The sequence below is a fragment of the Caulobacter sp. Root1455 genome, from assembly GCF_001426905.1.
Taxonomy (GTDB): Bacteria; Pseudomonadota; Alphaproteobacteria; order Caulobacterales; family Caulobacteraceae; genus Caulobacter.
The window spans coordinates 1-108,986 of record NZ_LMFQ01000006.1; the positions used below are offsets into that span (position 1 = coordinate 1).

114 protein-coding genes and 5 pseudogenes are annotated in these 108,986 nt (G+C 68.9%); 31 read left to right on the forward strand and 88 right to left on the reverse strand.

Going from position 1 to position 108,986, the window contains the following annotated elements:
- The 3 genes and pseudogenes from ASD21_RS04840 to ASD21_RS04845 all read right to left on the reverse strand — a co-directional run.
- A pseudogene (locus ASD21_RS04840) lies at window positions 1–737 on the reverse strand (glucuronate isomerase); the annotation flags it as partial.
- 75 nt (window positions 738–812) lie between these two features.
- Window positions 813–884: pseudogene (locus tag ASD21_RS25190) on the reverse strand (hypothetical protein); the annotation flags it as partial.
- Between the two features lie 105 nt (window positions 885–989).
- On the reverse strand, window positions 990–2,063 hold the full coding sequence (locus tag ASD21_RS04845) for a LacI family DNA-binding transcriptional regulator (protein ID WP_156390839.1): 1,074 nt from the start codon (window positions 2,061–2,063) through the stop codon (window positions 990–992).
- 166 nt (window positions 2,064–2,229) lie between these two features.
- On the opposite strand from ASD21_RS04845, the gene ASD21_RS04850 reads away from it, so the two are divergent.
- Window positions 2,230–3,753, forward strand: a complete 1,524-nt coding sequence (locus ASD21_RS04850) for a UxaA family hydrolase (RefSeq protein ID WP_442856945.1) — start codon at window positions 2,230–2,232, stop codon at window positions 3,751–3,753.
- The gene (locus ASD21_RS04855) at window positions 3,750–5,192 is read left to right on the forward strand and encodes a mannitol dehydrogenase family protein (protein ID WP_162250207.1); all 1,443 of its coding nucleotides are present in this window, start codon (window positions 3,750–3,752) and stop codon (window positions 5,190–5,192) included. Before ASD21_RS04850 ends, ASD21_RS04855 begins: the two co-directional genes overlap by 4 nt.
- Here ASD21_RS04855 and ASD21_RS04860 read toward each other — a convergent pair.
- The 3 genes from ASD21_RS04860 to ASD21_RS04870 form a co-directional block, all read right to left on the reverse strand.
- A complete protein-coding gene (locus tag ASD21_RS04860; protein ID WP_056437605.1) occupies window positions 5,189–5,749 on the reverse strand; it encodes a sugar transferase in 561 nt (186 codons plus the stop codon). The two genes, ASD21_RS04855 and ASD21_RS04860, sit on opposite strands and share 4 nt — an antisense overlap.
- 1 nt (window position 5,750) lies before the next feature.
- Window positions 5,751–8,687, reverse strand: coding sequence for a hypothetical protein (locus ASD21_RS04865; protein WP_056437608.1), 2,937 nt, complete (start codon window positions 8,685–8,687; stop codon window positions 5,751–5,753).
- A gap of 162 nt (window positions 8,688–8,849) precedes the next feature.
- On the reverse strand, window positions 8,850–9,050 hold the full coding sequence (locus tag ASD21_RS04870) for a hypothetical protein (protein ID WP_056437611.1): 201 nt from the start codon (window positions 9,048–9,050) through the stop codon (window positions 8,850–8,852).
- Between the two features lie 299 nt (window positions 9,051–9,349).
- On the opposite strand from ASD21_RS04870, the gene cysD reads away from it, so the two are divergent.
- The 3 genes from cysD (at window position 9,350) to ASD21_RS04885 (ending at window position 12,961) form a co-directional block, all read left to right on the forward strand.
- Window positions 9,350–10,291, forward strand: coding sequence for a sulfate adenylyltransferase subunit CysD (gene cysD, locus ASD21_RS04875; protein ID WP_056437613.1), 942 nt, complete (start codon window positions 9,350–9,352; stop codon window positions 10,289–10,291).
- Complete coding sequence (gene cysN, locus ASD21_RS04880) at window positions 10,292–12,220, forward strand: sulfate adenylyltransferase subunit CysN (RefSeq protein ID WP_056437616.1); 1,929 nt, start codon at window positions 10,292–10,294, stop codon at window positions 12,218–12,220.
- Window positions 12,221–12,349: 129 nt separating this feature from the next.
- Window positions 12,350–12,961 (forward strand): DsbA family protein, encoded by a 612-nt coding sequence (locus tag ASD21_RS04885; RefSeq protein ID WP_056437618.1) that lies wholly within the window; start codon window positions 12,350–12,352, stop codon window positions 12,959–12,961.
- Window positions 12,962–12,974: 13 nt separating this feature from the next.
- Here the strand turns inward: ASD21_RS04885 and ASD21_RS04890 are convergent, their stop codons facing one another.
- From ASD21_RS04890 to pyrE, 14 genes are all read right to left on the reverse strand, one after another.
- Window positions 12,975–14,174, reverse strand: coding sequence for an MFS transporter (locus ASD21_RS04890; RefSeq protein ID WP_056437621.1), 1,200 nt, complete (start codon window positions 14,172–14,174; stop codon window positions 12,975–12,977).
- A 1-nt stretch (window position 14,175) separates the two neighbouring features.
- Complete coding sequence (metG, locus tag ASD21_RS04895; RefSeq protein WP_056437624.1) at window positions 14,176–15,885, reverse strand: methionine--tRNA ligase; 1,710 nt, start codon at window positions 15,883–15,885, stop codon at window positions 14,176–14,178.
- Between the two features lie 1,306 nt (window positions 15,886–17,191).
- Window positions 17,192–17,536 (reverse strand): UrcA family protein, encoded by a 345-nt coding sequence (locus tag ASD21_RS04900; protein ID WP_056437628.1) that lies wholly within the window; start codon window positions 17,534–17,536, stop codon window positions 17,192–17,194.
- Between the two features lie 130 nt (window positions 17,537–17,666).
- Window positions 17,667–19,034, reverse strand: a complete 1,368-nt coding sequence (locus ASD21_RS04905) for a serine hydrolase domain-containing protein (protein WP_056437632.1) — start codon at window positions 19,032–19,034, stop codon at window positions 17,667–17,669.
- Between the two features lie 65 nt (window positions 19,035–19,099).
- Window positions 19,100–21,376, reverse strand: a complete 2,277-nt coding sequence (gene parC, locus ASD21_RS04910) for a DNA topoisomerase IV subunit A (protein ID WP_056437635.1) — start codon at window positions 21,374–21,376, stop codon at window positions 19,100–19,102.
- A gap of 111 nt (window positions 21,377–21,487) precedes the next feature.
- Entirely contained in the window at window positions 21,488–22,219 is a 732-nt protein-coding gene (recO, locus tag ASD21_RS04915) for a DNA repair protein RecO (protein ID WP_056437866.1), read from the reverse strand.
- A gap of 17 nt (window positions 22,220–22,236) precedes the next feature.
- The gene (locus ASD21_RS04920) at window positions 22,237–23,112 is read right to left on the reverse strand and encodes an arylamine N-acetyltransferase family protein (RefSeq protein WP_056437637.1); all 876 of its coding nucleotides are present in this window, start codon (window positions 23,110–23,112) and stop codon (window positions 22,237–22,239) included.
- A gap of 85 nt (window positions 23,113–23,197) precedes the next feature.
- On the reverse strand, window positions 23,198–24,166 hold the full coding sequence (gene era / locus ASD21_RS04925; protein WP_056437639.1) for a GTPase Era: 969 nt from the start codon (window positions 24,164–24,166) through the stop codon (window positions 23,198–23,200).
- Between the two features lie 191 nt (window positions 24,167–24,357).
- Complete coding sequence (gene rnc, locus ASD21_RS04930) at window positions 24,358–25,059, reverse strand: ribonuclease III (protein ID WP_056437642.1); 702 nt, start codon at window positions 25,057–25,059, stop codon at window positions 24,358–24,360.
- Window positions 25,056–25,904, reverse strand: a complete 849-nt coding sequence (lepB, locus tag ASD21_RS04935) for a signal peptidase I (protein ID WP_056437647.1) — start codon at window positions 25,902–25,904, stop codon at window positions 25,056–25,058. The genes rnc and lepB overlap by 4 nt, the downstream gene beginning before the upstream one ends.
- Window positions 25,905–26,059: 155 nt before the next feature.
- Window positions 26,060–26,212: a hypothetical protein gene (locus tag ASD21_RS23820; protein ID WP_156390595.1), complete on the reverse strand. Its 153-nt coding sequence runs from the start codon at window positions 26,210–26,212 to the stop codon at window positions 26,060–26,062.
- A 210-nt stretch (window positions 26,213–26,422) separates the two neighbouring features.
- Window positions 26,423–26,815 carry a holo-ACP synthase gene (acpS, locus tag ASD21_RS04940; protein ID WP_056437650.1) on the reverse strand — a complete coding sequence of 131 codons (393 nt, stop codon included), beginning with the start codon at window positions 26,813–26,815 and terminating at the stop codon, window positions 26,423–26,425.
- Window positions 26,812–27,567, reverse strand: a complete 756-nt coding sequence (locus ASD21_RS04945) for a pyridoxine 5'-phosphate synthase (protein WP_056437651.1) — start codon at window positions 27,565–27,567, stop codon at window positions 26,812–26,814. The genes acpS and ASD21_RS04945 overlap by 4 nt, the downstream gene beginning before the upstream one ends.
- 5 nt (window positions 27,568–27,572) lie before the next feature.
- Window positions 27,573–28,157, reverse strand: a complete 585-nt coding sequence (gene pyrE, locus ASD21_RS04950; RefSeq protein ID WP_056437654.1) for an orotate phosphoribosyltransferase — start codon at window positions 28,155–28,157, stop codon at window positions 27,573–27,575.
- 134 nt (window positions 28,158–28,291) lie between these two features.
- Here pyrE and ASD21_RS04955 point away from each other — a divergent pair, with 134 nt between their 5' ends.
- The 3 genes from ASD21_RS04955 (at window position 28,292) to ASD21_RS04965 (ending at window position 32,141) form a co-directional block, all read left to right on the forward strand.
- A complete protein-coding gene (locus ASD21_RS04955; protein ID WP_056437657.1) occupies window positions 28,292–28,705 on the forward strand; it encodes an NUDIX domain-containing protein in 414 nt (137 codons plus the stop codon).
- Between the two features lie 54 nt (window positions 28,706–28,759).
- Window positions 28,760–29,611, forward strand: coding sequence for a 3-deoxy-8-phosphooctulonate synthase (kdsA, locus tag ASD21_RS04960; RefSeq protein ID WP_056437660.1), 852 nt, complete (start codon window positions 28,760–28,762; stop codon window positions 29,609–29,611).
- Window positions 29,612–29,684: 73 nt separating this feature from the next.
- The gene (locus ASD21_RS04965) at window positions 29,685–32,141 is read left to right on the forward strand and encodes an ATP-binding protein (protein ID WP_056437664.1); all 2,457 of its coding nucleotides are present in this window, start codon (window positions 29,685–29,687) and stop codon (window positions 32,139–32,141) included.
- Between the two features lie 5 nt (window positions 32,142–32,146).
- Here ASD21_RS04965 and ASD21_RS04970 read toward each other — a convergent pair whose 3' ends face one another.
- Both ASD21_RS04970 and rpoZ read right to left on the reverse strand, forming a co-directional pair.
- A complete protein-coding gene (locus ASD21_RS04970; RefSeq protein ID WP_235523770.1) occupies window positions 32,147–34,240 on the reverse strand; it encodes a RelA/SpoT family protein in 2,094 nt (697 codons plus the stop codon).
- A 239-nt stretch (window positions 34,241–34,479) separates the two neighbouring features.
- Window positions 34,480–34,839 carry a DNA-directed RNA polymerase subunit omega gene (rpoZ, locus tag ASD21_RS04975; RefSeq protein WP_007671240.1) on the reverse strand — a complete coding sequence of 120 codons (360 nt, stop codon included), beginning with the start codon at window positions 34,837–34,839 and terminating at the stop codon, window positions 34,480–34,482.
- Window positions 34,840–35,064: 225 nt separating this feature from the next.
- Between rpoZ and ASD21_RS04980 the strand changes: the two genes are divergently transcribed.
- Window positions 35,065–35,454 (forward strand): hypothetical protein, encoded by a 390-nt coding sequence (locus ASD21_RS04980; protein ID WP_056437670.1) that lies wholly within the window; start codon window positions 35,065–35,067, stop codon window positions 35,452–35,454.
- Window positions 35,451–35,654, forward strand: coding sequence for a helix-turn-helix transcriptional regulator (locus ASD21_RS04985; RefSeq protein ID WP_056437673.1), 204 nt, complete (start codon window positions 35,451–35,453; stop codon window positions 35,652–35,654). Before ASD21_RS04980 ends, ASD21_RS04985 begins: the two co-directional genes overlap by 4 nt.
- Window positions 35,655–35,841: 187 nt before the next feature.
- Here ASD21_RS04985 and ASD21_RS04990 read toward each other — a convergent pair whose 3' ends face one another.
- The 3 genes from ASD21_RS04990 to folK all read right to left on the reverse strand — a co-directional run bounded on the left by ASD21_RS04990 (window position 35,842) and on the right by folK (window position 39,171).
- Window positions 35,842–36,441 (reverse strand): YdeI/OmpD-associated family protein, encoded by a 600-nt coding sequence (locus ASD21_RS04990; RefSeq protein ID WP_056437676.1) that lies wholly within the window; start codon window positions 36,439–36,441, stop codon window positions 35,842–35,844.
- A 58-nt stretch (window positions 36,442–36,499) separates the two neighbouring features.
- The gene (locus tag ASD21_RS04995) at window positions 36,500–38,548 is read right to left on the reverse strand and encodes a M13 family metallopeptidase (RefSeq protein WP_056437679.1); all 2,049 of its coding nucleotides are present in this window, start codon (window positions 38,546–38,548) and stop codon (window positions 36,500–36,502) included.
- An 86-nt stretch (window positions 38,549–38,634) separates the two neighbouring features.
- Complete coding sequence (gene folK / locus ASD21_RS05000) at window positions 38,635–39,171, reverse strand: 2-amino-4-hydroxy-6-hydroxymethyldihydropteridine diphosphokinase (RefSeq protein ID WP_056437682.1); 537 nt, start codon at window positions 39,169–39,171, stop codon at window positions 38,635–38,637.
- A 14-nt stretch (window positions 39,172–39,185) separates the two neighbouring features.
- Here folK and ASD21_RS05005 point away from each other — a divergent pair, with 14 nt between their 5' ends.
- The 3 genes and pseudogenes from ASD21_RS05005 to ASD21_RS24260 form a co-directional block, all read left to right on the forward strand.
- Complete coding sequence (locus tag ASD21_RS05005) at window positions 39,186–39,809, forward strand: LabA-like NYN domain-containing protein (RefSeq protein ID WP_056437685.1); 624 nt, start codon at window positions 39,186–39,188, stop codon at window positions 39,807–39,809.
- Window positions 39,810–39,811: 2 nt separating this feature from the next.
- The gene (locus ASD21_RS05010) at window positions 39,812–40,489 is read left to right on the forward strand and encodes a uracil-DNA glycosylase (protein WP_056437688.1); all 678 of its coding nucleotides are present in this window, start codon (window positions 39,812–39,814) and stop codon (window positions 40,487–40,489) included.
- Window positions 40,490–40,599, forward strand: a pseudogene (locus tag ASD21_RS24260) (hypothetical protein); the annotation flags it as partial. It abuts the gene before it with no gap.
- Between the two features lie 5 nt (window positions 40,600–40,604).
- On the opposite strand, the gene ASD21_RS05015 reads toward ASD21_RS24260, so the two are convergent.
- Both ASD21_RS05015 and glpK read right to left on the reverse strand, forming a co-directional pair.
- A complete protein-coding gene (locus ASD21_RS05015; RefSeq protein WP_082554638.1) occupies window positions 40,605–41,555 on the reverse strand; it encodes an SMP-30/gluconolactonase/LRE family protein in 951 nt (316 codons plus the stop codon).
- A gap of 8 nt (window positions 41,556–41,563) precedes the next feature.
- Window positions 41,564–43,060 carry a glycerol kinase GlpK gene (gene glpK, locus ASD21_RS05020; protein WP_056437694.1) on the reverse strand — a complete coding sequence of 499 codons (1,497 nt, stop codon included), beginning with the start codon at window positions 43,058–43,060 and terminating at the stop codon, window positions 41,564–41,566.
- Between the two features lie 182 nt (window positions 43,061–43,242).
- On the opposite strand from glpK, the gene ASD21_RS05025 reads away from it, so the two are divergent.
- The 3 genes from ASD21_RS05025 (at window position 43,243) to ASD21_RS05035 (ending at window position 45,779) form a co-directional block, all read left to right on the forward strand.
- Window positions 43,243–44,328 carry a DUF2336 domain-containing protein gene (locus ASD21_RS05025; RefSeq protein ID WP_056437869.1) on the forward strand — a complete coding sequence of 362 codons (1,086 nt, stop codon included), beginning with the start codon at window positions 43,243–43,245 and terminating at the stop codon, window positions 44,326–44,328.
- Between the two features lie 65 nt (window positions 44,329–44,393).
- Complete coding sequence (locus ASD21_RS05030) at window positions 44,394–45,176, forward strand: NAD kinase (protein WP_056437697.1); 783 nt, start codon at window positions 44,394–44,396, stop codon at window positions 45,174–45,176.
- Window positions 45,177–45,296: 120 nt separating this feature from the next.
- The gene (locus ASD21_RS05035; protein ID WP_056437700.1) at window positions 45,297–45,779 is read left to right on the forward strand and encodes an Hpt domain-containing protein; all 483 of its coding nucleotides are present in this window, start codon (window positions 45,297–45,299) and stop codon (window positions 45,777–45,779) included.
- An 80-nt stretch (window positions 45,780–45,859) separates the two neighbouring features.
- Here the strand turns inward: ASD21_RS05035 and ASD21_RS05040 are convergent, their stop codons facing one another.
- The 3 genes from ASD21_RS05040 to folD are packed head-to-tail and all read right to left on the reverse strand — an operon-like array spanning window position 45,860 to window position 48,543.
- A complete protein-coding gene (locus ASD21_RS05040; RefSeq protein WP_235524842.1) occupies window positions 45,860–47,227 on the reverse strand; it encodes a D-arabinono-1,4-lactone oxidase in 1,368 nt (455 codons plus the stop codon).
- Between the two features lie 51 nt (window positions 47,228–47,278).
- Complete coding sequence (locus ASD21_RS05045) at window positions 47,279–47,647, reverse strand: c-type cytochrome (RefSeq protein WP_056437705.1); 369 nt, start codon at window positions 47,645–47,647, stop codon at window positions 47,279–47,281.
- Window positions 47,647–48,543 carry a bifunctional methylenetetrahydrofolate dehydrogenase/methenyltetrahydrofolate cyclohydrolase FolD gene (gene folD, locus ASD21_RS05050; protein ID WP_056437708.1) on the reverse strand — a complete coding sequence of 299 codons (897 nt, stop codon included), beginning with the start codon at window positions 48,541–48,543 and terminating at the stop codon, window positions 47,647–47,649. The genes ASD21_RS05045 and folD overlap by 1 nt, the downstream gene beginning before the upstream one ends.
- A gap of 189 nt (window positions 48,544–48,732) precedes the next feature.
- Between folD and crtY the strand changes: the two genes are divergently transcribed.
- From crtY to ASD21_RS05065, 3 genes are read left to right on the forward strand one after another with little or no spacing between them, the layout of a single operon-like run.
- Window positions 48,733–49,920: a lycopene beta-cyclase CrtY gene (crtY, locus tag ASD21_RS05055; protein ID WP_056437710.1), complete on the forward strand. Its 1,188-nt coding sequence runs from the start codon at window positions 48,733–48,735 to the stop codon at window positions 49,918–49,920.
- A complete protein-coding gene (locus ASD21_RS05060; protein WP_056437713.1) occupies window positions 49,917–51,434 on the forward strand; it encodes a phytoene desaturase in 1,518 nt (505 codons plus the stop codon). Before crtY ends, ASD21_RS05060 begins: the two co-directional genes overlap by 4 nt.
- Window positions 51,431–52,360, forward strand: coding sequence for a phytoene/squalene synthase family protein (locus tag ASD21_RS05065; RefSeq protein WP_056437716.1), 930 nt, complete (start codon window positions 51,431–51,433; stop codon window positions 52,358–52,360). Before ASD21_RS05060 ends, ASD21_RS05065 begins: the two co-directional genes overlap by 4 nt.
- Window positions 52,361–52,515: 155 nt before the next feature.
- Here the strand turns inward: ASD21_RS05065 and ASD21_RS05070 are convergent, their stop codons facing one another.
- From ASD21_RS05070 to ASD21_RS05095, 6 genes are all read right to left on the reverse strand, one after another.
- Window positions 52,516–52,974, reverse strand: a complete 459-nt coding sequence (locus ASD21_RS05070; RefSeq protein WP_235524843.1) for a hypothetical protein — start codon at window positions 52,972–52,974, stop codon at window positions 52,516–52,518.
- 37 nt (window positions 52,975–53,011) lie between these two features.
- Window positions 53,012–53,494, reverse strand: a complete 483-nt coding sequence (locus ASD21_RS05075) for a sterol desaturase family protein (RefSeq protein ID WP_056437722.1) — start codon at window positions 53,492–53,494, stop codon at window positions 53,012–53,014.
- Between the two features lie 11 nt (window positions 53,495–53,505).
- The gene (locus ASD21_RS05080) at window positions 53,506–54,723 is read right to left on the reverse strand and encodes an ABC transporter permease (protein WP_056437725.1); all 1,218 of its coding nucleotides are present in this window, start codon (window positions 54,721–54,723) and stop codon (window positions 53,506–53,508) included.
- Window positions 54,720–55,676: an ABC transporter ATP-binding protein gene (locus ASD21_RS05085; RefSeq protein ID WP_082554641.1), complete on the reverse strand. Its 957-nt coding sequence runs from the start codon at window positions 55,674–55,676 to the stop codon at window positions 54,720–54,722. Before ASD21_RS05085 ends, ASD21_RS05080 begins: the two co-directional genes overlap by 4 nt.
- Window positions 55,673–56,566 carry a polyprenyl synthetase family protein gene (locus ASD21_RS05090; protein WP_056437726.1) on the reverse strand — a complete coding sequence of 298 codons (894 nt, stop codon included), beginning with the start codon at window positions 56,564–56,566 and terminating at the stop codon, window positions 55,673–55,675. The genes ASD21_RS05085 and ASD21_RS05090 overlap by 4 nt, the downstream gene beginning before the upstream one ends.
- Window positions 56,567–56,675: 109 nt before the next feature.
- Complete coding sequence (locus ASD21_RS05095) at window positions 56,676–57,191, reverse strand: hypothetical protein (protein ID WP_156398295.1); 516 nt, start codon at window positions 57,189–57,191, stop codon at window positions 56,676–56,678.
- A gap of 150 nt (window positions 57,192–57,341) precedes the next feature.
- Here ASD21_RS05095 and ASD21_RS05100 point away from each other — a divergent pair, with 150 nt between their 5' ends.
- From ASD21_RS05100 to ASD21_RS05110, 3 genes are all read left to right on the forward strand, one after another.
- Window positions 57,342–58,178 carry an RsiV family protein gene (locus ASD21_RS05100; protein WP_056437875.1) on the forward strand — a complete coding sequence of 279 codons (837 nt, stop codon included), beginning with the start codon at window positions 57,342–57,344 and terminating at the stop codon, window positions 58,176–58,178.
- Between the two features lie 99 nt (window positions 58,179–58,277).
- On the forward strand, window positions 58,278–59,594 hold the full coding sequence (locus ASD21_RS05105; RefSeq protein WP_056437732.1) for a hypothetical protein: 1,317 nt from the start codon (window positions 58,278–58,280) through the stop codon (window positions 59,592–59,594).
- A gap of 7 nt (window positions 59,595–59,601) precedes the next feature.
- Complete coding sequence (locus tag ASD21_RS05110; protein ID WP_056437736.1) at window positions 59,602–61,158, forward strand: hypothetical protein; 1,557 nt, start codon at window positions 59,602–59,604, stop codon at window positions 61,156–61,158.
- Window positions 61,159–61,212: 54 nt separating this feature from the next.
- Here ASD21_RS05110 and ASD21_RS05115 read toward each other — a convergent pair whose 3' ends face one another.
- Both ASD21_RS05115 and ASD21_RS05120 read right to left on the reverse strand, forming a co-directional pair.
- Window positions 61,213–62,745 (reverse strand): acyl-CoA carboxylase subunit beta, encoded by a 1,533-nt coding sequence (locus tag ASD21_RS05115; RefSeq protein WP_056437739.1) that lies wholly within the window; start codon window positions 62,743–62,745, stop codon window positions 61,213–61,215.
- Between the two features lie 148 nt (window positions 62,746–62,893).
- Window positions 62,894–63,619 (reverse strand): ATP12 family chaperone protein, encoded by a 726-nt coding sequence (locus ASD21_RS05120; RefSeq protein WP_056437741.1) that lies wholly within the window; start codon window positions 63,617–63,619, stop codon window positions 62,894–62,896.
- Between the two features lie 108 nt (window positions 63,620–63,727).
- On the opposite strand from ASD21_RS05120, the gene ASD21_RS05125 reads away from it, so the two are divergent.
- On the forward strand, window positions 63,728–65,113 hold the full coding sequence (locus ASD21_RS05125; RefSeq protein WP_162250208.1) for a DUF1800 domain-containing protein: 1,386 nt from the start codon (window positions 63,728–63,730) through the stop codon (window positions 65,111–65,113).
- Window positions 65,110–66,432, forward strand: a complete 1,323-nt coding sequence (locus tag ASD21_RS05130) for a DUF1501 domain-containing protein (protein ID WP_056437749.1) — start codon at window positions 65,110–65,112, stop codon at window positions 66,430–66,432. Before ASD21_RS05125 ends, ASD21_RS05130 begins: the two co-directional genes overlap by 4 nt.
- A gap of 2 nt (window positions 66,433–66,434) precedes the next feature.
- Here ASD21_RS05130 and ASD21_RS05135 read toward each other — a convergent pair whose 3' ends face one another.
- The 5 genes from ASD21_RS05135 to crcB all read right to left on the reverse strand — a co-directional run bounded on the left by ASD21_RS05135 (window position 66,435) and on the right by crcB (window position 69,219).
- Entirely contained in the window at window positions 66,435–66,980 is a 546-nt protein-coding gene (locus ASD21_RS05135; RefSeq protein WP_056437750.1) for a DUF4199 domain-containing protein, read from the reverse strand.
- A gap of 117 nt (window positions 66,981–67,097) precedes the next feature.
- A complete protein-coding gene (locus tag ASD21_RS05140) occupies window positions 67,098–67,511 on the reverse strand; it encodes a response regulator transcription factor (protein WP_056437753.1) in 414 nt (137 codons plus the stop codon).
- A gap of 53 nt (window positions 67,512–67,564) precedes the next feature.
- Window positions 67,565–67,771, reverse strand: coding sequence for a hypothetical protein (locus ASD21_RS05145; RefSeq protein WP_056437756.1), 207 nt, complete (start codon window positions 67,769–67,771; stop codon window positions 67,565–67,567).
- A gap of 75 nt (window positions 67,772–67,846) precedes the next feature.
- A complete protein-coding gene (locus ASD21_RS05150) occupies window positions 67,847–68,836 on the reverse strand; it encodes an RluA family pseudouridine synthase (RefSeq protein WP_056437759.1) in 990 nt (329 codons plus the stop codon).
- A complete protein-coding gene (gene crcB, locus ASD21_RS05155) occupies window positions 68,833–69,219 on the reverse strand; it encodes a fluoride efflux transporter CrcB (RefSeq protein ID WP_056437761.1) in 387 nt (128 codons plus the stop codon). The genes ASD21_RS05150 and crcB overlap by 4 nt, the downstream gene beginning before the upstream one ends.
- Before the next feature lie 456 nt (window positions 69,220–69,675).
- On the opposite strand from crcB, the gene ASD21_RS05160 reads away from it, so the two are divergent.
- Window positions 69,676–70,917 (forward strand): hypothetical protein, encoded by a 1,242-nt coding sequence (locus ASD21_RS05160; RefSeq protein ID WP_056437877.1) that lies wholly within the window; start codon window positions 69,676–69,678, stop codon window positions 70,915–70,917.
- On the opposite strand, the gene ASD21_RS05165 is transcribed toward ASD21_RS05160, so the two are convergent.
- Genes ASD21_RS05165 through ASD21_RS05180 form a run of 4 tightly spaced genes read right to left on the reverse strand, consistent with a single transcriptional unit; the run spans window position 70,914 to window position 74,333 of the window.
- Entirely contained in the window at window positions 70,914–71,426 is a 513-nt protein-coding gene (locus ASD21_RS05165) for a CC0125/CC1285 family lipoprotein (RefSeq protein ID WP_056437764.1), read from the reverse strand. The genes ASD21_RS05160 and ASD21_RS05165 overlap by 4 nt on opposite strands.
- Window positions 71,427–71,446: 20 nt before the next feature.
- Window positions 71,447–72,265: an RluA family pseudouridine synthase gene (locus ASD21_RS05170; RefSeq protein WP_056437767.1), complete on the reverse strand. Its 819-nt coding sequence runs from the start codon at window positions 72,263–72,265 to the stop codon at window positions 71,447–71,449.
- Window positions 72,262–73,035, reverse strand: a complete 774-nt coding sequence (locus tag ASD21_RS05175) for a hypothetical protein (protein WP_056437770.1) — start codon at window positions 73,033–73,035, stop codon at window positions 72,262–72,264. Before ASD21_RS05175 ends, ASD21_RS05170 begins: the two co-directional genes overlap by 4 nt.
- Window positions 73,032–74,333, reverse strand: coding sequence for a replication-associated recombination protein A (locus tag ASD21_RS05180; protein ID WP_056437773.1), 1,302 nt, complete (start codon window positions 74,331–74,333; stop codon window positions 73,032–73,034). The genes ASD21_RS05175 and ASD21_RS05180 overlap by 4 nt, the downstream gene beginning before the upstream one ends.
- A 34-nt stretch (window positions 74,334–74,367) precedes the next feature.
- Between ASD21_RS05180 and ASD21_RS05185 the strand changes: the two genes are divergently transcribed.
- Window positions 74,368–74,784 carry a VOC family protein gene (locus tag ASD21_RS05185; protein WP_056437776.1) on the forward strand — a complete coding sequence of 139 codons (417 nt, stop codon included), beginning with the start codon at window positions 74,368–74,370 and terminating at the stop codon, window positions 74,782–74,784.
- Here the strand turns inward: ASD21_RS05185 and ASD21_RS05190 are convergent.
- The 8 genes from ASD21_RS05190 to ASD21_RS05220 form a co-directional block, all read right to left on the reverse strand.
- On the reverse strand, window positions 74,781–75,452 hold the full coding sequence (locus tag ASD21_RS05190) for a tetratricopeptide repeat protein (RefSeq protein ID WP_156398296.1): 672 nt from the start codon (window positions 75,450–75,452) through the stop codon (window positions 74,781–74,783). The two genes, ASD21_RS05185 and ASD21_RS05190, sit on opposite strands and share 4 nt — an antisense overlap.
- A gap of 95 nt (window positions 75,453–75,547) precedes the next feature.
- The gene (locus tag ASD21_RS05195; RefSeq protein ID WP_056437782.1) at window positions 75,548–76,963 is read right to left on the reverse strand and encodes a Do family serine endopeptidase; all 1,416 of its coding nucleotides are present in this window, start codon (window positions 76,961–76,963) and stop codon (window positions 75,548–75,550) included.
- Window positions 76,964–77,078: 115 nt separating this feature from the next.
- Window positions 77,079–78,326, reverse strand: coding sequence for a TCR/Tet family MFS transporter (locus ASD21_RS05200; protein WP_156398297.1), 1,248 nt, complete (start codon window positions 78,324–78,326; stop codon window positions 77,079–77,081).
- Window positions 78,323–78,829 (reverse strand): SRPBCC domain-containing protein, encoded by a 507-nt coding sequence (locus ASD21_RS23825; protein ID WP_156398298.1) that lies wholly within the window; start codon window positions 78,827–78,829, stop codon window positions 78,323–78,325. The genes ASD21_RS05200 and ASD21_RS23825 overlap by 4 nt, the downstream gene beginning before the upstream one ends.
- Window positions 78,826–79,155, reverse strand: a complete 330-nt coding sequence (locus ASD21_RS05205; protein ID WP_056437788.1) for an ArsR/SmtB family transcription factor — start codon at window positions 79,153–79,155, stop codon at window positions 78,826–78,828. The genes ASD21_RS23825 and ASD21_RS05205 overlap by 4 nt, the downstream gene beginning before the upstream one ends.
- On the reverse strand, window positions 79,152–79,526 hold the full coding sequence (locus ASD21_RS05210; RefSeq protein ID WP_056437791.1) for an MmcQ/YjbR family DNA-binding protein: 375 nt from the start codon (window positions 79,524–79,526) through the stop codon (window positions 79,152–79,154). Before ASD21_RS05210 ends, ASD21_RS05205 begins: the two co-directional genes overlap by 4 nt.
- Window positions 79,523–79,975 (reverse strand): VOC family protein, encoded by a 453-nt coding sequence (locus ASD21_RS05215; RefSeq protein WP_056437794.1) that lies wholly within the window; start codon window positions 79,973–79,975, stop codon window positions 79,523–79,525. Before ASD21_RS05215 ends, ASD21_RS05210 begins: the two co-directional genes overlap by 4 nt.
- 185 nt (window positions 79,976–80,160) lie before the next feature.
- Window positions 80,161–81,411 (reverse strand): alkaline phosphatase family protein, encoded by a 1,251-nt coding sequence (locus ASD21_RS05220; RefSeq protein WP_056437796.1) that lies wholly within the window; start codon window positions 81,409–81,411, stop codon window positions 80,161–80,163.
- Between the two features lie 161 nt (window positions 81,412–81,572).
- Between ASD21_RS05220 and ASD21_RS05225 the strand changes: the two genes are divergently transcribed.
- Both ASD21_RS05225 and ASD21_RS05230 read left to right on the forward strand, forming a co-directional pair.
- Window positions 81,573–82,478: an ABC transporter ATP-binding protein gene (locus ASD21_RS05225; protein ID WP_056437800.1), complete on the forward strand. Its 906-nt coding sequence runs from the start codon at window positions 81,573–81,575 to the stop codon at window positions 82,476–82,478.
- The gene (locus ASD21_RS05230) at window positions 82,468–83,286 is read left to right on the forward strand and encodes an ABC transporter permease (RefSeq protein ID WP_056437801.1); all 819 of its coding nucleotides are present in this window, start codon (window positions 82,468–82,470) and stop codon (window positions 83,284–83,286) included. Before ASD21_RS05225 ends, ASD21_RS05230 begins: the two co-directional genes overlap by 11 nt.
- Window positions 83,287–83,292: 6 nt before the next feature.
- On the opposite strand, the pseudogene ASD21_RS05235 reads toward ASD21_RS05230, so the two are convergent.
- The 29 genes and pseudogenes from ASD21_RS05235 to rpsJ form a co-directional block, all read right to left on the reverse strand.
- Window positions 83,293–83,838: pseudogene (locus ASD21_RS05235) on the reverse strand (methyl-accepting chemotaxis protein); the annotation flags it as partial.
- Between the two features lie 47 nt (window positions 83,839–83,885).
- Window positions 83,886–85,109 carry a methyl-accepting chemotaxis protein gene (locus ASD21_RS24605; protein ID WP_056437807.1) on the reverse strand — a complete coding sequence of 408 codons (1,224 nt, stop codon included), beginning with the start codon at window positions 85,107–85,109 and terminating at the stop codon, window positions 83,886–83,888.
- A gap of 163 nt (window positions 85,110–85,272) precedes the next feature.
- Complete coding sequence (gene rplQ, locus ASD21_RS05245) at window positions 85,273–85,686, reverse strand: 50S ribosomal protein L17 (RefSeq protein WP_056437811.1); 414 nt, start codon at window positions 85,684–85,686, stop codon at window positions 85,273–85,275.
- Between the two features lie 204 nt (window positions 85,687–85,890).
- Window positions 85,891–86,907 carry a DNA-directed RNA polymerase subunit alpha gene (locus tag ASD21_RS05250; RefSeq protein ID WP_056437814.1) on the reverse strand — a complete coding sequence of 339 codons (1,017 nt, stop codon included), beginning with the start codon at window positions 86,905–86,907 and terminating at the stop codon, window positions 85,891–85,893.
- 75 nt (window positions 86,908–86,982) lie between these two features.
- The gene (gene rpsK / locus ASD21_RS05255) at window positions 86,983–87,372 is read right to left on the reverse strand and encodes a 30S ribosomal protein S11 (protein WP_018112960.1); all 390 of its coding nucleotides are present in this window, start codon (window positions 87,370–87,372) and stop codon (window positions 86,983–86,985) included.
- Between the two features lie 13 nt (window positions 87,373–87,385).
- A complete protein-coding gene (gene rpsM, locus ASD21_RS05260; RefSeq protein WP_012285684.1) occupies window positions 87,386–87,754 on the reverse strand; it encodes a 30S ribosomal protein S13 in 369 nt (122 codons plus the stop codon).
- A gap of 174 nt (window positions 87,755–87,928) precedes the next feature.
- A complete protein-coding gene (locus tag ASD21_RS05265; protein WP_056437816.1) occupies window positions 87,929–88,498 on the reverse strand; it encodes an adenylate kinase in 570 nt (189 codons plus the stop codon).
- Between the two features lie 133 nt (window positions 88,499–88,631).
- Window positions 88,632–89,990, reverse strand: coding sequence for a preprotein translocase subunit SecY (secY, locus tag ASD21_RS05270; RefSeq protein ID WP_056437819.1), 1,359 nt, complete (start codon window positions 89,988–89,990; stop codon window positions 88,632–88,634).
- 281 nt (window positions 89,991–90,271) lie between these two features.
- A complete protein-coding gene (rplO, locus tag ASD21_RS05275) occupies window positions 90,272–90,757 on the reverse strand; it encodes a 50S ribosomal protein L15 (RefSeq protein ID WP_056437822.1) in 486 nt (161 codons plus the stop codon).
- A gap of 125 nt (window positions 90,758–90,882) precedes the next feature.
- The gene (gene rpmD / locus ASD21_RS05280; protein WP_056437825.1) at window positions 90,883–91,077 is read right to left on the reverse strand and encodes a 50S ribosomal protein L30; all 195 of its coding nucleotides are present in this window, start codon (window positions 91,075–91,077) and stop codon (window positions 90,883–90,885) included.
- A 3-nt stretch (window positions 91,078–91,080) separates the two neighbouring features.
- Complete coding sequence (rpsE, locus tag ASD21_RS05285) at window positions 91,081–91,686, reverse strand: 30S ribosomal protein S5 (RefSeq protein WP_056437826.1); 606 nt, start codon at window positions 91,684–91,686, stop codon at window positions 91,081–91,083.
- Between the two features lie 10 nt (window positions 91,687–91,696).
- Window positions 91,697–92,053, reverse strand: coding sequence for a 50S ribosomal protein L18 (gene rplR, locus ASD21_RS05290; protein WP_028041103.1), 357 nt, complete (start codon window positions 92,051–92,053; stop codon window positions 91,697–91,699).
- Window positions 92,054–92,056: 3 nt separating this feature from the next.
- A complete protein-coding gene (gene rplF, locus ASD21_RS05295) occupies window positions 92,057–92,590 on the reverse strand; it encodes a 50S ribosomal protein L6 (RefSeq protein WP_056437829.1) in 534 nt (177 codons plus the stop codon).
- 19 nt (window positions 92,591–92,609) lie between these two features.
- Window positions 92,610–93,008, reverse strand: a complete 399-nt coding sequence (gene rpsH, locus ASD21_RS05300) for a 30S ribosomal protein S8 (protein WP_007662733.1) — start codon at window positions 93,006–93,008, stop codon at window positions 92,610–92,612.
- Window positions 93,009–93,018: 10 nt separating this feature from the next.
- The gene (gene rpsN, locus ASD21_RS05305) at window positions 93,019–93,324 is read right to left on the reverse strand and encodes a 30S ribosomal protein S14 (protein ID WP_018061186.1); all 306 of its coding nucleotides are present in this window, start codon (window positions 93,322–93,324) and stop codon (window positions 93,019–93,021) included.
- Window positions 93,325–93,345: 21 nt separating this feature from the next.
- On the reverse strand, window positions 93,346–93,903 hold the full coding sequence (rplE, locus tag ASD21_RS05310) for a 50S ribosomal protein L5 (protein ID WP_056437831.1): 558 nt from the start codon (window positions 93,901–93,903) through the stop codon (window positions 93,346–93,348).
- Entirely contained in the window at window positions 93,896–94,210 is a 315-nt protein-coding gene (rplX, locus tag ASD21_RS05315) for a 50S ribosomal protein L24 (protein WP_035080023.1), read from the reverse strand. Before rplX ends, rplE begins: the two co-directional genes overlap by 8 nt.
- Window positions 94,210–94,578 (reverse strand): 50S ribosomal protein L14, encoded by a 369-nt coding sequence (gene rplN / locus ASD21_RS05320; protein WP_007662742.1) that lies wholly within the window; start codon window positions 94,576–94,578, stop codon window positions 94,210–94,212. Before rplN ends, rplX begins: the two co-directional genes overlap by 1 nt.
- A 17-nt stretch (window positions 94,579–94,595) precedes the next feature.
- On the reverse strand, window positions 94,596–94,835 hold the full coding sequence (rpsQ, locus tag ASD21_RS05325; protein WP_035080025.1) for a 30S ribosomal protein S17: 240 nt from the start codon (window positions 94,833–94,835) through the stop codon (window positions 94,596–94,598).
- A 10-nt stretch (window positions 94,836–94,845) separates the two neighbouring features.
- Window positions 94,846–95,040, reverse strand: coding sequence for a 50S ribosomal protein L29 (gene rpmC, locus ASD21_RS05330; RefSeq protein ID WP_012285673.1), 195 nt, complete (start codon window positions 95,038–95,040; stop codon window positions 94,846–94,848).
- On the reverse strand, window positions 95,037–95,477 hold the full coding sequence (rplP, locus tag ASD21_RS05335) for a 50S ribosomal protein L16 (protein WP_012285672.1): 441 nt from the start codon (window positions 95,475–95,477) through the stop codon (window positions 95,037–95,039). The genes rpmC and rplP overlap by 4 nt, the downstream gene beginning before the upstream one ends.
- Window positions 95,478–95,489: 12 nt before the next feature.
- Window positions 95,490–96,239 (reverse strand): 30S ribosomal protein S3, encoded by a 750-nt coding sequence (gene rpsC / locus ASD21_RS05340; protein ID WP_028041108.1) that lies wholly within the window; start codon window positions 96,237–96,239, stop codon window positions 95,490–95,492.
- Window positions 96,239–96,619, reverse strand: a complete 381-nt coding sequence (rplV, locus tag ASD21_RS05345; RefSeq protein WP_012285670.1) for a 50S ribosomal protein L22 — start codon at window positions 96,617–96,619, stop codon at window positions 96,239–96,241. Before rplV ends, rpsC begins: the two co-directional genes overlap by 1 nt.
- Window positions 96,620–96,622: 3 nt before the next feature.
- Window positions 96,623–96,901, reverse strand: coding sequence for a 30S ribosomal protein S19 (rpsS, locus tag ASD21_RS05350; protein WP_012285669.1), 279 nt, complete (start codon window positions 96,899–96,901; stop codon window positions 96,623–96,625).
- A 3-nt stretch (window positions 96,902–96,904) separates the two neighbouring features.
- A complete protein-coding gene (gene rplB / locus ASD21_RS05355) occupies window positions 96,905–97,741 on the reverse strand; it encodes a 50S ribosomal protein L2 (RefSeq protein WP_056437834.1) in 837 nt (278 codons plus the stop codon).
- Between the two features lie 4 nt (window positions 97,742–97,745).
- Complete coding sequence (locus ASD21_RS05360; protein WP_007662755.1) at window positions 97,746–98,042, reverse strand: 50S ribosomal protein L23; 297 nt, start codon at window positions 98,040–98,042, stop codon at window positions 97,746–97,748.
- Window positions 98,042–98,680: a 50S ribosomal protein L4 gene (rplD, locus tag ASD21_RS05365; RefSeq protein WP_056437837.1), complete on the reverse strand. Its 639-nt coding sequence runs from the start codon at window positions 98,678–98,680 to the stop codon at window positions 98,042–98,044. The genes ASD21_RS05360 and rplD overlap by 1 nt, the downstream gene beginning before the upstream one ends.
- Window positions 98,680–99,450, reverse strand: a complete 771-nt coding sequence (rplC, locus tag ASD21_RS05370; RefSeq protein ID WP_056437838.1) for a 50S ribosomal protein L3 — start codon at window positions 99,448–99,450, stop codon at window positions 98,680–98,682. The genes rplD and rplC overlap by 1 nt, the downstream gene beginning before the upstream one ends.
- Window positions 99,451–99,464: 14 nt before the next feature.
- Entirely contained in the window at window positions 99,465–99,773 is a 309-nt protein-coding gene (rpsJ, locus tag ASD21_RS05375; protein WP_004616952.1) for a 30S ribosomal protein S10, read from the reverse strand.
- 675 nt (window positions 99,774–100,448) lie between these two features.
- On the opposite strand from rpsJ, the gene ASD21_RS05380 reads away from it, so the two are divergent.
- Window positions 100,449–101,210: an outer membrane beta-barrel protein gene (locus ASD21_RS05380; protein WP_056437841.1), complete on the forward strand. Its 762-nt coding sequence runs from the start codon at window positions 100,449–100,451 to the stop codon at window positions 101,208–101,210.
- Window positions 101,211–101,316: 106 nt separating this feature from the next.
- On the opposite strand, the gene ASD21_RS05385 is transcribed toward ASD21_RS05380, so the two are convergent.
- From ASD21_RS05385 to fdhD, 3 genes are all read right to left on the reverse strand, one after another.
- Window positions 101,317–102,156, reverse strand: coding sequence for a GIN domain-containing protein (locus tag ASD21_RS05385; protein WP_056437843.1), 840 nt, complete (start codon window positions 102,154–102,156; stop codon window positions 101,317–101,319).
- A gap of 103 nt (window positions 102,157–102,259) precedes the next feature.
- Window positions 102,260–104,578: an FdhF/YdeP family oxidoreductase gene (locus tag ASD21_RS05390; RefSeq protein WP_056437845.1), complete on the reverse strand. Its 2,319-nt coding sequence runs from the start codon at window positions 104,576–104,578 to the stop codon at window positions 102,260–102,262.
- Window positions 104,578–105,393 (reverse strand): formate dehydrogenase accessory sulfurtransferase FdhD, encoded by an 816-nt coding sequence (gene fdhD / locus ASD21_RS05395; RefSeq protein ID WP_056437849.1) that lies wholly within the window; start codon window positions 105,391–105,393, stop codon window positions 104,578–104,580. Before fdhD ends, ASD21_RS05390 begins: the two co-directional genes overlap by 1 nt.
- 118 nt (window positions 105,394–105,511) lie before the next feature.
- Between fdhD and ASD21_RS05400 the strand changes: the two genes are divergently transcribed.
- Both ASD21_RS05400 and ASD21_RS05405 read left to right on the forward strand, forming a co-directional pair.
- Window positions 105,512–107,179, forward strand: coding sequence for an FAD-dependent oxidoreductase (locus tag ASD21_RS05400; RefSeq protein ID WP_056437851.1), 1,668 nt, complete (start codon window positions 105,512–105,514; stop codon window positions 107,177–107,179).
- Between the two features lie 96 nt (window positions 107,180–107,275).
- Window positions 107,276–108,637, forward strand: coding sequence for a serine hydrolase (locus ASD21_RS05405; protein ID WP_056437856.1), 1,362 nt, complete (start codon window positions 107,276–107,278; stop codon window positions 108,635–108,637).
- 213 nt (window positions 108,638–108,850) lie between these two features.
- Here the strand turns inward: ASD21_RS05405 and tuf are convergent.
- Window positions 108,851–108,986 (reverse strand): annotated as a pseudogene (gene tuf, locus ASD21_RS23205) (elongation factor Tu); the annotation flags it as partial.

The window sequence follows — 108,986 nt, forward strand, 5'->3', positions numbered from 1 at the left end:
CGGACAGGTCGGCGGTGGCGGCGGTCGGATGGCCGTGGTCGGACGAGGTGGCGCCGGCTTGGATGAAGGCCGCGCGGCGCAGGCGGTGGCCTTCCAGATAGCCCTTCCAGGTCGTGACGTCCTGGCCGCAGACCTCGCCGAACCGCTCGAAGGCCCGGCCGAAGCGCTCGTCCTCGAAGTCGATGACCGCGTCGGGACGATAGGCGGTGATCACATGGCCGCCCCAGCCGCTGTCGCGGATGGCCTTGTGATGCTCGAGCCGATCCTGCGGCCCCTCGGTGGTGGCCAGGGTCTCGATGTTGAAGCGGTCGAACAGGGCCCGGGGCCGGAACGCCTCGGTGGCCAGGGCCGCGTTGATGGCGTCGAAATAGTCGTCCGAGGTCTCGGCGCTCAGGAACGTCGTGAAGCCGAACACCTGGCTGAACACGTGGTTGAGCCACAGCCACGACGGGGTGCCGCGAAACAGGTGGAAGTTGCTGGCCAGCAGCCGCCAGGCCTCGCGCGGGTCGGTGGCCGGGACCCCGGCCTTGGAGCGCACCTTCAGGGCGTCCAGGCTGATGCCCTGGCTGTAGAGCATGCGGAACAGATAGTGGTCCGGGGCCAGCAGCAGGTCGGTGGCGTCCTCGAAGGGCGCATTCGTCGCGAACCAGGCCGGATCGGTGTGGCCGTGCGGGCTGATGATCGGCAGGGCCTTGACCTGGCCGTACAGCGCCCGGGCGATCTCCCGCGTGCGCCCGNGTCGCGAACCAGGCCGGATCGGTGTGGCCGTGCGGGCTGATGATCGGCAGGGCCTTGACCTGGCCGTACAGCGCCCGGGCGATCTCCCGCGTGCGCCCGTCGGCCGGAAACAGGCGGTCGTCGTGAAAAACCAGAGGCCGGGTCATGGCGTTTCCTACTCCCTACTCCGCCGACGGCTTCCTGGGGCCGTTTTCGAGGCGCTTGGTAACCGGTGTCATGGCGCCATGCAAGCCAAAGGCGCCGCCAGGATCCTACACCTTCGGCGGGGCGCCCGACGATTCCCGGACGACGAGATAGGGGATGGTGCTGTTGGGGTCGCGCTTTTCGCGAACCGCCGCGCCGATCAGTTTCTCGGCGGCGATCCGGCCCACTTCCCGGGTCGGAATGTGGATGGTGGTCAGCGGCGGCCAGACGGCCTGGGCGATCTGGAAGTCATCGAAACCGACCACGGTGACGTCGGCGGGCACTTCGAGCCCGGCGCGGCGCGCCGCCTGCAGCACACCGGCGGCCATTTCGTCGTTGCCGGCGAAGATCGCGGTCGGCCGCGGGGTCTTGGCCAACAGCGCCTCGCCGCAGGCCAGGCCGGATTCGAAGGTGTAGGCGCCCTGCAGCACGTAGTCGGGCTTCAGCTCCAGTCCGGCCTTGTTCAGGGCGTCCTCGAAGCCCCCTCGCCGCTCGTGCGACGACCGGAAGCTGGGCAGGCCGCTGATGAAGCCGATCTCGCGATGGCCCAGCTCGACCAGATAGGCGCCCATGGCCTCGCCGCCCAGGCGGTCGTGGCCGACGATCATGTGCTCGGGCTTGTCCAGCTCGACCGAGGCGATGCGGATATATTCGCAGCCGATCTCGCGCAGCAGCTTGGCCACTCGCTCGTCTTCGGAAACCGAAGGCGGCAGCACCACGCCGAACAGCTTCTGGCGTTCGACGAAGGTGCGGACGTCCTGCAGGAAGGTCGGGCTGGCGCGATCGCAGGGATGCACCACCAGCTCGAAGCCGGACCCGCGAATGCCGTCCAGAAGACCCAGCTGCATGTTGACGACATATTGCGGGTTGGGGTTGTCGTAGATCATGCCGATCAGGAACGAGCGGCGGAACGCCAGGCCCCGGGCCTGGGGATCGGGCGCATAGCCCCACTCGGCGATCACCGCCTCGATGCGTTCGCGGGTCTCGTCGCGCACGAAGGGCGATTGGTTGATCACGCGCGAGACGGTCTTCTTCGAGACGCCGGCCAGGCGGGCGATGTCGTTGATGGTGGCGCGCTTGCGGCCGCCCTCAAGGCCGGCCTCCAGGGCGGTTTCAATTTCGATGCCGTCGGTGTCCGGCAAGCGGGTCTTGGACGAGGTCAAAGCGTTTCCATGCGGCGATCGTTGTTTTGTTTTGTCATACTCTACGGACGACGACGCCGCTACAGATGCACCTTCGGGCAGAACTGCCTATGGTGACACCGGTTTCCCCGTCGCCCTAACGGGGATGGCAACACGAAAAGTTCCAATGACCAAGGCTTTGATAGGCGAACCCACCTCCAGCCCGTCCGAATCGATCCACGGCGTCGACCCGCGCGACCATGTGGCGACGGCCCTGCGCGAACTTGTCGCGGGCGAGACCCTGGACCTGCACGGCCTGGCGCTCGTCGCCCGCGCCGACATCCCCAAGGGCCACAAGATCGCCGTGCGCGCCGCGGCCAAGGGCGAGGACGTGCTCAAATACGGCTGGCCGATCGGTCGGGCCACGACCGACATCGCGGTCGGCGACCACGTGCACGTCCACAATGTCGAGACCCGCCTGTCGGGCGTGGAAGACTTCACCTACGCCGACGCCCATCCGGAGCCGCATGAGCCGCCGCCCGCCGGGACCTTCCTGGGCTATCGCCGCAAGAACGGCCGGGTCGGCACCCGCAACGAGATCTGGGTGCTGTGCACGGTCGGCTGCGTGGCCAACACCGCCCGCCGGATCGCCGAAAAGGCCAACGCCCGCTTCGCCGGCCGGGTCGACGGCGTCTTCGCCTTCCCCCACCCGTTCGGTTGTTCGCAGCTGGGCGACGACCTGGCCCACACCCGCAAGCTGATCGCGGGCCTCGCCGCCCATCCCAACGCCGGCGGCGTGCTGATCCTGGGCCTGGGCTGCGAGAACAATCAGCTCAAGGCCCTGCTGGAATCCGCCCCGGGCCTGGATCCGGAACGCCTGCGCTCGTTCACCACCCAGATGGTCGAGGACGAACTGGAGGACGGTCTGGAGGCCGTCGAGGAACTGGTCGCCATCGCCGAGCGCGACCGGCGCGAGCCCGCCCCGCTGTCGGACCTGGTGGTCGGCCTCAAGTGCGGCGGCTCGGACGGCTTCTCCGGGGTCACCGCCAATCCGCTGGTCGGCCGCATCGCCGACAAGGTCTCCGACGCCGGCGGCACGCCGGTGCTGACCGAAATCCCCGAGGTGTTCGGCGCCGAGGGCGTGCTGCTGGCCCGAGCCGCCACCCGCCAGGTGTTCGACGAGGCGGTCGGAGTGATCGACGACTTCAAGCGCTACTTCATCGACAACCACCAGCCGATCTACGAGAACCCCTCGCCCGGCAATATCGCCGGCGGCATCACCACCCTGGAGGAGAAGTCCCTGGGGGCGGTGCAGAAGGGCGGCCGCGCGCCGCTGGTCGAGGTGCTGCGCTACGGCGAGCAGGTGGGGCCGCACGGCCTGACCCTGCTGGAGGCTCCCGGCAACGACGCGGTGTCGTCTACCGCCCTGACGGCGGCCGGCGCGACGGTGATCCTGTTCACCACCGGCCGCGGCACGCCGTTGGGTTTCCCCGCCCCCACCCTGAAGATCGCCTCGAACTCGGCCCTGGCCGCCCGCAAGCCGGGCTGGATCGACTTCGACGCCGGCGTGGTGCTATCGGGCCAGACCATGGACGCGGCGGCCGACTCCCTGATGGATCTGGTCGTGGCCACGGCCTCGGGCCAGCCGACCAAGGCCGAACTCAACGGCGAGCGTGAAATCGCCATCTGGAAACAAGGCGTGACTCTGTGACCGACACTCTCTCCCGTCCCCTGCGTCTGAACGCCGTCAGCTATCCGGCCGCCATTCCCGGCGTCGCCTTGCCCGCCTACGACCGCGACAAGGTCACGGTCGGCGTGGTGCATTTCGGCCCCGGCGCCTTCCACCGCGCTCACCAGGCCTTCTATTTCGACCAACTGCTCGCCACGGACCCGCGCTGGGGCATCTGCGCCGTGTCGCTGAAGAGCCCGGGGGTCCGCGACGCCCTGCAACCGCAGGACGGCCTCTACACCCTGGCCCAGCTGGACGCCGAGACCACCTTCCGCGTGGTCGGCTCGATCCTGGAGGTGCTGGTCGCGCCGGAGGATCCGCCCTCGGTCTTCGCCCGCCTGGCCGCGCCGGCCACCCGCATGGTCACCCTGACCGTCACCGAGAAGGGCTATTGCCTGACCGGCGACGGCAAGCTGGACACCGCCCACCCCGACATCATCCATGACTTGGCCCATCCGCGTCTTCCGATCAGCGCCGTGGGCTACGTGGTCGAGGGGCTGCGCCGCCGCCATCAGGTCGGCCTGCCGCCCTACGCCGTGGTGGCCTGCGACAACCTCGCCGACAACGGCTGGCGCCTGAAGGCGGCCGTCGTGGCCTTCGCCGAGGCGATCGACCCGCCCTTGGCCGCCTGGATCGAGGCCGAGGGCCGCTTCCCGCGCACCATGGTCGACAGCATCACCCCCGCCACCGACGACGCCCTGCGGGCCCGGGTCGAGACGGCCACCGGCCTGAACGACGCCTGGCCGATCCAGCGCGAGGCCTTCACCCAGTGGGTGGTCGAGGACGTGCTAGGGGACGGCGCGCCGGACCTCGCCTCGGTCGGCGTGACCCTGACCGACGACGTGCGCGGCTTCGAACGCGCCAAGCTGCGGCTGCTGAACGGCGTCCACTCGACCATCGCCTATGCGGGCCTGCTGAAGGGCCATGAGACGGTGTTCGAGGCGATCAGCGATCCGGCCCTGGCCAGGATCGCCGAGGACTTGATGGTCCACGACATCATCCCGACCCTGACCGCGCCGCGCGGCCTGGATCTGGCCGCCTACGCCCAGGCGATCCTGGGCCGGTTCCGCAATCCCGAGATCCGCCACCTGCTGAGCCAGATCGCCTGGGACGGTTCGCAGAAGCTGCCGTTCCGCATCCTCGGCACGGTCGCCGACGCCCTGGCGGCCGGCCGCCCGGTGGATCGCCTGGCCCTGCCCCTGGCCGCCTGGATGCACTTCGTCCGCCGCCGCGCCGCCGAGGGCGAGAAGATCGTCGATCCGCTGGCCGACCGGCTGGTCGAGACGGCGGCCGCCTGCACCGGCGACGCCGAGGCCGACGTGGCGCGGTTCCTGAAACTGGAGCCGGTGTTCAGCCGAGACCTAGCAGGGAACGCGGTGTTCGTGGCGGCGCTGGAGAAGGCCTACGCGGCGCTCGCCTAACGGGTCACGCCCTTGCCCGTGACCACGGGCAGCACGGTCCGCAACAGGATCGTCAGGTCGAACCAGAACCCCTGGCGCCGGAGATATTCGGCGTCCAGGGCCACCTTCTCGGGAATGGCGATCTCGTCCCGCCCGTTGATCTGGGCCCAGCCGGTGACGCCGGGCCGCAGCGTCTCGACGCCGGCCGCCGTCCGCAGGGCCACCAGGTCGTCCTGATTGAACAGCGCCGGGCGCGGCCCGACCAGGCTCATGTCGCCGACCAGCACGCTCCACAGCTGCGGCAGCTCATCGAGGCTGGTCCTGCGCAGGAAGGCGCCCGGCGGGGTCAGCCAGCGGTCGGGATCGGCCAACAGGTGGGTGGCGACCTCGGGGGTGTCGATCCGCATGGTGCGGAACTTGGGCATCGCGAACAGCGCGTTGCCGCGTCCCACCCGCCGCGACCAGTAGAGCGCCGGCCCCGGCGAGGTCAGGCGCACCACCGCCGCCACGATCAGCAGCGGGATGGCCAGCAGCAGCAGCGCCGCGCCGGACGCCGCCGCGTCGAACAGCCTCTTCACCCTAGGCCAGATCCCCGAAAGCCGCGTCCAACAGCAGGTAGGCGCGGCCGGCGTCGGACGACAGCAGGGCCGCCACCAGGAAGCCCTCGCGGTCCTGCTCGGAGGCCTCGTCCATCATGCCGGCGTAGCGGCGCAGGAAACGCTCGGCGTCGGCCCGCAGCGTGGCGTCGGAGAACAGGCGCCGCACCAGCCGACGGATGGCGGCCGGCGCCAGTTTCTTGACCACGTCACGCGCCCCGCCCTCGTCATGGGTCTGGACCGCGGCGGCGATCTCGTCGATGCGGGCGCGGGGCAGCAGGGCCGTCGGATCGATGCCCATGGCCAAGATTTCGCCAGCCATCTTCTCGCCCAGGGCGGCGTCGCCGGGCGCGACGCTTTCCAGCCCCGACAACAGATTGCGCCACGACAGGCCGCCCTGTTGCGGTTCGGCCCGTTCGCCGGACGGGGTCGGCGCGGCGTTGCGGCCGCCGGCGGCGTCGAACACCGAGCGGAACTCGTCGTCGGTGGCGGTGGGGGTCAGGCGCAGGCGCGGACGCAAGCCGGCGTCCTCGGCGCTGGGTTCGTTGGCCGGCTTGGCGGCCGACGGCGGGGGGGCGGCCTGGGTCTGACGGTTCAGCGGCGGCGGCGCGCGAGACGGCGCGGCGGCGGGAGCCGCGCCTCCCATCCGCCCGACCGCCTCGCTGAGCATGTCGTAGTTGCGGCGGACGCGTTCCTGGAACGCCTGGTCGATCGCCGCGGTCTCCTCGGCGGTCCGGCGGGCGGACTGACGCAAATCCTCTATGCCCTGCTCGATCTGGGCCCGGACCTCGTTGGCGCGAGCCAGGGCCTCGGCCGGCAGGTCGGCGGTGCGGCGGCCGACATCGGCCAGCATGGCCTCCATCTCGCCGATGGTGGCGCGGGCGGTCTCGACGCTCTCGGAGAGCTTCTGGGCCGTGCGGGCGCCGGCCTGCTCGACCACCTGGGCCGATTGCTCGATCAGGTCGCGGGCCTCGTCCATGCGGGACTCGAACACGGTGTCGGCCTTCTGGCCGGCGGCGAAGGCGATTTCGTTGAGCTGGTCGACGCGGACACGGGCGGCGTCGACGCGCAGCTCCACGCCGTCGTTGGCCTTGCGGGCCGCCTCGGCCATGGACTCCATCGCCTGGACCAGGGCCGTTTCAAGGTCGGCGCGTTGACCGCCGGCGGCGCTGGCCAGGGCGGCGATGGCGCTGGAAGTTTCGGCCGCCAGGGCCTCGCGCTCGGCGCGGGCGGCCTCGGCGACTTCACGCAGCTGCTGGGCCGCGGCCCCGATCAGGCCGCGCAGCACCTCGGCGCCCATGGCCGCCATGTCGCTCATCTCGGTGGCGCCGGCGCGGGTGTGGCCGATGAACTCGGTCAACTGGGCGGTGCGAGTCTCGCTCTCGGCCGCGAAGTCCTCCTGGTCGGTGCGCAGCGACTGGCTGGCGGCGACCAGGGCGGCGCGCTGGGCGGCCAGGGTGCGCTCGACGGCGCCCATCTGATCGCCGACGCCCTGCCCGGCGGTCTCCAGGCGAGCGATCTGGCGCGACAGGTCCTCGGCCCCGACCCGCGCGGCGTCGGACGCCTCGGCGGCGGCGGCGGCCAGATCGGCGGCTCGGGCGGCGAGCGCGGCTTCGGCCTCCCGCAGCTGGGTCTCGGCCAGGTCTGAGGCCTCGGCGACCATGCGCGCCTGGCTGCCGATGGCGTCGACCACGGCCGTGGACTGGGCGTCGAGCGTGGTCGACAGGGCGTGCATGGCCTGGCGCTCATGGCCAAGACCCTCGGACAACTGCTGCACCATGCGAGCCGACTCGCTGGTGGTCTGGGCCAGGGCCAGGGTTTCCTCGGCCAGGGCCTCGCGCAGCCCCTGGACGCGGACCCGGGCTTCATCGGCGGCGGCCGTGGCGGCCTCGATCTGGTTACGGATGCGTTCGACCGCGCCGTCGACGCCCGCCGCCGCCAGGGCGGCCGGGGTGACCAGGCGATCGGTCACGATCCGGGCGTGCTTCAGCTCGGCCGAGACCCCCATGGCCTGCCGCAGCATGTAGGCGCCCAACAGGGTGAAGGCGGCGGGACCGATAGCCAGGGCGGCGAACACCATCAGGGCGAACTGATCGACCTTCAGGGCCGGCACGCCGGCGCCGTAACCGAGCGCGAAGGCGATCGGCCCCAGCGTCCAGAGCGCCGCGGCGGCGATCGCCAGGCTCCAATACAGCGGCGCGGGCATCGGCTTCTTGCCTTCGCGGGCCGTGGACAGAGGTGTGACGGGCGGTGTGATCGACGTGGTCTCACGCGGTTTGGACACCGCCGCTTCGAAACGCTTGGATGGGGCCGGCGGTTCAGGCTCGACCACCGGGGCCGGCGGCTGGGCGGCCTGAGCCGCCAGCGGGGCCGCGACGGGCGCGGTCAGGAACGACGGCAGCGGCGCCAGGGGTTCGGCTTCGACCGGCGCGCTGCGTCGACCGCGGGCCGGCGAGAACGGCGCCGGATCGGGCTCGGCCTCGGGCGGCTTGAAGTTCGATTTCGGGGGCGGGGCCGGTTCGATCACCGCCTCCGGCTCGGCGGCCGCGATCTCGGCCCTCGGAGGTTCGACCGGTTCGATGATCTTGGTTGCGGGCGGCGGCGCGGGCTGCGACGCGGCCCGGGATTTCGACGCAACGCTGAAGAAGCCGCGCCGCGCGCTGGCCCGGGGCGTTTCGGGAACCGGCGCGGGGAGAGGCTCGGAAGCGGGTTCAGGCTCGAGGTCCAGCGGACCGCGGTCGAGAATCGGCGGGGCCGACGCTTCGGGAACGGCGGCGATATCGAGGTCCAGGTCCGGTTCGGTCACCGGCGCGTCCGCATCGGGTTCGACTTCCGCCTCGACAGGGCGGCCGACGTCCTCGACCGGCGGCTCCACGGGAATGCCGGTGAAATCAAGCGGTTGGCGCTTCTTAGGCTTCATACGCAGCCATAGTCCCAGGGCGAAACGGCTTGGGGCCGGATGAACATCGCCGCGCGGACGCCCCTCTCGCACGCAACGAATAAACCTAGCGGCGAAAAGCCGGTCCGCATAGCGGGTTCCGCCGGTTTTCCCGTCCAGCGAAGGGCTTGGCGGAGCAAGGCCCTAGGCGCTGACCTCAGTCCCGTGCAGGCGGGGGCAGCGCTCGATGGTTTGGACGACCTGTTGACGGGGCGTGCGGGCGATGACCCGCTCGGCCTTGGGCGGGGTCTTGGCCTGGTGCTCGACGGCCATGCCGAACTGGCAAAGCGCCATCGACGAAAGCCAGAGCATGATCGCGGCGATGAATTCAGCCAGGGAGGACATCGGGGGGCCCATTTTCCGATATCGGCGTTATGCAGCGCTTCGGCATCCGGCGCGAGTGAACTTTTGGTCATGAAGGACCCCGCTCCGGCCCCCGACGCCGCCTGGGCGCCATCGAAGCTCACAGCGCCTGCAGATTTCCCCGCCTTGCCCGTCGCACTCACGGGACCTAGGTCCACGTCCAGGATCACCGCCCCGTCGTCGCGCCTTCGTGCGTCGGCGGAGCTTTCCATTTGCGGATACGCGTTTTGCCCCCTACCCAAGTCGCTTCGCTGTCGCACGACGCCTTTGCGGACCTGTCCATGAGCGCCCCCGCTAGCGCCCCCACTGGCGTCCTGTCCCCGGCTCGGCTCACGCATCTCCAGCGGCTGGAAGCCGAGAGCATCCACATCCTGCGCGAGGTGGCGGCCGAGTGCGAAAACCCGGTCATGCTGTATTCGATCGGCAAGGACAGCGCGGTGATGCTGCACCTGGCGGCCAAGGCCTTCTATCCGTCCAAGCCGCCCTTCCCGCTGCTGCACGTCGACACGACCTGGAAGTTCCGGGCCATGTACGAGCTGCGCGACACCATCGCCCAGCAGCTGGGCTTCGACCTGCTGGTCCACAAGAATCCCGAGGCCGAGGCGCGCGGCATCAATCCGTTCGACCACGGCAGCGCCCTGCACACCGATCTGTGGAAGACCGAGGGCCTCAAGCAGGCCCTGGCCAAGTACGGCTTCGACGCGGCCTTCGGCGGGGCCCGCCGCGACGAGGAGAAGAGCCGGGCCAAGGAGCGCGTGTTCAGCTTCCGCACCACCGAGCAGCGCTGGGATCCCAAGGACCAGCGGCCCGAACTCTGGAAGCTCTACAACACCCGCAAGCACCCCGGCGAAAGCCTGCGGGTCTTCCCGATCTCCAACTGGACCGAGTTGGACGTCTGGCAATACATCCACCTGGAGAACATCCCGATCGTGCCGCTGTACTTCGCGGCCGAGCGGCCGGTGGTCGAACGCGACGGCTCTCTGATCATGGTCGACGACGACCGCTTCCGACTGCGTCCGGGCGAGGTCCCGCAAATGAAGAGCGTGCGGTTCCGCACCCTGGGCTGCTACCCGCTGACGGGCGCGGTCGAGAGCACCGCCTCCACCCTGCCCGAGGTCATCCAGGAGATGCTGCTGACCACCACCAGCGAGCGCCAGGGCCGGGTCATCGACCATGACCAGTCCGCCTCGATGGAGAAGAAGAAGCAGGAAGGCTATTTCTAGATGACCGCCGCCGCCCAAAACACGGTCTACAAGCCCTCCGACCTGATCGCCGACGACATCGACGCCTATCTGGTCGCCCACCAGCACAAGTCGCTGCTGCGCTTCATCACCTGCGGCTCGGTGGACGACGGCAAGTCGACCCTGATCGGCCGTCTGCTCTACGACAGCAAGATGATCTTCGAGGACCAGATGGCGGCCCTCGAGGCCGACTCCAGACGGGTGGGCACCCAGGGCGGCGCGATCGACTTCGCCCTGCTGGTCGACGGCCTGGCCGCCGAGCGCGAGCAAGGCATCACCATCGACGTCGCCTACCGCTTCTTCGCCACCGACAAGCGCAAGTTCATCGTCGCCGACACCCCCGGCCATGAGCAGTACACGCGCAACATGGTCACCGGCGCCTCGACCGCCGACGCGGCCGTGATCCTGATCGACGCCCGCAAGGGCGTGCTGACCCAGACCCGTCGCCACAGCTACCTCGTCAAGCTTCTGGGCATCCGCCACGTAGTGCTGGCGGTGAACAAGATGGACCTGGTCGGCTGGGACAAGGCGACGTTCGACGCGATCGTCGCCGACTATCGCGCCTTCGCCGACCAGATCGCCCTGGCGACCTTCACCCCCATCCCGATCTCGGGCCTGACCGGCGCCAACATGGCCTCGCGTGGCGAGGATTCGCCCTGGTATGCCGGCCCGATCCTGATGGACTGGCTGGAAGGCGTGGAGGTCGAGGACGACCTGCGCGGCCAGTCGTTCCGCATGCCCGTGCAGTGGGTCAACCGCCCCAACCTCGACTTCCGGGGTTTCTCGGGCCAGATCGCCGCCGGGACCGTCAAGCCGGGCGACCGAGTGAAGTCCCTGCCCTCGGGCCGCGAAAGCACCGTGGCGCGGATCGTCACCAAGCCCGACGACCTGGCCGAGGCCTATGCCGGCCAGTCGGTGACCCTCACTTTGGCCGACGAGATCGACGTCAGCCGCGGCGACATCCTGGTGGCCGCCGATGACCCGGTCGCCGTGGCCGGCCAGTTCGAGGCCACCGTCGTCTGGATGGACGACGAGGCCCTGCCGCCCGGCCGCTCCTACCTGCTGAAGATCGGCACGCGGATGGTCGGGGCCAGCGTCACCGAGATCAAGCACCGGGTGAACGTCAACACGCTGGAACACCTGGCGGCCAAGAAGCTGGAACTGAACGAGATCGGGTTGGTCAATCTCTCGCTGGACCAGGCCATCCCGTTCGAGCCCTACGCCAAGAACCGCGACCTGGGCGGCTTCATCCTGATCGACCGGATCAGCAACCGCACCGTCGGGGCGGGCCTGCTGAATTTCGCCCTGCGCCGGGCCGACAACATCCACTGGCAGCACACCGATGTCGGCAAGGCCTCGCGCGCCGCCCTGAAAGGCCAGCGCGGCCGGGTGGTCTGGCTGACGGGCCTGTCGGGCGCGGGCAAATCGACGATCGCCAACCTGGTCGAGAAGCGCCTGCACGCCCTGGGCCGTCACACCTATCTGCTGGACGGCGACAACGTGCGCCACGGCCTCAACAAGAACCTCGGCTTCACCGAGGAGGACCGGGTCGAGAACATCCGCCGGGTCGCCGAGGTGGCCAAGCTGATGGTCGACGCCGGGCTGATCGTGCTGACCGCCTTCATCTCGCCGTTCCGGGCCGAGCGCCGGCTGGCGCGCGAGATCCTGCAAGACGGCGAGTTCGTCGAGGTGTTCGTCGACACTCCGCTGGCGGTGGCCGAGGAGCGCGACGTCAAGGGCCTCTACAAGAAGGCGCGGGCGGGCCAGCTGAAGAACTTCACCGGCATCGACAGCCCCTACGAGGCGCCCGAAACGCCGGAGTTGCGGATCGACACGACCCGGATGGACCCGGTCGCCGCCGCCGAGCGGATCGTCGCCTGGCTGGAAGGCGAGATCGACTACGAGATCTGAGGCGCGGGAGGCTCGAAGCGACCTGGAGTTTCCGGGCGCCCGTGTCGCCCGGACACGGGCTTGCGCGTCTTGGGCCGCCCCCTATGGTGGCGCTTGCCGTTGATGGCGTCTGGTAAGGGGTCGGGTTGAATGCATCGCTTCAAGGTCGCGACTGTCGCGGTTCTCATGCTCTTCAGCCTGGCCGCCTGCGGCAAGCCCAAGACGTTCGCCCCCTTGCCGGACGACATGGATCTGGGCGCCAAAGACGCCAAGATCACGGTCGTCGAATACGCCTCGGTCGGCTGCCCGGTCTGCGCGGCTTGGCAGAAGGAGGTCTATCCGGCGTTCAAGGCCAAATATATCGACACCGGCAGGGTGCACTACGTGTTCCGCGAGATGCTGGTGGGCGGTGGTTCGGAAGTCACGGTGGCGTCCGCCGGCTTCCTGCTGGCCCGCTGCGCCGGGAAGGACAAGTATTTCGCGGTCAACGACGCGGTCTTCGCCAGCCACCCGGAGGTGTTGGACACCCCGCGCGAAACCCTCCAGGGAATCGCCAAGTCGGCGGGCATGAGCGACGAGCAGTTCAACAAGTGCGTCACCGACGAGAAGCAGATCGAGGCGCTGAACAAGCGCGTGGAAAGCAACGCCCGCGACAACGAGATCAGCGCCACGCCCACCTTCGAGATCAACGGCAAGAAGCTTGAGCCGGGCTACCGCACGCTGGACGAGCTGGACGCGGCGATCGCGGCGGCGGGGACCTAAGGGACGACGCCGTCTAGTCCAGCACGATCTGACGCGGCCTCAGCCGCGTCAGCCTCACCGCCCCGATCAGACCCAGGCCGCCCATCGCCGCCATGGCCAGGTAGCCCCGGGTTCCGAAGGCGTCGAACAGCGGTCCGGCCGCCAGCGTGCCGACGCCCAGCATGAAGCCGGCCGACAGGGCCGAGTTGATCGCCTGGGCGGCCGAGGCGCTCTGCGGCGGGGCCAGGCGCTCGATCAGCCGCAGCGAGGCCATGAAGCTGGCCGCGAAGGTCAGGGCGTGCAGGGCCTGCAGCGGGAACAGCAGCCACAGCGGCGGGGCGAAGGCGTAGGCGGTCCAGCGCAGCAGAGCCGCCGCCCCGCCCAGCACCAGCAGCTTCTCGGGCCCGACCTTGCGCCGCCACGGCTCGGCGAACCACATGAAGCCGACCTCGACGGCCACCCCGACGCCCCACAGCACGCCGATCATCGGGGCCGAGATCCCCTGATGGCGCCAGAGCAGGGCCGAGAAGCCGTAATAGAAGGCGTGCGCCCCCTGGATCAGGCCGGCGGTGATCACGGCCAGCACGAAGGTCCTGTCGCGCAGCAGGCCGCCCAGGCCTTTCCAACGCTCGGCGCGGCCGAGCTGCGGGGCTCCAGCCTCATGGACGCGCTCGGGCGGCAGGATCAGGGCCGAGACCACGGCCACGCCGATCGCCGCCGTGGTGATCCAGGCGACGATGACGCTGGGCGACATGACCGCCAGGATCGCCCCCATGGCCAGGTTGGCGACGATGAAGGCCGCCGAGCCCGCGCCGCGCGGCACGCCGTAATTGAAGCTGTCCAGCCGCGAGCGCCGCAGGGTGATCACGTCGATCAGCGGCGTCAGGGTGGTCAGGAAGGTCATCCCGACCAGCCAGCAGGCCAGCAAGCCCCAGAAGCCCGGCGCGGCCAGCATGGCCAGATAGCCGGCCGCCGCCCCCAGGGCCAGCAGGGCCAGGGGCGTCCGACGCAGGGTGAAGCCGTCGGCCCAGACCGCGAGCACCGGCCCGGTGAACGGCCGCGCCAGCATCGGCACGGCCAGGATCAGCCCGATCTCGGCCCCGGTCAGGCCGCGCGAGCGGAAATAGGTGGCGATGAACGGCAGGCTGACGCCGGTGCCGAGATAGGAGACGACGTAGAACAGGCCCAGGCGGGTTTGGGCGGAAAAGCGCCCTGCCCCCGCCTCGCTTGTCACCCTATTCCGCCCCGCCGAACCGCGCGGTCCACTCGGCGATCTGCTCGTCCTCGATCTTCTTGAACAGCACTTCCGGCGCGCGGACCGACAGGCCGACCGGCAGGCTCGACAGTTCGGCGGCGGCGTCGTTCGACGGCCAGGCCGGCGGCCAGGACAGCTGGAAGGCCTCGGCGATCTTCTCGGCCGCGAACGGGATGAACGGCGCGGAGATGCGGGCGTACAGCGCCGCCAGGTTCAGGGCGGTGCGGACGATCACGGCGGCGCGGTCTCGGTCGGTCTTGATCGCCGTCCACGGGGCGGCTTCCTGCAGGTACTCGTTGCCCACCACCCACAGGGCGCGCAGGGCCTGGGCGCTCTTGCGCACCTCGATGGAGTCCATCTGCTCGGCCAGATCGGCCAGGCGGGCGGCGACATCGGCGTAGAGCTTCTCCTCAAGCGGGCCGGGGGCGCCGCCGTCGGGGATCACGCCGTCGAACTTGCTCTCCGTGAACTTCAGGATGCGGTTGACGAAGTTGCCCAGCACGTCGGCCAGGTCGCGGTTCACGGCGCTGGCGAACTGCTCCCAGGTAAAGGCCGTGTCGCTGCTCTCGGGCGAATTGGAGGTCAGGTACCAGCGCCACAGGTCGGGCGGCAGGATCGCCAGCGCGACGTCCATGAACACGCCGCGCTGGTTGCTGGTCGAGAACTTGCCGCCGTACCAGTTCAGCCAGTTGAAGGCCTTGAGCATGTCGACGCTCTTCCACGGCTCTTCCGAGCCGAGGATCGTGGCCGGGAAGCTGACCGTGTGGAACGCGACGTTGTCCTTGCCCATGAACTGGACGTAGCGGACGTCCTGCGCCCCTTCGTCGGTGCGCCACCACGACTTCCAGTCGCGATCGGCGCCGGCCTCGGCCCATTCCTGGGTGGCGGCGATGTATTCGATGGGGGCGTCGAACCAGACGTAGAAGACCTTGTCCTCGAAGCCCGGACGCGGGAACTCGCCCTTGGTCACCGGGATGCCCCAGGCCAGGTCGCGGGTGATGCCGCGGTCGATCAGGCCTTCGTCCAAGTGCTTGTAGGCGATCGACTTGGCCAGCAGCGGCCAGTCGCCGTGGGCGTCGACCCAGGCGCGGATCTTCTCGGCCATCTTGGTCTGGAGCAGGTAGAGGTGGCGAGTGTCGCGCACCTCCAGGTTCCGCGAGCCGGAGATCACCGAATAGGCGTTCTTCAGGTCGGTCGGGTCCAGCAGGTTGCCGCAGTTGTCGCACTGGTCGCCGCGGGCCTTCTCGAAGCCGCAGTGCGGGCAGGTGCCCTCGATGTAGCGGTCGGGCAGGAAGCGCTTGTCGTCGATGGAATAGACCATCTGGTCGACGCGTTCCTCGATCAGGCCGCGCGCTTCGAGCACCTCGCAGAAGTGCTGGGTCAGGCGATGGTTCTGCGGCGAGGACGAGCGGCCGAAATGGTCCCACGACAGGCCGAACGCGCGGCCCACGTCGTGCTGCAGCACGTGCTGCTCGGCGCAGTAGGTGGCCACGTCCTGGCCGGCGGCGGCGGCGGCCAGCTCGGCCGGGGTGCCGTGCTCGTCGGTGGCGCAGATATAGAGGGTGTCGTTGCCCCGCGCGCGCTGGAAGCGGGCGTAGACGTCGGCCGGCAACATCGATCCCGCCAGATTGCCCAGGTGCTTGATGCCGTTGATGTACGGCAGGGCGGAGGTGATCAGGATGCGGGCCATGGGTCTTCCGGGGGAGTCGAGGAGCGGTTGCATATAGAAGGCCCCGGGCGGAAACGAAAGCTCGGTGCGGTCCTCCCCCCGTGGGGGGAGGCGATCGCGCAGCGATCGGTGGGGGGGGTTGTTGGATCGTTGATCGTGGGTCTGGCCATCGGCCGATCACGCCCCCCTCCGTCGGCTGCGCCGACACCTCCCCCACGGGGGGAGGACCTTCGTGCGGCGAACGCTTGCCCCCTACGGACCGCTTCGCGGTCGTCTTCCCCCGGAGGGGGAAGAGGTTCCGTGCGCGCGTCCTCCGCCCCCTGTGGGGGCGGACAGACCGCGAAGCGGTCAGGTGGGGGCAAGTGTGCGCGGGCACGGCTTTTCAAGCTCACGCGATCTCTCGCTGAGGGAATGGAAAGGGTCGCGGAGCGCCGGACACCGTCCGGAGTTTGAAAAAGAATACCGTTTCGACGAAGCCTGACGCTCCGCGCGGTCGTTATCCGGAAGCTCGCGACGCTGAGCCCTGTTAGGGCCTCGCCGCCTTGAAGCCTCCGACACGAAGCCTGACGCTCCGCGCGGTCGTTATCCGGAAGCTCGCGACGCTGAGCCCTGTTAGGGCCTCGCCGCCTTGAAGCCTCCGACGGGCGGGCCAGGTCAACGAACCCCGGTCCCGGACCGCGGGCGCTAAACGCCCACCTGTTGTTCTCCCGGCCCTCACGCCACGTCGTATCTGTGTTCCATGCCCGACCGGCACCAGAGACATGAGGTTTGATGTTGTCCCTACACACGCGGACAAACACCGCCGACAGAGCTTCCCGCTCGATCGCCCCCCGCCGCCGCATCGGTCGCTGGCCATGCGCCCTTTCCCCGCGACGAGGTGAGACAAGGATACGGGAGCTTTGGAGGGCGAGGACCAAATCGGGTCGAGAAAGTTCAGGGCGTTGAAATCGCCGGGGTTTGTTCGCTATGCGCCGAGCGTAAGCGCCAAAACCCTCTCCCGGAGGGGAGAGGGCGGGGCCCGCCGCGCAGCGGTGGGAGGGTGAGGGGTTAGGAACGTCGGCCGGCGTGCCGGCAGGGCGCCCGCGTGAAACCGGACAGGGCGTCCCCCCTCTCCCTCCCACGCCTGCGGCGCGGGTCCCTCCCTCTCCCCTCCGGGAGAGGGTTCAAAGAAGCGTCCTTATCTTCATCAAAAAGCTCGGCGGGAGCCTCGTGGCGTTTCCCATGGGGGCTGGGGACATGCGACGCCGTGAGCGCTTTGAGGGAAAAGCGGCCAGGCGGTGGCGTGCCCGGCGCTCCCGCCACCTCCCGGGGGGGAGGATCTCGTGGGTCAGCCGCCGACCCCGCGCAAGGCCCTGGCCTGGCGTTGCGACAGCTTGGATTCAACCTCGTCGCGGATGTCGATGCGGCAGGCCTTGGCCGACCAGCGATCGAGCCCCTCGGTCCGGGCGCGGGCGTCGCAGACCGCCTCGCGGGCGGCTTCGATGCGGGCCTTGAGCACACGCGCGTCATCGGGGCGGGAAAGGTCCAGGTCGCCGACCGGGATGGTGGCCAGCACCACGGGCTGGGCGGGCGCCGCCTGGGCGGCCTGGGTCAGGCCCAGCGCCGACAGGGCGACCAGAACCGCCAGGCCTGGCGCCGCGACCGTCGAACGCTTGACGATGAACCGGCTCATGTTGATCTCCCCTGTCCTCGCGACGCCGTCCGCGTCGCCTTCGAGGGGTAGAATGGCCAGGTTATTTCACGAATACTCGTTACGTCTGCTTCATGACGTCGTATTCATAGAATGAACGAGATGTAATCTTCTAACGCGAAGAAGAAGTCAGGCGAGCTTCCTTGACCGGCGGCTTCTCCAGCGCCTGGTAGACCACCGTGCGGGTGGTGGCGTCCAGGCCCGAGCCCACGCCGCCCAGGCGCTGGATCATGCCGATGAAGAACAGGTCGTTGGCGGGGTCGATCCAGAACCAGGTGCCGGCGCTGCCGCCCCAGCTGATCGTGCCCGGACCGACGGGCGCGCCGGACAGGTGCGGGTCCACCGCCACGGCCACGTCCAGGCCGTAGCCCATGCCCGCGCCGAACGGGAACGGCTTCGGCTCGGGCCGCAGCACGCCGGCCGTGCCGTTAGTGGTGACCAGGAAGCTGGGCGGCAGGTGGTTGAGCCGCATCAGGGCCACCGTCTCGGGCCGCAGGACGCGCACGCCGTCCAACTCGCCGCCGTTCAGGATCATCTGGGCGAAGCGGGCGAAATCGCCGGCGGTGGACAACAGCCCTCCCCCGCCCGACGGCGCGCCCGGCGGCCGGGAAACGTCGCGCCACGGCCCCTCGACGGCCGGCGCCAGCTTTCCGGTGACCGGGTCGCCGTCATACAGCGCGGCCACGCGGGGCAGCTTCTCGGGCGGCGCCCAGAAGGCGGTGTCGCTCATGCCCAGGGGCTGGAAGATCCGCTCCTCCATGAACACCGGCAGGGGCTGGCCCGACAGGCGCTCGACGATCAGGCCCTGCAGGTCGGCGGCGACGCTGTAGCGCCACATCACGCCGGGCTGGGCGTACATCGGCAGCATGGCCACCTTCTCGACCAGGTGCTGCAGGCTGTCGGACTGCAGCACGCCGGCCCGATAGTAGGCCTGGTCGGCCAGGCTGGCCGGATCGTCGGCCAGGCCGTAGGCGAAGCCGGCCGTGTGGGTCATCAGCTCGCGCATGGTCGGCGAGCGGCTGACCGGGTTAAGGATCGGCCGTCCCTCGGCGTCGACGCCCGAGGCGACGCGCAGATTGGCCAGCTCGGGCAGGTATTTGGTGACCGGGTCGTCCAGCTTCCACTTGCCCTCATCGTAGAGGACCAGCATCGCCACCCCGGTGACCGCCTTGGTCTCGGAGCGGATGCGGAAGATGGCGTCGGCGGGCATGGCCTCGCCGGTTTCCAGGCTGCGCTTGCCGAAGGTCTTCATCGACACGACGCTGCCGTGGCGGCCCAGCACGGTGACGCCGCCAGCGATCTGGCCCTGGTCGACCAGGGTCTGCATCGTCTCGTCCAGCTTCCTGAGCCGCTCGACCGAGAAGCCCGCCGCCTCCGGCTTGGCCGCCGGCAGCGGGGGCGCGGCGCTCACGGACCCGGCCGCCGCCAAACCCAGCAGCCCGACCAGAGCGCCGGCGGTGCGCTTCAACACCGCATTCATGTCGTCAAATCCTGTCATCCCGGACGAAGCTTAGCGGAGATCCGGGATGACAGACATGGGGGACGTCACTTGGGCCGGAACCGCTTGGACGTCGGGAAACCCTTGGGCGACAGCTTGCCGGCCCCGGCCCGACGACCGATCCACTCGCGCCACTCGACCCAGTCGCGACGACGGCCGGCGGTGTCGATCCAGAAGGCCCCGGTCTCGCTGTTGAACGAGATCGCGTCGCGCAGCCCGCCCTCGCGATAGGCCTGCAGCTTGACGCCCTTGCCGCGCGGCATCTCCGGCAGCTCCTCCAGCGGGAAGATCAGGATCTTGCCGTTGTCGCCGATCACCGCGATCTGGTCGCCGACCGCTTCCAGGCAGAAAGCCGCGCCGGCGGCGTCGACCGTCAGCACCTGCTTGCCCGCCTTGCGGTTGGCCACGGCCTCTTCTTCCGGCATCAGGAAGCCGTAGCCCTGCTTGGAGGCCAGGAAGCGTTTGCGCCCGGCCTTGAGCGGGAACATGTCGATGATCTTCACCTTGTCGTCGAGCTCGATCATCATCCGCACCGGCTCGCCGTGACCGCGCGCCGACGGCAGGTTGTTGCAGCCGATCGTGAAGAACCGGCCATCGCTGGTGAACAGCAGCAGCTTGTCGGTGGTCTCGGCCGGGGCCAGGAAGGCCAGCTTGTCGCCTTCCTTGAACTTCAGCTCGGACGGGTCGTCGATCTTGCCCTTGGCGGCGCGGATCCAGCCGCGGTCCGACAGGATGACGGTGATCGGCTCGCGCACGATCATCGCCTCCAGGGCCGCGTCGGCGTCGACCAGCGGCGCGTCCTCGAAGATCGAGCGGCCGATCACCCCGGTCGGGCGAGGCTTGTCATGCGGATGGGCGATCTTGACCAGGATGGCGCGCACCTGGCGCAGGCCCGTGCCGACCAGGTCCCACTGCTTCTTGTCGCTGGCCAGCATGGCCATGATGCCGTCGCGCTCTTCCACCAGTTCGGCGTGCTCGCGGCGGATCTCCATCTCCTCCAGCTTGGCCAGTTGGCGCAGCCGGGTGTTGAGGATGGCGTCGGCCTGGAGCTCCGAAAGGGAGAAGGTCTCGATCAGCTTCTTCTTGGGCTCGTCCTCGTAGCGGACGATGCGGATCACCTCGTCGAGATTGAGGTAGGCGACCAGCAGGCCGTCCAGGATGTGCAGACGGGCTTCGATCTTGGCCAGGCGGTGGCGGGCCCGGCGGGTCAGCACCTGGCGGCGGTGGGCCAGGAAGGCCATCAGGGCCTGCTTGATGCCCATCACGCCCGGCGTGCCCTTGGCGTCCAGCACGTTGATGTTGACCGGGAAGCGGCTTTCCAGCGCCGAGAGCTTGAACAGGCTCTCCATCAGCACTTCGGGCTCGACGTTCTTGGACTTGGGCTCGAGGACCAGGCGGATGTCCTCGGCGCTCTCGTCGCGCACGTCGCCCAGCAGGGCGGCCTTCTTGCTGTCGATCAGGTCGGCCAGCTGCTCGACCAGGTCGGACTTCTTCACCTGATACGGAATCTCGGTGACGACGATCTGGTAGGTGCCGCGGCCGGTGTCTTCCTTCTCCCACCTGGCGCGGGTGCGCACGCCGCCGCGACCGGTCTCGTAGGTCTCCAGCAGGCTCTCGCGGGACTCGACGATCACGCCGCCGGTCGGGAAGTCCGGGCCCGGCACGCGTTCCAGGATCTCGGCCGTGGTCGCCTCGGGCTTGCCCAGCAGCAGCAGGCAGGCGTCGATCAGCTCGGCCGGATTGTGCGGCGGGATCGAGGTGGCCATGCCCACGGCGATGCCCGACGAGCCGTTGGCCAGCAGGTTCGGGAAGCCCGACGGCAGGACCACCGGCTCCTCGTCCTGGCCGTCGTAGGACGGCTTGAAGTCGACCGCGTCCTCGTCGATGCCGTCCAGCAGCAGCATGGCCGCGGCGGTCATCTTGCACTCGGTGTAGCGCATGGCGGCGGGGTTATCGCCGTCGATGTTGCCGAAGTTGCCCTGGCCGTCGACCAGCGGCACCCGCTGGGCGAAGTCCTGGGCCAGGCGGACCAGGGCGTCGTAGATCGACTGGTCGCCGTGCGGGTGGAAGTTGCCCATCACCTCGCCGACCACCTTGGCGCACTTGCGCGCGGCGCCTTCGGGGTTGAGCCGCATGTTGTTCATCGCGTGCAGCACGCGGCGGTGAACGGGCTTGAGGCCGTCGCGCACGTCGGGCAGGGCCCGCGAGCCGATCGTCGACAGCGCATAGGCCAGGTAGCGCTTGGAAAGCGCCTCGCTCAGCGGCTCGTCAAGGATGCGATCGCCGTCGCCGGGACCGCCAGGGGGAAGGACTGGTTTGTTCATCTGGGAGATTCGTTACGCGTGAACGGCCACACTAGCCAATCCCGCGCGGCAAATCCTCCCTCGACGACGACAAAAGGGGAACGCGGCGGCGATTGGCCGCTGATCGGGCGTTTAGAGCCGTCCCGCCTCGCCCAGCCGGTCCAGCAGCCACACCCGGGCCGGCGGCAGCGGCTTGTTCAGCGGGTGGAACACGAACTGCTCGAGGAAGTGGCCGGTGATGTCCAGGCCCGCCCCGACGTCGCCCTCGGCCAGGCCGCCCTGAGCCGACAGCATGAACGGCGGCAGGGGCAAGAGCTTGTCGTGATAGGGCGCGCCCGCCGCCCGGCTGACCGCCCGGCCCGTCCGCGGGCTGATATAGACAAGGTCGTCCAGCGAGCCAGTGGCGGCGCATTTCGAAAGGTCCAGGCCGAACCCCAGGTCCTGCAGCAGCCCGGCCTCGAACCGCACATAGACCGCCGGCCAGATCTCGGGGATGGCCAGGGCCGTGATCAGAGCTTCCAGGGCGTGGAAGGCGCCCGGGTGGGCTTCGCGCTCCGGCAGGGCTCCGGCGGCGACGGCGGCGGCGGCCGACAATCCAGACAGAGCCAGCGGCTCATCGAACAGCGACGAAGGCCCCTCGCCGATCGGCTCCAGGGTCGCCGCGCCCAGCTGGTCGCTCATCCGGGCCCGGTAGCGGGCAATGACCTTGGCCCCGGCCTGCAGGAACGGCTTCATCCGCCGCGAGGCCGCGCCCGAGACGTGGGCGGCGAACTTGCCCCGGTCCTGGGTCAGCAGCTCGACGATCGCCCCGGTCTCGCCATGGACGCGCGCCGACAGCACGAAGGCCTCGTCTTCCCATTCCATCAGAGGGGCCATTCCATCTAGGCGGGGGTCCCCCAGGCCACGATCTTCTCGATCACCGGCCGCCATTCGGGCTCGACCGGCAGGCCGATCACGTCGCGCAGGGTCGCTTCCAGCTCGTCGGCCGACAGGTCGCGCTGCTCGACCAGGGCGCCGTCGGCGTCGCGCCAGGTCAGGCGGTTGTTCTTCAGGGCGTAGCGGGCGGTCGGCGTGGTGCGGCCGGCCGTCAGGCTCCAGGTGAAGTGCGAGCTGGGGTGAGTGTAGGTGTAGAAATTGACCTGCTCGTAGTCCTGGTCGGCCCAGGCGCCCAGAGCCACCTGGTAGGTCGCCGCCCACTTGCCCGAGAGGTTGGCCTGCACCCGGCGCTCGCCGCCCAGCTCGGCCACGGGCAGGATGCGGAAGTCGCCGTTGGGCGTGGCCTGCGCCTCGTCGGAGAACAGGCGCAGCGGCGCGGTCAGCACGCAGCCGCCGAAGCCGACGTCGGCCAGCCAGACCGTGTCGTCGCCCGGAACCCGCACGCCCAGCACCATGTGCGAGCGCGGTCGGGGCGGCGCGTCGTCGGGGACCATCCACAGCACCCGCGCCATCAGGCCCGTGACCTCGAAGCCCAGCGCCGTCAGCACCCGCTTGAACAGCCCGTTCTGCTCGTAGCAGTAGCCCCCTCGCCCGGCCGCGATCAGCTTGGCGTCGATGTCGGCCGGATCCAGGCTGATCGCCCTGCCCAGCAGCACGTCGACATTCTCGAAGACGATGGCGTCGGGATGTTTCTGGTGGAGGGCGCGCAGCACCTCGAGCGTCGGCTCGCGGGGGCCGTCATAGCCGATGCGGGCGAAATAGGCGTCCAGATCGACCGAAGGTGAAGCCGCTTCGGTCGGCGCGATGTCCAGCTTGCTCACGGCCGCGATATTCCCTGTCTGTTCTCGGCCCTACAGGTAACGCTTCGGCGCGGGATTGCCACCCCGCGCCGAACGCTCGCGCGCCTTAAACGTCGAAATCCAGGCCCATGTCGTTGAACAGGCCGCGTTCCTCGGCCCAGTTCTCCTTGACCTTCACGTGCAGGAACAGGTGGATCTTGCGGTCGAGGATGTCTTCCAGCTCCTCGCGCGAGCTCTTCCCGATCCACTTGATCACCTCGCCGCCCTTGCCCAGCACGATGGCCCGCTGGCCGTCGCGCTCGACATAGATGGTCTGCTCGATGCGGGCGCTGCCGTCCGGGCGTTCCTCGAACGCCGTGGTCTCGACCGAGGCGGCGTAAGGCAGCTCCTCGTGGACGCGCAGATAGATCTTCTCGCGGGTGATCTCGGCGGCCAGCAGGCGGGCCGGCAGGTCGGCGGTCTGGTCTTCCGGATAGAGCCAGGGGCCTTCCGGCATCAGCGAGGCCAGCTTGGCGGTCAGGTCGTCGACGCCCGCGCCGGTGCCGGCGCTGATCATGAACACCTCGGAATAGACGCCGGTCTCGTACAGGTCGTGGGCGACGGCCAGCAGGGTCTCGCGCTTGACGCCGTCGATCTTGTTCAACGCCAGGATCACCTGGCGGTTGGCGGCCTTCAGGCCCTCGATGATCGTCTGGACGTCCTGCACCGAGCGGTGCTCACCGGCCGAGGCGCGGCGCTCGCGCGAGGCGAGCTCGGCCTGCACGTCGACCAGGTGGACGACGACTTCGCTGTCCTCGGCGCCGCTCCAGGCGGAACGGACCATGGCGCGGTCCAGGCGACGGCGCGGGGTGAAGATGCCGGGGGTGTCGACCAGCACGATCTGGGTCTGGCCGATCATGGCCACGCCGCGCACGGGGAAGCGCGTCGTCTGGACCTTCTGGGTGACGATCGAGACCTTGGCCCCGACCATGCGGTTGACCAGGGTGGACTTGCCGGCGTTCGGGGCGCCGATGATGGCGGCGAAGCCGGCGCGGGTGTTTTGGCCCGAGGGCTCTTGGGGGGTGTTTTCAGTCATTGCGCGTGCGTGTAGCACAGCGGAAGGGAAAAGCAGACGCCGAAGGACGCCTCCTCCGTCACGATGCGTATTCGCATCGCGCCACCTCCCCCGCCTTGCGGGTGAGGAGAAGGCTGGATCGATCTTTCCTCCCCCGTGAAACGGGGGAGGTGGCGCGTCGCGAAGCGGCGTGACGGAGGGGGCGTCTCCGCCTAAATCCCCGCCCCTTCCCGCTCCAGCAGCGCCTTGGCCGCCGCCTTCTCGGCCTCCTGCCGCGAGCGGCCCTCGGCATAAACCGGATCCAGGCCCACCACCGTCACTTGCACCGTGAACACCGGCGCGTGGTCCGGCCCCTTGCGGTCCTTGACGGCGTAGGTCGGCAGCGGCTTGCCCAGGCCTTGCGCCCATTCCTGCAGCGCCGTCTTGGGATCGCGCGGCTTGCCCTGGCCGGCCTTGTCGAACTCGTCGGCCCAAAGGTCCAGGAACACTCGGCGCGCCGTCTCCAGCCCGCCGTCGCGGTAGAGGGCCGCCATCAGGGCCTCGGCGGCGCCGGCCAGGATCGAGTCCGTCTCGCGGCCGCCGATCTTGCTGGACGAGGCCGACAGGCGCAGGGCGGGGCCGACATTGGCGGCGCGGGAGACCCGCGCGCAGGTCTCGCGGCTGACCAGGGCGTTCAGGCGCGGGGCCAGCTCGCCTTCCTTGGCCTTGGGGAAACGCTCGGCCAAGGCCTCGGCGGCCAGCAGGCCCAGCACGCGGTCGCCGATGAACTCCAGCACCTCGTTGTCGCCGGCCTTCTTGGCCCCGTCCCCGACGCTGGCGTGCGTCAGGGCCAGTTCCAGCAGCTGGCGATCCTGGAACGTGTGACCGATCCGGCGCTCCAGGTCGCCGACGGCGACGGCGCGCCGGTCTGTCACTTCAGAACGCGGAAGAAGCGGCTCGGACGGGCGTCCAGGAACCAGGTCCACGGCTTGAACAGGTGGGCGTCGGCGTTCCATGACAGCAGGATCAGCTGGGCGCGGCCCACCAGGTTCTCGGCCGGCACGAAGCCGACGCCTTCCTGCATGCCAATGTACTGGTCGTTGGCGTAGTCCCACTTGCACGTGCCGGGACCGGTCTTGAAGGCCGAGACGCCTGGGTCGAAGCGGCTGTCCAGCGAGTTGTCGCGGTTGTCGCCCATGAAGAAGTAGCAGCCGGCCGGCACGGTGTAGACGCCGGTGTTGTCGGCCTCGCTGTCGGGACCGTAGTCCTGGGTGGCGTATTTGCGGCCTTCCGGATTGGTCTCCTGGAAGCGGCCGGCGCGGATGGTGCCGTAGCCGGTGTCGACCAGGGCCGAGGGCAGTTCCTTGCGGTCCAGGACCTTGCCGTTGATGTAGACCACGCCGCCGCGCACCTGGACCTTGTCGCCGGGCAGGCCGATCAGGCGCTTGATGTAGTCGACCTTGGGGTCGCGCGGCAGCTTGAAGACGATGATGTCGCCGCGCTTGGGCGCGTGGCCCAGGATGCGGCCGTGGAACAGCGGCGGGCTGAACGGGATCGAATGCTTGGACCAGCCGTAGCTGAATTTCGAAACGATGATGTAGTCGCCCTGGTAGAGGTTGGGCTCCATCGACGCCGACGGGATCGTGAACGGCTGGAACAGCAGCACCCGCAGCACCAGGGCGATGCCCAGGGCGTAGGCGACCGTCTTGACGATCTCGATGAACTCCTTGACCGCCCCGGTCTTTTCATCGGGCGTCTCGATGTCGGTGGTGTCGGTCATGCGCTCAGGGGCTCTCGACGGAATGGGCTGCGGGCGAACCCGACGCGCCTAGCTAGACGGGCTTTACGACGGGAGCAAGCCGGGCGCCCGTTAACTCGCCTTCATGGTGTGGACGCGAAGAGGCGCCCGCGCCAGCTTGACCGTGGAATGCGGGCCTAAATTGTGGCGAAGACCGCCGCCAGCACCAGCGCGAAGAAGCCCCAGCCGACCAGCAGCCAGGCGAACGGCTTTTGCTGCCAGGGCATCAGCCGCGGCGCGCGGCGCGCCTTGGGCGCGGGTCTCGCTTCGATATCGCTCCAGATGGCCATGTGTTCCCCCGTCCCAGAACGGCGCCGTTTCAGGCGCTCTGGGATCAGGGGTGCAAGGCCGGGGCCGCGCCGTTCCAGGCCCTCCCCCCGTGGGGGAGGTGTCGGCGCAGCCGACGTAGGGGGGAGTGATCGGAAGGGGCCGCAACCCGGATCGACGATCCCAAAACTCCCCCCACCGGCCTTCGGCCGCCTCCCCCACAGGGGGAGGATCTACACCGCCTCGATGATCACGAAGGCCTGGGCGTAGGGGTGGTCGTCGGTCAGGGACAGGTGGATCACCGGGGTCATGCCCTCGGGGACCATCGCGGCGAGCCGCTCGGCCGCGCCGCCGGTCAGGGCCATGGTCGGCTTGCCGGACGGAAGATTGACCACCCCCATGCCGGACAGATGAACCCCGCGCTTCAGGCCCGTGCCCAAGGCCTTGGAGCAGGCCTCCTTGGCGGCGAAGCGCTTGGCGTAGCTGGAGGCGCGGTCGGGCTTGCGCTCGGACCGCTTGCGCTCGATCTCGGTGAAGACCTTGTTGGTGAACCGGTCGCCGAAGCGTTCGAGGGATTTCTCGATCCGGCGGATGTCGCACAGGTCCGAGCCGATCCCGATGATCACGTGACGATCTCGAGGCGCGCGGCGTTCATCAGGGCCCGCATCCGCTGCATGGCCTGGGGCAGCCCCACGAAGATCGCCTCGCCGATCAGGAAGTGGCCGATGTTCAGCTCGGCGATCTGCGGGATGGCGGCGATCGGCTTGACCGTGGCGTAGTCGATGCCGTGGCCGGCATGGACCTCCAGGCCCAGGCCGGCGGCCAATTCCGCGCCCGTCCTCAGCCGCTCCAGGATGGCGGCGGCCTTGTCGGCGTGACCCTCGCGCGCGGCGTCGCAATAGGCGCCGGTGTGCAGCTCCACCACCTGGGCGCCGGCGTCGGCCGAGGCCTGGATCTGGGCCGGATCGGCCTCGATGAACAGCGAGACCCGCGCCCCGACGGTGCGCAGGCGGGCGACAGCCTCGACGATACGGACCTTGCCGCGCACGACGTCCAGGCCGCCCTCGGTGGTGACCTCCTCGCGGCGCTCGGGCACCAGGCAGGCGGCGTGCGGCCTGGCCTGCAGGGCGATGCCGACCATCTCGTCGGTGACCGCCATCTCGAAGTTCAGCGGCTTGCCGCGCTTGAGGCACAGGTCGGTCAGCAGGGCGATGTCGGCGTCGCTGATGTGGCGGCGGTCCTCGCGCAGGTGGGCGGTGATGCCGTCGGCGCCGGCCGCCAGGGCCAGCTCGGCGGCCCGCACCGGTTCCGGATAGCTGGACCCCCGCGCGTTGCGGATCGTGGCCACGTGGTCGATGTTGACGCCGAGCCGCAGCATGCCGGTCAGCCCTTCAGACGCCGGCTGCCCGGATCCTCGATCGGGATGGCGGCCAGTTCGGGCGGCAGGGCGTCGGCGGGGTAGGCCGGGACCTCAAGGCTGGCCAGGGCCACCAGCGGCACGCCGACGTCGGCCTTGCCGCCCGAGCGGTCGACGATGCAGGCCGCGGCGATCACCTCGCCGCCGGCCTCCTGGATCGCGGCGATGCACTCGCGCGACGACAGGCCGGTGGTGACGATGTCCTCGACCATCACGACCTTCTGGCCGGGCTCCAGATGGAAGCCGCGGCGGAACTTGAAGCCGCCGGCCTCGCGCTCGACATAGATCGAGGCGACGTTCAGCCAGCGGGCGGTCTCGTAGCCGGGGATGATCCCGCCCACGGCCGGCGACACGGCCACGTCGGGCTGGCCGACGGTGGCGACGATCTTCTCGGCCAGGGCCTTGCAGAGGCGCGCGCAGCGCTCGGGCCGCATGAACACCAGGTTCTTTTGCAGAAAGACGGGACTGTGCAGGCCGGAGGACAGCACGAAGTGGCCTTCGCGCAGGGCGCCGGCGGCGCGGAATTCGTCGAGGACGTCGTCGTTGGTCATGAGGGTTGGATATAGCGGGTGGCGGCGAGTCTACAAACAGCGGACGCGCACTCGTCCCATGAACAGGGCCAGGCTGTCCCGGGCCTTGCCGCGAGTGTGTGTCCCCGTCCGCGCCACGATGCTATTCCGCCTTCATGAGCACTCCGGAATCAGACCCGCCCCGCCCTCGCGTCGGCTGCGGCGCGGCCATTCTCGACGGCCAGGGCAGGATCCTGCTGGTCCAGCGTCGGCGCCAGCCCGAGGCCGGCTGCTGGGGTCAGCCCGGCGGCAAGCTGGACTGGGGCGAAAGCGGCCGGACCTGCGCCGAGCGCGAGATCTTCGAGGAATTGGGGATCAGGATCGTCGCCGGCCCGGTGCTGTGCGTCACCGACATGATCGACCAGGACAGCCACTGGGTGGCGGTGACCTACCGCGCCGACGACTGCGTGGGCGAGCCGGCGATCCAGGAGCCGCAGGCCCTGGCCGACTGGGGTTGGTTCCCGCTGGACGCCCTGCCCTCGCCGCTGACCGCCGCGACGCTCGACGCGGTCACAGCGCTTAGGGCATAAGCTCGCCACTGATTTGCACCCGGCGTCCCGACGCCGGAGAACGGGAGCCCTCCGATGGCCGTCGTCACCCTCAAGCGCTGGAACCTGTCGATGGGCGCCGGCCAGCCGCTGGCCGTGATCGCCGGCCTAAACGTGCTGGAGAATATCGACCTGGCCCTGGAGGTCGGGCGCGAGCTGAAGGCGGTCACCGCCGAGCTGGGCCTGCCCTATGTGTTCAAGGCCAGCTTCGACAAGGCCAACCGCTCGTCGATCACCAGCTATCGCGGTCCTGGCCTGAAGGACGGCCTGGCGATGCTGGTCGAGATCAAGGCCAAGCTGAATGTGCCGATCGCCACCGACATCCACGAGGTGGACCAGGCCGAGCCGGTCGCCGCCGTGGCCGACCTGGTGCAGATCCCCGCCTTCCTGTGCCGCCAGACCGACCTGATCGTCGCCGCCTCGCGCGCCACGGCCGCCGCCGGCGGCTGGCTGCACGTCAAGAAGGCCCAGTTCATCGCCCCCTGGGACTGCAAGAACATCGTCCACAAGGCCCGCGAGGCCGCACCCGACCTGCAGATCGTCCTGTGCGAACGGGGCGCCTCGTTCGGCTACAACAACCTGGTGGTCGACATGCTGGGCATCGCGCAGATGCAGAGCCTGGGCGTGCCGGTGACCATCGACGCCACCCACGCCGTCCAGTTGCCGGGCGCCGATCCCCGCACGGCCGGCGGTTCGACCGGCGGCCGCCGCGAGGGCGTGCCGATCATCGCCAAGGCCGCCGTCGCCGCCGGCGCCGACGGGGTGTTCCTGGAGTTCCATCCCGAGCCCGACAAGGCCCTGTGCGACGGGCCCAGCTGCCTGCCGTTGAGCGACGCCGCCGGACTGCTGAAGACCCTGAAAGCCCTGCACGCGGCCGTGCGCGCTTAACCTCGGAGCCATTTCTAGCGAACCGCGTTGTAGCTGAGCTGTTCGTCGTCCCGCTGGAAGCCTCGTGAACCACATGCCGCTCGACATGAGCCCGACGCTCGCCCAGGTGTTCCCGGGCGACAGCGACATGGCGCGCCGCATGCGTGAGACGGACTGGGCCGCGACGCCGCTGGGTCCGCCCGAGACATGGCCGACCGGCCTGAAGACGCCGCTGGCCATGATGCTGACCTCGCGCTTCGAGATGTGGCTCGGCTGGGGCGAGGACCTCCGCTTCTTCTACAACGACGCCTACGTCCCCACCCTGGGGATCAAGCATCCGAACGCCCTGGGCCGCCCTGTCCGCGAGGTCTGGTCCGAGATCCGTGACGACATCGAGCCGCAGTTCCGTTCGGTCATGCTGGAGGGCCGTCCGACCTGGAACAAGGCCATGCCGCTGCTGCTAGAGCGCAACGGCTATCCCGAGGAGACCTACCACACCTTCTCCTACAGCCCGCTGCGCGAGGAGGGCCATATCCGCGGCCTGATGTGCGTGGTCACCGAGGAGACCGAGCGGGTGATCAGCGAACGGCGGCTGGAGACGGTGCGCCGCCTGGGCGAGTGCCTGATCGGCGCGGTCACCCAGGACGCGGTGCTGCGGGGCGTGTGCGACGCCCTGGCGGCCAACACCGAGGACTTCCCGTTCTCCCTGGCCTATGTCCGCGATCCGCTGGGCGGATTGGTCGGCTGCTCGGCGACCGAGGAAGGGCGCGAGCTGCTGCAGAGGTCCTGGCCGCTGGCGGCCGCGCGGGCCGGGCTTCGCAAGCACGCCCTGCCCCGAGGGACCTATCCGACCGGCGCATGGTCGATCCCGCCGACCGAGAGCCTGACCATTCCGATCCCGGGCCTGCACGGCGATCCGGCGGCGATCCTTGTGCTGGGCCTCAATCCGCACCGTCGCGACGACGAGGGGCTGCTGGACCTGGCGACTCTGGTGGCCGACCGGGCGGCCGGCGCCTTCGCCCAGGCCCGCAGCGTCGAGGAGGAACGCCGCCGGTCGGATCGGATCTGGACCAACGCCCGCGATCTGATGGTGGTGATCGACGCCGCCGGCGTCTTCCAGTCGGTGAGCCCCGCCTGGACCCGGATCCTGGGCCATCGCGTCGAGGACGTGATCGGCCGGCCGATGGAGGACTTCGTCGACCCCGCCGATCTGCCGCTCACCCGCCAGACGCACCGCGAGCTCTTCCACGGTCCTCAGCTCACCGGTTTCGAGAACCGCTATCGGACGCTGGGCGGCGGCGTACGCTGGATCTCGTGGAACACCGCCTTCGAGGACGGGCTGATCTACGGCTATGGCCGCGACATCACCGAGGAAAAACAGCAGGCCGAGGCGCTGAGACAGACCGAGGAAGCCCTGCGCCAGGCCCAGAAAATGGAAGCCATCGGCCAGCTGACCGGCGGCGTCGCCCACGACTTCAACAACCTGCTGACGGTCATCCGCTCGTCGGCCGACCTGCTGCGCAGCCGCGACCTGCCGGCCGACCGGCGCCGCCGGTATATCGACGCCATCTCCGACACGGCCGACCGCGCCGCCAAGCTGACAAGCCAGCTTCTGGCGTTCTCGCGTCGCCAGGCCCTGAAGCCCGAGCACTTCAACGTCGCCACCAAGGTCGAAACCCTGAGCGACATGCTGGCCTCGATCCTGGGCGCCCGCATCCAGCTGGACGTCTCGATCCTGTGCGAGGACTCCTTCGTCGAGTCCGACATCAACCAGTTCGAGACGGCGCTGATCAATCTGGCGGTCAATGCCCGCGACGCCATGGACGGCGAAGGGGCGCTGGCGATCCGCATCGACGCGGCGACCGCCATCCCGGCCATTCGCGGCCACGCGGCCAGCCAGGGCGACTTCGTCACCGTCTCGGTGGCCGACGACGGCGGCGGCATTTCGCCTGACGACCTGGCGCGGATCTTCGAGCCCTTCTTCACCACCAAGGAGGTCGGCCGCGGCACGGGCCTGGGGCTGAGCCAGGTCTACGGCTTCGCCAAGCAGTCCGGCGGCGACGTGGCGGTGGAAAGCCGTCTCGGCCACGGCTCGACCTTCACCCTCTACCTGCCCCGGACACGGCGCGTCGAGACGCAGGCCAGGCTTTCGCCCGCGCCCGCGCGCACTCGCCACGAAGGGCGCGTGCTGGTCGTCGAGGACAACGCGGCGATCGGCGAATTCGCCACGCAACTGCTGCAGGACCTGGGCTATCGCACCGAGCTGGCGACCAACGCGGTGGAAGCGCTCGCGCGGCTCGAGGCCGAGGCGACGTTCGACATCGTGTTCAGCGACGTGGTCATGCCGGGGATCGGCGGCGTCGAGCTGGCCCGGATCATCAAGGGGCGCTGGCCCGGCGTGCAGGTGGTGCTGACCAGCGGCTACAGCCATGTGCTGGCCACCGACGCCCATCACGGCTTTCCGCTGCTGCACAAGCCCTATTCGGTCGAGGAGCTGTCGCACATCCTGCGCCAGGCGCGGACGGAAGAGCGGGTCGAGGTCGGCGGCTAGCGCGCCTAACCCCGCGTCCGGTCCACGGTCTCGACCGTCGGGCAGGTGCGCAGCGCCGCCGAGATGTTGGTCAGGTGCTTGGCGTCGCGGACCTCCACGTCGATGTCGACGTCGAAGAAGTCGCTCTGCCGGTGGTGCATGCGCAGGTTGACGATGTTGCCGCCAGCCTCGCCGATGATCGTGCAGACCTGGCCGAGAACGCCGGGCGCGTTGCCGATCGTGGCGTGCAGACGGGCCAGGGAGACGGTCTCGCGCTCGGCCTCGGGCGTCCAGTTGAGATCGCGCCAGAGGTCCTCGCGGTCCTCGTATTCGGCCAGTTTCGGACAGTCGATCGTGTGGACGTCCAGGCCGCCTTCTTTGCTGTCCGACCCGTTTTCCCGCAGGATGCCGACGATCCGGTCGCCCGGCACCGGGCTGCAGCAGTGGGCGAAGTGCAGCGAGACGCCGGGGGTCAGGCCGCCGCCGCGCACATATAGCCGCGCGGCCGTGCCGCCGTCGATCTTGCGCCGCGCCGTGGCCACGGCCATCACAGCGTCCTTCATGCCCGGGAAGGCCGTCTCCAGCACCTGGCCGGGCAGCACCCGGCCGCGGCCGACGGCGTCGAACAGTCCGTCCTCGGTCTCCAGGGCGAAGCGCTCCAGGATCGGCCGCAGCGACACGTCCTTCAGCTTCTTGCCGGCCCGTTCGAACACCTGCTCCACCGAGGCCCGGCCCAGGCGCAGGAACTCTTCCTTCTCGGTCTGGCGGATGTGACGGCGGATGGCCGAGCGGGCCCGTCCCGTCACGGTCAAGGAACGCCAGTCCGGCGGCACCACGGGCTTGGAGCCCCGGACCACCTCGACCACGTCGCCGTTGTTGAGCAGGGTGCGCAGCGGCTTGAGCTCGCCGTTGATCTTCACCCCGATGCAGGTGTCGCCGACGCTGGTGTGGACCGCATAGGCGAAGTCCAGGGGCATGGCCCCGCGCGGCAGGCTGACCAGCTTGCCCTTGGGCGTGAACACGAACACCTGGTCCAGGAACATCTCGAGCTTGGCGTGCTCGACCAGCTCCTCGGCGTCGCCGCCGTGCTCGAGCACCTGGACCAGCTGGCGCAGGTTGGCCAGCGGATCGCGGCCGCCGGCGGCCTCCATGCCTTCCAGGTCCAGGCCGTATGAGGCGTCCTTGTAGCGGAAGTGGGCGGCCACGCCGTCTTCGGCGACCCGGTCCATGGCCTCGGTGCGAATCTGCATCTCGATGCGCATGCCGCGCGGCCCCACCACCGTGGTGTGCAGCGAGCGGTAGTTGTTGCGCTTGGGGGTCGAGATGAAGTCCTTGAAGCGGTCGGGCACGCTGGACCAGGCGCGATGCACGACGCCGAGGGCGCGGTAGCAGTCCTCCTCGCTGTCGACGATCACCCGGAAGGCGTAGATGTCGGACATCTGCGAGAAGCCGATCGATTTACGCTGCAGCTTGCGCCAGATCGAATAGGGCGACTTCTCGCGGCCGAAGACCCGAGCCGGCAGGCCGGACGATTCCAGGCGCGCGGCGATCTCCTGGCTGACCAGGGCCACCGCCCCGCCCTGCTCGGCGCGCAGGGTGTCGAGCCGGCGGATGATCGCGTTGCGGGCCACCGGATTGGTGTGCTCGAAGGAAAGCTCCTCCAGCTCGGTGCAGATGCGGTGGCAGCCGATGTTGCGGGCCAGCGGCGCGTAGATGTCGCGCGTCTCGCGGGCGATGCGCTCGCGCTTGGCCTGGCTCTTGATGAAGTGCAGCGTCCGCATGTTGTGCAGACGGTCGGCCAGCTTGACCAGCAGGACGCGGACGTCCTTGGAGATGGCCAGGATGAACTTGCGCAGGTTCTCGGCCTGGCGGGCGTGCTCGGCCTGCAGCTCCAGCTTGGACAGCTTGGTGACGCCCTCGACCAGCTCGGCGATCTCCTCGCCGAACAGCTTGGAGATCTCCTCCTTGGTGACCGGGGTGTCCTCGATCACGTCATGCAGCAGCGCCGTGACGATGGTCGCGGTGTCGAGCCGATATTCGGTGAGAATGCCGGCCACCTCGATCGGGTGGGCGTAATAGGGGTCGCCGCTGGCCCGGGTCTGCGAGCCGTGCATGCGCATGGCGTAGACATAGGCCCGGTTCAGCAGGGCTTCGTCCGCCGTCGGATCGTAGGCGTGGACGCGCTCGATCAATTCGTATTGGCGGAGGAACTTCTGGCGGGGCTTGGGAGCCGGAGCCGGGGCCACATCGTTGGCGGCGGGTAGAGACGAAGACGCGCCCGATTCTAAATCGGGCGCGCGTTCGGAAGGAGCGGCGGCGGGCGCCGCTTCGAGAATGAGAGGGTCTGCGCCGTCGGGGCTCAGTACCGCTCCTCCTGACCGCCGTCGCGGTCGCTCTGCAGGGCGCGAACCAGTTCGAGTTCGCTCATCTGCATGTGGGTGGGATCGGCCAGCAGGGCGAGGGTTTCGGCCTCTTCCTCGGCTTCGGTGTGCTCATCGACGCGTTGCAGCGTGGTGATCAGCTGTTCCTTGAGGCCCTCGTGGTCGACCACGTCGTCGGCGATCTCGCGCAGGGCGACGACGGGGTTCTTGTCGTTGTCGCGATCGACGAGCAGCGAGGCGCCGGCCGAGATGCCGCGCGCCCGGTGGGCGGACAGCAGGACCAGAGCGAAGCGGTTGGGAACCTTCTCGACGCAATCTTCGACGGTGACGCGGGCCATGAATTCCTCGGGCTATGAGCCTTGGTTATCGCAAAATAGGGTCTCGGGCGGCGTTACACAACGCCGCATTGGTGGAGTCCCGGCTTTCGCGAGGGGGCGCTTATGCCGTGTTCGCCCGGAGAAGTCCAGCGGGACGGACATCGAACCCGCCCAGGTCGATGTTGGGTTTACACAACATTCCTCGATATGTTAGGTAGACACAACCAAATGGAAGGATAACCCAACATGAACCCGACCTGGCCGGCGAACCCGCGGTACGTGATCGGCGCGATGGCGTCCTGGGCCTTGTTTCTGGCGTGCGTCGTCGGCGTGGTGTTCGGCAGAACCTCCGGCTGGCCTCCGGCGGCGCTGATGGCGTTGGCCGCCGTCCCCGCCGCCACGGTCGCCTGGCAGTTTTGGGCCGCCTATCGGCTGATCGCGGCGCAGGACGAGTTCTTCCGGGCCTTGACCGTCAAGCGCATGGTCGTGGCGGCCGGGCTGTCGATCACCCTGGCCACCGCCTGGAGCGTGATGGAGCTGACCGGCCTGCCGCACCTGCCGGCCTGGCTGATCTATCCGCTGTTCTGGGGTCTGTTCGGTCTGGTGACTCCCGTGATCCGGGACAGCCGCGCATGAAGAGCCGCCTCAAGGTGCTGCGGGCCGAGCGCGGCTGGACCCAGGAGCAGCTCAGCCAGGCGGTCAACGTGTCGCGTTACGCGATCAACGCCCTGGAGACCGAACGACACGATCCGTCGCTGGATCTGGCCTTTCGGATCGCGGGCGCGTTCGGCCTCAAGGTCGAGGAGGTCTTTCCCAATCCTCACGCCAAGACCTGAGCGGCGCGGAACCGGCCTAAGGCGTATCGACGTTCAAGCTACGTGCGTTCTCCTCGTCCTTCGACTAGCTCAGGATGAGGAGAATGGCGGGCGCCTCGTGACCAAAACGACAGTCTATAAATTCGACCTCATCCTGAGCTAGTCGAAGGACGAGGTCGTCCGCGGGCGCTGGAATGTCGATGCGCCGCTAGCGCGCCTTCTGCGGATGGATCGTCTCGCCGCGCTCCAGCATGGCGACGAACGTCTCGATCTTCTTCTTGCGGCCGGCTTCCGTCTTCATGTTGTGGATGCGGAAGGCCAGGGAGAAGCGGTTCTGCGCCGACAGCTTGGCCAGCATCGCCTTGGCCCCCGGGTTGGCGTCGATCGCGGCCTGCAGGTCGTCGGGGATCTTCATCCCCTTGCCGCTGCCGTAGGCCTTGTCCCACCGCCCGTCGGCCTTGGCCGCCTCGACCTCGCGCAGGCCGTGCTCGGTCATCCGCCCCTCGGCGATCAGGCGCGCGACGTTGTCGACATTGATCTGGCTCCAGATGCTCTTCCTGCCGCGCGGCGTGTAGCGCTGCAGGAAGCTCTGGTCGTCGAAGCCCTTGCGCACCGCGTCGATCCAGCCCCAGCACAGCACCACGTCGATCGCCTGCTTGGCGGTGATCGACGGCCGGTTCGATCCGACCTTGTGGATCTTGATCCAGACCTCGCTCTCCCGATCATGGTGACGCGAGAGCCAGTCGTGGAAGGCGTCGGCGTCGACGAACGCCTGGACGTGGGCGGGATCGACCTCGATGGCGGCCATCAGCGGCTCTCGGCAAGGAACGTCCCGGGCGCGGGGCCCGGGACCTGGAGAAGACCCTCTACCAGACCTTCACGCGCTTTTCTGGCGGCAGGTACAGCGCGTCGCCCGGCTTGATGTCGAACGCGGCGTACCAGGCGTCGAGATTGCGCACGGTGGAGGCGCGATAACGGTCGGGCGCGTGGCCGTCGGTGACCATCTGCTGACGCTGGGCCGCCTCGCGCGCATAGCCGCGCCAGGACTGGGCGTAGGCCAGGAAGAAGCGCTGGTCGCCGGTCAGGCCGTCGATCACCGGGGCCGGCTTGCCGCCCAGCGAGGCGTGGTAGGCGTCCAGGGCCGCGGCCAGGCCGGCGACGTCGGCGATGTTCTCGCTCAGCGTCTGCTTGCCGTTCACCGCCAGGTCGGGGAACGGCTTGTAGCCGTCGAACTGGTCGGCCAGGGCCGCGCCGGCCTTCTGGAAGTGCTCCAGGTCGGTGGGGGTCCACCAGTTGCGCAGGCGCCCTTGGCTGTCGAACTGGGCGCCCTGGTCGTCGAAGCTGTGGCTGATCTCGTGGCCGATCGTGCCGCCGGTGCCGCCGTAATTGGCCGCCGCGTCGGCGTCGACGTCGAAGTACGGGGCTTGCAGGATGGCCGCCGGGAAGTTCAGGCCGTTCAGCATCGGCAGGTTCACGGCGTTGACGGTCTGGGGCGTCATCACCCACTGGCCGCGATCGACGGGCTTGCCCAGTTGGCCGATCCAGTAGGCGGTCTCGAACGTCTCCGAGCGCTGGACGTTGCCGACCGGGTCGCCGCGCACGATCTCCAGGGCCGAATAGTCGCGCCACGTGTCGGGATAACCGACGCCGACCTTCAGCACCTCGACCTTGCGGCGGGCCTCGGCCTTGGTCTCCGGGGCCATCCAGTCCAGGCCGTCGATGCGGCGCACGAAGGCGGCCTTCATGTTGTCGACCATGCCCGAGACCTCGGCCTTGGACCGGGCCGGGAAGTACTGGTCGACATAGAGCTTGCCGACCACCTCGCCGAGCACGGCGTTGGTCGAGTTGACGCCGCGCTTCCAGCGGGCCGCCAGCTGCGGCGTGCCCGACAGGGTGTTTCCGTAGAAGGCGAAACGCTCGTCGACGAAGGCCTTGGGCAGCAGGTTCGAATAGTGGTCCAGGTAGTGGAAGGCCAGGTAGTCCTTCCAGGTCTCCACGCTCTCGTCGGCGGCGACCTTGCCCAGGCCCGTGACCATGGTCGGATGCCAGACGATGAAGCGCGGCTGGCCGGCCAGGCCGGCGGCGGTGAAGAACGTCTTCCAGTCCAGGCCCGGGGCCTTGGCCGCGAAGTCGGCCTGGGTCCAGCTGTTGTTGGCCTTCTGGACGTCGGCGCTGTCGGCGCGGCTGCCCGAGGCCTGGGCGATCCTGGTCTCCAGCGCCAGGATCCGCGCGGCCTTGGCGTCGGCGTCGGCGACGCCGCCCAGGGTCAGGATCTTGGCGATGTGGGCGAGGTATTTCTCGCGGACCGTCTTCATCGACGCCTTGTCGGACAGGTAGTATTCGCGGTCGGGCATGCCCAGGCCGCCCTGCAGCAGGAACGGCGCGTACTTGCTGGTGTCGTCGAAGGCCGGCGAGGCCCACAGGCCCAGGACGTTGTCGGTGTAGAAGTCGGTGGCGTTCAAGGCGTCGACGTCGGCGCGGACGTTGCCGCCCAGCACGGCGGCCAGGTCGGTGCGGGTCTTGATCGCCGCGATCCGCGCCAGGCCCGCCTGCATCGGCGCCAGGCCGGCCTTCTCGATGGCCGCCTCGTCCATGTAGCTGGCGTAGTAGTCGCCGACCTTCTTGGCGTCGGCCGAACCGCCGTCCTTGGCCGCGGCCTGGATCAGGTCGACCGTGCGCTTGGCCGCCTGCTCGACCAGGATGGCGCCGACGCCGTAGCTGCTGCGGTCGGCCGGGATCGGATTGGCCTTGATCGCCGTGCCGTTGGCGTAGGTCCAGAAGTCGTCGCCGGGCTTGATCGAGGTGTCGAAGGCGCCCTTGTCGACGCCGCTCTTCAGGTCGGCGGCGAAAGCCGGGGCGGAGGCCAGCAGCGCGCAGGCGGCGGCGCAGGCGAGCAGCGAACGGGTGAAGGTCATGAAGGATGGTCCCCAGGGAGCGCGAGCGCGGCGGCGCTCAGCACGATTTGGCGCGGACTATCGAACCGGCTTGGTCAGGGGGCGAATTAAAGTTTGGCAATGTCCGGAGACGGCGTCGCGTCCGCCCCCACGCCGGCGGTCGCCGCCAGGTCGGCCGCCGTCCGCCCGCTGACCGGGTGGCGCCAGTCAGGCGCGATCTCCGCCAAGGGCCCCATCACGAACAGGCGCTCGTGGGCCCTCGGATGCGGCACGACCACCGCCCCCTCCAGCACCGTGCGGCCATGGGCGATCAGGTCGAGGTCCAGGGTTCGGGGCGCGTTGGGCTCGATCCGCGTCCGGCCGAAGCGGGTCTCAACGCGGTGCAGGACGGTCAGGACCTCGCTCGGCGACAGCGCCGTCTCGACCAGGACGACGCCGTTCAGATAGGCTGGCGCGGCCGGGTCGGGCCAGGCCGCCGAGGTCCACCAGGAGGAACGCGCCGCCGCCGCCAGTCCCTCCGACGCCAGGGCGTCGAGCGCCGCCTCGAGCAAGGCCTCGCGACTCGCGTATGATCCGGGCAGGCTGCAGCCGAGCGCGACCACCACCGCCTGATCCAGCCCATTTTGATCGAACTGATTTTTCAAGGATTTCCGACCACGTGACCTTTTACCCGACCGAGCGCCTGGCGCTGTTCATCGACGGGGCCAATTTCTTTTCCGCCGCCAAGGCCCTGGGCTTCGACATCGACTACCGCAAGCTGCTGGACGAGTTCCGCAAGCGCGGCGTGCTGGTGCGGGCCTATTACTACACCGCCATCGCCGAGAACGAGGAGTATTCCCCGATCCGGCCGCTGGTCGACTGGCTGGACTACAACGGCTTCACCCTGGTGACCAAGCCGGCCCGCGAGTTCACCGACAGCCAGGGCCGCAAGCGCTGGCGCGGCGACATGGACATCGAGATCGCCGTCGACATGCTGGAGATGGCCGCCACGGTCGACCACCTTGTGCTGTTCTCGGGCGACGGCGACTTCCGCGCCCTGGTCGAGGCCGTGCAGCGCAAGGGCCGCCGGGTCACCGTGGTTTCCACCATGAAGAGCCAGCCGCCGATGACCAGCGACGACCTGCGCCGCCAGGCCGACAACTTCGTGGACCTGGCGGACCTGGGCGCCATCATCGGCCGCCCGCAGGCCACCCGAAATCCCCTGCCCCGCTTCGTCACCGATCCGGCCCGTGGTCCGGCGGCTCACGACACCCCTGAAAGCGATGGGGACGACGAGGACTAGCCATGGGTCAGCACTCCAACATCTCCGGCGAGGTCGTGCCCTCGCCCGCCGAGCCGCCGCGCGACTGCCCGCTGTGCCCGCGCCTGGTGGCGTATCGCCGCGAGAACCAGGACCTCTATCCCGACTGGTTCAACGGCCCGGCCCCGTCGTTCGGCGACCACGAGGCCCGGCTGCTGGTCGTGGGCCTGGCCCCCGGCCGCAAGGGCGCCAACCGCACCGGCCGGCCGTTCACCGGCGACTATGCCGGGACGCTGCTCTACGACACCCTTATCAAGTACGGCTTCGCCACCGGCAAGTTCGAGGCCCGGCCCGACGACTCCCTGAAGCTGATCGGCGCGGCCGTGACCAACGCCGTCCGCTGCGCCCCGCCCGGCAACAAGCCCGAGACCTCGGAAGAGAACAACTGCCGGCCGTTCCTGACCGCGCGGCTGGAGATGTTCCCCAACCTGAAAGCCATCGTCACCCTGGGCGACGTCTCGCGCCGCAACATGCTGAAGGCCCTGGGCCTGAAGGCCTCGGCGGGCCTGCCCGGCCATGGCACGGAGTTCCAGGCCGGACCCTATCGGGTCTTCAACAGCTATCACTGCTCGCGACTGAACACGAACACCGGCCGGCTGACGACGCCGATGTTCGAGGACCTGTTCGCGCGGGTGAAGGCGTATCTGGACGCCAATCCGTAGCGCTGTGCGTCCTTCGAGGCTCGGCTACGCCTCGCGCCTCAGGATGAGGGATTCAGAGCCACGAAGCTCCTCATCCTGAGGCGCCCGCGCAGCGGGCCTCGAAGGACGCAAGGCCTCACCACACCAGCCCCGCCGTCTTCAGCCGCACCCGCGCCAGGGTGTGGTTCGAGGCCAGGAACAGGGTGCTTCCATCCTCGCCGAACGCGCAGTTGGCGATGGCCGTGCCCGTCTCGATCACCCCGATCAGCTCGGCGTCGGGCGTCAGCACCAGCACCCCGCCCGGCCCCGTCGCGTAGAGCCGCCCTTCGGTGTCCAGGCACATGCCGTCCGGCAGACCCAGGCCGCCGGCTTCGCGTAGCGGCATGGCGTCGAAGAACAACGCCTTGGCCGTGGGCATGCCGTCCGGACCCAGGTCGTAGACCATCAGCTTGGGGCCGTCCGGGTCGGAGACCGACACGTAGAGCCGGCGCTGGTCCGGCGACAGGGCGATCCCGTTCGGGAAGGTCAGGTCGGCGTCCAGTAGATCCAGCGTCCCGTCGGGCGCCAAACGGTAGACGCCGTTGAAGTCCAGCTCGCGCAATGGCGAGGCGTTGCGGCCCTTCAGGCCATAGGTCGGGTCGGTGAAATAGATCGCGCCGGTCTTCGCCACGGCCAGGTCGTTGGGGCTGTTGAACCGCTTGCCCTGATAGCGATCGATCAGGAAGGTCTTCCTCCGGGTCTTCAGGTCGATCCTGGCCAGGGCGCGGTTGCCGTGGTCGCAGGCCAGCAGGTCGCCGGCGGCGTCCAGCGCCATGCCGTTCTGGCCGGGCTCGGCGAAGGCGTCGGTGGGCGGGCCGTCATAGCCCGACGGGTTCAGGAATTCGCTGACCCCGTCCGCCTCGCTCCAGCGGTACATGACGTTGCCCGGCACGTCGGAAAACACCAGATAGCCGCCGTCGCGGACCCAGACCGGGCCCTCGGCCCAGACGAAGCCTTCGGCCAGTTGCTGGATTTCGGCGTCGGCCGCCACGACGGCGTCGAGCTTCGGGGAGAGGCGATGGATCTGCCCGACGGAGGGATAGGTCATCTCTGAACTCACGCTTGCGAACGAACTCTCGGCAGGGCGTCCAGCCACCGCGCATAGGCCGCCTCTCGGGTCACCGTATCGAACGTCGGCGTCAGCAGCTCCGCCTCCGGTCGCGCCTTCACCGCCTCCTCGACCGAGCCGTACACGCCCGCCCCGACGCCGGCGAACAGAGCCGCGCCCAGGGCCGTGGTCTCCTGGTAGCTGGCGCGGTGCACCGGAATGCCGGTCAGGTCGGCCAGGCGCTGACTGAACCAGGCGCTCTTGGCCATGCCGCCGTCGATGCGCAGGGCCGCGTCCTCGAAGGCCGACGGGGCGTCGGCCCGCATGGCCTCGATCAGGTCGCGCCCCTGGAAGACGCAGGAGTCGAAGGTGGCCTGGGCGATCTCGGCCAGGCCGGCGTCGCGGGTCAGGCCAAAGATCGCGCCCCGCGCCTCGGCGTCCCACCAGGGCGCGCCCAGGCCGGTGAAGGCCGGCACCACCACCACGCCGTGGCCGCCGCGCGCCGAACGGGCCAGGGCCTCGGCCCCGCGCGGGCCGCCGGTGACGCCCAGCCCCTCGTTCAGCCACTGGATCGCCGCCCCGGCCACGAAGATCGAGCCCTCCAGGGCGTAGGTCGTCCGGCCGTTCACCCGCGCGGCCACGGTCGTCAACAGGCGCGAGGCCGAATGCGGCCGGTCCTCGCCGGTGTTGACCAGCATGAAGCCGCCGGTGCCGTAGGTGACCTTCATCTCGCCCGGATGGATGCAGCCCTGCCCCATCAGCGCCGCCTGCTGGTCGCCCGCCACGCCGCGGATCGGCAGGGGTCGACCCAGGATGTCCGGCGTCACCTCGCCGTAGTCGCCCGCGCAGTCGAGCACCGTCGGCAGCAGGGCGCGCGGCACGTTCAGCAGCGACAGCATCGCGTCCGACCAGTCCTGCTTCTCGATGTCGAACAGCAGGGTGCGCGAGGCGTTGGTGGCGTCGGTGACGTGGTTGGCCTTGTCGGTCAGCCGCCAGATGACCCAGGTGTCGATCGTGCCGCACAGCAGCTCGCCCGCCTCGGCCCGCCGCCGCGCGCCCGGAACCTTGTCCAGGATCCAGGCGATCTTCGTGCCCGAGAAATAGGGGTCCAGCAGCAGGCCGGTGGCGGCGGTGACGGCCGGTTCATGGCCAGCGTCGCGCAGCCGGTCGCAGACGTCGGCCGTGCGGCGGTCCTGCCAGACGATGGCCGGATGGATCGGGCGGCCGGTGGCCTTGTCCCAGACCACCACCGTCTCGCGCTGGTTGGTGACGCCCAGAGCGGCGATGTCGGCGCTGTCGCGGCCGCACGTCTCGACCGTGTCGCGCAGCACGCCCACGCAGGCGGCGTAGATCTCCTCGGCGTCGTGCTCGACCCAGCCGTCGCGCGGATAGCTCTGGCGCAGCGGCCGGCTGGCGTCGCCGACCGGTTTGCCGTCGGCCTGAAACAGAATCGCCCGGGTGCTGGTGGTGCCCTGATCGAGCGCGAGGATCAGAGGTTTGCCCATGCGTCTTGCGTCTCCCTGGCGGTCTTTCCGATTTTCTGCCCTGCGGCATCGCGACGCTTGACCCCATGTGTCATGGCTTCACCTGTTTAAGCATGTTTTCATCTGACGCGGCCAAGGTCCGTCTTGGTTAAGCTTGGATTTCGAGGAGGCCCGTGAACCAGGCCGCCCAGACCGCGCAGCTCTTGTCCCTGGCCCGCAGCCGCGAGCCGGCCGATCGCGAACGCCTGCTCAACGGCATCGTCGAGATGTGCGACGCCAGCCAGGCCGCCGGCGGCCAGACCGCCCCCGAAGTCCAGATCCTGCTCGACTCGATCTTCATGACCCTGGTGGTCGAGGCCGAGCGTGACATCCGCGCCCGCCTGGCCCAGAGCTTGGCCGACGCCACCTGGGCGCCGCCCGCCCTGATCAACATCCTGGCGCTCGACGAGATCGAGATCGCCCGCCCGATCATCGCCCGCAGCCCGATCCTGCGGGATCACGACCTGATCCGCCTGCTGGTCCAGGCCACGCTGGAGCACCAGATCGAGATCGCCCGCCGGCCGCAGCTGTCGCCCGCCGTGGTCGAGGCGATCCTGGCCAAGGACGAATCGGCGGTGCTGACCGCCCTGGCCTCCAACCCCACCGCCCAGATCTCGCCCGAGGGCCTGCGCCGGCTGGTCGACAAGGCCCGCGACGTGGTCGCCCTGCGCTCGCCCCTGGCCCGGCATCCCAACCTGTCCAGCGACCTGGCCGAGCAACTGTATCTGTGGGTGGGCCGCGCCCTGCGCGACGCGCTGACCGGCCGCTTCCAGCTGGATCCCGACAAGATGGCCCAGGCCGTCGGGGCCTCGCTGCACGCCGCCCATGCGGGCGCGCCGCGCGACGACAATCCCGCCGTCGAGCAGGCCGAGGATCGCGAGGCGATGGAGGCGGCCCTGGTCGAGAAGCTGGACGCCGCCGGCCAGCTGCGGCCCGGCTATCTGCTGCGGGTGCTGCGCGAGCGGCGTCTGCCGCTGTTCCTGTTCGCCCTGGCGCGTCTCGGCGGCTTCGACATCCGCCAGGTGCGACGAGCGGTCGACAGCAACCGTCCCGAACTGCTGGCCCTGGCCTGCTCGGCCGTCGGCATCGACCGCAGTGTCTTCCCGACCATCCTGACCCACGTGCGCGAGCTGAACGGCGGCCGTCCCGGCGGCGGCGCGGAAGCCGCCCGCAAGGCCAGCGGCGCCTTCGGCCCCTTCGCCCCGGACATCGCGGCCATGGCGTTCCGCCAAGCGGTCAGCGCGGCCTGATAAGGCCTCGGGGCGGTGTCGCCTCCAGGTTTGACAAGGCGACGTCAATCCAGCCACTTGGCGCCATGTTCCAGCCCCTGCCCTTCGTGACTCGCCTGACCTTCAAGGCCAGTGACCGCCCCGAGGCGCAGGAGGCGCGCGAGCGGCTGATCGCGCGCTACGGCGACGTCGGCGACGAGAGCGCCCAGGTGATCGTCGCCCTGGGCGGCGACGGCTTCATGCTGGAGACCCTGCACGACACCCTGCAGCGCCAGACGCCGATCTACGGCATGAACCGCGGCTCGGTCGGCTTCCTGATGAACGAGTACAGCGAGGACGACCTGCTGGCGCGGATCAACGCCGCCGAGCGGGCCGTGATCCATCCGCTGGCCATGGTCGCCATCGACGCCAACCGCAAGCAGCACCGGGCCCTGGCCATCAACGAGGTGTCGCTGCTGCGCCAGACCCGCCAGACCGCCAAGCTGCGGATCAGCATCGACGGCAAGGTGCGGATGGGCGAGTTGGTCTGCGACGGCGCCCTGCTGGCCACGCCGGCCGGCTCGACCGCCTACAACCTGTCCGCCCACGGTCCGATCATCCCGATCGGCGCCCAGGTCCTGGCCCTGACGCCCATCAGCGCCTTCCGCCCCCGACGCTGGCGTGGCGCGCTTTTGCCGCAGACAGCCAGGGTGACGTTCGAGATCCTGGAATGCGATAAGAGACCCGTAAGCGCCGTGGCCGACAACTTCGAGGTCCGCGACGTGGTCGAGGTTCACATCGCCGAGGACAGCAGCGCCAGCCTCTCCATGCTCTTCGACGCAGGTCGAAGCCTTGAGGAGCGGGTACTGACGGAGCAGTTCTCGGCCTGACAACGTTGGACTTATTGGTCAGGGCACCATCTGCCTTTGGTCAGGGTAGAAACGGGCGTCTCATCTAATGTTAACGTCTTGACCCTACATTCCACGCCAATGCCTAGGGGGAAAGCGTCCGTGACAACCAAGTCCGCCGCGGAAGTTATACAGGTGCCGAACATGCTCAAGCTCAAGGTAGGCGGTCGCGGCGGCATCGACATGGCAGCCATCGCCAAGGCCGAAGCCGCGCTGAAAAGCTTGTCGGGCAACTTCGCCCAATGGCTCAATGACGAGATCGTCAAGCTTGAGGCCGCTCGCCAGGACGTTCGCGCCAAAGGCCTGACCGCCGAGACGGTCGAGACCCTCTATCTGCGCGCCCACGACCTGAAAGGCCTCGGCGCCACCTATGATTTCCCGCTGATCACCCGCCTGGCCGCATCGCTTTGCCGGCTGATCGACGATCCGGAGACGCGCCTGACCGCGCCGATGTTCCTGGTCGACGCCCACATCGACGCGATCAAGGCCTGCGTCCGCGACGACATCAAGACCGACACCCACCCCGTCGGCAAGATCCTGGCCGTCGAGCTGGAAGGCCGCGTGGCGGACTATCTGGCCGCCTGATCGGTCGATCTTCGAAAATCCCGAAAAGCCCCGGTCGCGCCGGGGCTTTTTCTTTGCCCATCGCCTCGCCGCCCTCCGCCTCAGACCCCAAACAGCCCCTTCAGGTACGGGTTGAGCATCCGCCCGTCGGGATCCAGCTTGGCCCGCACCTTGAGGAAGTCGTTCCAGCGCGGATAGAGCCCGGCCAGCTGGTCGCCCGAGACGCTGTGCAGCTTGCCCCAGTGCGGCCGGCCGCCGTAGCGGCGGAAGATCGGCTCGATCAGGGTGTAGAGGAAGGCGAACTCGTCCTTGTAGTGGGCGTGGACGGCGATGGAGCCCCGGGGCTCGCCCTGAAAAGGCGACAGCCAGGCGTCGTCGGGGGCGATGCGGCGGCATTCGATCGGGAAGAAGACGTCGGGACGCGCCTTCTCGATGGTCGCCACGATCTCGGCCAGGGCCTTGAGCTGCACCGACGCCGGCAGGTGGAACTCCATCTCGTTGAAGCGCACCGGACGCTCGGTGGACAGCAGCTTCCAGCCCTCGTCGATCGCCCGCTCGGGCTTGGTCCCGCCCAGCAGGGCCCGGGCGGCGGCCTTGCGCAGCGGGGCCGAGAAGCCGAGCAGGTTGCGCAGGCCCTTCAGTGCGTCGAGGAAGACGGTGTCCTGGTCCGGTCCGCGCGGAATGGCCGGGGCGTCGGTCTCGTCGTGGCTGATATTGGCGGCCAGGCCGGTGAACGGCACGGCGTAGAACTCGAAATTGCGGTGCCTGGCCCAGCGGTCCTCGGCCTTGGCCAGGGCGTCCTCGAACGGCTCCAGCCAGACATTGCGCTCCAGCCGACGGTTGGCGGTGGTCTTCAGCCGGACCTGGGTGATCACCCCGAGCGATCCCAGCGAGACCTTGGCGGCCTGGAAGACGTCGGCGTTGCGGTGCTCGCCGCAATCGATCGTCTCGCCCTTGGGGGTGACCAGGCGCAGGGCGGTGACGTCGCCGTGCAGGGCCTTGATCGCCCGGCCCGTGCCGTGGGTGCCGGTGGCCAGGGCGCCGGCCAGGGCCTGCTTGTTGATGTCGGGCAGATTGGCCATGGCCCGGCCCTTGGCGGCCAGGGCGGGACCCAGCGCGCCCAGCCGCGTGCCCGCCGCGACGATCGCCTCGTCGCCCTCCCAGGCGATGATCCCCGACAGCGCGTCCAGCGACACCAGGGTCCCGTCCGTGGGGGCCAGGGCGGTGAACGAATGGCCCGCCCCCACCGGACGGATCGGCGCCAGGGCGGTCTTGAGGACCGAGGCGACCTCGGCCTCGGTCTTGGGGGCGACGCGGGCGGCGGGATAGGCGTGCTGCACGCCCGACCAGTTGCGCCACAGCAGATGGCCCTTGGCGTCGGTGGTCGGCGGGGACGGCGGCTCGGGCTTGTCGTGCGTCGCGACCGCGTAGCCGCCGCCGACCGCCGCCGCGCCCAGTCCCGCGCCCACGAGGAGCGCCCCTCGCCTCGATACCGTCATCCGTTCCACCCCCCAGCAGTCTTACCCGGCGGGATCTTCGCGTCCCGCCATGAAGCGTATGAGAGCGTTGAAATCGTCCGGGGTGCAAGCCACGCATTGTCCGCCGGCCGGCATGGCCTGGAACCCTTGGACGGCGTGGTCCAGCAACACGGCCTGGCCCTGCTTCCAGCGCGGATCCCAGGCCTTTCGGTCGTGGACCAGCGGCGCGCCCGTGCCGGGGACGGCGTGGCAGGCCTTGCAGGACTCGCCATACAACGCCGCCAGCCGGGCGTCGGCCGGAGCCAGCGCCAAGGCCTGCGCCGCCGTCGGCGCGGGCGGGACGGGCTGGGAGCAGGCCGCCAGGCCGACGGTCAGGGCCAGAGCGACCGCCCAAGTCTTGGGGAGGCGCACTATTCGGCGATCCCGTTCAGGCGCTTGGCGGCGCTGACGGTGTTGGCCAGCAGCATGGCGATGGTCATCGGCCCCACGCCGCCCGGCACCGGCGTGATGGCGCCGGCCACGGCCTTGGCTTCCTCGAAGTCGACATCGCCGACCAGGCGGGTCTTGCCGGCGGCGGCGGCGACCGGGTCGCGAGAGGGGAATCGGGTGATGCCGACGTCGATGACCGTGGCGCCCGGCTTGATCCAGTCGCCCTTGACCATCTCGGCCCGACCGACGGCCGCCACCAGGATGTCGGCCTCGCGGCAGATGGCCGGCAGGTCCTTGGAGCGGGAGTGGGCGATGGTCACGGTGCAGTCGGCGGCCAGCAGCAGCTGGGCCATCGGCTTGCCCATCAGGTTGGAGCGGCCGATCACCACCGCCCGCTTGCCGGTCAGGTCGCCGACCACGTCCTTGAGCAGCACCATGCAGCCGGCCGGGGTGCACGAGGTCAGGGCCGGCAGGCCGCTGGCCAGGCGCCCGGCGTTGGTCACCGTCAGGCCGTCGACGTCCTTGTCGGGCGAGATCGCCGCGACGATGGCCGCCTGGCTCATGTGATCGGGGACCGGGAACTGCACCAGGATCCCGTGGATGGCCGGATCGTCGTTCAGGCGCTCGACCAGCGACAGCAGCTCGGACTGCGACGTCTCGGCCGGCAGGCGGTGGGTCTCGGAATGCATGCCGGCGGCCAGGGTCTGCTCGCCCTTGCTGCGCACATAGACCTGGCTGGCCGGGTCCTCGCCGACCAGCACGACGGCCAGGCCCGGCGTCAGACCGTGCTGGGCCTTCAGGCCGGCGACCTCGGCGGCGACCCGCTCGCGCAGCTGGGCCGCGAAGGCCTTGCCGTCGATGATTCTGGCTTGCGACATCGGCGTCTCCCGTTTGGCCGTGGGTAGAGCTTTTCCAGTTCGGATGGAACATCCCAACTGGGCAAAAAAAGCTCGAAGGAAAAAACTGGAGCGCGTCGCGCTCCGGGCCCCTCCCCCGCCCGCACGCAATATGTGCGGTCGCGCGTCAGAAGTCGCTTGGGCTTCGCCCAATCATGCTAGAGCCGAAGCATGGTCTCCGCGTCCTCGACCCAGCGCGCCGACGTCGTCCTGGTGGGCGGCGGTCTGGCCAACGGCCTGATCGCCCTGCGGCTGAAAAGCCTGCGGCCGCGCCTGCGCGTGATCCTGCTGGAACAGGGCCCGACCATCGGCGGCGAGCACACCTGGTGCCACTTCGCCACCGACGTCGACGCGGTCGAGGCCGGCTGGCTGCGGCCGCTGATCGTCCATCGCTGGTCGGGCTACGAGGTCCGCTTTCCCGGGCACGGCCGCCAGCTCCCGACCGACTATCTGGCCATCACCTCCCAGCGCCTGCACCAGGTGGTCAGCGCCGCCCTGGGGGCCGACGCCTGGCTGGGCGCCACGGTGTCGGACGTCAATCCGCACCAGGTGACCCTGGCCGACGGCCGGACGATCGCGGCGGGCGCGGTGATCGACGGCCGGGGTCCGCGCAAAAGCCGCAGCCTGGCCCTGGGCTACCAGAAGTTCGTCGGCCAGGGCGTGCGCCTGACCGCGCCCCACGGCCTGACCCGGCCGATCATCATGGACGCCACGGTCTCGCAAGAGGACGGCTACCGCTTCGTCTATGTCCTGCCGCTGGACGCCACGCGGCTGCTGATCGAGGACACCCGCTACAGCGACGGCCCGGCCCTGGACCGGCCCGCCCTGCGCCGCGCCATTTCCGCCTACGCCAAGGCCCAGGGCTGGAGCATCGCCAAGGTCGAGCGCGAGGAGGACGGCGTCCTGCCGATCGCCCTGGGCGGCGACATCGACGCCTACTGGCGCGAGGCCCGTCCGCACATCGCCGAGGTGGGCCTGCGCGCCGCCCTGTTCCAGCCGACCACCGGCTATTCCCTGCCCGACGCCGCGCGCCTGGCCGAGATGGTGGCCGCCCTGCCCCGGATCACCAGCGCCAGCGTCCGCGCCTGTGTCGAAGCCCAGTCCAAGACCGTCTGGCGGCGGCGGCGCTTCCTGCGGCTGCTGAACCGCATGCTGTTCCGCGCCTGCGCGCCGCAGGACCGCTACAAGGTGCTGGAGCGCTTCTACCGCCTGTCGCCCGGCCTGATCCAACGCTTCTACGCCGCGCGCCTGACCAAGTGGGACAAGATCCGGCTCCTGATCGGCAAGCCGCCGGTGCCGATCCCGGCGGCCATCAGATGCATCGGCGAAAACTCGGTGTTCGGAGGAAAAGACGCATGACGACGACGCCGAAGGCCCTGGGGAAGCCGAAAGCCGCCGTCATCGGCGCGGGATTTGGCGGGCTGGCCCTGGCCGTCCGCCTGCAGTCCTCGGGCTTTGAGGTCACCGTCTTCGAGGGCCGCGAGAAGCCGGGCGGCCGGGCCTATGTCTGGCATGACGAGGGCTTCACCTTCGACGCCGGCCCGACCGTGGTCACCGATCCCGACTGCCTGAAAGAGCTGTTCGCGCTCTCGGGCCGCAAGATCGAGGACTATGTCGAGCTGCTGCCGGTCGATCCGTTCTATCGCCTGGTCTGGGAGGACGGTGACGTCTTCGACTACGCCAACGACCAGGAGAAGCTCGACGCCCAGATCGCCGCCCGCAACCCGGCCGACGTCGAGGGCTATCGCCGTTTCCACGCCTATTCTGAAGAGCTGTACCAGAAGGGCTATGTCGAGCTGGGCGCCGTGCCGTTCCTCGACTTCGGCAGCATGATCGCCTCGGCCCCGGCCCTGATGAAGCTGCAGGCCTGGCGCAGCGTCTATGACAAGGTCGCCGGCTTCGTGAAGGACGAGCACGTGCGTCAGGCGCTGTCGTTCCACAGCCTGCTGGTCGGCGGCAGCCCGTTCGCCACCTCGTCGATCTACGCCCTGATCCACGCCCTGGAGCGGCGCGGCGGCGTCTGGTTCCCGCGCGGCGGCACCCACGCCCTGATCCGGGCCCTGGTGAAGCTGCTGGAGGACCTGGGCGGCTCGATCCACCTTGGCGCACCGATCCAGAAGATCGTCACCAAGGCCGGCCGCGTCACCGGCGTGATCCGCGCCGACGGCCAGTTCGAGGCCTTCGACACCGTCGCCTCCAACGCCGACGTCATGCACACCTACAAGGCGCTGCTGGCGGACGACCCCAGGGGCAGGAAGGTCGGCAAGGCCCTGGAGGCCAAGCGCTGGAGCCCGTCGCTGTTCGTGGTCTATTTCGGACTGAAGACCACCCATCCCGAAATCCGCCACCACACCATCTGCTTCGGCAATCGCTATCGTGAGCTGATCGGCGAGATCTACGGCAAGGACGGCCTGGCCGACGACTTCTCGCTGTACCTGCACCATCCCACCGCCAGCGACCCGGCCATGGCGCCCGAGGGCTGCTCGGCCTTCTACGCCCTGTCGCCGGTGCCCAACCTGAAGACGGCCGATATCGACTGGTCGGTCGAGGGACCCAAGTATCGCGACAAGATCCTGGCCTACCTGGAAAAGCACTACATTTCAGGGCTTTCAGCCGACCTCGTCACCAGCCGCTTCATCACTCCGGACGATTTCGTGAGCGACCTCAACGCCTGGAAGGGCGCGGCCTTCTCGCTGGAGCCGATCCTGACCCAGAGCGCCTTCTTCCGCACCCACAACCGCGACGACGTGATCCCCAACCTGTATTTCGTCGGGGCCGGGACGCATCCGGGCGCGGGCATCCCGGGCGTCGTCGGCTCGGCCAAGGCCACGGCGGGGCTGATGATCGACGACTACGCGACCGTCCCCGCATGAGCGACCTGGAGGCCCAGAGCCGCGAGGCGATCCAGAAGGGCAGCAAGAGCTTCGCGGCCGCCGCCGCCCTGTTCGACGCCCAGACGCGGGCCGACGCCGAGATGCTGTACGCCTGGTGCCGCCATTGCGACGACGTGATCGACGGCCAGACCCTGGGCCACGGCATGAGCCCGGTGGCCGACGCCCCGGCCCGGCTGGAGACGCTCTACGCCCAGACCCGCGCGGCCATGGCGGGCCAGACCCCGACCGACCCGGTGTTCGCCGCCTTCCAGACCGTGGCCCTGCGCCGGGGGATTCCCGAACGCTACGCCCTGGACATGATCGACGGCTTCGCCATGGACGTGGCGGGCCGGCGCTACGCCACGCTCGACGAACTGCTGGAATACTGCTGGGGCGTGGCCGGGGTGGTCGGCACGATGATGGCCCTGGTGATGGGCGTGAAACCGACCGCCCTGTCCACCCTGCGCCGCGCCCAGGACCTGGGCCTGGCCTTCCAGCTGACCAACATCGCCCGCGACATCGTCGAGGACGCCCGGAACGGCCGGATCTACGTGCCTGGCGACTGGCTGGCCGAACTGGGCGTGCCGCAGGACGCGGTCGCCGATCCTGCCCACCGGACCGCCGTGGCGGTGCTCGCCAAACGTCTCGTCGACGCCGCCGAGCCCTACTACGCCTCGGCCCGCTGGGGCCTGCGCGACCTGCCGCTGCGCTGCGCCTGGGCGATCGGCGCGGCGCGCGGCGTCTATCGCCAGATCGGGCTCGACGTGGTCAAGGCCGGCGACGAGGCCTGGGACGAGCGGGTCGTCGTCAGTGGGCGGATGAAGGTCTGGCGGGCTCTTGAAGGCGGCGTCCTGGCGCTGCGCTCGGCGACGCTGGATCGGTGGGGCCCGGCGCCGGAGAGGCCGGCCATGTGGTCACGTATCTAAAGGCCCTCCCCCTGTGGGGGAGGCGATCGCGAAGCGATCGGTGGGGGGAGTTTTAGGATCAAGAGATCGATGAACGGGCCGCCTGCCGATCACTCCCCCCTCCGTCGCCCTTTGGGCGACACCTCCCCCACAGGGGGAGGGCCTAAGAGGCCGCCCTACTTCAGCACCCCCCGCCGCGTCATCCACCACGCGTACCAGATGAAGAACGCCAGCAGCCCGGCGATGACGGCGCTCGTCACGGCCATCTGCTGGCCCATGATCTTGCCGCCGTCCGTCAGGACGTAGGTGTAGGCCACGCTCAGCAGGAAGGCCGCCAGCGACACGGCCAGGACCGGCCAGGCCAGCTTGTTGCGCAGCAGGATCAGCACCGACCCCAGGAACGCCCCGAACACCCCCACGGCCCAGTCCAGCGTCATCCAGGCCGGCATCTGATGGTAGTGCTCGATCTGGGCCGGCGTCATGCCCGCGCTGGCCATGTAGGCCGCGCCCTGCGTCATGCTCATCACGAAGTCGAAGACGCCGATGGCGTTGAACAGCACGGCGACGACGCCGACCAGCCAAAGGTGCCAAGGCGTCCTGATCCGCGCCCCGTTCATCGTGCTTACGCCGGTCATCACAACCTCCCCATAACCACCGACGGGCTGATTGTTCCTACAGAAGCGCCCCGTCGCCGCCCCTGTCCCTGAGTTTGGCCTTCAGTTCCCGCACCGGCCGCGCCAGCAGGAAGCCGAACGACACCGCGCCGTCCTTGGTGTGCACCGCATGGTGGATCCGATGGGCCTGGATCAGCTGCCGCCAGTAGCGCGACCGTCCCAGCGGGACCTTGAACCGCTGGTGCACCATGCCGTCGTGGAACATGAAATAGATCGCGCCATAGGCCGTGATCCCCAGGCCGATCGGCAGCAGCCAGGGCACGCCGTGAACCCCGAAATAGATCGCCACGATGGCCGGCGCGGCGAACACCACCGCGAACAGGTCGTTCAGCTCGAACCGGCCGGCGCGCGGCTCGTGGTGCGAGCGGTGCCAGACCCACAGCCAGCCGTGCATCACGTAGCGGTGCATGACCCAGGCGAAGCCTTCCATGAAGGCCAGGGCCGCCAGGAACAGGGCCAGGTCGAGACCGAGGGTCGCCATTGTCGTCCTGTTTATCGCCGGATCCGGCGCGCCAACACGTGCGCCAGGGCCAGGCCAAGCAGCCCGACGGCGGTCAGCACGCACCAGGCCTTATACACCGCCCCGATCCCGGCGTCGCGCCAGAGGATGGCCTGATAGGCCTCGATGGTCCAGGCGTGCGGCGTGAACCAGCCCGCCGCCTGCAGCCACGGCGGCATCAGGAAGCGCGGCACCATGCTGCCGCCGACCGCCGCCAGGACCAGGATCACGAAGGTCGACAGCATCTGGGCCTGGTCGCGCGTGCGGCACACCGAGACCAGCCCCAGGGCCACGCCCGCGGCGCAGGCCGACGCCGCCAGGGTGGTCGGCAGCCAGAGGGCCGCGTGCTGGACCACCGCCACGCCGTAGACGATCTGGGCGGTGGCGAAGATCAGCAGCGCCTGCACCACCCCTTGCCCGATCAGGAACAGGAACTTGCCGCTGACCACCGGGCCCATGCCCGCCGTGCCGGCCAGCAGGCGGTCGGCCACGCCCGTGCTCTGCTCGTCCATCAGGCCCAGCGCTCCCTGCATGGCCGAGAACAGGGCGAACAGGATCATCACGGCGCCGGCGTAGTAGGCGATCACCCCGCCGCCGGTCTTGGCGTTCTTGATCGCCTCGCGCTCGAAGAACCCGCCGTCGTCGTGGGTCGGGGTCTGGCGCATCAGGGCCGCGGCGCTGTCGGCGTTCTCGATCTGCTCGTCGGTGAAACCGCCCAGGGCGGGCTCCAGCTGGGTCACCGTGCGGCGCAGCGTGACATCCGGCAGCGCGTTCGCCAGCACCTGCTGCACCCGGGCCTGGGCCAGGGGCGCGGCGACGGCGCGGCTGGGATCGGCGACGATCAGGAACGGCTTGTCGGCCGAGGCCGGATCGGCCCGGATCACCAGGCCGGCGTCGGCCTGCCCGGCCTTGACCCGCCGGCGGACCTCGTCGGCCGTCGGCGCCCTCTCCGCGCGAACCTCGGGCGAGGCGACCAGGGCCGCCATCAGTCGGCCGGAGTCCGGCGTGCGGGCCGTATCGGCCACCGCCAGCTTCAACTGGATGTCGTCGCCCGTCGTCCCGGCGAACACCGAGGAGAAGATCAGGAACACCAGCGGCGGCAGCAGGAAGGTCATCAGCAGGGCGCCGCGATCGCGCCAGAGGTCCAGCGCCATCACCCGAACCATGGCGGCGATCTTCCAGAGCGCCCCTCTCCCGAAATCGAGCGTCACGCCGCCAGCTTCCGATCGGCCACCAGGGTGAACAGATTGGCCAGGGACGGCTCGCGCACCCGAACCTCGCGCGGCGTCAGCCCCGCCTCGCGCAGCCGCTTGTCCAGCCGGCCCGCCACCGCGTAGCCGTCGGCGTCCAGCCGCGTCCAGACCGTCGGCCGTCCCGTGCGCTCCAGCCCCTCGGCCGCAAGGCGGCTCTCGCCGGCGGCGTCGATCTCCTCGGCCAGGTGGACCTGGATCTCCATCCGCTCGCCGAACGCTTCGGCGATCAGCGCCTTGGGCCGCCCCTCCAGCACCAGCTGGCCGTCTCGCAGGAAGCCGACGCGGTCGGCCAGGGCGCCGGCCTGGTCCAGGTCGTGGGTCGTCATCAGCACCGCCACGCCCAGGTCGCGCAGCCCCCGGATCACCGTGTCCACCGCCTCGCGGGCGTCCAGATCCACTCCGACGGTCGGCTCGTCCAGGATCAGCAGGCTGGGCTCGTGGACGATGGCGGCGGCGATATTGGCCCGGCGCTTGTAGCCCCCGGACAGGTGTTTGACCGGCACATGGGCGCGGTCGACCGTGCGGGTCAGCTCCAAGGCCCGGCGGACGGCCGCCGCCAGGCCGGCGCGCGGCACGTCGGCCAGGGCCGCGAAGGTCTCGATGTTCTCAGCCACCGTCAGGTTCGGATAGAGGGCGATCTCCTGGGGAACCAGGCCCAGACCGGCCCGCGCCGCCGGAACGCGGGCGGGATCGCGCCCCTTCAGCAGGACTGTCCCGCCGTCGGGCCGGATGCGGCCGCAGATCGCGCGGATCAGGGTGGTCTTGCCCGCGCCGTTCGGCCCCAGCAGGGCGTAGATCTCGCCCGGATGCAGCCTCAGATCGACGCCGCGCAGGGCGGGCTTGCCGCCATAGGCGTGGACCACGGCCGTCACGACGACGACAGGGTCCGGCGAAACGGGTTCGGAGGTCACGCCGCCGCCTTGCGCCGGGCGAAGAGGTCGCCGACATAGCGGCCCAGCAAGCCGCCGCAACCCGCCCGGGCCAGGGCGCCGGAGGCCTTGGCCAGGTGCTCCTCCATGACCTGGCGGGCGCCGGCCGGGCCCAGGGTGGAGACCACCGTGGCCATGGCCGCGTCCTTGCCGACGTCCTTGCCGGCCGCCTCGGTCGAGCCCTGGACGTCGATCAGGTCGTCGCGGATCTGGAAGGCCAGGCCGATATGGCGGGCGAAGACGCCCATCGCCTCGACCGCGTCGTCCGGCGCGTCGGCGACCCGCGCCCCGCCCTGGGCCGCGGCGACGATCAGCACGCCGGTCTTTTCGTGATTGAGGCGGTCCAGCGCGGCGGGGTCGCGCAGCTGGTCGCGGTCGAACAGGTCGCGGGCCTGGCCGGCGATCAGGCCCGAAAAGCCCACGGCCTGGGCCGCGCGGCCGGCCAGCTCGGCGCGCAACGACGCGGGCAGGCCCTCGTCGGCCGCGATCACCGCATAGGCCTGGTTCAGCAGGCCCACCCCGGCCAGGATCGCCGTGGCCTCGTCGAAGGCCCGATGGATGGTCGGCAAGCCCCGCCGCAGGCCCGCGTCGTCCATCGACGGCAGATCGTCGAAGATCAGCGAGGCGGCATGGATCATCTCGAACGCGCAGCCCACGTCCAGCGCCGCGCCCTCGGGCGCGCCGAACTCGGCGGCGGCCAGCAGGGTCACCATCGGCCGGAAGCGCTTTCCGGGGGCCAGCAGCGAGTAACGCACCGCCTCGACCAGGCGGTCGGGCGCCGAGCCCACGGGCGGGGCCAGCTCGGCCAGCCGCCGGTCCACCCCGGCGCGCAGGGCCTCGACTCTCTGGAGAAAGGCGGCGTGGTCGTCCATCTCGCGGGTCGCGACCGTTTGTCCACCCCGACGCGGGCGACCTCATTTGAAGGCGCCCTCGTCGGGCGTCAACCTCGCCTGGAAAGCGAACGCGCCGCGAGAGCCTCGATCAGCCCCGGCAGAAGCCGAAGAAGCGCTTGATGTCCGCCCGTTCGGCCGCCGTACGGGCGTCCTGTGGATAGGCCCTGTCCTCGATCTGGCTGATCAGGCCGGTCTTCTCGAACGCGGCCAGCACTGGGTCGGTCAGAAGAATCTGGCCGATCACCTCCCAGCCGCCAGTCATCTCGGAGCGGGTGAGCTGGACCGCGTAGCGGCCCTGAACCTTGCCCGAGCTCAGACGCACCGCGCCGGGCCCTGGCTTGCCGCTGTTGACGTCGGTGACCAGGCTGACGGTCTTGCCCTTGCGCCCACAGGAAAACATCACGCCGACGGCGTCGCTTTCCGGCACGCCGTAGGCCAGCAGCGCCCTGCCCTCCGGCCCCGCCCCGTAATTCCACTTCATGCCGTCCGGAACCGGCGCGGCCTTTTTAGCCGTCATCGACATCGGCGGCGCGGTCGTCGTCGAACATGCGCCCAACACCGCCGCGCCGGCGGCCAGCAACAGCCACAATCCCTGACGTTTCATCACCCGTCCCCGTTCAGCCCGCCCCTGATCTATCCGCGTTCGGCGAAGATGGCGACCGGACTCGGCCCGGAATGCGCCCGATGGACGGGGTCGTCGCCACAAGGCAGGGTGGAGCCACCAGGCCGGGGGCCGCGTTCAGGAGCGATGTCCATGAAACCTCTCCCCATCGCCGCTCTCGCCCTCGTCGCCGCGCTGGGCGCCTGCGACCGCAAGCCCGCCCCGCCGGCGGAGGCGCCGACCGCCCCGACCGCGCCGGTGGCCGCGGCGCCGGCCCCGACGGCGCGTCCCCTCGCCTTCGACCAGACCGATCCGGCGGCCAAGGTCGCCCTCAGCCTGCCGGCCGAGATCGCCAACTATCCCGCCCTGCACGCCCTGCTCTACGACCGCGAGGTGGCGAGCCTGCGGACCTTCGCCGCCAAGGCCGAGACGGACCGCAAGGCCTCCGACGGCAAGTTCCCCTGGCGGCCCTACAACCGCCAGGGCCAGTGGTTCCTGGCCGCCGACGCCGCGCCGCTGGTGGGCCTGCGCGCCCTGTGGTTCGAGGACACCGGCGGGGCGCACCCCAACCACGGCGGCGCGTCCCTGCTGTGGGACGCCGCCGCCAACCGCGAGATCCAGCCCAAGGCGCTGTTCCGGCCCGAGGCCGACATGACCGTGCTCGACAAGGCGATCTGCGACGCGGTGGCCCAGGCCAAGACCCATCGCGAAGGGGCCGTTCCGCTCAGCGACACGTTCTCCTGCCCCAAGTGGAGCCAGACCGTCCTGGTCCTGGCCCCCTCGGCGATCCCGGGCAAGGTCGGCGGGCTGACGGCGCTGATCGATCCCTACGTGGTCGGCCCCTATTCCGAGGGCGATTACGAAGTCACCATCCCCGTCTCGGCGTTCCAGGTGCTGCTGGCGCCGGCCTATGCCGGGGCGTTCGGCGGCGCGCCGAAATCGCCGGGCGCCCCGGACGGGACGGTCAGCGTGAAGATGGACGTGAAGTAGCGCCGAGCGCTTCTCCCGCCGGTCGAATCCGACTTAAGGTTGCGCTTGTTACGGACCGGTGCAATCTGGTCTCGTTTCGATTGGGGGGAATACGAGTTCATGCGTAAGTTTTATCTCGCCGTGGCCATGGCCGCGGCGGCGACGCCGGTGTGCGCGACCGATCTGGCCAAGTCTTCGGACGGCTACACCTATTTCAACAAGCCCGGCGCCCAGGTCGCCGTCCATGACGCCGATGTCCGCGACTGCAAGGTCAAGGCCGGCCGCCTGTACCAGCCCGACACCAGCGCGCCCGTCTACGCGCCCGGTCTGGCCGGCGCCATCGGGGTGGCGATCGCCAAGGCCATCGCCCAGGCCGTGGCCAACGCCAAGGCCCGGCCGGTGAACGTCGAGAACTGCATGGTCGTGAAGGGCTGGCGCGTCGTGGCGCTGGATCCCGTGGCCGGCGAGGCCGCCAGCAAGCTGGAAGCCACCGCCAAGCTCGCCCGGATGACGCCGCTGATCGGCGCCGCCGAGCCGGAAGGCACGGTCGTGCGGGTGTTCGCCAACGACGCCGCCAGCAACCAGACCGCCGGCATGTTCTCGCCCGCCCGCAACACCATCAAGGCGGCGCTCAGCGTCGAGGCCATGGGCGATCCGCCGGAGAGCGACAAGCCGGTCAAGGAAAAGGCCGCGCCCGCGCCGAAACTGGCCAAGAGCGCCCGTCCGCCGGCGCCGTTGAAGGCTGACCAGTTGGGCGAGATCCCGGCCAACTCCGCGCTGATCGTCGTCAACGTCCAGGGCACGGGCGCTTTCTCCGTGACCTTCGAGCGCGAAGGTCCCGACGCCAAGACGCCGGCCTGGGCCGACGGCCGTCCGGGCAGCTTCCTGGCCGCCCAGCCGGTCAAGGCCACGGCCACCGCCGGCGGCGCCCAGGGCACGACCCTGGTGTTCGCCGTGCCCCCCGGCCGCTGGAAGATCGACCACCTCAGCGCCGGCCTGTTCACGGTCAGCCTGTGCCTGGGCGCGCCCTCGTTCGAGGTCGCGGCCGGCGACGTGGTCTATGCCGGTTCGTTCGACCCGGCCTCGGCGACCAACAACATCGGTCCGGAAATGACCCTTGAGCCCTATCGCGCCGTCTTCCCGGCCCTGTCGGGCCTGGGCGAGAAGATGCGGCCGGCGTCCTACGTCAACGGCTCCACCGGCCAGTGCCAGGGCGCCTACATGTACGCGCTGGAGACCGTCGGACGGCCGTTCGCCGAGGGCTACGCCCTGGGCTCCAAGGCCCAGCCCGCCCCGACGGCCTCGGCTGTCGCGGCTCCGGCGCCGGACGCGGCCATTCCGGCCTCGACGCCCGCGGCTCCCGCCGCTCCGGCGGCGACGCCGACCTCGGCTCCGGCCGCCGCGGCCCCGGCGGCTTCGGCTCCGGCCGCGTCCTAGGCCGACCATGGCCCGGACCCTTGGCCGGCGATCGTCCTGGGCGATCGCCGGCCTGGTGTCGCTGACCGGCGCGGGAGGCGCGGTCGCCGGCACGTACTATCAGCCGCTGATCTACGGCGCCCCGCCCATCGTCTATTCCTACGGCGCGGCGGGCGAGAACGCGCGGATGCCGATGTCCCTGACCGACACGGCGCCGACCGCCGTGGAGGGCGAGGTGTCCAAGGACGGGGTGATCGCCCAACACCTCCTGCGCGTCGACCAGGCCCGGGTGCTGACCAGCCCGGTCCAGGGCCGCTTTCGCGAGATCCCGGCCGGCACGGCCCTGGCCCGGGTGGAGGTGGCCGGATCGGCCAATCTGGTCGTCTGGTGCGACCTGCGGGCCAACACCAAGTGGAACAGCCGCGGCGCGTTCGAATGCCTGACCGACACCAAGGGCGCCGGCGCCTTCGACCAGGGCTGGGCCGGGGTGTCGGACTACTATTTCGCGGCGGCCGGCTTCAACGTCGTCAGCGCGCCGCGCACCCTGACCAGCAAGGGAACCTGGCGCGAGGCCAAGCCGGAAGAACACCCCACCCTGCTGTTGGGCTACAAGTGGTGTGACGGCGACGGGGCGGCCAAGCCCGCCCGTTTCGCCCGCGCCCTCCAGGCCAGCGGCGACAAGCGCTGGTTCGTGCCGGGCGTCTGCGCGAGCGGCGCGACCGCCCCGCTGGGCGGCGGATCCTTCGACCTGCCTCCCCTGAAGGTCGCCACCTCGGCCGGCGCCGCGCCGAGCGCCCTGCACTACAAGGTCGAGGGTCGTCTGCCGCCCGCGCCCCTGTTGCAGCCGGTGCTTTCCGGTCTCGCGGACCTGTCCGCCCCGCCCGCGCCCAAGATCGACCGGGCCGTCGCCCCGCCCGCCGCCGAGCTGTCGCTGAAGCCGCTGGTTCCGGCCGGCGCGGCCCCGGTCGTCGTCGCCGGCGACATCGCCAAGGGCCAGCCGTTCTTCACCGTCGGCGTGCGCCACGGCGTCACCGGCGTGCTCAAGCAGGAGGTGCGCGGCAAGGGCTGGTTCTTCGACAAGGCCCTGCCGGTCGGCCAGCCGGTCTATGGCGTGCCGATGGCCGGGGCCAGCGAGACGGGCCTGGTCTGGTGCGCCCCGCGCCAGGACGACAAGCCGAAGGGCAAGTCGCCCACCCGCTGGGCCGCCGCCTGCCTGCCGCAGAACGCCACCCAGGCCAACTGGGTCGAGGCCCAGACGGCGATGATGAGCGTCAACCTGTCGTGGTTCTACGGCAGCCGCACGACCAACGCCCTGGACGTCGAGCGCGGCCCGATCGACCTGCCGCCGATGACGCTCAGCTACGTGTTCGCCGGCTGGAGCGAGCAAGGCTCGCTGATGCTGGAGGTCCGCCTGGACTGGGGCGAAGGCCCGCAGCTGCTGCGCGCCCTGCGCGTCGCGCCGGGGGCCGACGGCGTGGTGACGGTCAAGACCATGGACGGCGTGATCGCGGTGAAGCGCGTCGGCGACGCCGCCCAGGCCCAGACGCTCAAGCCCCTGCTGGCCCAGGCAGACGTGGTCTACTAGGCCGACCGTGCGTCCTTCGAAGCCCAGCCGAGCCTCGAAGGACGCGCCCCGCCTCTACAGCGGGATGTTGTCGTGCTTCTTCCAGGGGTTGGTCAGTTCCTTGCCCTTCAGGCTCTTCAGCGCCCGGACGATGCGCTTGCGGGTGCCGTGGGGCATGATCACGTCGTCGATATAGCCGCGGCTGGCGGCGACGAACGGATTGGCGAAGCGGTCCTTGTACTCGGCCTCGCGGGCGGCCAGGGCCTCGGGATCCTTGGCCTCCTGGCGGAAGATGATCTCGACCGCGCCCTTGGCGCCCATGACCGCGATCTCGGCCGTGGGCCAGGCGTAGTTGAAGTCGCCGCGCAGGTGCTTGGAGCTCATCACGTCATAGGCCCCGCCATAGGCCTTGCGGGTGATCAGGGTGATCTTCGGCACGGTGGCCTCGGCATAGGCGAACAACAGCTTGGCGCCGTGCTTGATCAGGCCGCCGTACTCTTGCTTGGTCCCCGGCATGAAGCCCGGCACGTCGACCAGGGTGATGATCGGGATGTTGAAGGCGTCGCAGAACCGCACGAAGCGGGCGGCCTTGCGGCTGGAGTCGATGTCCAGCACGCCGGCCAACACCTGGGGCTGGTTGGCGACTATGCCGACGCTCTCGCCGTCCATGCGGGCGAAGCCGCAGACGATGTTCTTGGCCCACTCGCTTGAGATCTCGAAGAAATCCGCCTCGTCGACGATCTTCAGGATCAGTTCCTTCATGTCGTACGGCTTGCCCGGATCGCTGGGGATCAGGCTGTCGAGGCTGGGCTCGGCGCGGTAGGCCTCGTCGAAGCTTTCGCGCTCGGGGGCGGTCTCGCGGTTGGACGAAGGCAGGAAGTCGATCAGGCGGCGCACCTGGGTCAGGGCTTCCAGGTCGTTCTCGAACGCCCCCTCGGCCACGCCCGACTTGGACGCGTGGACCCGAGCCCCGCCCAGCTCCTCGGCGGTGACCACCTCGTTAGTGACGGTCTTCACGACGTCGGGACCGGTCACGAACATGTAGCTCGTGTCCTTCACCATGAAGATGAAGTCGGTCATCGCCGGCGAATAAACGTCGCCGCCGGCGCAGGGGCCCATGATCACGCTGATCTGCGGCACCACGCCCGAGGCCATCACGTTCTCGAGGAAGATGTCGGCATAGCCGGCCAGGCTGTCGACGCCTTCCTGGATCCGCGCCCCGCCGGCGTCGAACAGGCCGATGATCGGCGCCCCGACCTTCATGGCCTGGCGCTGGACCTTGACGATCTTGGCCGCGTGGGCGCCCGACAGCGAACCGCCGAACACCGTGAAATCCTTGGAGAAGACGTAGACGACCTTGCCGTTGATCGTGCCCCAGCCGGTGACGACGCCGTCGCCGGAGATCTTCTGGTCGGCCATGCCGAACTCGGTGCCCCGGTGCTCGACGAACATGTCGAACTCCTCGAAGCTGTCCTCGTCCAGCAGCAGGTCGATCCGCTCGCGCGCGGTCAGCTTGCCCTTGGCGTGCTGGGCGGCCACCCGCTTTTCGCCGCCGCCGGCCCTGGCCTGCTCGCGACGACGATCGAGTTCCTCGAGAATGTGCTGCACGCGGACGCTCCCCTGCTCTCTTACTGGGCCTTCACGGCCACCTTATGAGCCGAGCCGTAATGGCGCGAGCTTTCCGTGGCAAGCCATCCGTTGCGGCAGTGCAGCAACGACCGTTGTTCGGCTAAGTGTTTGAACGTTCGGAAGGGCCTTAGCGCCGCAACGCCGCGAACCAGCGCTCCAGCACCTGGGCCTCGACCGCCAGGGCCTCGGCGCGGGCGACGGCCTCGGCGTCCTGCCCCCAGGTCTGCGCCTGGAAGATCTCCTCCAGCCGCGACAGGTCCAGCGCCTTGCGTCCGGTGACCTTGCCCGACCGCAACGCCAAGGCCAGCACGGTCGAGCCGAACAGACCGGCGCCATAGGCCACGCCAGCCAGGGTGAAGTCGTCCATGGTCAGGGCCAAGGCCTCGACCGAGGCCAGGGCGGCCGGCGATTGCGGCGCGTGGATCACGCCGGTGGCGGGCTTCAGCTGCAGGTCGAGCTCGGCCTTGGCCCAGTCCAGCATGGCGCCCCAGTCGCGCGTCTGGCGCTCGACCAGTGGCGTGGGGTGGTCGGCCCAGTAGCAGAGCAGGTCCGAACCGGCGTAGGCCGCGACCTCGGCGGCCACCTCGGCCCGGGTCTCGCGGATGCGGTCGATGGCGGTGAAGGCCAGGCGGGTGGCGGGCATGGCCGTGCTGTCGATGACCTCGACCTGGGCTTCCCACTCGGCCGCGACCAGTTGGGCCAGGACAAGGGTCGGCAGGAGCAGCGGCGACCTGGCCGGCGACTTGGGCGTGCGGCCGTCCAGCAGCACGGCGAAACCGCCCTCCGCGGCTTCCGCCGTGGCGGCCTTGTAGAAGCGGCGGGGACGTTGCAGCAGGTCGGGCTTGTCGGCCAAGGCGGAACTTCTTTTCAGTCCAGACATCAAAACATCGGCTTCACCGCGTTGAATGATCAAACAACGCGCCCAAAGCAAGCCAGGGCGGAGCAAGGGAGACAAAACGGCGTGAGCCTGCCCTCCAACGACATGATGGCCGCCATCGCCGCGACCCGCTTCGGTCTGGGCGCCCGTCCCGGCGAGATCGAGGCGGCGCGGAGCGACCCGCGCGGCTTCCTGACCGCCCAGATCCGCCCCGAGGGCGCCGACCAGCCGCTGGGGGACGGCGAAACCTCGGCCCAGCGCCTGGCCGAGCTCAGCGACTACCAGATGCAGCGGCGCGAGGCGCGCCAGGCCGGCGATCCCAAGGCCGATCCCGTCAAGGAGGCCCAGAAGATGCTCCGCGACCAGGCCGGCGCCGACTTCCTGGCCCGGGCCCGGCTGGGCGCGACGACCGACGCGGCGTTTCGCGAGCGCTGGACGCTGTTCTGGGCCAACCATTTCACCGTCTCGGCCACCAAGCTGACCACCGCCACGGTGGTGGGGCCGTTCGAGCAGGAGGCCATCCGCCCGCACGTCTTCGGCCGGTTCGAGGACCTGCTGGTCGCCTCGTCCACCCATCCGGCCATGCTGCTGTACCTGGACCAGGCCCAGTCGGTGGGTCCCGACAGCCGGGCGGCGCTGTATCAGCGCAGGAACGCCAAGAAGGCCGGCGGGCTGAACGAGAACCTGGCCCGCGAGATCATGGAGCTGCACACGGTCGGGGTCGACGCCGGCTACAGCCAGGCCGACGTCACCGAATTCGCCCGCGCCATGACCGGCTTCAGCGTCGGCCGCCCGCGGGATCCGAATTCGCACCGGTTCCTGTTCCGCGACAACGCCCACCAACCCGGTGCGCGCACGGTGATGGGCAAGGGCTATCCGCAAGACGGCCAGGCCCAGGCCCTGGCGGTGATGCGCGACCTGGCCGCCAGTCGCCGCACCGCCCATCACGTCTCGACCAAGCTGGCCGCCCACTTCGTCAGCGACACGCCGCCGCCCGCCCTCGTGGCCCGGCTGGAAATGACCTATCTCGACAGCGGCGGCCGTCTCGATGAGATGGCCCGCGCCCTGGTCGCCGCGCCGGAGGCCTGGGACCCCGCCCCCGCCAAGTTCAAGACCCCCTACGAGTTCGCGATCTCCACCTGGCGGGCCGTCGGCGCCGAGCCGTCGGCGATCGGCAAGCTGGGGCCGGTGCTGACGGGGCTGGGCCAGAAGCCGTTCGCGCCCCCCTCTCCCAAGGGCTGGGCCGACGACGCCCAGACCTGGTGCGCGCCCGACGCCCTGATCAAGCGCCTGAGGTTCAGCGAGGGCTTCGCCGCCGTCGCCGCCGACCGCCTCGACCCGGACGCCCTGGCCCAGTCCGCCCTCGGCGCGCGCCTGACCCCACCGGTCGCCAAGGCGGTGGCCCGGGCCGAAACCCGCCGCGAGGCCATGGCCCTGCTGTTGATGAGCCCGGAGTTCCAACGCCGATGAACGCTCACGTTTCCCGCCGCTCGCTGCTGCTTCAGGCCGCCGGCCTGGGCGTTTCGGTCAGCTTCCTGGGCGGGTCGGCCTTCGCCGCCGCCGACGGACCGATGGCCAGGCGCAAGATGGTGGTGGTCATCTGCCGGGGCGGCATGGACGGCCTGACCGTCAGCCCGCCGGTCGGCGATCCCGACTACGCGGCCCTGCGCGGCGCCGTGGCCGTGACTCCCGACCAGGCGCTGAAGCTGGACGGAACCTTCGGCCTGCACCCGGCCTTGGAGTCGGTGCACGCCCTGGCGCTGAAGGGCCAGGCCCGCATCGCTCCGGCCATCGCCAGCCCCGACCGAGCCCGCTCGCACTTCGAGGCCCAGGACGTGCTGGAGACCGGCGCGGCCCAGGTCTACGGCGTCACCACCGGCTGGCTCAACCGCACGCTGGAGGTCATGGGACCGTCGACGATCGAGGCTCTGTCGGTCGGCGCCACCGCGCCGCTGATCCTGCGCGGCAAGGTCCAGGCCGCCAGCTGGTCGCCAGGCAAGGGCGTCGACGAGACCGCCCGCCTGCCCACCCTGCTGCAGGACCTCTACAAGACCGATCCGATGATGGGCCCGGCCTTCGCCCGGGGCCTGGAGACCGAGGCCATGGCCCAGGCGGCGATGACCGCGCTCAACCCCGCGCCCACGCCGGTGTCGACGGATGCGGCGGCCATGGCGCCCAAGGCGACCTGGCAAAACGCGGTGAACACCTCGGACGCGACGCCGCGGGTCATGGCGCCGCCGGCCATGGCCCAGAACGCCCAGGCCATCACCAACCAGCGCCAGGGCCGCGAGGCCGCCCGCCAGCTGGGCTCGACCCTGGCAGGCTTCATGACTCAGGCCAGCGGCCCTCGGATCGCCGCCATCTCACTGGACGGCTGGGACACCCACGCCGGCCAGGTGGGCCAGCTCAACACCCGCCTGTCCTATCTTGACGCCGTGCTCGACGGGCTGAACACCGGCCTGGGCGCGGAGTGGAGCAACACCGTCGTGGTGGTCGCCACCGAGTTCGGCCGCACCGCGCGGGTCAACGGCACCGGCGGCACCGACCACGGCACCGGCTCGACCGCCCTGGTGCTGGGCGGCGGCCTCAGGAAGGGCGGCGTCATCGGCGACTGGCCCACCCTCAAGCCGGAGGCCCTGCTCGAGAACCGCGACGTGCGCCCCACCCTCGACATGCGCGGCCTGTTCAAGGGCGTGCTGGCCGAGCACATGGGCGTCGATCGCGCGGCGCTGGAGAGCAAGGTCTTCCCCGACAGCGCCGACGCCAAGGCGGTGACGGGGCTGGTGTAGCGCTAGGCCGCCGCGCGCGGGGCTCGCGCCGGCAGAAACCGCGGATTGCGCAGCAGGATCGCGCTGATCAGCGAGATCAGCAGGCCGACCGGGAAGATCTCGGCGAAGGTCATCGGCATCCGCAGCAGCGGATTGGCGTATTGCCGGCGCATGGTCTCCAGGTTGGCGGCCAGCTCGTCATAGGCCGGCCCGGCCAAGCCCGCGGCGCGCTTGGCCTCGAGGGTGGCGGCGACGTAGTGGTCCATGAAGGTGTAGTGCGTGGCGGCCAGATAGGCCTCCCAGACCAGGACATAGGCCACGGACGCGATCAGGGCGATCGCCAGGCCCATCAGGAAGGCCTGGTGGAACTTGATCACGCCGCCCAGCACCTGGTCGCGATGGCGCTTGACCCCCACCAGGATGGCGGACAGGCCGATCAACATGACCAGATAGCCCAGCCAGACATTGGAATGGTGGGTGTTCGCCCCTGGGATCACGATCGTGCCGATGATGCCGGCGATGACGATCAGTCCCGAGACCAGGCCGTAGGTCAGAATGGTGCGCGTCATGGCGCTGCTCCTTGGCGATTTCGACCAGGCGAACATGGCGCGCGAACCGATCCCAGCGATATCACCCAAAAGGGTGAATTCGTCGGCATGGACCGTTTGGACGGGGCGCGCGCGGCTTCAGGGAATGAGGTGCAGGTCTCGCGCCTTGCCCACCGCCTGGGTGCGGCGGCCGACCTCCAGCTTGGCGAACAGGCGGGCGACGTGGCTCTTCACGGTGTTGGGCGACAGCCCAAGGGTCCGTGCGATCTCCTTGTTCGACCGTCCCGCCGCGATGTGCTCCAGGACCTTCATCTCCTGGCCCGTCAGCCCCAGCGCCCGGCGGGCGGCGAGGTTCGGCTCGAACGGCGTCGCCGCGCCGCGCGAAGCCAACCTCGCCCCCAGCCAAAGCCCGCCCGCCGCGAAGGCCGTCGCGATACAGGCGACGTAGAGATCGCGCGAGAACACGCGCACCAGATACTGGTACTCCAGCCAATCCAGGATGAAGGCGCCGAAGGCCAGGACGAGCGCCCAAAGGAGGATGGTGCGGGTCATGTCTGGAGGGTGCGCGATCCCGCGCCCAGGTCAACCATCGTGAACCCGGCGTCCTAGCCCGCCGCGTTCAGCTTCTTCTCGACCGCCTCGACCAGTTCCTTGACGTCCTGGTGCTTGCCGTTCTTGAAGGCGATCCGCGTGCCGACCTTCAGCGGCCCCATCAGGGGGCCCTCGGTCGGCACGGGCGCGAAGCTCAGGACCTCGACCGTGCTGATCGAGACCGGCGCGTCGTCCGGACGGGTGAACGTGACGAAGGCCATGAAATCGCCCCTCAAGATTGAGGAGCGATCATTCCACAGCCCCTGGACGCACTCAAGCGTCCTATCGGCGCCCCTCTAGCGTCGTTTGACCTGCCGGCGCGCGAACGGATCCTGGTCGGCCTCGTCTTCCGAGAAGCCGAACTTGGCGAAGCCCGCCTTCAGCTCGGGGCTGATCGGGGCCTCGATGAACAGCATGCCTACCGAAGGGTGCGGGATCATCACCGAGCGGGCGTGCAACTGCAGCTTCAGGCCCTCCGACAGCTGGGTCGACTTTTCGTCGCTGTACTTGGGATCGCCCAGGATCGGGTGACCGATGGCCTTCATGTGGGCGCGAAGCTGGTGCGTGCGGCCGGTATGGGGACGCAGGGCCATCCAGGTGACGCGGGGGCCCGCGCGGCTGATCGAGACGAACTCGGTCTCGGCGGGCTGGGCGTCCTGGTCCTTGGGCTCGGCCGGCACGACCAGTTCGCGGTCTCCAACCCCCCGCTTCGCGAGGTGCAGCTCGATCACGCCCTCGGTCGGGTGCGGGTTGCCCTGCACGATCGCCCAATAGGTCTTCTGCGCCTTGCGCTTGGCGAACGAGCCCGAGAGGCGGGCGGCGGCGGCGGGGGTCTTGCCCAGCAGCAGCACGCCGGAGGTGTCGCGGTCCAGACGGTGGACCAGCTTGGGCCGATTGACGCCCTCGCCCCACGCGCTGAGCAGCTTGTCGATGTGGTGGGTGGTCTTGGTGCCGCCCTGCACGGCCAGGCCCGCCGGCTTGTTCAGCGCCAGCACTTCCTCGTCCTCGTACAGCACCAGCGACTTGGCGAACGCGATGTCGCGCTTGGACAGGGCCAGCTTCTCGTCCGGATCGGGCGCGTCGGGCAGCGGCGGCACGCGCACCTGACTGCCGGCCGCCAGCTTGGTGTCGGCCTTGACCCGCGAGCCGTCGACCCGCACCTGGCCCGAGCGGAACAGCTTGTTGAGCTGGATGTGGTTCAGGTGCGGCCAGCGGCGCTTGAACCAGCGGTCCACCCGGACGCCGTCCTCGCCGTTGTCCACATAGAGGGTACGAACTTCTTTCATGCCGCGAAAATCCTGCGGGCGATCAAGAGGCCCGCGAAAACGGCCGCCACGGACAGGATCACGCTGGCGGACGTATAGGTAAAGGCCTGGGCGTAGGCGCGCTTCTCGATCATCAGCGCGGTCTCCAGCGAAAAGGCCGAAAAGGTCGTGAAGCCGCCCATCACGCCGACACCGAGCAGGACTCGCCAGTGTTCTTGTTGCGCGCCGCCCCGAAGGGCCAGCCAGGCGGCCAGCAGGCCCATCAGCAGCCCGCCCGTCAGATTGACGATGAAGGTGCCGTAGGGCCAGTTCGGTCCGAACAGGCGCAGGGCCTGCATGCCCACCAGATAGCGGGCGACGGAGCCCAGGGCGCCCCCGACGGCTACGAGGAGGAGTTTGGTCATCGCGCCCTTATGCGCCGGGCGGCCGCGAACGCCAAGCCGTGCCGAAGCCGCGCCTGAAGTCTCAACCGCGAACCGTGAAGGCAATTGCCAGGTTGTGTAACCTTAGGTAGCATCCAATCGCCCGTCGCCGAGAGAAACCCATGCCGCCGCTGCGCGTGATCCTCCTCAGCTTGCCGATCGGTTCCCCCGCCCACGCCACGGCCTCCGCGCCGCCGCCGACCAACGGGTGGGCGGTGACGACCTTCGCGCCCCGTCGACCCGATCGTGGACCCCAACCCCGTGCCGATAATTTAGGCCATTCCGGAACCCGAACCGATCTTCGACCAGGATCGATACGTAGTAACGCGCATTTCAACCTCTACACGTTACGGTAACTTCGTTTGACAACCGTGTTCCTGCACCGACCGTTAAGGCTGTAAAGGGCATCCTATGGGCTCCTCCCGCGCCAAGGCCAACATGCCCTTCGATTCGAGCCACAGCGACGACCGGAACGAGCACCTGGCTCTCAGCGGACCCGTGCTACAAAGGCTGGCGGGGTCCGAGCTGATCGCGCGCGGTTCCGTCAACATCATCAGCGTCAAGGCCATCCGGCGCTGGGCGGGCGACTGGTGGGACCAGAAGCGCGTCGATGTCTGGACCTATGTCGAGCGGAAGCTGGCCGAACACCTGGACCGCAGCGATCTGCGCGCCCGGATCGGCGAGGAAGACTTCCTGATCGCCATGAACAATGACCAGGGCATCGCCGCCCAGGCCACCAGCGTGCGCATCCTGGAAGACGTGCTGACCCATCTGCTGGGCGCGGCCGAACCGACCGACCTGGGCGTGCGCGCCGTGATCGGCGTCGAGGCCGGCGGCGTCGTCTGCCGTCCGATCGACGCGGCCGTGGTGCTGGCCGCCCGGGCCCGCCGCGACTCGACCCGCTCGCCCATCCGCTTCGACATCGACCCGCTGGAAGAGACCCGGCGCACGCCCGTGGCTTTCACCACCGCCGGCGGCGCGGCTCTGCGCGTCGACTTCACGCTCGAGCACGTGATCAACCTCAAGCGCAACATCGCCACGGCGGTGCGCATCGAGCCGGTCGTCACGCACCTGGGCTCGGGCAAGCAGATCAGCGCGCGCGCGGTTTCGCGCCTGCCGGACCGCGACGCCGCCTTCATCGACGAAGCGGCCCTGAAATACGCCGCCGTGTTCGCCCGGTCCTCGCAAGGCCACGACCGTCCCGACCTGATCGTGCCGGCCTCGTTCCGCACCCTGGGCACCCAGCGCGGCCGCGACATGCTGACCGGCACCTCGGGCCTGTCCCTGGCGCTGCTGCGCGGCGGGGTGATGATCGAACTGGTCGACGTCACCCGCGGCACGCCCGCCGGGCGCCTGCTCGAAGTCGTCGGCCTGCTGAAGGCCCTGACGCGCGGCGTGATCGCCCGCGTGCCGCCCGAGAAGGAAGTGCTGCGCGTGCTGCGCGACGCGCGCCTGCAGGGCATGACCCTGGACGCCAGCGACCTGATAGGTCCGGCCGAAAAGATCGCCGCCGACATCATGGCCTTTGGCCGCGACGCCAAGGGCTTGGCGCCGATGGTCACCCTTCAGGGCTTGCCGGCCGAGGGCTATTTCGCCGCCGCCGAGACCGCCGGCCTGACCCACGCGGCGCTCCGCGCGGCTCATCCGATCGTCGCGATGGCCAAGAAGGCGGCCGGCTAGACCGCCGCCCGCCCCTGCCCCATCGTGCGGACGATGGAGCGAGCGTCGTAAACGTCGGCGCCGCGGGGCGGCTGACCCCTGCCGAACACCACCTCCATCGAACTGCTCACCGACGGCTTGGGGCCGAGGTTGAAGGTCGTCCCGACGCCCAGGCCGACCGAGCTGCCATGGCCGTGATGGCCGTAGTCGTAGTTGCTGCCGCCGCCGCCGATCGACAGGGACGAGCCGCCGCCCGAGCCGGTCTCCTGGGTCAGGCGGTCGGCGACCCGGAACCAGTCGTAGCCGTCGCGCAGGGCCAGTTCGGCCGAACGCAGCAGGACGTAGTCCGAAATCTGGTTGGCCGACGCGCCAGGATTGCCCTGGAAGGTGACGCGGTATCGGCCGTCCTCCAGGCGATATTCCGAATACCCGGCGCCTCGCGCCACGGTTTGCGGCCCGTACACGGTCGGCGCGGTGGTGCAGGCGGTCAGCATGGCGGCGAAAAAGGCGAGTACGATCAGGCGTTTCATGGCGAAATCTCCTGTGAGGCTTAACGAGTGTCCGCCCGTCCCTGTTCCACCGCGGTCCGTTCCGGGACCTCGAGCCCAAGCTTAGTCAGAACCGCGCGCATGTCGTCCGGAATCGGCGCGTTGATCCGCCGCTCGCCGCCCTCGGGATGCGGGAAGACCAGGTTGGCGGCGTGCAGCATCAGGCGCGGCACGGGCGACCCGCCCAGCATCAGCGCCCCGCCATAGCGGCTGTCGCCGGCGATCGGTCGTCCGATCGAGGCCATGTGGACGCGCAGCTGGTGCATGCGGCCGGTGTCGGGGCTCAGCTCCACCAGGGCCGCGCCCTCCGTGGCCGCCAGGGTGCGATAGCGGCTGCGTGCGGTCTCGGCGTCGGGGTGGTCAGCCGCGCAGACCCGCATATAGGCCTCGCGCCCGATCGACTCGCGGCGCAGGGGGCTGTCGATCTGCCCGCCGCGCGGCTCGGGCGCGCCCGGGGTGACGATGGCCAGATAGGTCTTGCGGAACCGCTTGCCCATCAGGGCCTTGCCCAGGAACGTCGCCGCCGGCTTGGTGCGGGCGGTCAGGATTACGCCCGAGGTGTCGCGGTCGAGACGGTGGATCAGGCGCGGCCGGGGCCGGTCCCGCCGGGCCAGGGCCCACAGCAGGTCGTCCAGCGTATGGGCCCGGATGCGCCCGCCCTGGCTGGACAAGCCCGCCGGCTTGTTCAGTACGAAGACGCTGTCGTCCTCGTGGATCACGAGCGAGCGGGTGAACGCGATCTCTTCGGGGGTCAGGGTGATCGGCGTGTCCGAAGCCTTGGGCTTGGCGACACCGGGCGGGCGGCGGACGGGACGGCTCATGCGCTTTCCTCCGTCGGCGCGATCCACAGCGCGCGGGCGTTGAGAAGCACCCACAGCAGCATCAGCCCGGCCGGGGCCAAGGCCCAGCCGCCGCGCGACGCCAGGCCGCTGATCAGGAACACGGAGAAGGCCAGCGGCAAGCCATAGACGGCGTTGGCCAGGATCGACGGCCAGTGCGGCGGCCGGGTGAAGACCAGCAACGGCCCGCTGGCCTTGCGGCGCAGGACCAGCGGCGGGATGACCAGCAGCAGGGTGATCGCCGTCAAAGGAATCATCGCCACCAGGGCCCCGGCCAGGGGAATGTTCAGGGTGTCCGCCCACTCGGGCAGCTGTTCGCGATAGAACCGGTGCAGCGGGTCGGCCGCCAGCCCGACCAGGGTGGCGACCAGGGCCAGGAGGGTCACTCCCAGCACGACCAGGGCTCTTTTCTGCGTGCGCAGCAGCCGCGCGCCGAAGCGGGCGGCCAGCCCCGCGGCGACACCGGCGCAGACCGCCAGGGCCAGGCAGGCATAGCCGAGGTCGGCGTAGAGCCACTTGTGGGTCGCGTACTGAAGCTGGAGGCTATTGAACCGCAGCGTGGCCCGCCGAAAATCCTCGGCGCTGGACTGGCCGAAATAAAGCGTGGCGCGCAGACGCTGCAAGGCGGCGAAATAGGCGTCGGAATCGGTGTGCCACGGCGTGATCGCCGCCAGGCCGAGCAGGACGGCGCCCGCCAGCAACAGGGCCAGGGCGATCGCGGCGGTCGCGCGGACCGCGGGGGTAAGCTTCACTTGCCGTTTCTCCGCAGGCGGTTCCAGGCGTCCAGCCGTTCCTTGACCTTGGCCTCGGCCCCGACCGGCTTGGGCGCGTAGAGGGTCGGGCGCTCGATGCCGTCCGGGAAGTAGTTCTGGCCCGAGACCCCGCCCTCGACGTCGTGGTCGTAGGCGTAGCCGTCGCCATAGCCCAGCGACTTCATCAGCTTGGTCGGGGCGTTGAGGATGTGGGCGGGCGGCGTCAGGCTGCCGGTCTCCTTGGCCAGGCGGCGGGCGGCCTTGTAGGCGTTGTAGACGGCGTTGGACTTGGGGGCGCTGGCCATGTGGACCACCGCCTGGGCCAGGGCCAGTTCGCCCTCGGGACTGCCCAGGAAGTCGTAGGCGTCCTTGGCCGCCGTGGTCAGCAGCAGGCTCAGCGGATCGGCCGCGCCGATGTCCTCGGAGGCCATGCGCACCAGGCGGCGGGCGATGAACAGCGGGTCTTCGCCGCCCTCCAGCATCCGCGCCAGCCAGTAGAGCGCCGCGTCCGGGTCGCTGCCGCGCACCGACTTATGCAGGGCCGAGATCAGGTTGTAGTGCTCCTCCCGGTTCTTGTCGTAGGCCGGGCGGCGCTTCTGCAGGAACTGGCCCAGCTGGGTCGGGTTCAGCGGCGTGTCCGTGCCGATCGCCAGCAGGCTCTCGGTCAGGGTCAGCAGGTAGCGGCCGTCGCCGTCGGCCATGGCGATCAGGGTCGAGCGCGCGTCGGCGTCCAGCGGCAGCTTGCGGTTCTCGGCGGCCTCGGCCTTGACCAGCAGAGCCTCCAGGGCCTCCTCGTCCAGCCGCTTGAGCACGAAGACCTGGCAGCGCGACAGCAGAGCGCCGTTCAGCTCGAACGACGGGTTCTCGGTGGTCGCCCCCACCAGGGTGACGATCCCCTCCTCCACGAACGGCAGGAAGCCGTCCTGTTGGGCGCGGTTGAAGCGGTGGATCTCGTCGACGAAGAGCAGGGTGCTCTGGCCGGCCTGGCGACGCATGCGAGCCTGTTCGAAGGCCTTCTTCAGGTCGGCGACGCCGGAGAACACCGCCGAGATCTGCATGAACTCGTAGCCGCCGGCCTTGGCCAGCAGGCGGGCGATAGTGGTCTTGCCGGTGCCGGGCGGCCCCCACAGGATCATCGAGGCCAGGCGCTTGGCCGCGGCCATTCGGCCGATCGGCCCCTCGGGACCCAGCAGGTGCTCCTGGCCCACCACCTCATCGAGGGTCTGGGGTCGCAGGCGGTCGGCCAGCGGCGACGGCGCATGGGGCGTCAGGCCGGCGGCTTGGAAAAGATCGGACATGGAGTAGGTTTACTTAATCGCGGAGGGAACCACCATGACCAACGAAGGCGACCCGACCCGGGCCCCGGAATCCGGCGTCATCCCCTACATTTCCGTGGTCGGCGGCAAGGCGGCCGTGGACTTCTACAAGCGGGCCTTCGGCGCCGAGGAGACGTTCCGCAACGTCGCCGACGACGGCGAACGGCTGCTGCATTCGCGGATGATCATCAACGGCGACTGGGTGATGCTGTCGGACCATTTCAGCGAGATGGCCCACGGCGACTACGTCCCGCCCTCGGCCGTGACGCTGCACCTCCAGGTCGACGACGCCGACACCTGGTGGAACCGAGCGGTCGAGGCCGGCGCCACGGTGCGCTTCCCGCTCGCCGACCAGTTCTGGGGCGACCGCTACGGGCAACTCGTCGATCCGTTCGGCCACAGCTGGTCGATCGCGTCGAAGATCAAGGCCTAGGGCGTGACGCCGTAGCCGGCGAATTCCTGCTCGACGCCGGGATCGACCTTGCGCGCCCCGGCCAGGTCGGCGTCGCCGGCGGCCTTGGCGCCCTGCCGCCGCTTGGCCACCCCGCGCCCGAACAGCGAAGCGGCCTGGTCGGGGCTGGCCTTCAGAGCGGCGTCGTAGTCGGCGACCGCGCCGGCGAGGTCGCCCTTGCGCAGCTTCACGAAGCCCCGGCTGTCCAGGATCGCCGCATTACCGGGCTGCAGCTTCAACGCGGTTTCGCAATCGGCCAGCGCCAGGTCCAGCTCGACATTGCCCAGGCCGCGCGACCAGCATCGGCCGTTATTGAGCGCGGCCTGGTCCGGCTCGCGCGCGATCAGCACGTCGAAGTCCTTCACGGCCAGATCGTAGCGACCATCGTTCTGGTGGAGCGTCGCGCGCAGATAGCGGGCCGGATCGAAGGTGGAGTCCTGCTTCAGGGCGTCGTCCAGGCTTGTCCTGGCGGCTGCAAAGTCTTCCGCCTTGGCTTGCCGCCGGGCCTGGGCGTAGAGCGCTTCGGCCGTTCGCCGCGCCTGGAGCTCGGCCTTGGATAGAGGCTGGGCCTTGGGCGAAGGCGCGGCCTGACCCGCACCGGCGCAGGCCAAGAACGTCAGCGTCATGCCGACGACGATGAATTTACGCACGCCCCCTCCGGATCACGATCCGTCGCCCCCGCGACTCGTACAGCTCCGGTTGTAGCGCGACGCCTCGAGGCTTGCGAGGCGCCGCGCGCCCGGGCTTACAGCCGCGCCGTGATCCGCTGGCCGTTGCGTTCGATGGTCACGGTCCAGGTCCTGGCCGCGGTGTTCGACACCGCCGCCAGATCGCCGGTGGTCTCGATGGCCTTGCCGTTGACCTCGCGGACGAAGTCGCCGGGCCGAAGGCCCACGTTCATGGCGCCGCCCTGGCCGATCTTGGTGACCAGCACGCCGCGACCGACGAACGGGTCGACGCCCAGGTCCTGAGCCACGGCGGGCGACAGATTGACCACCGTCGCGCCGTCGAACGGGTTGCGGCCCTTCAGCACCCGCTCGTCGCGGGCCGGGCTTTCCGGCGCGACTTCGGCGCGCAGGGTCAGGGTCTGCTCCTTGCCGCCGCGGTTGATCAGGACCTGGACGCGGTCGCCGACCTTGTGGGTGCCGATAGCGAAGGCGCCGCCGCCCTCGTCGTTCACCGCCTGGCCGTCGATTGCCAGGATCACGTCCCCTTCGCGGATTCCGGCCCGCTCGGCCGAACCGCCGGGATAGACGTCGGAGACGACCACGCCGCGCGGCGCGGACAGGCCCAGGCTGCGGGCGATGTCGCCGGTCACCGGCTGGCCCTTCACGCCCAGCCAGGGCCGCACCACGCTGTGGCCGCCGCCCAGGGCGGTGTTGACCACCTGGCGCACGACGGACGCCGGAATGGCGAAGCCGACGCCGCTGGACGAGCCCGAGCGCGAGATGATGAAGGTGTTCACCCCGATCAGGTCGCCGTCCATGTCGACCAGGGGGCCGCCGGAATTGCCCGGATTGATCGCCGCGTCGGTCTGGATGTAGCTGCCGAACTGGGCCGCGCCGACGTCGGTGCGGGCCAAGGCCGAGACGATGCCGTTGGTCACGGTCTGGCCGACGCCGAACGGGTTGCCCAGGGCCAGGACCAGATCGCCGACCTCCAGCTGCTCCTGATCGTCGATGGCGATCACCGGAAGGCGCTCGCCCTTGGTGTCGATCTTCAGCACCGCCAGGTCGGAGCGCGGGTCGTCCAGCAGCACCGTGGCCGGGAACTCCCGGCGGTCCGCCAGTTGGACGGTGACGTCGCTCATGCCCTCGATGTTGTGGTGATTGGTGATGATCACCCCGTCGGCGCGGACGATGGCGCCCGAGCCGAGCGAGCCCTGCACCTGGTCGCGGGTAGCCCCGCCGCCGCCGCCCATGAAGAAGTCCCAGAACGGATCGACCCGCTGGCGCACCACGCGCTTGCTGGCCACGTTGACGATGGCCGGGGCGGTCTTCTTCACCACCGGCGAGAACGAGGCCTTCATCGACATCGGGTCGGACGGGACGCGGCGGGTCGGCTGGGCGAGGTCCGGGATCGACTGAGCCTTGGACGGCCCTTGCGGCGAGCAGGCGGCCAACAGGGCCAGGGCGGGAAGCAAGGCGCGATAGGATCGCATGGGTTCTGGGCGACTCCGTGAAATTCAGCCCGCGAGATCAGCCGAGCTTTCGGGCGCATTGATGGCGGCCAAGGTTCGGGATTTGGCCCTTTTCCCCGCCGCTAATCAAAGACGGTCAGGCGACGCTCGGTTCCACCGCGACGGGACGCGCCACGCGGATCGCCAGCACCGTGGCCCCCAGCAGCAGCGCGGCGGCGATCAGCGCCGGCAGGCCGGGCATGTGCAGGGTCGCGTCGTGGCGGACCGCCCAGGCGAATGGCAGCAGGTAGAGCGCCGGCCCGACGATGGCGGTGATCCCCATCGTCGCCGAGTTGGCGCCCTGCAGCTGGCCCTGCTCCCAAGGCTCGACCCGGCGGGTCATCAGGCCCTGCAGGCCCGGCTGGATCAGGCCCGAGAAGGCGAAGATCGGCAGGCCGCACAGGTACAGCCACCCCGTCGGCGCCAGGCCGTAGATCATGAAGCCGACACAGCCGGAGAACAGGCCGATCAGCAGCGCCCCGCGCTCGCCCACCCGCTTGACCACCGGCCCGACCACGAAGCTCTGCAGCAGGATTCCGGCCACGCCGCTGCCCATCAGGGTCAGGCCGATCACCGCCGTCGACCAGTGATAGCGGAAGCCCATATAGAGCACGAAGACGCTGGGCAGCACGTTGTGCGCCAGCTGGAACAGGAAGCCGACGCCGGCCAGGCCCAGCAGGTCGGGCTTGCTCTTGAGCAGGTTCAGCGAGCCCAGCGGATTGGCCTTGCTCCAGTCGAAGCGATGGACGCGTTTTTCCGGCGGCAGCGATTCCGGCAGCACGAAGAAGCCGTACAACCAGTTGCACAGGGCCAGGCCCGCGCAGACCAGGAACGGCAGCCGGTGGTCGAACTGCCACAACCAACCGCCCAGGGCGGGGCCGAACGTGAAGCCCACCCCGAACGCCGCGCCCATCAGGCCGAAGCCCTTGGCCCGGTCCTGCGGCTTGGTGACGTCGGCCACATAGGCCCCGGCGGTCGAGAAGCTGGCGGCGGTCATGCCGTTGAACACCCGGCCGACGAACAGCCACCAGATGGTTGGGGCGAAGGCCATGAACAGGAAGTCCACGCCCAGGCCGAAGATCGAGGTCAGGATCACCGGCCGGCGGCCCCAGCGGTCGGACATCAGGCCCAGGATCGGCGCGCAGAAGAACTGCATCACGCCCCAGGTGGTCGCGAACAGCACCACCCACAGGGCCGTCGAGGCGGTGTCGCCGCCGTTGAAGCGCTTCATCAGCTCGGGCAGCACGGGGATCATCACCCCCAGCGACAGCACGTCCAGGCAGGCGGTGATGAAGATGAAGCCCAGAGCGGCCTGTCGGTGGTTCTTGCTGACGGTCTTGGTCATGCGTCGCCCTCCCTGGCGCGTTCTTGTACGTCCATAGCCGTCCGGCTGGCGAGACCTGTCAGCAGCGCGCGCCACCACTCGGCGTGACGCTGCAGGAACACCGCGTCCGGGAAGCGATGGCGCGCCACATGCTGGGTCGGCACTGTATCCCAGCCGCGATGCTCGACCGTGACGCGGGTTTCGTCTCCCACCAGCTCGAAACGCACCTCGACCTCGGTGTCCATGTCGGGCGCGAAGCTGGCCTGGCGCCAGCCGAACACCAGCCGCTGGCCGGGGTCCCAGACGCGGACGGGGCCGATCTCGAACACCTTGCCCGACGGCAGGCGCTCGACCAGACGGCTCCCTTCGCCCGCGCCCTCGAAGGCCAGCACGCCCGGCGCGCGCGGCGTGAACGAGAACAGGGCGTTGGGCTTCCACCAGGCGCCGATGTCGGCGGTGAACACCTCGAACACCCGCAAAGGCGGGGCCTTGATGCGCAGGGCGACCAGGATCTTGGAGCTCAAGCGCCGCCTCCTTCGACATGCGCCTTCAGGGCCAGAAGCTGGTCGCTCCACAGGCCCTCGGCCGCCTCGGCCCAGGCCTTGAGCTCGGCCATCGGCGCGGGGCGCAGGGCGTAGACCCGCACCCGGGCGTCGAACTCTGGATGGACCTGATCGACCAGGCCGGCCTGGCGCAGGGCGCGCAGGTGGCGGCTCATGGCCGGGGCCGACAGGCCGGCGGCCTGGGCCAGCTCGCCCGCCCGTCGCGGCCCCTGGCGCAGCAGGTCGACGGTCGCCCGTCGGTGCGGGTCGGCCAGGGCCGCCAGGGTGGCGTCGAGCGAGGCGCTCATGGCCCCCCGCTAGGCAAAGAATGGGCCGGGGTCCGGCTCGCTTCGAGCAGGGCGATCTGCCGCCTGTTGGCCTTCAGCCGCCAGGCCGCCTCCAGCGCCCCGCGCAGGGTGGGCTCGTCGGCCTCCGCCAGCACGACCAGGGTGGCGCCCTTCAGGCCCCAGGCGCCGGGCACGGGTCGAAACACGGTCGGCTCGACGCCGACGACGATGTCCTGATGCTCGCGGGTCAGCTGCACCATGCCGAAATTGGTGTTCGGATAGCCCAGGGTGGCGAAGATCCGGCCGACCCGGAAGTCGACCGTGCCCATGTGCGAGCTCTCGACGGCCCCGGGCAGGGCCAGGGCCAGGCGGCGGAAATCGTCGGGAGTCACGCCCAGCCCTTCACGACCTTCAGGCCGGACGCCGCCTCGGCCTCCTCGGGGCTCACCGCGCGGATCGGCGCGCCCACGGTCCAGATGTGGCCCTCCGGGTCGCGGCAGCGATAGGTGCGGTCGCCGTAGAACTGGTCGGCCGGCTCCATCAGGATCTCGCCCCCGGCGGCCCGCGCCCGGGCGCAATGGGCGTCGACATCGCCCTCGATATGGATGTGGACGGTCTGGGTGTTGAACCCGTCGATCGAGGCCGGGCTCTTGCTTTGGACGCTCCACTCGGAGCCGATCATCACCACGCTGTCGCCGAAGCTCATCTCCGAGTGGGCCAGGTTGCCGTCGTTGTCCTCGATCAGCATCACCAGCTCGAAGCCGAAGGCCGCTTCCAGGAATTTCAGCGCGGCCTTGGGGTCGCGATAGCACAGGGCCGAGGTCAGGGCGGTGCGGATCATGGCGAAGCTCCGTTTCGGATATCCGTAATATTTAACGCATATCGAAACTATCTGCGCAAGCGCAAACACCTGTCATCCCGGGCGGAGCGAAGCGAAGACCCGGGACCGCCGGAATCGCTGAGTTCACGCGTCGGTCCCGGATCGGCGCGCTGCGCGCTTGTCCGGGATGACAGAGGGTTTTGCTGTCAGCGCAGCGCCGCCTTCAGCGGCTTCAGCGTCCCGTCGCCCATGTCGCCCTTCACGCCGATCAGCCGGGTCAGCAGCGGATAGACGTCGACATTGTCGAACACCGGCAGCACGACGCCCGACTTGAAGGCGGGACCGTGGGCGACGAAGACCGCCCGCATGGCGGGATCGAACGGGTCGTAGCCGTGGGCCCCGCCGTCGCGCGGATGCTCCTTCCAGCGCTTTGCCAGCGCCGACGCCGTGACGAAGTACCAGCCCCGCTCGGCCAGGCAGACGATCGGCGGCACGCGCGGGTTGGTCCCGTAGCCGTAGCGGGCCGGGATCTTGGCCTTCTCCCAGCAGGTCAGGTGCGGATGGGGCTTCAGCATCGCCGCGGCCACCTCGGCCTCGAAGCCCGGCAAGGCCCGCACGCCGACGATCGAGCCGGTGCTGACGAACCTGGCCTTGGCGGGATCAACCAGGGTCGAGACCTCGACCAGGCCGCTCAGCGGCTGGGGCGCCATGCCGTGGTCGGCGACGACGACGATGTTGGTGGTCTCCAGAAGGCCCCTCGCCTTCAGCCCCGCCACCAGCCTGGCGATCGCGGCGTCCGCCTCGGCGGCGGCGGCCTTCACCTCCGGCGAGCCCGGTCCGTAGTGGTGGCCCTGGGTGTCGACGCGGTCGAAATAGAGGGTCGCCAAGCCCAGCGGCGGGGCCTTGGCGTCGATCCAGGACAGCACGGTGTCGACCCGCTCGTCGTAGGTCAGTTTCTCGTCGTACACCTGCCAGTGGCTGGGCCGCACGCCGTCGATCGCCGCTTCCGAGCCCGGCCAGAACAAGATGCCGGCGTGGACGCCCTGCTGCTCGGCGCTGACCCAGATCGGCTTGGCCTGGTCCCACCAGCGTTCATCGCCGACCGCTTCGTGGTTGGACATGCTGAAGCTGACGCCCGGGATTTCGGCGGCCTCCAGCGTGTTGTTGACCATGCCGTTGTGGTCGGGCCGCTTGCCGGTGACCAGGGCGTAGTGGTTCGGATAGGTCAGGGCCGGGAACGACGGCCGCATGGCCCCGCGAACGCCGCCGGCGGCCAGGGCGCTCAGGGCCGGCGTGTTGCCCCGGTCCAGATAGTCGGGCCGGAAGCCGTCCAGCGAGATCAGGATGGTGAGGGCCGGCTTCGCGGACGCCTCGGCCGGCGCGGCCTGTGAGGTCGAAGCGCCGGCGTCCAGCAGCAGGGCCAGGACCAGGATCATCCAGCGGCAAACAGCGACCATCACACGCACCTCGTACTCGGAATGTCCGCCCTATAACCCGCCAGCATGACAGCTCGCCACGCATGACCGCGACTTAACTTGGCGGGACTCGGGCACCCAGCCATAGTCGCCCCACCTTTCAGGGAGTCGCCTCGCATGACCGCCGCCGGAATCCGCTCCGCATGAGCTTCGCCCTGGAGGCCGACAGCCTCGTCAAGACGTACGGCGCGGTGCGGGCCCTGGACGGTCTGTCGCTGCGCATCCCGACCGGCGGCGTGTTCGGCGTGCTGGGCCCCAACGGCGCGGGCAAGAGCACCCTGTTCCGCATCGCGCTGGGCCTGGTGCGGCCGACCAGCGGCACGGCGCGGCTGTTCGGCGCGTCGGCGGGCCAGGCCGCTTCCCTGCGCCGGGTCGGGGCGATGATCGAGACCCCGCGCTATCCGCCCTATCTGACCGCCCGCGAGGTGCTGAGGATGCTGGCCCTGGAAAGCGGCGTCAGCGGCTCGGCCGATATCGAGTACTGGCTCGAGCGCGTGGGCCTGGGCGGCGCGGCCGACCGCAAGGCCGGAACGTTCTCGGTGGGCATGAAGCAGCGCCTGGGCTTGGCCGCGGCCTTCTTCACCCGCCCCGAACTGGTGATCCTGGACGAGCCGACCAGCGGCATGGACCCGGCCGGCATCCAGGAGATCCGCGCCCTGATCCGCGACCTGGCCGACAAGGAGGGCGTGACCATCATCCTGGCCAGCCACCAGTTGGACGAGGTCCGTCGGGTCTGCGACCGGGTGGCGATCTTCTCCAAGGGCAAGCTGGCCGCCGAGGGCGACGTCGAGGCCCTGACCGGCGGCAAGCCGCGCCTGCGCCTGACCGTCTCGCCGATCGACAAGGCCCTGGCGGTGCTGGGCGACAAGGGCGAGCCCGACGGCCAAAACGCCGTGCTGGCCGACGTCCTGCGCGCCGAAACCCCGGCCCTGATCCGCGCTCTGGTCGAGGCCGGGGTCGAGATCACCGAAGCCCGCTGGCGCGAGGCCGACCTGGAAAGCGCCTATCTCGGCGCGCTTGAGCCCAAGGACCTCGCCGATGCTCGCTGACGCCATCGCCGCCGAGCGCTTCCGCCTGTCTCGCGACCGGGTGTCCCTGTTCTGGGGCTTTGGTTTCATGCCGCTGATCGCGATGCTGTTCAGCATGGCCGGCGACCTGTTCGTCCGCATCGTGCTGCGCAAGGGCGTGCCCGGCGAAACGACCGTGGACCTGGCCAACCGGGCCATGGGCGCCGTGGCCGGCGCTTCGGGTCCGGTCACCGCCCTGTTCCTGCTGATCGGCGCGGCCGCGATCTTCGCCGGCGACTATCGCTGGGAGACCTGGCGATTGATCACGCCCCGCAACAGCCGGGTCAACCTGCTGGCCGCCAAGCTGATCGTCCTCGCCGAGGTCGCGGCCTGGAGTCTGCTGCTGACCGCCTTCACCGCCGTGCTGGCCGGGTTGTTCGGCAGCGTGGTCAATCACGCCCGCCTGGTCGCGCCGCCGATCGGCTCGGCCTTCCTGGGCCATTTCGCCGGCGTATTCGTGATCACCTGGCTGGAAGTGCTGGTGATCGGCGCCCTGGCCGCCGTGGTCGGGGTCCTGACCCGCTCGACGATGGGCGCGGTGATCGCCGGCTTCGTGGTGGTGTTCGTGCAATCGACCCTGGCCGCCACCATGCAGGCCGCGACCTGGAAGTCCCTGGCGATCCCGGCCTATGCCGGACGCATCCTGAAGACCTTCGTCGCCGCCCCCGCCGAGGTGCGGCCAGAGGGCGGCCCGGCCGGCCTGGCGCTGGTGCTGCTGCTGGTCTGGCTGATCGTGCTGGCCGGCGGCGCGGTGGTGCTGTTCCGCCGCCAGGACCTGACCAAGGAATAGCGGGCCCTACGCCGCCGCCCAGGTCCTCTGGTCGGCCCCGACCTGGAAGTGCTCGACTTGGGCCTCCAGGCGCACGGCGTCGTCGGCCAGGCCGCGGCTGGCCGCGCTGGCTTGTTCGGCCATGGCGGCGTTCTGCTGGATGACCTGGTCCATCTGGCCGACCGCCAGGTCGACCTCGGCCAGGCCGGCGGCCTGCTCGCGGCTGGACTGGGCGATCTGCTCCATCAGCCCGCCGATCACGCCCACGCGTTCGACGATGTCGCCCAGCGCCGCCCCGGCCTCGCCCACCAGGGTCACGCCCGAGCGGACATGGTCGGACGATTCCGAGATCAGCCCCTTGATCTCCTTGGCCGCTTCGGCCGAGCGCTGGGCCAGGGCCCGCACTTCCTGCGCCACCACGGCGAAGCCGCGGCCGGCGTCGCCGGCCCGGGCCGCCTCGACCCCGGCGTTCAAGGCCAGAAGGTTGGTCTGGAAGGCGATCTCGTCGATCACGCCCAGGATCTGCGAGACCTTGGCCGAGGAGCTTTCGATCTGGCTCATGGCCTCGGCCGCGCGGCCCACCACCTGGCTGGAGCGGTCGGCGACCGTGCGGCTGTCGATCACGGCGCTGTTGGCCTCGTTCGCGCCCTCGGCGGTGCGTTTGACGCTGGCGCTGACCTCGCCCAGGGCGGAGGCCGTCTCGGCCAGACTGGCGGCCTGGCGTTCGGTGCGGGCCGAGAGATCCTCGATCGCGCCGCTGATCTCGCCGGCCCCGGCCCGCAGGCCCCGGCCCGCAGGCCGCCGGCCCCTTCGATCACCTCGCTCAGGGCCGCCTCCAGCCCGGCGATCGCCCGGTTGAAGTCGCCGCGCAAGCCTTCGTAGGCGCTGGGGAAAGCCGTCTCCAGCCGCGCCGTCAGGTCGCCGGACTTGAGCCGGGCCACGGCCGCGCCCAAGGCCTCGACCACCTGCAGGCGGCCGGCCTCCTCGGACCGCCGCTCGGCGTCGTGCCGAGCCTTGGCGGCTTCGGTTTCGTCGCGTTCGGCCGCGATGCGATCCTCGGCCGCCTGCCGCGCGACGATCGCCTCGCGGAACACGGCCACTGAATTGGCCATCTCGCCGATCTCGTCGCCGCGCCCGGCGAAGGGTACGGCCCGGTCGTAGTCGCCGGCCGCCAGCCTGCCCATGAAGCCGGTCATGGCCTGGATCGGCTTGACGATGCGGCGGCTCATCAGGGTGATCCCGCCGCCCACGACCAACAGCATCAGGACTCCCGCCCCGGCCAGCAGGACGAAGGCCAGGCGGGTCTGGCCCGCGGCGCGCGCTTCCACCGCCGCGGCGTCGTGATTGGCCATGACCACGACCTTGTCGATCACGGCGCGGTGGGTCTCGTAGGCGGCGTCGGCCCGGGCCAGGCCTTGGCGGGCCCGCTCCAGGTCGCCGGACCGGACGGCGGGCAGGATCTCCTGATCGATCTCCCGCCAGAACTCCATGGCCGGCGCGGACGACTCGTCGACCAGCATGGCGCGCATGGCCGGATCGATCGGCGCGGTCTTCCAATAGGCGTTGCGGGTGTCGTAGTCCTTGCGCAACGCGGCCAGCTTGTCGGCGGCGGCGTCCACGGTGTCGGGATGAGCCACCAGCTTCGTGGCGACCAGGTCGGCCTCGACCACGTAGAGCGGCGGGGGCAGGATGTCGGCGACGATGTCCTTGTTGTCGACGATCTGGCGGAACAGCGGACCGCCGACGCGCAGGCCCTCGATCGCGAACAGAGCCAGGCCGCCGGCCAGGATCAAGCCCGCCGCGAGCGCGCCGCCGAAGCCGCGCATGACGCCGGAGATCTTCATCTCCACCCTCCCCCGAACTTTCAAACGCGGAGGATGGGGCGACGAGGTGAACAAAACCTCTACCATGACGGCGACCCGCCTGACGCAACCTGTCGCAGGCCCCAGACGCAAGAAAGACCCCGGATCGCTCCGGGGCCTCTTTCGTCAGCCGAGGCTGAAAATCTTAGTCGTCCGAGTCGTTCGAGAAGACCGGGCCCGAATCCTTGCCCTTGGCCGAGACGTCGCGGTCGACGAACTCGATGACGGCCAGCGGGGCGTTGTCGCCGTAGCGGAAGCCGGCCTTCAGGACGCGGATGTAGCCGCCCTGACGGTCCTTGTAGCGGGGACCGATGGTGGCGAACAGCTTGCCGACTTGCTCGACGTCGCGGACGGTGCTGATGGCCTGACGACGCGCGTGCAGGTCGCCGCGCTTGGCCAGGGTGACCAGCTTTTCGACGAAGGGACGCAGTTCCTTGGCCTTCGGAAGGGTGGTGACGATCTGCTCGTGCTTGATCAGCGAGGCCGACATGTTGGCGAACATGGCGGTGCGGTGAGCGGACGTACGGCCCAGTTTACGGTGAGCTTTACCGTGACGCATTGTGGTCTCTCCTGGGCCTTGGCCCGCTGTAGCGCGAAGAAGAAGCGCTGATTGTCACCAATCCCAGCGGCGTCCCTGCCGGGTTCAGAACGAAGCGCCGGGGCCCTCCACCGCTGGTGCGGCTTCAAAAGGCCCAGGCCGCCCCCAAATCCCAAGGGAAATGGCAGGCGGCCCGGATTAAGCGCGGTACTCGGTTTACTCTTCTTAGATCTGGTCTTCGAACTTCTTGGCCAGGTCTTCGATGTTTTCCGGCGGCCAGTTCGGAACGTCCATGCCCAGGTGCAGACCCATGCCGGCCAGCACTTCCTTGATTTCGTTCAAGGACTTGCGGCCGAAGTTCGGCGTGCGGAGCATTTCGGCTTCGGTCTTCTGGATCAGGTCGCCGATGTAGACGATGTTGTCGTTCTTCAGGCAGTTGGCCGAGCGGACCGACAGTTCCAGTTCGTCCACCTTCTTCAGCAGGGCCGGGTTGAACGGCAGTTCCGGCTTGGCCTCGTCGGCCGTCTTGGCCTTGGGCTCTTCGAAGGTGATGAAGATCTGCAGCTGGTCTTGCAGGATGCGGGCGGCGTAGGCCACCGCGTCCACCGGCGTGACGGCGCCGTTGGTTTCCACTTCCAGGATCAGCTTGTCATAGTCCAGCGACTGGCCTTGACGGGTCGGCTCGACGCGATAGGCGACGCGCTTGACCGGCGAGTACAGGGCGTCGACGGCGATCAGGCCGATCGGCGCGTCTTCCGGACGGTTCTTGTCGGCCGGGACGTAGCCCTTGCCGGTGTTGACCGTGAACTCCATGCGCACCGAAGCGCCGTCGTCCAGCGTGCAGAGCACGTGGTCGGGGTTCAGGATCTCGATGTCGGCCGGGGTTTCGATCTGACCAGCGGTCACCGGACCGGGGCCCGTGGCGCGCAGGGTCATGCGCTTGGGGCCTTCGGCGTGCATGCGCACGGCCAGCTGCTTGATGTTCAGAACGATGTCGACGACGTCTTCGCGGACGCCTTCGAGCGAGGAGAATTCGTGCACCACGCCATCGATCTGGATGGCGGTGACGGCGGCGCCCTGAAGCGAGGAGAGCAGGACGCGGCGGAGAGCGTTGCCGAGCGTCACACCGAAGCCGCGTTCGAGCGGCTCAGCCACGATGCGAGCCTTGCGGGTCGCGTCGGCGCCAGTCTCGATTTGCGGCTTCTCAGGACGGATCAGCTCGTTCCAGTTTCTTTCGATCACGTGGTCGATCCCTTGAACGCGGCTCGCCGGCCGCGAATCTCGCAGCCGGCGATGGAGAATTGGGTCTTAATAGTACTAGACGCGACGACGCTTGGGCGGACGGCAGCCGTTGTGCGGGATCGGCGTCACGTCGCGGATGGTCGTGATGGTCATGCCCGCGGCCTGGAGGGCGCGCAGGGCCGACTCACGGCCAGAACCCGGACCCGACACGTTGACCTCGAGGGTCTTCACACCGTGCTCGGCGGCCTTCTTGCCCGCGTCTTCCGCAGCCATCTGAGCGGCGTACGGGGTCGACTTGCGCGAGCCCTTGAAGCCCATCATGCCGGCGCTCGACCAGGAGATGGTGTTCCCCTGAGCGTCGGTGATGGTGATCATGGTGTTGTTGAACGAGGCGTTCACGTGCGCCACGCCCGAGGTGATGTTCTTGCGTTCGCGCTTTTTAACGCGTGCCGGTTCCTTGGCCATCGTTCAGGCTGCCTTACTTCTTCTTGCCGGCGATCGGCTTGGCCGGGCCCTTGCGGGTGCGGGCATTGGTGTGGGTGCGCTGACCGCGGACCGGCAGGCCCTTGCGGTGACGCAGGCCGCGGTAGCAGGCCAGGTCCATCAGACGCTTGATGTTCATCGAGTTTTCGCGGCGCAGGTCGCCCTCGACGGTGAAGTCCTTGTCGATCGTTTCACGGATCGCCAGAACTTCGGCGTCGGTCAGCTGATTGACCCGGCGGGCGTCATCGATGCCCACCTTCGTGACGATGTCACGAGCGGACTTCTGGCCAATGCCATGAATGTACTGAAGCGCGATCAAAACGCGCTTGTTCGTCGGGATGTTGACGCCTGCAATACGGGCCACGTCTAATGTTCTCCTAGTCACGCACTAAAGACGCGAACGGCGCGCCCGGCCCGGTCTTTCGACCCAGTCCGGCGCGCACAGATCGCGCCCTTTCGCGGAAGCGCCCCGTTATAGGGATAGTTGCGCATCCGTCAATGGCGGAATCCGCTCGAATGAACGGATTCCAACGAAGTTTCAGGCCACGACCGAAAGCGCGGCGTCGATCGACGCGGCCACGGTGTCCACCGAGGCCATGCCGTCCAGTTCCACGAGCTTGCCTTGCTCGCGGTAGTAAGGGAGCAGCGGCGCGGTCTGGGCGTTGTAGGCCGCCAGGCGCGTCACGAACACTTCCGGGTTGTCGTCGGGTCGGCCCTGCTCGGCGAATCGCTTGGAGATCCGCTCGATGAGCGCCGGCTCGTCTACCTTGAGTCGGAGAACCGAGTCGATCTTCTGACCGCGCTTGGCCAGGATGGCGTCCAGGGCCCGCGCCTGGGGCACGGTGCGGGGGAAACCGTCGAAGATGGCGCCGCCGGCGGCTTCCGCCTCGGGCAGCCGGTCCTCGATCAGGGCGATGACGATCTCGTCGGTGACCAGCTCGCCGCGGTCCAGCACGCCCTTGACCTTCTGACCGAGCTCGGAGCCCGAGGCGATGGCGGCGCGCAGCATGTCGCCGGTCGACAGCTGGACCATGCCCCGCTGCTCGACCAGGCGCTTGGCCTGGGTGCCCTTGCCCGCCGCCGGCGGCCCGAACAGGATCAAGTTCATCAATGCGCTTCCTGCGTTTCCACGGGTCTGCCGCCCGCGTCCGCTCAGACCTAGAGTGCGTTCGCTAAAAACGGAAGCCGGTTTGTGACAAACCGGCTTCCGCGTTCTTGCCTTACGCAGCGTCGGGAAAGGCTTAGCGCCCCTTGCCGCCGCGCAGCTTCGACTTCTTGATCAGACCCTCGTACTGGTGAGCCAGCAGGTGGGACTGGATCTGGGCGACCGTATCCATGGTCACGGTCACGACGATCAGGATCGAAGTGCCGCCCAGGGTGAACTTGGTCGGGCCCATGCTGTTCATCAGCAGTTCCGGGAAGATGCAGACAGCGGTGATATAAGCCGCGCCGATCACGGTCAGGCGGGTCAGGACATAGTCCAGATACTCCGCCGTCCGCTTGCCCGGACGAATGCCCGGCATGAAGCCGCCGTACTTGCGCAGGTTCTCCGCGGTCTCGTCGGGATTGAACACGACCGAGGTGTAGAAGAACGAGAAGAAGATGATCAGGGCCGCGTAGAGCACCATGAACAGCGGCTGGCCGTGCTGCAGGGCGCCGACCGCGGTCGGCAGCCATTGCAGCCAGTTGGGCAGGTTGGCCGTGGCCAGGAAGCCCATGGCGGTCGTCGGCAGCAGCAGCAGGCTGGAGGCGAAGATCGGCGGGATGACGCCGGAAGTGTTCAGCTTCAGCGGAATGAACGAGGTGTCGCCGCCGATCATCCGGTTGCCCTGCTGGCGCTTGGGATAGTGGACCAGCAGACGGCGCTGCGAGCGCTCGACGAAGACGATGAAGAAGATCACCGCGATCGCCAGCACGCCCACGGCGAACAGGGCGAAGCCCGACATGGCGCCGGTCTGCACCTGGGTGAACATCTGCACCACGCCCAGCGGCAAGGCCGAGACGATGCCGGTGAAGATGATCAGGGATACGCCGTTGCCGACGCCGCGGCTGGTGATCTGCTCGCCCAGCCACATCAGGAACAGGGTGCCGCCCGTCAGGGCCACGACGGTCGAGGCGATGAAGAACGCCGGGGCGATGCCGCCCACCACCATGCCCGCCTGGCTTTGCAGGCCCACGGCGATCGAGAACGACTGAATCACGGCCAGGATCACCGCCAGATAGCGGGTGTACTGGTTGAGGGTCTTGCGGCCGGCTTCGCCGCCTTCCTTCTTCAGCTTTTCCCACGGCGGATACACCGAGCCCATCAGCTGCACGATGATCGAGGCGCTGATGTAGGGCATCACGTTCAGCGAGAACACGGCCATGCGCTGCACGGCGCCGCCCGAGAACATGTTGAACATGCCCAGGATGCCCTTCGACTGCTGCGAGAACGCGGCGGCGAAGGCTTCCGGATTGATCCCCGGGATCGGCACATAGGTGCCGAGCCGGTAGACGATCAGGGCGATGAGCGTGAACCAGATGCGCTTGTGAAGTTCGGTGGCCTTCTGGAAGGACCCGAAGTTCATGTTGGCTGCGAGTTGTTCGGCGGCCGAGGCCATTCAAATCCCCACGTCGAGAGCGCGCGCCGCGTCCGCGGTCAGGTCGCGCTCCAAGCATAAATCCGAGCTCTGGTCCGGTCGGCGATGAATCGCCGGGGCCGGGCAAAGCCCGAGTACGGAGCCGTACATAGGTGAGGCTCGCCGCGATGTCACGGCGAGCCTCGTTATTCTGTCATCCCGATGGGAAACTGCGGGGGCGGCGGGGTGTCCCCTGCCCTCTCCGCGATCCCGGCGACGGCGCCCCAAAGCACGGGGCGCCGCTCCGGGATGACATTATGGTCTTAGGCTTCGGCTTGAACCTTGGCCTTCTTGGTCACGGTCACCGAACCGCCGGCCGCTTCCACGGCCTTGATGGCCGCTTCGGTCGCCGAATAGACGGTCAGCTTCAGGGCCGACTTGATTTCGCCCTTGCCGAGCAGCTTCACGCCGTCCAGCTCGCGACGGATCACGCCGGCGGCGACCAGGGCGGCGGCGTCGAGCGACGCGCCGGCCTTGAACTTGCCAGCGGCCACGGCCTGCTCCAGGCGCCACAGGTTCACTTCAGCGAACTCCAGGCGGAAGGGGTTGTTGAAGCCGCGCTTAGGCATACGCATGTGCAGCGGCATCTGGCCGCCTTCGAAGCCGGCGATGGCGACGCCCGAGCGCGCCTTCTGGCCCTTCACGCCGCGACCACCGGTCTTGCCCTTGCCCGAACCCGGGCCGCGGCCGATGCGCATGCGGCCCTTGGTCGAGCCGGGAGCCGGAGCCAGTTCATTAAGCTTGGTCATGTGTGCCTCTCCTTGGAGATCTGCGCCTGGCCAGCGGCCAGACTCGGCTTTTGAAAACAAAGAAACTCAAACGAAAACCACCCCGGCTTTCACCGGGGTGGCGATTTCGACGTCCCGTAGCAGAACTACTCGACGATTTCCAGCAGGTGCTGGACCTTGCGGATCATGCCGCGCACCGACGGGGTGTCTTCCAGCTCGGACTCGCGACCCAGCTTGTTGAGACCCAGACCAGCGAGCGTGGCGCGCTGGGTGGCGTTGCGACGGATCGGGCTGCCGGTCTGGCGCACCTTCACGGTCTTGGTTTGCTTAGCGGTAGCCATGTCTTAGCCCTCGATGGCGTCCGGAGCCGAGGCTCCGTCGGCGCGGCGGCCGAGAATGTCGCCGACCTTCTTGCCGCGCTTGGCGGCGATCTGGCGGGGCGACGATTGGACCTTCAGGGCTTCGAACGTGGCGCGCACCATGTTGTACGGGTTCGAGGAACCCGTCGACTTGGCCACGACGTCCTGGACGCCCAGGGTTTCGAGAACCGCGCGCATCGGACCACCGGCGATGACGCCCGTGCCGGGAGGGGCAGCGCGCATCATGACCTTGCCAGCGCCCCAACGGCCGTAGCCGTCGTGGTGCAGGGTGCGCGACTCGCGGAGCGGGACGCGGACCATGGTCTTCTTGGCTTCTTCGGTCGCCTTGCGGATGGCTTCCGGCACTTCACGCGCCTTGCCATGACCGTAGCCGACGCGGCCCTTTTGGTCGCCGACGACCATCAGAGCAGCGAAGCTGAAGCGACGGCCGCCCTTAACGGTGGCGGCGACGCGGTTAATGTGGACGAGCTTTTCGACGATGTCGCTGTCGACCCGCTCTTCAGGGGCGTTGCGGTCGCGTCGGTCCCGGCGAGGACCGCCTTCACCGCGCTGTTGATCACCACGAGCCATGATGTTTCCCTTAGAAGTTCAGGCCGGCTTCGCGCGCGGCGTCGGCCAGGGCTTTCACCCGTCCGTGGAAGATGTAGCCGCCACGATCGAAGACGACGTCCTTGACGCCCTTTTCGATGGCGCGTTCGGCGACGAGCTTGCCGACCAGAGCGGCCGCGTCCTTGTCCGCGCCCTTGGCCGAACCTTCACCCTCGAGGGTGGAGGCCGAAGCCAGGGTCACGCCGCGTTCATCATCGATGACCTGGGCGTAGATGTTCTTGGACGAACGGAAGACCGACAGACGCGGACGACCGTTGGACAGGGCCTTGAGGCGGGTGCGGGTGCGTTGGGCACGACGCACGGCGGATTCGCGAGGTGAGAGCGCCATGGCTTACTTCTTCTTGCCTTCCTTGCGGCGAACCTTCTCGCCAGCATAACGCACGCCCTTGCCCTTGTAGGGCTCCGGCGGACGAATGCGGCGGATTTTCGCGGCAATCTCGCCAACCGCCTGCTTATCAGCGCCGGCGATCTTGATTTCGGTCTGCTTGGGCACCGCGAAGGTGACGCCGGCCGGAGCCTCGACGTCCACGTCGTGGGAGAAACCGAGCTGGATGGAGAGCGCGGAGCCCTTCATCGCGGCGCGGTAACCGACGCCCACCAGCTCGAGGGTTTCCTCGAAGCCCGTGGTGACGCCTTGCACCATGTTGGCGACCAGCGTGCGGGACAGACCCCACATCGACTTGGCGCGCTTGCTTTCATCGCGCGCCGCCAGCAGGAGGTCGGAACCTTCCTGCGAAACGGCGATCTCTTCGGCGATGGTCCAGGCGAGTTGCCCCTTGGGGCCCTTCACCGTGACCGTCTGCCCGTCGATCGTGACTTGCACGTTCGAGGGGATCGCGACGGCCTTCTTACCGATACGTGACATGCTCTGTTCCCTCCCGCGCCTAGTAGACGCGGCAGAGGACTTCGCCACCGACGTTAGCGTCGCGTGCGGCGGAGTCCGACATGACGCCCTTCGGCGTCGAAAGGATCGAGATGCCCAGGCCGTTCTTGATCGGCTTCAGGTCCTTGATCGACGAATAGACGCGACGGCCAGGCTTGGACACGCGGCTGATCTCGGCGATCACGGGCTCACCGTCAAAATACTTGAGCTCGATCTCGAATTCGGGGAACGCACCGGGCTTCTCGACCAGCGAGTAGCCGCGGATGTAGCCTTCGTCGGCCAGCACGTCCAGGACGCGGGCGCGCAGCTTGGAAGCCGGCGTCGCGACCTTGGCGCGCTTGCGCGTGGCGGCGTTCTTGATGCGAGCGATCATATCGCTCAGGGGATCGTTCATCGACATCTGATCGTCCTCACCAGCTCGACTTGACGAGGCCGGGGATCTGCCCTTGCGAACCCAGTTCGCGCAGAGCAATCCGGCTCATCTTCAGCTTGCGATAGTAGGCGCGCGGGCGGCCGGTCACTTCGCAACGGTTGCGAATGCGAACGGCCGACGAGCTGCGCGGAAGCTTCGCGAGCTTCAGGCGGGCTTCGAAGCGTTCTTCCAGCGGCAGGCTTTCGTCGTTGGCGATAGCCTTCAGCGCGGCGCGCTTGTCGGCGTATTGCTTGACGAGGGCCTTGACCGCGAGATTACGGTTAACGGCGCTTTTCTTGGCCATGGTGTGTTTCCCTGCCCGCTCTTAATTGTTGAACGGGAACTGGAATTCCTTCAGGAGAGCCTTGGCTTCCTGATCGGTCTTCGCAGTGGTGCAGACGATGATGTCCATGCCCCAGATCTGTTCGATCTGGTCATAGTTGATTTCCGGGAACACCAGGTGCTCCTTCAGGCCCATGGCGTAGTTGCCACGGCCGTCGAAGCTCTTGCCGTTCAGGCCGCGGAAGTCCTTCACGCGCGGCAGCGCGATCGTGACCAGGCGGTCGAGGAATTCGTACATCCGGTCCTTGCGGAGGGTCACCTTGCCGCCGACCACCATGCCTTCGCGCAGCTTGAAGCCGGCGATCGACTTGCGGGCCTTCGTGGCGACCGGCTTCTGGCCGGCGATAGCCATCAGATCCTTCAGCGCGGTCTGGGCCTTCTTGGAGTCGGCCACAGCTTCGCCGATGCCCATGTTCAGGACGATCTTGTCCAGCTTGGGGATCTGCATTTCGTTCGTGTAGCCGAACTGTTCCTTCATCGCGGCGCGGATGCGCGCGCGATATTCGGACTTCAGTCGCGGCTCGTAAGCTTGATCAACCATTGATCACCTCGCCCGTCGTCTTGGCGACGCGCACCTTCTTGTCGCCTTCGATCTTGAAGCCGACGCGGGTGGCCTTGCCGTTGGAATCGACCAGCGCGACGTTCGAGACGTGCAGGGTCGCTTCCTTGCTCTTGATGCCGCCTTGCGGATCGGCTTGCGTGGCCTTGGTGTGGCGTTGAACCAGGTTCACGCCTTGCACCAGGACGCGGTTCTCCTTGGGGAGAACCTGGGTCACAGCGCCTTGCTTGCCCTTGTCCTTGCCGGCCAGGACGACAACGCGGTCGCCCTTCTTAATCTTGGCAGCCATTACAGCACCTCGGGGGCGAGGGAGATGATCTTCATGTGGTTCTTGGCGCGCAGTTCACGAGGAACCGGGCCGAAGATCCGCGTGCCGACCGGCTCGCTCTGCTTGTTGACGATGACCGCGGCGTTCTTGTCGAAACGGATCAGCGACCCGTCCTTACGCTTCATGCCTTGGTTCACGCGAACGACGACGGCGCGAAGCACGTCACCCTTCTTCACGCGGCCGCGCGGAATGGCTTCCTTCACGGACACGACGATCACGTCACCGACGCTGGCGTAGCGACGACCCGCGCCACCCAGCACCTTGATGCACATGACCCGGCGAGCGCCGGAGTTGTCGGCGACTTCCAGGTTAGTTTGCATCTGGATCATGGTTCAAACCTTCCAGATTAAGCAGAAGCCTTGGGAAGGACTTCCCAGGTCTTCAGCTTGGACTTCGGAGCGCACTCGATGATACGGGCAACTTCGCCCGCCTTGTACGCATTGCTCTCATCGTGCGCGTGGTACTTCTTGGACCGACGCACGATCTTCTTCAGCAGCGGGTGAACGATGGTCCGTTCAACCTTAACCACTACGGTCTTGTCGCCCTTATCGGAGACGACAACCCCTTCGAGGATACGCTTGGGCATATCGTTCTCCTTAAGCCGCGGCCTTGGCGCGCAGCACGGTCTTGATGCGGGCGATTTCCTTGCGGATCTCGCCAACGCGGTGGGTCTTTTCCACCTGACCGGTCGCCGCCTGGAAGCGCAGGTTGAACTGCTCTTTTTTCAGGTTGAGCAGCTGCTCGGCGAGTTGGTCGGGAGTCATGCCCCGGATGTCTTGGATCTTGGTCATGCCGCTTCGGCCTCCAGAGCCGCACCGGCGTCGATGCGGGTGACGACGCGGGTACGGATCGGCAGCTTGGCAGCGCCGAGACGCAGGGCTTCGCGCGCGATATCGTCCGGCACGCCGTCGATTTCGAACATGATGCGGCCCGGAGCCACGCGAGCGGCCCAGTGGTCCACGGCGCCCTTGCCCTTACCCATCCGGACTTCAGCCGGCTTGCCGGTGACCGGCACGTCCGGGAAGATACGGATCCAGACGCGGCCTTGACGCTTCATCTGGCGGGTGATGGCGCGACGAGCAGCTTCGATCTGACGAGCCGTGATGCGCTCCGGCTCGACGGCCTTCAGGCCGTACGAACCGAAGTTCAGCAGGGTGCCGCCCTTCGAGGTGCCGTGGATACGGCCCTTGAACTGCTTGCGATACTTGGTTTTTTTCGGTGACAGCATAGCGCTCTATCCTTAGCCCCGATCGCGACGGCCGCGGTCGCCCCGGTCGGGACGATCGCCGCGCTCGCGCCCACCACCTTCGCCGGCCGGGCCGGACTCAGTGGCGAGACGCTTGTCGAGCGCCATCGGGTCATGCTCCAGCACTTCGCCTTTGAAGATCCAGGTCTTCACGCCGATGATGCCGTAGGTGGTCTTGGCTTCCGCGAAACCGTAGTCGATGTCGGCGCGCAGGGTGTGGAGCGGCACGCGACCTTCGCGATACCATTCCATACGCGCGATTTCCGCGCCGCCGAGGCGGCCCGACACGTTGATGCGGATGCCCTTGGCGCCGAGACGGACGGCCGATTGGATCGACCGCTTCATGGCGCGACGGAAAGCGATACGACGCTCGAGCTGCTGGGCGATGGACTCGGCCACCAGCTGCGCATCGGTTTCGGGCTTACGGATTTCGACGATGTTCAGGTGAACTTCGCCTTCCGTCATCACCGACAGGTCCTTGCGGAGCTTGTCGATGTCAGCGCCCTTCTTACCGATGATGACGCCCGGACGGGCGGCATAGATCGTGACGCGGCACTTCTTGTGCGGACGCTCGATGATGATGCGCGAGACGCCGGCTTGATACAGGCGCTTCTTGAGCATCGCACGGACCGCGAGGTCTTGGTGCAGGAGCTTGCCGTACTGTTCGCCGTCGGCGAACCAACGGCTGTCCCAGGTACGGTTTACGCCGAGCCGCAGCCCGACCGGATTGACTTTCTGACCCATCAGGCGGCCTCACCCAGTTCGCGGACCACGATGGTGATCTCGGAGAACGGCTTTTCAACGCGCGTGGCCCGACCGCGAGCACGCGGCGAGAAGCGCTTCATCACCAGGTTCTTGCCCACATAGGCCTCGGCGACGACCAGCGAGTCGATGTCGAGGTTGTGGTTGTTTTCGGCGTTGGAGATCGCCGAATACAGCGCCTTGCGGACGTCCTGAGCGATACGCTTGTGGCTGAATTCGAGCTCGTTCAGAGCGCGCTGGACGTTCAGGCCACGGATGGACTGAGCGACCAGGTTCAGCTTGCGGGCGCTGGTGCGCAAGGTGCGAACCTTGCACATCGCTTCGTTGGCCGGCAGGCGGCGAGGTTGTTTAGCTTGGCTCATGGCCTACTTCCTCTTCGCCTTCTTGTCGGCGGCGTGGCCGGGGAAGTTGCGGGTGGGAGCGAACTCACCGAACTTCATGCCGACCATGTCTTCCGACACGGAGACGGGAACGTGCTTTTGACCGTTGTGCACGCCGAACACCAGGCCGACGAACTGCGGCATGATGGTCGAGCGGCGCGACCAGGTCTTGATGACGTCCTTGCGGCCCGACGCGAGAGCGGCGTCGGCCTTCTTCAGGAGGTACCCGTCGACGAACGGGCCTTTCCAGACGGAGCGGGTCATGGCTTAGCGGCCCTTTTTCGCTTTGTGGCGCGAACGGATGATGAACTTATCCGTGGCCTTGTTGACGCGGGTCTTGGCGCCCTTGGTCGGCTTGCCAGCCGGGGTCACCGGGTGACGGCCGCCCGAGGTGCGGCCTTCACCACCGCCGTGGGGGTGGTCGACCGGGTTCATGGCGACGCCGCGGACGTGAGGACGACGGCCCATGTGACGAACGCGCCCGGCCTTGCCGAGGTTTTCGTTCATGTGGTCCGGGTTCGACACGGCGCCGACGGTGGCCAGGCAGGTGTCGAGCACCATGCGCAGCTCGCCCGAGTTCAGGCGGATCTGAGCATAACCGGCGTCACGACCGACCAGCTGGGCGTAGGCGCCGGCCGAACGGGCGATCTGGCCGCCCTTGGCGGGCTTCAGCTCGACGTTGTGGATGATCGTGCCGATCGGCATGGTCCGCAGCGGCGAGGTGTTGCCCGGCTTCACGTCGACCTTGTCGGCGGTGACGACTTCGTCGCCGGCCTTCAGGCGTTGCGGGGCCAGGATGTAGGACAGCTCGCCGTCCTGATACTTGATCAGGGCGATGAAGGCGGTGCGGTTCGGATCGTACTCGAGACGAACGACCGTGGCCGTGCCTTGCTTACGACGCTTAAAGTCGACCAGACGGTACAGGCGCTTGGCGCCGCCGCCGCGGAAACGAACCGCGATGCGGCCATTGCCGCCGCGACCGCCCGACTTGGTCAGACCTTCGACCAGCTTCTTTTCCGGGCGGCCCTTGTGGAGCTCGCTGCGGTCGATCAGCACCAGGCCGCGCTGGCCGGGGCTGGTCGGGTTAAAGTGCTTCAAGGCCATCTGATTAGAGCCCCGTCGTGATGTCGATCGACTGGCCTTCGGCCAGGGTCACGATGGCTTTTTTGACATCGGAACGGCGTCCGATGATGCCACGGAAGCGCTTGGTCTTGCCCTTGGTGACCAGGGTGTTGACCTTGGTGACCTTGACCTTGAACAGCTCTTCGACAGCGGCGGCGATTTCGTCCTTCGACGCATCGGCGGACACGCGGAAGACAACCTTGTTCTGCTCGCTGAGCAGGGTGGCCTTCTCGGTGATCACCGGCGACAGGATCGTGTCGTAGTGGCGGGCGGTTGCGGCCATCAGGCGGCTTCCTTCTCAGCGAAACGGGCCGAGATCGCCTCGATCGCGTCCTTGGTCAGGACGAGCGTTTGGCGACGCAGCACGTCATAGACGTTCAGGCCGGCGTTCGGCAGCACGTCGATGTTCGGAATGTTGCGGGCGGCGAGCTTGAAGTTGCCGTCCACTTCCGGACCCGCGATGACCAGCGCGTTCTTCAGGCCGATCTTGTCGAAGTTGGCGCGCAGGGCGGCCGTCTTCGGGTCGGTCAGAACGGCGGTGTCCAGCACGATGATCGAGCCGGACTTGGCCTTCGAGGACAGAGCGTGGCGCAGAGCCATGGCGCGGATCTTCTTGGGAAGATCGAACGCGTGGCTGCGGACGACAGGGCCGTGAGCCTTGGCGCCGCCGACGAACTGAGCCGCACGGCGCGAACCGTGACGAGCCGAGCCGGTGCCCTTTTGCTTGTACATCTTCTTGCCCGTACGAGAGACCTCGTTGCGGACCTGAATCTTGTGGTTCCCGGAGCGGCGCTTGGCCAGCTGCCAGGTGACGACGCGCTGCAGGATGTCGCCGCGGATGTCGGCGATGCCAAAGATGGCGTCGTCGAGATCAACGGAGCCGGCCTTGCCGCCGTCCAGTTTGATGACGTCGAGTTTCATTAGCCTTCGCCCTCTTCGGTCGTCGCCGCGGGGGCTTCCTCAGCGGGGGTTTCAGCGGCGGCGGCGGCCGGAGCCTCGCCAGCCTTGCGGAAGGCGCCCGGACGCGGCAGGTCGGCCGGAGCGGCCTTCTTGATCGCGTCGCGAACCTTGACGTACGAGCCTTCCGAGCCGGGGACGGCGCCCTTGACCAGGATCAGGCCGCGCTCCACGTCCACTTTCCAAACGGTGACGTTCAGGGTGGTGACGGTTTCCTGACCCAGGTGACCGGCCATCTTCTTGCCCGGGAACGTACGGCCCGGATCTTGGCGGTTACCCGTCGAGCCGTGCGAACGGTGCGAGACCGAGACGCCGTGGGTGGCGCGCAGACCGGAGAAGTTCCAGCGCTTCATGGCGCCGGCAAAACCCTTGCCGACGGTGATGCCTTGGATGTCCACCTTCTGGCCGGGAACGTAGTGGTCGGCGGTGAATTCCGCGCCCACTTCGATCAGGGCGGCCTCTTCGACGCGGAATTCGGCGACGATCCGCTTGGGCTCGACCGAGTTCTTGGCGAAGTGACCGCGCATGGCGTTCGGGGTGTTCTTCGGCTTCTTGGCGCCGGCGCCGAGCTGGAGGGCGGTGTAGCCATCCTTCTCAACGGTGCGCTGAGCCGTGACCTGGCAACCATCCAGCGACAGGACGGTGACCGGGACATGCTGTCCGGTTTCATCGAAGAAGCGGGTCATGCCCAGCTTCTTGGCGATCACGCCAGTACGATTAGCGGGGAGAGTCATCTGTTCGGCCCTCCTTACAGCTTGATTTCGACGTCGACGCCGGCCGACAGGTCGAGCTTCATCAGCGCGTCCACGGTCTGCGGAGTCGGATCAACGATGTCGAGGACGCGCTTGTGCGTGCGGATCTCGAACTGCTCGCGCGACTTCTTGTCGACGTGCGGCGAGCGGTTGACCGTGAATTTCTCGATAAGCGTGGGCAGGGGGATCGGGCCCCGTACCGTCGCACCCGTGCGCTTGGCCGTATTGACGATCTCGCGCGTGGAATGATCCAACACGCGGTGATCGAAGGCCTTGAGCCGGATGCGGATGTTCTGACGATCCATATCGCTCGGTTTCCTAGTGGGCTGCGCCCGCGTCTCGAACCATTTCAAAGACCAACTCGGTCCCCGCGAGGGGTCCGAACGCAGCGTCCGCAAAACAAATTGGCCCGCACGGTCTCCCGTGAGGGCCGGTGACTGAAAACTGCGCCCCAAAAGGCGCGATCGGCAGTCGTTCGCGAACCGCGTCTAAGCCCGAAAGCTCACAGCCGGTCCAACAGAGGGGGGCTTTTACGTGTGTGAATCGGTTTCGTCAAGCGGTTCACGGGCCAGTTTTGGAGTTGGGCGTGCGACATCCGCGCCCTCCCCTGTTCGCCCTTTCGTCCGGGCAAAAGCCGAGACCCGAGCCAAGCTCGACCGCCTGCTCGGCGCGAGGCCCGCTCCCGCCCTGGGACCCGGCTTCCCCGGGGCGAAACGAAGACCGGCCTAAACATAACGTCGTTGCACGAAACATGCTCGAAACTGAGCATAACAGAGCAAGAACGTGCGGACACGCGCGATAGGAACGTTAACCCGCCTCCGCAAGTGTCATAAAACTGCATCAATTCGCCGCTGACCGCGCCGGCCGGCCTTGTCGCACAGGGCGAAGCTCCATAGATCCGCCGCTCCTCGACGGACGGGCGGCCCTCCCCAAAACGACCGCCCGCCGATCGAGGCCACACAGTAAGGGGATTACCCACTATGAAGACCCAACTCTTTGCCGCCGCCGCCGTCCTGGCGCTGGCCGTCTCGGCTCCCGCCTTCGCCCAGAACGTGGGCTCGGTCGGCGCCGCGGTGAACTACACCGACGTCGACACCAACTTCGGCGGCGCCGACGGCAGCTCGGTGAAGGTCGACGGCAACGTCGCCATCCCGACCGGCGCCTGGACCGTCACCCTGAACGGCAACGTCTCGGTCAGCGACAACGATCTGAGCGACGAAACCGTCGCCTCGACCGCCGCTCACCTGACCACCAAGGTCGGCGACACCGTCCGCGTCGGCGGCTTCGCGGCCCTGTCGCGTCCGTCGAACGACACCCTGTGGGCTGTCGGCGCCGAAGCCAGCAAGTACTTCACCAACGTCACGCTGAACGGCCAAGTCGCCTACGGCCAGTCGAACGACCTGGACGCCGACCTGTACGCCGTGCGCGGCGAGGCCCGCTACTTCGTCTCGGACGACTTCCGACTGGACGCCGGCGCCGGCTACTCGAAGATCGACGGCGACGCCGCCAACGAAGCCGATGTCTGGGACGTCAACCTGGGCGGCGAATACAAGTTCGCCAACACCGGCTGGTCGACCTTCGGCAAGTACAGCCACACCGAGTCCGAAGACCTGGCCGACCTGAAGGCCGACGCCGTGAAGGTTGGCTTCCGCTACACCTTCGGCGGCAGCCTGAAGGCCCGCGACGCGGCCGGCGCCGACCTGATCGACGCCGACACCCTGTTCGGCTTCGGCGTCCGCTAAAGCGGCGGCCGTTCGCCATACAGCGGACTAAAGAAACACCCCGGAGCTTCGGCTCCGGGGTGTTTCACTTTATATATATATGTGCTGCGTGAGCGTGGTTCGGCGGCTAGCGGCCGATGATCACGTCGCCCGAACCGGCCACGTGCTTGCTCACCGGCCCCGTCGCCTTGGCGATGCGCACGTCGCCCGAGCCGGCCACCGACACCTCGACATTGGCGGCCTCGCCGTCGAACACCACGTCGCCGGAGCCCATGACGCTGACCTCGACCGAGCGCGAACGGCCGCCGTTGACGGTCACGTCGCCGGAACCGGCGATGTTGGCCTCGAGCTTGCCGTTGACGCTGGCGGCGGTCACCCCGCCCGAGCCGGCGATGTTGATCTCCAGGTCGCCGCCGATCTCCTGGGTCTTCACGTCGCCCGAGCCGGCGATGTTGATCTCGGCCGAACCGGCGCTGCCGGCCTTGGTGTCGCCGGAGCCGGCCTGGTTCAGGTCGAGCTTGCCCCGGACGTTGGCCACGGTCCAATCCCCGCAGCCGGCGTTGGAGAGCTCCAGGTGATCGGTGCGGCCGACATTGCCGAACACCGCGCCGCCGGCGGCGACCTCGGCGTTCATCGGCACGCGCACCACGATCTGCGGGATGTCGTCCCATTTCACGTCGCCGACGCCGCGCACGTGGATCACGGTCTTGCCCATCACCGTGTTGCAGCCGTTGATGCGGTTCATCCGCAGGCCGCCGTCGACCGTCGTGGTCGAGCCGTTCTGGCGGATGCTCAGCGGCAGGCTCTGGTTGGTGGTCAGGAATTCGACCTTCACGTCGTTCCGCGCCTCGGGGATCACCTCGACCCGGGCCACGGCGTCCTTGATCTTCACGGACGGATCGGCGGCGGCCGCGCCGGCGAAGCCCAGAACGGCGGCGGTGGTGGCCAGGAGCAGAAGAGCGCGCATCGGTTGTTCCCTCGAAACAGAGCGTTGTTGAGGGAAAGCTAGCCGCGCGTTTATCGAGAAACGACTTAATTCGAGGTCATGACCCGCTTGTCATGATTGAGCCTCAATTGGCGCTGGCCGCCAACCGCACCGGAACCGACTTGTAGGCCGGCGTGCCGCTGCGCCGGTCGTGGTCCTCCAGCGCCACCAGCACATTGGCCTCGGGATAGTAGGCGGCCAGGCAGCCGCGCGGGATGTCCCGCTCCACCAGGGTGAAACCACGCACCGCTCGCCGGCCGGTCTCGTCGAAGGCCGCCAGCAGGTCGATGCGGTCGCCGGCCTTCAGGCCTCGCGCGGCGATGTCGTCGGGATGGGCGAAGACCACGTCGCGGCGGCCGAACACCCCGCGATAGCGGTCGTTCGTACCGTAGATGGTGGTGTTGTACTGGTCATGGCTGCGCAGGGTGGTCAGCAGCAGCACGTCCGCCTGGCCCCGCCGGGCGTCCCGGCCGTCGTTACGATGGACCAGGAACTGCGCCTTGCCGCTGGGCGTCTTCCAGACCCGCTCGGACGGCGGCACGGGCAGGCGAAACCCGCCCGGCTGGCGGACGCGCTCATTATAATCGGCGAAAAGGTCGGGAAAGACCGCCCCGATCAGGTCGCGGATACGGTCGTAGTCGGCGGCCAGGCCTTGCCAGTCGACGATGTCGTTTGGTCCGAACAGAGCCGCGCCGATGCCGGCGACGATGGCCGGCTCGGATTTCAGCTGGTCGGAGGCCGGAGGATTCAGGCCGCGCGAGGCGTGGACCATCGACATCGAGTCCTCGACCGTCACCGCCTGGCGTCCGCCGGCCTGCAGGTCGATCTCGGTGCGCCCCAGGCACGGCAGCAGCAGACTTTCGGCGCCGTGCAGCAGGTGAGTGCGATTGAGCTTGGTGGCGACGTGGACGGTCAGCCCCACCTTCTGGATCGCCGCGAAGGTCCGGGTCGGATCCGGCGCGGCGACGGCGAAGTTGCCTCCCAGGCCGACGAACACCTTGGCCTCGCCCGTCTCCATGGCCGCGATCGCCTCGACCACCGTGTGGCCGTGCTCGCGCGGAGACTTGAAGGCGAACACCCTGTCCATCGAATCCAGGAACCCGGCCGAGGGCTTCTCCCAGATCCCGACGGTGCGGTCGCCCTGGACGTTGGAGTGGCCCCGCAGCGGACAGATCCCCGCCCCCGGCCGGCCGATATTGCCCCTCAGCAGCAGCAGATTGACCAGCTGCTGGACGGTGCTGGACGAGGACCGGTGCTGGGTCAGGCCCATGCCGTAGCAGAGGATCGTCGCCTTGGCGTTGGCATAGGCCCGGGCCGCCTCTTCGATCTGGGCCCGCGTCAAGCCGGACCCGGCTTCGATCTCGTCCCAGCTCAGATCCTCGACGACGGCCTTCAACGCCTCGAAGCCTTCGGTGTGTTCGGCGATGAAGGCCCGGTCCAGAACCCCCTTACTGTCCTTTGGGCCCTGGCTCTCGGCGTCCAGCGCCAGCACGGCCTTGATGATCCCCTGCACCGCCAGGGCGTCGCCGCCGACGGTCAGCTGGTAATAGGCCGAGGCGATCGGGGTCGAGGACAGGGTCGCCATCTCGACCGGGTCCTGCGGCGCGGCGAACTTCTCCAGCGCCCTTTCCTTCAGCGGATTGAAGGCCAGGATCGTGGCGCCGCGCCTGGAGGCGTCGCGCAGCGTGGTCATCATCCGCGGATGGTTGGTGCCGGGATTGTGGCCGAAACTGAGGATCAGGTCGGCGTGGTCGAAATCCTCCAGCGTGACCGAGCCCTTGCCCATGCCGATCGAGTCCGGCAGGCCGACGCTGGTCGGCTCGTGGCACATGTTGGAGCAATCGGGGAAATTGTTGGTGCCTACCCGCCGCCCCAGCAGTTGGAACAGGAACGCCGCCTCGTTGGAGGCCCGGCCCGAGGCGTAGAACTCGGCCTGGTTCGGGTGGTCCAGGGCCCTGAGGGCCTCGGCCGTGCGCTTGAAGGCTTCATCCCAGGCGATGGGCAGGTAGCGGTCCGACGCCCTGTCGTAGGCCATCGGATGGGTCAGCCGGCCCAGATCCTCCAGGGCGTGGTCGCTCCAGGTCTTCAGCGCGGTGACGGTGTGGGCCGCGAACACCTCGGGCGTGGCGCGCTTGGTCGTCGCCTCCCAGGCCACGGCCTTGGCCCCGTTCTCGCAGAACTCGAACGACGAGGTGTGCTTGGGGTCGGGCCAGGCGCAGCCGGGGCAGTCGAAGCCCTCGGGCTGGTTGGCGCGCAGCAGGGTCTTGCCGCCCTCGATCACGGTCTCCTGGCCGGTCAACGCCCCGGCCACCGCCTTCAGCGCGCCCCAGCCGCCGGCGGCGTTGTCGTAGCGATGGATGCCGGGGATCTTGGCGTTGGCGGCGTCGATCTCGTCCTTGGCCATCACGCGGGCTCCGAAACAGCGTCGAGCAGGCGCTCGGCATAGGTGAAGACCGTGTGGCCGTCGGCGCGGGCCAGGGCGACCAGGGTCAGGCCCGCCGCCTCGGCCCGGCGGATCGCCAGGTCCGTCGGAGCCGAGACCGCCACCAGGATCGAGCAACCCATCCGCACGGTCTTCTCGACCATCTCGAACGAGCAGCGGCTGGTGACCAGCACGAAGCCTTCGGACGCATCGCCCCCCGCGCGCGCCATCGCGCCGGCCAGCTTGTCCAGGGCGTTGTGGCGGCCGACGTCCTCGCGGACCACGACCAGCGCCCCGTCCGTATCGGCGAAGGCCGCCGCGTGGGTGGCGCGGGTCAGGCGGCCCAGGGCCTGGACCTCGCCCAGGGCGTCGACGGCGCGCTGCACCGCCTGGTGCGAGACCCTTTCACCGCCTTCCAGGCGCGGCAGAGGCCGCACGGCGTCGGCCAGGCGCTGCACCCCGCAGAGTCCGCAGCTGGACCGCCCTTCCAGCGTGCGCGGCCGGGCCTTGCGCTGGATCGCGCCGGGCTTGAGCCTGACGTCGGCCAGGATCCCCAGATCCGTCTCGGTGACCTCGATCCCGAGCACCTCCGCGGCCTTGGCCACCGCCTCGGTCACGGTGAAGCCCCAGGCCAGGTCCTCGACATCGTCCGGCGTGGCCATCAGCACCGTGTGCGGCCGGCCGTCGAACGACAGGCCCACGGCGACCTCCTGGGGCGTGGCCCGGGCGATGATCTCGGACCCGGTCCCGACCCGCCATTGGCTGGCGGAACGGCGTTGAGCGGCGGCTTTCGACATGGCCGGAGTCTACCGCCTGGCCGCTCCCGCGTCCAAGCACCCTCTTCACGGCAGGAACGTTCAAAATCCGACGCGGTTGTAAGATGACCGAACGACGATCCTGAAGCACTCTAGGATCATGGCCGTCATCGACACCCGTCGCGATCAGATGTTCCCCAGCCTCCGGCCGGAGGAGATCGACCGCATCCGCCGCTTCGGCGACATCGCCCACGCCAAGGCCGGCGCGGTGCTGGCCAAGGCCGGCGAGGTCTCGCCCGGGCTGATGGTGATCCTCGAGGGCCGCGCCCGCGTCAGTCGGCGCGACGCCCACGACGAGCGCCACATGATCGTCGAGCACGAGCCGGGGCAATTCGTCGGCGAGCTGGCCCAGCTGTCGAACCGCCCGTCGCTGGTCGACGTCGAGGCCCTGACCGACCTGGAGGTGCTGCGGATCAAGCCCGACCGCCTGCGGGCGGTGCTGATCGCCGAGGCCGAGCTGGGCGAGAAGATCATGCGGGCCCTGATCCTGCGCCGCGTCGGACTCTTGGAAACCGGGGCCGGAGGCCCGGTGATCATCGGCCGCGCCGGCGACGGCGAGGTCATCCGGCTGAGCGGCTTCCTCGGCCGCAACGGCCATCCCTACCAGCACCTCGATCCCGACACCGTCGACTGCGCCAAGGTGCTGATCCAGCGATTCTCGATCGACGAGGCCGAACTGCCGATCGTGCTCTGCCCCGGCGGCCAGATCCTGCGCCATCCGTCCAACGCCGAGCTGGCGCGATGCATCGGCATGGTCGGCGACCTGGATCCCGACCGCGTCTACGACGTGGCCGTGGTCGGGGCCGGCCCGGCGGGCCTGGCCACCGCCGTCTACGCCGCCTCGGAGGGCCTGTCGGTGCTGGTGCTCGACACCCGGGCGTTCGGCGGCCAGGCCGGGGCCTCGGCCCGCATCGAGAACTATCTGGGCTTCCCCACCGGCGTCTCCGGCATGGCCCTGATGGCCCGGGCCTACAATCAGGCCCAGAAGTTCGGCGCCAACCTGGCCATCCCCGACGAGGTGGCGACCCTGGACTGCGACGGCGAAGCCGAGGCCGACGGCGGGCTCGGCGGCTATCACCTGAAGCTGGTCAGCGGCGAGACCACCCAGGCCAAGACCGTGGTGATCGCCAGCGGCGCCCGCTACCGGCGGCTGGAGGTGGCCAATCTGGATCAGTTCGAGGGCAGCAGCGTCCACTACTGGGCCTCGCCGCTCGAGGCCAAGCTGTGCGCGGGCCAGGAGGTGGCCCTGGTCGGGGCCGGCAATTCGGCCGGCCAGGCGGCGGTCTATCTGGCCAGCCAGGTCAAGAAGGTGTGGCTCGTGATCCGCGGCAAGAGCCTGGCCGCCAGCATGTCGCGCTACCTGATCGACCGCATCGAAAGCCTGCCCAACATCGAGGTCGTCACCCGCAACGAGATCTTCGAGCTGGAGGGCGAGGACGGCCAACTGCGCGCGATCCGTCACCGCGATCTCGACACCGGCCAGGAGGATCGCTGCGAACTCAGCCACCTCTTCCTGTTCATCGGCGCCGCGCCCAACACCGCCTGGCTGGCTCAATGTCATGTCGAGCTGGACAACCACGGCTTCGTGCGCACCGGCCAGGACCTGGCCCCGGGCCACCCGCCCCTGCAGACCAGCCGCCACGGCGTGTTCGCGATCGGCGATGTGCGCGCGGGCTCGGTCAAGCGCGTGGCCGCGGCGGTCGGCGAAGGCGCCCAGGTGGTGGCCGCGATCCACGCCTATCTGGCCGAGCCGGTGACGACGGCCTGAGAACGCGCGATCTGTCCGACGACCAAGATTACACATCCTTAAATTGCGCCCCGTCGCCAGGGCGGTGATCGTTGAGCCAACAGGGGAAGCCATCTCATGAAGCTCTCGATACTGCTCGGCGCCGCGAGCCTGCTGGCGGCCGGTCCCGCCCTCGCCGCCCAGCCCACCTGCGCCGCGCCCGACTTCGCCAAGCAGGCGCGCGAACTGATCACGCCCTATCTGGAGCCCGAGGGTTTCAGCGGCTCGATCCTGGTGGCCAAGGACGGCGCGCCGATGTGGCGCGAGAGCTTCGGCGCGGCCGACCGCGAATGGGACGTCGCCAACACCGCCGACACCAAGTTCCGCCTCGGCTCGATCACCAAGCAGTTCACGGCCACGGCGATCCTGCAGCTGGTCGAGCAGGGCAAGCTGTCGATCGACGATCCGGTTTCGAAATACTACGCGGACGCCCCGCCCGCCTGGGCCAAGGTGACGATCAAGCACCTGCTGACCCACAGCTCGGGCATACCCAGCTACACCGCCCTGCCCGGCTTCTTCGACAAGGGCTCGTCCAAGCTGCCCCTGACGCCGGACGAGATCGTCAAGCTGACCCGGGACATGCCCTTGGAGTTCGAGCCGGGCGCGAAATACAACTACGACAACACCGGCTACATCCTGCTGGGCTACGTGATCGAGAAGGTCTCGGGCGAGACCTATGCCGACTATGTGGCCAAGCACATCTTCGCCCCGCTCGGCATGAAGGACAGCGGCTACGACGTCAGCGGCGTGATCCTGAAGAAGCGGGCCTCGGGCTATCAGGGCTCCAAGGACGGCTGGAGGAACGCCGACTATCTCGACATGACCCTGCCCTATGCGGCCGGTTCGCTCTATTCGACCACCGGCGACCTGCTGATCTGGGATCGGGCCCTCGCCGACGGCAAGATCCTGACCCCGGCCTCGCGTCAGGCGATGTTCACCGACTACGGCCACAAGTACGGGTTCGGCTGGCGGATCGACCAGGAAGCCGGTCGTGAGCGCATTGGCCACGGCGGCGGGATCAACGGCTTCTCGACCGGCATCGTCCGTTTTCCCAAGGACGGCGTCGTGGCGATCGTGCTGTCCAACTACAACGCCTCGCCCTCCCACGGCATCGCCGAGAAGCTGGCGGGCCTGTGCGTGGGCTCCTACCGGCCGCCTCAGGCGATCGCGCTGCCCGCCAAAACGTTGGATCTCTATGTCGGCGACTATGTGCTGTCGCCGACCATCACCATCACCATCAGCCGGCATGGCGATCAACTGATCAGCCAGAGCACGAACCAGCCTCCCCTGCCCCTCTACGCCAGCGCGCCGGGCGAATTCTTCTCCAAAACCGCCATCGCCTTGGCCAGCTTCACCCAGGCCGGCGACGCACCCGCCACGGCCCTGGTGCTGCACCAGGGCGGCACGGACCGGACCGCGCCGCGAGCGGCCGCCAAATAAGCCCTCCCCCCATGGGGGAGGCGATCGCGCAGCGATCGGTGGGGGGCGTTCCAGGATCGAGGATCCGGGCTTCGGCCATCGGCCGATCCCTCCCCCCTCCGTCGCCCTAGGGGCGACACCTCCCCCACAGGGGGAGGACCTACAAAGCAAAAGGCCCCGGAGTTTCCTCCGGGGCCTTCGCTATGTCTTAGCCGAGGCTAGAAGATCGATCGACTACTCGACGATCTTGGCCACGACGCCGGCGCCGACGGTGCGGCCGCCTTCGCGGATGGCGAAGCGCAGGCCTTGGTCCATGGCGATCGGGGTGATCAGCTCGACGTCCAGCTCGGCGTTGTCGCCCGGCATGATC

Excerpts from the sequence above, each read along its gene's own strand:
- ASD21_RS05225 (WP_056437800.1), top strand. The coding sequence starts at position 81,573 with ATGAGCTTCGCCCTGGAGGCCGACAGCCTCGTCAAGACGTACGGCGCG.
- ASD21_RS04980 (WP_056437670.1), top strand. The coding sequence starts at position 35,065 with ATGAACCCGACCTGGCCGGCGAACCCGCGGTACGTGATCGGCGCGATG.
- crcB (WP_056437761.1), bottom strand. The coding sequence starts at position 69,219 with ATGACCAAACTCCTCCTCGTAGCCGTCGGGGGCGCCCTGGGCTCCGTC.
- ASD21_RS04965 (WP_056437664.1), top strand. The coding sequence starts at position 29,685 with ATGCCGCTCGACATGAGCCCGACGCTCGCCCAGGTGTTCCCGGGCGAC.
- ASD21_RS05140 (WP_056437753.1), bottom strand. The coding sequence starts at position 67,511 with ATGACCCGCACCATCCTCCTTTGGGCGCTCGTCCTGGCCTTCGGCGCC.
- ASD21_RS05400 (WP_056437851.1), top strand. The coding sequence starts at position 105,512 with ATGGCCGTCATCGACACCCGTCGCGATCAGATGTTCCCCAGCCTCCGG.
- lepB (WP_056437647.1), bottom strand. The coding sequence starts at position 25,904 with ATGACCGACACCACCGACATCGAGACGCCCGATGAAAAGACCGGGGCG.
- rpsC (WP_028041108.1), bottom strand. The coding sequence starts at position 96,239 with ATGGGTCAGAAAGTCAATCCGGTCGGGCTGCGGCTCGGCGTAAACCGT.
- ASD21_RS05030 (WP_056437697.1), top strand. The coding sequence starts at position 44,394 with ATGTTCCAGCCCCTGCCCTTCGTGACTCGCCTGACCTTCAAGGCCAGT.
- ASD21_RS04900 (WP_056437628.1), bottom strand. The coding sequence starts at position 17,536 with ATGAGCCGGTTCATCGTCAAGCGTTCGACGGTCGCGGCGCCAGGCCTG.
- rplO (WP_056437822.1), bottom strand. The coding sequence starts at position 90,757 with ATGACCAAGCTTAATGAACTGGCTCCGGCTCCCGGCTCGACCAAGGGC.
- ASD21_RS04865 (WP_056437608.1), bottom strand. The coding sequence starts at position 8,687 with ATGAAGCCTAAGAAGCGCCAACCGCTTGATTTCACCGGCATTCCCGTG.
- rpsQ (WP_035080025.1), bottom strand. The coding sequence starts at position 94,835 with ATGCCCAAGCGTATCCTCGAAGGGGTTGTCGTCTCCGATAAGGGCGAC.
- rplC (WP_056437838.1), bottom strand. The coding sequence starts at position 99,450 with ATGACTCTCCCCGCTAATCGTACTGGCGTGATCGCCAAGAAGCTGGGC.
- ASD21_RS05390 (WP_056437845.1), bottom strand. The coding sequence starts at position 104,578 with ATGGCCAAGGACGAGATCGACGCCGCCAACGCCAAGATCCCCGGCATC.
- ASD21_RS05170 (WP_056437767.1), bottom strand. The coding sequence starts at position 72,265 with ATGAGCCGTCCCGTCCGCCGCCCGCCCGGTGTCGCCAAGCCCAAGGCT.
- secY (WP_056437819.1), bottom strand. The coding sequence starts at position 89,990 with ATGGCCTCGGCCGCCGAACAACTCGCAGCCAACATGAACTTCGGGTCC.
- ASD21_RS05100 (WP_056437875.1), top strand. The coding sequence starts at position 57,342 with ATGAAACCTCTCCCCATCGCCGCTCTCGCCCTCGTCGCCGCGCTGGGC.
- ASD21_RS05130 (WP_056437749.1), top strand. The coding sequence starts at position 65,110 with ATGAACGCTCACGTTTCCCGCCGCTCGCTGCTGCTTCAGGCCGCCGGC.
- ASD21_RS05265 (WP_056437816.1), bottom strand. The coding sequence starts at position 88,498 with ATGAACTTGATCCTGTTCGGGCCGCCGGCGGCGGGCAAGGGCACCCAG.
- rpsH (WP_007662733.1), bottom strand. The coding sequence starts at position 93,008 with ATGTCGATGAACGATCCCCTGAGCGATATGATCGCTCGCATCAAGAAC.
- rpoZ (WP_007671240.1), bottom strand. The coding sequence starts at position 34,839 with ATGGCCCGCGTCACCGTCGAAGATTGCGTCGAGAAGGTTCCCAACCGC.
- rpsK (WP_018112960.1), bottom strand. The coding sequence starts at position 87,372 with ATGGCCAAGGAACCGGCACGCGTTAAAAAGCGCGAACGCAAGAACATC.
- rpsS (WP_012285669.1), bottom strand. The coding sequence starts at position 96,901 with ATGACCCGCTCCGTCTGGAAAGGCCCGTTCGTCGACGGGTACCTCCTG.
- metG (WP_056437624.1), bottom strand. The coding sequence starts at position 15,885 with ATGGCCCGCATCCTGATCACCTCCGCCCTGCCGTACATCAACGGCATC.
- rplP (WP_012285672.1), bottom strand. The coding sequence starts at position 95,477 with ATGCTGTCACCGAAAAAAACCAAGTATCGCAAGCAGTTCAAGGGCCGT.
- ASD21_RS05180 (WP_056437773.1), bottom strand. The coding sequence starts at position 74,333 with ATGTCCGATCTTTTCCAAGCCGCCGGCCTGACGCCCCATGCGCCGTCG.
- ASD21_RS05060 (WP_056437713.1), top strand. The coding sequence starts at position 49,917 with ATGACGACGACGCCGAAGGCCCTGGGGAAGCCGAAAGCCGCCGTCATC.
- ASD21_RS05015 (WP_082554638.1), bottom strand. The coding sequence starts at position 41,555 with ATGACCTATCCCTCCGTCGGGCAGATCCATCGCCTCTCCCCGAAGCTC.
- kdsA (WP_056437660.1), top strand. The coding sequence starts at position 28,760 with ATGGCCGTCGTCACCCTCAAGCGCTGGAACCTGTCGATGGGCGCCGGC.
- cysD (WP_056437613.1), top strand. The coding sequence starts at position 9,350 with ATGAGCGCCCCCGCTAGCGCCCCCACTGGCGTCCTGTCCCCGGCTCGG.
- rpsJ (WP_004616952.1), bottom strand. The coding sequence starts at position 99,773 with ATGGATCGTCAGAACATCCGCATCCGGCTCAAGGCCTTCGATCACCGC.
- ASD21_RS04970 (WP_235523770.1), bottom strand. The coding sequence starts at position 34,240 with ATGCGCATGCACGGCTCGCAGACCCGGGCCAGCGGCGACCCCTATTAC.
- ASD21_RS05070 (WP_235524843.1), bottom strand. The coding sequence starts at position 52,974 with ATGACCGGCGTAAGCACGATGAACGGGGCGCGGATCAGGACGCCTTGG.
- rpmD (WP_056437825.1), bottom strand. The coding sequence starts at position 91,077 with ATGGCTACCGCTAAGCAAACCAAGACCGTGAAGGTGCGCCAGACCGGC.
- ASD21_RS04850 (WP_442856945.1), top strand. The coding sequence starts at position 2,230 with ATGACCAAGGCTTTGATAGGCGAACCCACCTCCAGCCCGTCCGAATCG.
- ASD21_RS05185 (WP_056437776.1), top strand. The coding sequence starts at position 74,368 with ATGACCAACGAAGGCGACCCGACCCGGGCCCCGGAATCCGGCGTCATC.
- rplE (WP_056437831.1), bottom strand. The coding sequence starts at position 93,903 with ATGGTTGATCAAGCTTACGAGCCGCGACTGAAGTCCGAATATCGCGCG.
- ASD21_RS04870 (WP_056437611.1), bottom strand. The coding sequence starts at position 9,050 with ATGTCCTCCCTGGCTGAATTCATCGCCGCGATCATGCTCTGGCTTTCG.
- rplQ (WP_056437811.1), bottom strand. The coding sequence starts at position 85,686 with ATGCGTCACGGTAAAGCTCACCGTAAACTGGGCCGTACGTCCGCTCAC.
- ASD21_RS05195 (WP_056437782.1), bottom strand. The coding sequence starts at position 76,963 with ATGCGATCCTATCGCGCCTTGCTTCCCGCCCTGGCCCTGTTGGCCGCC.
- ASD21_RS05010 (WP_056437688.1), top strand. The coding sequence starts at position 39,812 with ATGGGTCAGCACTCCAACATCTCCGGCGAGGTCGTGCCCTCGCCCGCC.
- ASD21_RS23820 (WP_156390595.1), bottom strand. The coding sequence starts at position 26,212 with ATGGCCATCTGGAGCGATATCGAAGCGAGACCCGCGCCCAAGGCGCGC.
- ASD21_RS04945 (WP_056437651.1), bottom strand. The coding sequence starts at position 27,567 with ATGCTGCGGCTCGGCGTCAACATCGACCACGTGGCCACGATCCGCAAC.
- folD (WP_056437708.1), bottom strand. The coding sequence starts at position 48,543 with ATGTCGCAAGCCAGAATCATCGACGGCAAGGCCTTCGCGGCCCAGCTG.
- cysN (WP_056437616.1), top strand. The coding sequence starts at position 10,292 with ATGACCGCCGCCGCCCAAAACACGGTCTACAAGCCCTCCGACCTGATC.
- ASD21_RS05385 (WP_056437843.1), bottom strand. The coding sequence starts at position 102,156 with ATGCGCGCTCTTCTGCTCCTGGCCACCACCGCCGCCGTTCTGGGCTTC.
- ASD21_RS24605 (WP_056437807.1), bottom strand. The coding sequence starts at position 85,109 with ATGAAGATCTCCGGCGTCATGCGCGGCTTCGGCGGCGCGCTCGCGGCG.
- rpmC (WP_012285673.1), bottom strand. The coding sequence starts at position 95,040 with ATGACCAAGATCCAAGACATCCGGGGCATGACTCCCGACCAACTCGCC.
- ASD21_RS05360 (WP_007662755.1), bottom strand. The coding sequence starts at position 98,042 with ATGGCCGCAACCGCCCGCCACTACGACACGATCCTGTCGCCGGTGATC.
- fdhD (WP_056437849.1), bottom strand. The coding sequence starts at position 105,393 with ATGTCGAAAGCCGCCGCTCAACGCCGTTCCGCCAGCCAATGGCGGGTC.
- ASD21_RS04995 (WP_056437679.1), bottom strand. The coding sequence starts at position 38,548 with ATGACCTTCACCCGTTCGCTGCTCGCCTGCGCCGCCGCCTGCGCGCTG.
- rplB (WP_056437834.1), bottom strand. The coding sequence starts at position 97,741 with ATGGCCTTGAAGCACTTTAACCCGACCAGCCCCGGCCAGCGCGGCCTG.
- rplX (WP_035080023.1), bottom strand. The coding sequence starts at position 94,210 with ATGGCTGCCAAGATTAAGAAGGGCGACCGCGTTGTCGTCCTGGCCGGC.
- ASD21_RS05160 (WP_056437877.1), top strand. The coding sequence starts at position 69,676 with ATGCCCTTCGATTCGAGCCACAGCGACGACCGGAACGAGCACCTGGCT.
- ASD21_RS05165 (WP_056437764.1), bottom strand. The coding sequence starts at position 71,426 with ATGAAACGCCTGATCGTACTCGCCTTTTTCGCCGCCATGCTGACCGCC.
- ASD21_RS05205 (WP_056437788.1), bottom strand. The coding sequence starts at position 79,155 with ATGAGCGCCTCGCTCGACGCCACCCTGGCGGCCCTGGCCGACCCGCAC.
- ASD21_RS04955 (WP_056437657.1), top strand. The coding sequence starts at position 28,292 with ATGAGCACTCCGGAATCAGACCCGCCCCGCCCTCGCGTCGGCTGCGGC.
- ASD21_RS05105 (WP_056437732.1), top strand. The coding sequence starts at position 58,278 with ATGCGTAAGTTTTATCTCGCCGTGGCCATGGCCGCGGCGGCGACGCCG.
- crtY (WP_056437710.1), top strand. The coding sequence starts at position 48,733 with ATGGTCTCCGCGTCCTCGACCCAGCGCGCCGACGTCGTCCTGGTGGGC.
- rplN (WP_007662742.1), bottom strand. The coding sequence starts at position 94,578 with ATGATCCAGATGCAAACTAACCTGGAAGTCGCCGACAACTCCGGCGCT.
- rplF (WP_056437829.1), bottom strand. The coding sequence starts at position 92,590 with ATGTCACGTATCGGTAAGAAGGCCGTCGCGATCCCCTCGAACGTGCAA.
- ASD21_RS05110 (WP_056437736.1), top strand. The coding sequence starts at position 59,602 with ATGGCCCGGACCCTTGGCCGGCGATCGTCCTGGGCGATCGCCGGCCTG.
- ASD21_RS04885 (WP_056437618.1), top strand. The coding sequence starts at position 12,350 with ATGCATCGCTTCAAGGTCGCGACTGTCGCGGTTCTCATGCTCTTCAGC.
- pyrE (WP_056437654.1), bottom strand. The coding sequence starts at position 28,157 with ATGACCAACGACGACGTCCTCGACGAATTCCGCGCCGCCGGCGCCCTG.
- ASD21_RS05230 (WP_056437801.1), top strand. The coding sequence starts at position 82,468 with ATGCTCGCTGACGCCATCGCCGCCGAGCGCTTCCGCCTGTCTCGCGAC.
- ASD21_RS05145 (WP_056437756.1), bottom strand. The coding sequence starts at position 67,771 with ATGGCCTTCGTCACGTTCACCCGTCCGGACGACGCGCCGGTCTCGATC.
- glpK (WP_056437694.1), bottom strand. The coding sequence starts at position 43,060 with ATGGGCAAACCTCTGATCCTCGCGCTCGATCAGGGCACCACCAGCACC.
- recO (WP_056437866.1), bottom strand. The coding sequence starts at position 22,219 with ATGGAATGGGAAGACGAGGCCTTCGTGCTGTCGGCGCGCGTCCATGGC.
- rpsN (WP_018061186.1), bottom strand. The coding sequence starts at position 93,324 with ATGGCCAAGAAAAGCGCCGTTAACCGTAATCTCGCGGTCAAGGCCCTC.
- ASD21_RS05135 (WP_056437750.1), bottom strand. The coding sequence starts at position 66,980 with ATGACGCGCACCATTCTGACCTACGGCCTGGTCTCGGGACTGATCGTC.
- ASD21_RS05380 (WP_056437841.1), top strand. The coding sequence starts at position 100,449 with ATGAAGACCCAACTCTTTGCCGCCGCCGCCGTCCTGGCGCTGGCCGTC.
- ASD21_RS05065 (WP_056437716.1), top strand. The coding sequence starts at position 51,431 with ATGAGCGACCTGGAGGCCCAGAGCCGCGAGGCGATCCAGAAGGGCAGC.
- ASD21_RS05200 (WP_156398297.1), bottom strand. The coding sequence starts at position 78,326 with ATGACCAAGACCGTCAGCAAGAACCACCGACAGGCCGCTCTGGGCTTC.
- rpsE (WP_056437826.1), bottom strand. The coding sequence starts at position 91,686 with ATGGCTCGTGGTGATCAACAGCGCGGTGAAGGCGGTCCTCGCCGGGAC.
- ASD21_RS05215 (WP_056437794.1), bottom strand. The coding sequence starts at position 79,975 with ATGATCCGCACCGCCCTGACCTCGGCCCTGTGCTATCGCGACCCCAAG.
- ASD21_RS05220 (WP_056437796.1), bottom strand. The coding sequence starts at position 81,411 with ATGGTCGCTGTTTGCCGCTGGATGATCCTGGTCCTGGCCCTGCTGCTG.
- ASD21_RS05150 (WP_056437759.1), bottom strand. The coding sequence starts at position 68,836 with ATGAAAGAAGTTCGTACCCTCTATGTGGACAACGGCGAGGACGGCGTC.
- ASD21_RS04990 (WP_056437676.1), bottom strand. The coding sequence starts at position 36,441 with ATGGCCGCCATCGAGGTCGATCCCGCCCACGTCCAGGCGTTCGTCGAC.
- parC (WP_056437635.1), bottom strand. The coding sequence starts at position 21,376 with ATGAACAAACCAGTCCTTCCCCCTGGCGGTCCCGGCGACGGCGATCGC.
- ASD21_RS05090 (WP_056437726.1), bottom strand. The coding sequence starts at position 56,566 with ATGGACGACCACGCCGCCTTTCTCCAGAGAGTCGAGGCCCTGCGCGCC.
- era (WP_056437639.1), bottom strand. The coding sequence starts at position 24,166 with ATGACTGAAAACACCCCCCAAGAGCCCTCGGGCCAAAACACCCGCGCC.
- rplV (WP_012285670.1), bottom strand. The coding sequence starts at position 96,619 with ATGAGCCAAGCTAAACAACCTCGCCGCCTGCCGGCCAACGAAGCGATG.
- ASD21_RS05405 (WP_056437856.1), top strand. The coding sequence starts at position 107,276 with ATGAAGCTCTCGATACTGCTCGGCGCCGCGAGCCTGCTGGCGGCCGGT.
- rplR (WP_028041103.1), bottom strand. The coding sequence starts at position 92,053 with ATGGCGCTCTCACCTCGCGAATCCGCCGTGCGTCGTGCCCAACGCACC.
- ASD21_RS04985 (WP_056437673.1), top strand. The coding sequence starts at position 35,451 with ATGAAGAGCCGCCTCAAGGTGCTGCGGGCCGAGCGCGGCTGGACCCAG.
- ASD21_RS05075 (WP_056437722.1), bottom strand. The coding sequence starts at position 53,494 with ATGGCGACCCTCGGTCTCGACCTGGCCCTGTTCCTGGCGGCCCTGGCC.
- ASD21_RS04905 (WP_056437632.1), bottom strand. The coding sequence starts at position 19,034 with ATGAATGCGGTGTTGAAGCGCACCGCCGGCGCTCTGGTCGGGCTGCTG.
- rplD (WP_056437837.1), bottom strand. The coding sequence starts at position 98,680 with ATGAAACTCGACGTCATCAAACTGGACGGCGGCAAGGCCGGCTCCGTT.
- ASD21_RS05095 (WP_156398295.1), bottom strand. The coding sequence starts at position 57,191 with ATGAAACGTCAGGGATTGTGGCTGTTGCTGGCCGCCGGCGCGGCGGTG.